General features: G+C 58.8%; 107 protein-coding genes, 1 tRNA gene and 3 pseudogenes (2 of these 111 running past the window's edge). 52 read left to right on the top strand and 59 right to left on the bottom strand.

From position 1 onward, the window contains the following. The 10 genes from ACWPM9_RS06165 to ACWPM9_RS06120 form a co-directional block, all read left to right on the top strand. A protein-coding gene (locus tag ACWPM9_RS06165) for an ABC transporter ATP-binding protein (RefSeq protein WP_428188898.1) crosses the window boundary here: on the top strand, positions 1-778 show its 3' portion. The gene continues 14 nt to the left of window position 1, outside the view; 778 of the gene's 792 nt are visible here — the last part of the coding sequence; its start codon lies beyond the left edge, outside the window; it ends in the stop codon at positions 776-778. Positions 779-992: 214 nt separating this feature from the next. Beyond that, positions 993-1,376, top strand: a complete 384-nt coding sequence (locus ACWPM9_RS06160; RefSeq protein ID WP_484757102.1) for an endonuclease domain-containing protein — start codon at positions 993-995, stop codon at positions 1,374-1,376. Continuing rightward, a complete protein-coding gene (locus ACWPM9_RS06155; RefSeq protein ID WP_428188900.1) occupies positions 1,373-1,714 on the top strand; it encodes a hypothetical protein in 342 nt (113 codons plus the stop codon). The genes ACWPM9_RS06160 and ACWPM9_RS06155 overlap by 4 nt, the downstream gene beginning before the upstream one ends. After that, positions 1,711-2,589, top strand: a complete 879-nt coding sequence (locus ACWPM9_RS06150) for an ABC transporter permease (RefSeq protein WP_428188901.1) — start codon at positions 1,711-1,713, stop codon at positions 2,587-2,589. Before ACWPM9_RS06155 ends, ACWPM9_RS06150 begins: the two co-directional genes overlap by 4 nt. Then, positions 2,589-3,713: an ABC transporter permease gene (locus tag ACWPM9_RS06145; protein ID WP_484757604.1), complete on the top strand. Its 1,125-nt coding sequence runs from the start codon at positions 2,589-2,591 to the stop codon at positions 3,711-3,713. The genes ACWPM9_RS06150 and ACWPM9_RS06145 overlap by 1 nt, the downstream gene beginning before the upstream one ends. A gap of 66 nt (positions 3,714-3,779) precedes the next feature. Next, positions 3,780-4,751: an ABC transporter substrate-binding protein gene (locus ACWPM9_RS06140; protein ID WP_484757101.1), complete on the top strand. Its 972-nt coding sequence runs from the start codon at positions 3,780-3,782 to the stop codon at positions 4,749-4,751. Between the two features lie 373 nt (positions 4,752-5,124). Beyond that, entirely contained in the window at positions 5,125-6,312 is a 1,188-nt protein-coding gene (locus ACWPM9_RS06135; RefSeq protein WP_484757100.1) for an efflux RND transporter periplasmic adaptor subunit, read from the top strand. Positions 6,313-6,327: 15 nt separating this feature from the next. Further along, positions 6,328-9,642, top strand: a complete 3,315-nt coding sequence (locus tag ACWPM9_RS06130; RefSeq protein WP_484757099.1) for an efflux RND transporter permease subunit — start codon at positions 6,328-6,330, stop codon at positions 9,640-9,642. 318 nt (positions 9,643-9,960) lie between these two features. After that, positions 9,961-10,617, top strand: coding sequence for an outer membrane protein (locus ACWPM9_RS06125; protein WP_484757098.1), 657 nt, complete (start codon positions 9,961-9,963; stop codon positions 10,615-10,617). Between the two features lie 407 nt (positions 10,618-11,024). Then, the gene (locus ACWPM9_RS06120) at positions 11,025-11,708 is read left to right on the top strand and encodes a Crp/Fnr family transcriptional regulator (protein ID WP_484757097.1); all 684 of its coding nucleotides are present in this window, start codon (positions 11,025-11,027) and stop codon (positions 11,706-11,708) included. 18 nt (positions 11,709-11,726) lie between these two features. Here the strand turns inward: ACWPM9_RS06120 and ureG are convergent, their stop codons facing one another. From ureG to urtA, 17 genes are all read right to left on the bottom strand, one after another. Next, the gene (ureG, locus tag ACWPM9_RS06115; protein WP_484757096.1) at positions 11,727-12,338 is read right to left on the bottom strand and encodes an urease accessory protein UreG; all 612 of its coding nucleotides are present in this window, start codon (positions 12,336-12,338) and stop codon (positions 11,727-11,729) included. A gap of 35 nt (positions 12,339-12,373) precedes the next feature. Beyond that, positions 12,374-13,045, bottom strand: a complete 672-nt coding sequence (locus ACWPM9_RS06110) for an urease accessory protein UreF (RefSeq protein ID WP_484757095.1) — start codon at positions 13,043-13,045, stop codon at positions 12,374-12,376. Positions 13,046-13,051: 6 nt separating this feature from the next. Continuing rightward, on the bottom strand, positions 13,052-13,522 hold the full coding sequence (locus tag ACWPM9_RS06105) for an urease accessory protein UreE (RefSeq protein ID WP_484757094.1): 471 nt from the start codon (positions 13,520-13,522) through the stop codon (positions 13,052-13,054). A gap of 128 nt (positions 13,523-13,650) precedes the next feature. Further along, positions 13,651-14,505 carry a GGDEF domain-containing protein gene (locus ACWPM9_RS06100; protein ID WP_484757093.1) on the bottom strand — a complete coding sequence of 285 codons (855 nt, stop codon included), beginning with the start codon at positions 14,503-14,505 and terminating at the stop codon, positions 13,651-13,653. Between the two features lie 412 nt (positions 14,506-14,917). Further along, positions 14,918-15,454: a peroxiredoxin gene (locus ACWPM9_RS06095; protein WP_428189003.1), complete on the bottom strand. Its 537-nt coding sequence runs from the start codon at positions 15,452-15,454 to the stop codon at positions 14,918-14,920. Positions 15,455-15,708: 254 nt separating this feature from the next. Then, complete coding sequence (locus ACWPM9_RS06090; RefSeq protein WP_484757092.1) at positions 15,709-16,164, bottom strand: GNAT family N-acetyltransferase; 456 nt, start codon at positions 16,162-16,164, stop codon at positions 15,709-15,711. Positions 16,165-16,174: 10 nt separating this feature from the next. Beyond that, on the bottom strand, positions 16,175-17,884 hold the full coding sequence (ureC, locus tag ACWPM9_RS06085; RefSeq protein ID WP_428188912.1) for an urease subunit alpha: 1,710 nt from the start codon (positions 17,882-17,884) through the stop codon (positions 16,175-16,177). Between the two features lie 123 nt (positions 17,885-18,007). Further along, positions 18,008-18,424, bottom strand: a complete 417-nt coding sequence (locus ACWPM9_RS06080; protein ID WP_428188913.1) for a lysozyme inhibitor LprI family protein — start codon at positions 18,422-18,424, stop codon at positions 18,008-18,010. 27 nt (positions 18,425-18,451) lie between these two features. After that, entirely contained in the window at positions 18,452-18,757 is a 306-nt protein-coding gene (locus ACWPM9_RS06075) for an urease subunit beta (protein ID WP_428188914.1), read from the bottom strand. 19 nt (positions 18,758-18,776) lie between these two features. Next, positions 18,777-19,079, bottom strand: a complete 303-nt coding sequence (locus tag ACWPM9_RS06070; protein WP_428188915.1) for an urease subunit gamma — start codon at positions 19,077-19,079, stop codon at positions 18,777-18,779. A gap of 30 nt (positions 19,080-19,109) precedes the next feature. After that, positions 19,110-19,931, bottom strand: coding sequence for an urease accessory protein UreD (locus ACWPM9_RS06065; RefSeq protein WP_484757091.1), 822 nt, complete (start codon positions 19,929-19,931; stop codon positions 19,110-19,112). A 32-nt stretch (positions 19,932-19,963) separates the two neighbouring features. Further along, a complete protein-coding gene (locus ACWPM9_RS06060) occupies positions 19,964-21,013 on the bottom strand; it encodes a CE1 family esterase (RefSeq protein ID WP_484757090.1) in 1,050 nt (349 codons plus the stop codon). A gap of 96 nt (positions 21,014-21,109) precedes the next feature. Then, the gene (urtE, locus tag ACWPM9_RS06055; protein ID WP_484757089.1) at positions 21,110-21,805 is read right to left on the bottom strand and encodes an urea ABC transporter ATP-binding subunit UrtE; all 696 of its coding nucleotides are present in this window, start codon (positions 21,803-21,805) and stop codon (positions 21,110-21,112) included. Between the two features lie 98 nt (positions 21,806-21,903). Continuing rightward, positions 21,904-22,668, bottom strand: coding sequence for an urea ABC transporter ATP-binding protein UrtD (gene urtD, locus ACWPM9_RS06050; RefSeq protein WP_428188919.1), 765 nt, complete (start codon positions 22,666-22,668; stop codon positions 21,904-21,906). A 4-nt stretch (positions 22,669-22,672) separates the two neighbouring features. Then, entirely contained in the window at positions 22,673-23,836 is a 1,164-nt protein-coding gene (gene urtC, locus ACWPM9_RS06045) for an urea ABC transporter permease subunit UrtC (protein WP_428188920.1), read from the bottom strand. Then, on the bottom strand, positions 23,833-25,437 hold the full coding sequence (gene urtB / locus ACWPM9_RS06040) for an urea ABC transporter permease subunit UrtB (RefSeq protein ID WP_428188921.1): 1,605 nt from the start codon (positions 25,435-25,437) through the stop codon (positions 23,833-23,835). Before urtB ends, urtC begins: the two co-directional genes overlap by 4 nt. Before the next feature lie 165 nt (positions 25,438-25,602). Further along, positions 25,603-26,892, bottom strand: a complete 1,290-nt coding sequence (urtA, locus tag ACWPM9_RS06035) for an urea ABC transporter substrate-binding protein (protein ID WP_428188922.1) — start codon at positions 26,890-26,892, stop codon at positions 25,603-25,605. 233 nt (positions 26,893-27,125) lie between these two features. Between urtA and ACWPM9_RS06030 the strand changes: the two genes are divergently transcribed. The 3 genes from ACWPM9_RS06030 to ACWPM9_RS06020 all read left to right on the top strand — a co-directional run bounded on the left by ACWPM9_RS06030 (position 27,126) and on the right by ACWPM9_RS06020 (position 31,277). Next, positions 27,126-27,677 carry a biliverdin-producing heme oxygenase gene (locus ACWPM9_RS06030; RefSeq protein WP_484757088.1) on the top strand — a complete coding sequence of 184 codons (552 nt, stop codon included), beginning with the start codon at positions 27,126-27,128 and terminating at the stop codon, positions 27,675-27,677. After that, positions 27,678-30,236, top strand: a complete 2,559-nt coding sequence (locus ACWPM9_RS06025) for an HWE histidine kinase domain-containing protein (RefSeq protein WP_484757087.1) — start codon at positions 27,678-27,680, stop codon at positions 30,234-30,236. It abuts the gene before it with no gap. 135 nt (positions 30,237-30,371) lie between these two features. Further along, entirely contained in the window at positions 30,372-31,277 is a 906-nt protein-coding gene (locus ACWPM9_RS06020) for a S1C family serine protease (RefSeq protein WP_428188925.1), read from the top strand. 404 nt (positions 31,278-31,681) lie between these two features. Here the strand turns inward: ACWPM9_RS06020 and ACWPM9_RS06015 are convergent, their stop codons facing one another. Next, entirely contained in the window at positions 31,682-31,834 is a 153-nt protein-coding gene (locus tag ACWPM9_RS06015) for a hypothetical protein (protein ID WP_484757086.1), read from the bottom strand. A gap of 145 nt (positions 31,835-31,979) precedes the next feature. Here ACWPM9_RS06015 and ACWPM9_RS06010 point away from each other — a divergent pair, with 145 nt between their 5' ends. Further along, a complete protein-coding gene (locus ACWPM9_RS06010) occupies positions 31,980-35,351 on the top strand; it encodes a hybrid sensor histidine kinase/response regulator (protein ID WP_484757085.1) in 3,372 nt (1,123 codons plus the stop codon). Between the two features lie 4 nt (positions 35,352-35,355). Next, positions 35,356-36,279: a response regulator gene (locus tag ACWPM9_RS06005; protein WP_484757084.1), complete on the top strand. Its 924-nt coding sequence runs from the start codon at positions 35,356-35,358 to the stop codon at positions 36,277-36,279. 233 nt (positions 36,280-36,512) lie between these two features. Here the strand turns inward: ACWPM9_RS06005 and ACWPM9_RS06000 are convergent, their stop codons facing one another. The 13 genes and pseudogenes from ACWPM9_RS06000 to ACWPM9_RS05940 all read right to left on the bottom strand — a co-directional run bounded on the left by ACWPM9_RS06000 (position 36,513) and on the right by ACWPM9_RS05940 (position 50,288). Beyond that, positions 36,513-38,162, bottom strand: a complete 1,650-nt coding sequence (locus tag ACWPM9_RS06000) for an acyl-CoA synthetase (protein WP_428188928.1) — start codon at positions 38,160-38,162, stop codon at positions 36,513-36,515. A gap of 172 nt (positions 38,163-38,334) precedes the next feature. Next, entirely contained in the window at positions 38,335-39,450 is a 1,116-nt protein-coding gene (locus ACWPM9_RS05995) for a branched-chain amino acid ABC transporter substrate-binding protein (protein WP_428188929.1), read from the bottom strand. Between the two features lie 131 nt (positions 39,451-39,581). Continuing rightward, on the bottom strand, positions 39,582-39,935 hold the full coding sequence (locus tag ACWPM9_RS05990) for a DUF6867 family protein (protein ID WP_428188930.1): 354 nt from the start codon (positions 39,933-39,935) through the stop codon (positions 39,582-39,584). 21 nt (positions 39,936-39,956) lie between these two features. Beyond that, positions 39,957-40,685, bottom strand: coding sequence for an ABC transporter ATP-binding protein (locus ACWPM9_RS05985; protein ID WP_428188931.1), 729 nt, complete (start codon positions 40,683-40,685; stop codon positions 39,957-39,959). Beyond that, positions 40,685-41,527, bottom strand: a complete 843-nt coding sequence (locus ACWPM9_RS05980; protein ID WP_428188932.1) for an ABC transporter ATP-binding protein — start codon at positions 41,525-41,527, stop codon at positions 40,685-40,687. The genes ACWPM9_RS05985 and ACWPM9_RS05980 overlap by 1 nt, the downstream gene beginning before the upstream one ends. A 20-nt stretch (positions 41,528-41,547) precedes the next feature. Further along, positions 41,548-42,939, bottom strand: a complete 1,392-nt coding sequence (gene livM / locus ACWPM9_RS05975) for a high-affinity branched-chain amino acid ABC transporter permease LivM (RefSeq protein WP_484757083.1) — start codon at positions 42,937-42,939, stop codon at positions 41,548-41,550. A 4-nt stretch (positions 42,940-42,943) separates the two neighbouring features. After that, entirely contained in the window at positions 42,944-43,846 is a 903-nt protein-coding gene (locus tag ACWPM9_RS05970) for a branched-chain amino acid ABC transporter permease (RefSeq protein ID WP_428188934.1), read from the bottom strand. A 400-nt stretch (positions 43,847-44,246) separates the two neighbouring features. Continuing rightward, positions 44,247-46,673, bottom strand: a complete 2,427-nt coding sequence (locus ACWPM9_RS05965) for a GcvT family protein (protein ID WP_484757082.1) — start codon at positions 46,671-46,673, stop codon at positions 44,247-44,249. Between the two features lie 242 nt (positions 46,674-46,915). Continuing rightward, positions 46,916-47,681: pseudogene (locus ACWPM9_RS05960) on the bottom strand (IS5 family transposase). 59 nt (positions 47,682-47,740) lie between these two features. After that, positions 47,741-47,917, bottom strand: a complete 177-nt coding sequence (locus ACWPM9_RS05955; RefSeq protein WP_484757081.1) for a hypothetical protein — start codon at positions 47,915-47,917, stop codon at positions 47,741-47,743. Positions 47,918-47,937: 20 nt separating this feature from the next. Beyond that, on the bottom strand, positions 47,938-48,975 hold the full coding sequence (locus tag ACWPM9_RS05950) for a hypothetical protein (protein ID WP_484757080.1): 1,038 nt from the start codon (positions 48,973-48,975) through the stop codon (positions 47,938-47,940). A 191-nt stretch (positions 48,976-49,166) separates the two neighbouring features. Next, a pseudogene (locus ACWPM9_RS05945) lies at positions 49,167-49,687 on the bottom strand (IS5 family transposase); the annotation flags it as partial. 145 nt (positions 49,688-49,832) lie between these two features. Next, entirely contained in the window at positions 49,833-50,288 is a 456-nt protein-coding gene (locus ACWPM9_RS05940) for a hypothetical protein (RefSeq protein WP_484757079.1), read from the bottom strand. A gap of 402 nt (positions 50,289-50,690) precedes the next feature. On the opposite strand from ACWPM9_RS05940, the pseudogene ACWPM9_RS05935 reads away from it, so the two are divergent. Next, a pseudogene (locus ACWPM9_RS05935) lies at positions 50,691-51,125 on the top strand (LbetaH domain-containing protein); the annotation flags it as partial. Between the two features lie 36 nt (positions 51,126-51,161). Here ACWPM9_RS05935 and ACWPM9_RS05930 read toward each other — a convergent pair. Continuing rightward, positions 51,162-51,620 (bottom strand): GNAT family N-acetyltransferase, encoded by a 459-nt coding sequence (locus ACWPM9_RS05930; RefSeq protein ID WP_484757078.1) that lies wholly within the window; start codon positions 51,618-51,620, stop codon positions 51,162-51,164. 200 nt (positions 51,621-51,820) lie between these two features. Between ACWPM9_RS05930 and ACWPM9_RS05925 the strand changes: the two genes are divergently transcribed. Continuing rightward, complete coding sequence (locus ACWPM9_RS05925; RefSeq protein ID WP_484757077.1) at positions 51,821-52,492, top strand: transglycosylase domain-containing protein; 672 nt, start codon at positions 51,821-51,823, stop codon at positions 52,490-52,492. A gap of 429 nt (positions 52,493-52,921) precedes the next feature. Here the strand turns inward: ACWPM9_RS05925 and ACWPM9_RS05920 are convergent, their stop codons facing one another. Beyond that, positions 52,922-54,136 (bottom strand): cytochrome P450, encoded by a 1,215-nt coding sequence (locus ACWPM9_RS05920; RefSeq protein WP_484757076.1) that lies wholly within the window; start codon positions 54,134-54,136, stop codon positions 52,922-52,924. Between the two features lie 499 nt (positions 54,137-54,635). Between ACWPM9_RS05920 and greA the strand changes: the two genes are divergently transcribed. Beyond that, positions 54,636-55,118, top strand: coding sequence for a transcription elongation factor GreA (greA, locus tag ACWPM9_RS05915; protein WP_484757603.1), 483 nt, complete (start codon positions 54,636-54,638; stop codon positions 55,116-55,118). A 53-nt stretch (positions 55,119-55,171) separates the two neighbouring features. Here the strand turns inward: greA and ACWPM9_RS05910 are convergent, their stop codons facing one another. Beyond that, entirely contained in the window at positions 55,172-55,825 is a 654-nt protein-coding gene (locus ACWPM9_RS05910) for a TetR/AcrR family transcriptional regulator (RefSeq protein WP_484757075.1), read from the bottom strand. 133 nt (positions 55,826-55,958) lie between these two features. On the opposite strand from ACWPM9_RS05910, the gene ACWPM9_RS05905 reads away from it, so the two are divergent. Further along, the gene (locus ACWPM9_RS05905) at positions 55,959-57,173 is read left to right on the top strand and encodes a multidrug effflux MFS transporter (protein ID WP_484757074.1); all 1,215 of its coding nucleotides are present in this window, start codon (positions 55,959-55,961) and stop codon (positions 57,171-57,173) included. A gap of 36 nt (positions 57,174-57,209) precedes the next feature. On the opposite strand, the gene ACWPM9_RS05900 is transcribed toward ACWPM9_RS05905, so the two are convergent. The 4 genes from ACWPM9_RS05900 to ACWPM9_RS05885 are packed head-to-tail and all read right to left on the bottom strand — an operon-like array spanning position 57,210 to position 62,284. Further along, positions 57,210-57,755, bottom strand: coding sequence for a sarcosine oxidase subunit gamma (locus ACWPM9_RS05900; protein ID WP_484757073.1), 546 nt, complete (start codon positions 57,753-57,755; stop codon positions 57,210-57,212). Positions 57,756-57,767: 12 nt separating this feature from the next. Beyond that, complete coding sequence (locus ACWPM9_RS05895) at positions 57,768-60,725, bottom strand: sarcosine oxidase subunit alpha family protein (RefSeq protein ID WP_484757072.1); 2,958 nt, start codon at positions 60,723-60,725, stop codon at positions 57,768-57,770. Beyond that, on the bottom strand, positions 60,722-61,003 hold the full coding sequence (locus ACWPM9_RS05890; RefSeq protein ID WP_428188944.1) for a sarcosine oxidase subunit delta: 282 nt from the start codon (positions 61,001-61,003) through the stop codon (positions 60,722-60,724). The genes ACWPM9_RS05895 and ACWPM9_RS05890 overlap by 4 nt, the downstream gene beginning before the upstream one ends. Positions 61,004-61,030: 27 nt before the next feature. Further along, complete coding sequence (locus ACWPM9_RS05885) at positions 61,031-62,284, bottom strand: sarcosine oxidase subunit beta family protein (RefSeq protein WP_484757071.1); 1,254 nt, start codon at positions 62,282-62,284, stop codon at positions 61,031-61,033. A 279-nt stretch (positions 62,285-62,563) separates the two neighbouring features. Here ACWPM9_RS05885 and ACWPM9_RS05880 point away from each other — a divergent pair, with 279 nt between their 5' ends. Then, positions 62,564-63,604, top strand: coding sequence for a DUF2793 domain-containing protein (locus ACWPM9_RS05880; protein ID WP_484757070.1), 1,041 nt, complete (start codon positions 62,564-62,566; stop codon positions 63,602-63,604). Between the two features lie 50 nt (positions 63,605-63,654). Here ACWPM9_RS05880 and ACWPM9_RS05875 read toward each other — a convergent pair whose 3' ends face one another. Next, a complete protein-coding gene (locus ACWPM9_RS05875) occupies positions 63,655-64,383 on the bottom strand; it encodes a helix-turn-helix domain-containing protein (RefSeq protein ID WP_484757069.1) in 729 nt (242 codons plus the stop codon). 415 nt (positions 64,384-64,798) lie between these two features. Here ACWPM9_RS05875 and sciP point away from each other — a divergent pair, with 415 nt between their 5' ends. After that, positions 64,799-65,074: a CtrA inhibitor SciP gene (sciP, locus tag ACWPM9_RS05870; protein ID WP_428188948.1), complete on the top strand. Its 276-nt coding sequence runs from the start codon at positions 64,799-64,801 to the stop codon at positions 65,072-65,074. A 12-nt stretch (positions 65,075-65,086) separates the two neighbouring features. Here the strand turns inward: sciP and ACWPM9_RS05865 are convergent, their stop codons facing one another. Together ACWPM9_RS05865 and ACWPM9_RS05860 are read right to left on the bottom strand one after the other, a co-directional pair. Next, positions 65,087-65,542, bottom strand: coding sequence for a paraquat-inducible protein A (locus tag ACWPM9_RS05865; protein ID WP_428188949.1), 456 nt, complete (start codon positions 65,540-65,542; stop codon positions 65,087-65,089). 248 nt (positions 65,543-65,790) lie between these two features. Beyond that, positions 65,791-66,141 carry a flagellar export protein FliJ gene (locus ACWPM9_RS05860; protein WP_428188950.1) on the bottom strand — a complete coding sequence of 117 codons (351 nt, stop codon included), beginning with the start codon at positions 66,139-66,141 and terminating at the stop codon, positions 65,791-65,793. Positions 66,142-66,586: 445 nt separating this feature from the next. On the opposite strand from ACWPM9_RS05860, the gene ctrA reads away from it, so the two are divergent. After that, complete coding sequence (gene ctrA / locus ACWPM9_RS05855; RefSeq protein WP_428188951.1) at positions 66,587-67,288, top strand: response regulator transcription factor CtrA; 702 nt, start codon at positions 66,587-66,589, stop codon at positions 67,286-67,288. A 204-nt stretch (positions 67,289-67,492) separates the two neighbouring features. On the opposite strand, the gene ACWPM9_RS05850 is transcribed toward ctrA, so the two are convergent. Together ACWPM9_RS05850 and chpT are read right to left on the bottom strand one after the other, a co-directional pair. Further along, positions 67,493-67,861 (bottom strand): response regulator, encoded by a 369-nt coding sequence (locus ACWPM9_RS05850; protein ID WP_428188952.1) that lies wholly within the window; start codon positions 67,859-67,861, stop codon positions 67,493-67,495. A gap of 180 nt (positions 67,862-68,041) precedes the next feature. Continuing rightward, positions 68,042-68,689, bottom strand: a complete 648-nt coding sequence (gene chpT / locus ACWPM9_RS05845; protein WP_428188953.1) for a histidine phosphotransferase ChpT — start codon at positions 68,687-68,689, stop codon at positions 68,042-68,044. 246 nt (positions 68,690-68,935) lie between these two features. Here chpT and ACWPM9_RS05840 point away from each other — a divergent pair, with 246 nt between their 5' ends. After that, positions 68,936-69,469 carry a DUF1134 domain-containing protein gene (locus tag ACWPM9_RS05840; RefSeq protein ID WP_428189005.1) on the top strand — a complete coding sequence of 178 codons (534 nt, stop codon included), beginning with the start codon at positions 68,936-68,938 and terminating at the stop codon, positions 69,467-69,469. 148 nt (positions 69,470-69,617) lie between these two features. Continuing rightward, positions 69,618-70,793: a hypothetical protein gene (locus tag ACWPM9_RS05835; RefSeq protein WP_484757068.1), complete on the top strand. Its 1,176-nt coding sequence runs from the start codon at positions 69,618-69,620 to the stop codon at positions 70,791-70,793. Positions 70,794-70,826: 33 nt separating this feature from the next. On the opposite strand, the gene ACWPM9_RS05830 is transcribed toward ACWPM9_RS05835, so the two are convergent. Further along, on the bottom strand, positions 70,827-71,657 hold the full coding sequence (locus tag ACWPM9_RS05830) for a TrmH family RNA methyltransferase (protein ID WP_484757067.1): 831 nt from the start codon (positions 71,655-71,657) through the stop codon (positions 70,827-70,829). Between the two features lie 9 nt (positions 71,658-71,666). Beyond that, the gene (locus ACWPM9_RS05825; RefSeq protein ID WP_484757066.1) at positions 71,667-72,053 is read right to left on the bottom strand and encodes a hypothetical protein; all 387 of its coding nucleotides are present in this window, start codon (positions 72,051-72,053) and stop codon (positions 71,667-71,669) included. A gap of 162 nt (positions 72,054-72,215) precedes the next feature. Here ACWPM9_RS05825 and ACWPM9_RS05820 point away from each other — a divergent pair, with 162 nt between their 5' ends. Together ACWPM9_RS05820 and rpoH are read left to right on the top strand one after the other, a co-directional pair. Further along, on the top strand, positions 72,216-73,241 hold the full coding sequence (locus ACWPM9_RS05820; protein ID WP_428188957.1) for an RluA family pseudouridine synthase: 1,026 nt from the start codon (positions 72,216-72,218) through the stop codon (positions 73,239-73,241). A gap of 360 nt (positions 73,242-73,601) precedes the next feature. Continuing rightward, positions 73,602-74,504, top strand: a complete 903-nt coding sequence (gene rpoH, locus ACWPM9_RS05815; RefSeq protein WP_428188958.1) for an RNA polymerase sigma factor RpoH — start codon at positions 73,602-73,604, stop codon at positions 74,502-74,504. Positions 74,505-74,605: 101 nt separating this feature from the next. Here rpoH and ACWPM9_RS05810 read toward each other — a convergent pair whose 3' ends face one another. Both ACWPM9_RS05810 and ACWPM9_RS05805 read right to left on the bottom strand, forming a co-directional pair. Next, positions 74,606-76,948: a hypothetical protein gene (locus tag ACWPM9_RS05810; RefSeq protein ID WP_484757065.1), complete on the bottom strand. Its 2,343-nt coding sequence runs from the start codon at positions 76,946-76,948 to the stop codon at positions 74,606-74,608. Positions 76,949-77,008: 60 nt separating this feature from the next. Continuing rightward, entirely contained in the window at positions 77,009-78,307 is a 1,299-nt protein-coding gene (locus ACWPM9_RS05805; protein WP_428188961.1) for an adenylosuccinate synthase, read from the bottom strand. 193 nt (positions 78,308-78,500) lie between these two features. On the opposite strand from ACWPM9_RS05805, the gene ACWPM9_RS05800 reads away from it, so the two are divergent. Both ACWPM9_RS05800 and ACWPM9_RS05795 read left to right on the top strand, forming a co-directional pair. After that, a complete protein-coding gene (locus ACWPM9_RS05800) occupies positions 78,501-79,391 on the top strand; it encodes a DMT family transporter (RefSeq protein ID WP_428189006.1) in 891 nt (296 codons plus the stop codon). A gap of 124 nt (positions 79,392-79,515) precedes the next feature. Further along, the gene (locus ACWPM9_RS05795; RefSeq protein ID WP_428188962.1) at positions 79,516-80,316 is read left to right on the top strand and encodes a creatininase family protein; all 801 of its coding nucleotides are present in this window, start codon (positions 79,516-79,518) and stop codon (positions 80,314-80,316) included. Here the strand turns inward: ACWPM9_RS05795 and ACWPM9_RS05790 are convergent. Beyond that, positions 80,301-81,287 (bottom strand): LysR family transcriptional regulator, encoded by a 987-nt coding sequence (locus ACWPM9_RS05790; protein WP_428188963.1) that lies wholly within the window; start codon positions 81,285-81,287, stop codon positions 80,301-80,303. The genes ACWPM9_RS05795 and ACWPM9_RS05790 overlap by 16 nt on opposite strands. 183 nt (positions 81,288-81,470) lie before the next feature. On the opposite strand from ACWPM9_RS05790, the gene ACWPM9_RS05785 reads away from it, so the two are divergent. The 6 genes from ACWPM9_RS05785 (at position 81,471) to ACWPM9_RS05760 (ending at position 87,768) form a co-directional block, all read left to right on the top strand. Continuing rightward, the gene (locus ACWPM9_RS05785; RefSeq protein ID WP_484757064.1) at positions 81,471-82,487 is read left to right on the top strand and encodes an ABC transporter substrate-binding protein; all 1,017 of its coding nucleotides are present in this window, start codon (positions 81,471-81,473) and stop codon (positions 82,485-82,487) included. A 99-nt stretch (positions 82,488-82,586) separates the two neighbouring features. Then, positions 82,587-83,411: an ABC transporter ATP-binding protein gene (locus ACWPM9_RS05780; protein ID WP_484757063.1), complete on the top strand. Its 825-nt coding sequence runs from the start codon at positions 82,587-82,589 to the stop codon at positions 83,409-83,411. Then, complete coding sequence (locus ACWPM9_RS05775; protein ID WP_484757062.1) at positions 83,411-84,256, top strand: ABC transporter permease; 846 nt, start codon at positions 83,411-83,413, stop codon at positions 84,254-84,256. The genes ACWPM9_RS05780 and ACWPM9_RS05775 overlap by 1 nt, the downstream gene beginning before the upstream one ends. Next, positions 84,256-85,569, top strand: coding sequence for a cytosine deaminase (locus tag ACWPM9_RS05770; RefSeq protein ID WP_484757061.1), 1,314 nt, complete (start codon positions 84,256-84,258; stop codon positions 85,567-85,569). The genes ACWPM9_RS05775 and ACWPM9_RS05770 overlap by 1 nt, the downstream gene beginning before the upstream one ends. Before the next feature lie 4 nt (positions 85,570-85,573). Further along, a complete protein-coding gene (locus tag ACWPM9_RS05765; protein ID WP_428188967.1) occupies positions 85,574-86,980 on the top strand; it encodes an FAD-binding oxidoreductase in 1,407 nt (468 codons plus the stop codon). 206 nt (positions 86,981-87,186) lie between these two features. Next, the gene (locus tag ACWPM9_RS05760; protein ID WP_484757060.1) at positions 87,187-87,768 is read left to right on the top strand and encodes an NAD(P)H-dependent oxidoreductase; all 582 of its coding nucleotides are present in this window, start codon (positions 87,187-87,189) and stop codon (positions 87,766-87,768) included. 17 nt (positions 87,769-87,785) lie between these two features. Here ACWPM9_RS05760 and ACWPM9_RS05755 read toward each other — a convergent pair whose 3' ends face one another. From ACWPM9_RS05755 to ung, 5 genes are all read right to left on the bottom strand, one after another. Continuing rightward, entirely contained in the window at positions 87,786-88,103 is a 318-nt protein-coding gene (locus ACWPM9_RS05755) for a hypothetical protein (protein ID WP_428188970.1), read from the bottom strand. Between the two features lie 84 nt (positions 88,104-88,187). After that, positions 88,188-88,583, bottom strand: coding sequence for a DUF1236 domain-containing protein (locus tag ACWPM9_RS05750; RefSeq protein ID WP_484757059.1), 396 nt, complete (start codon positions 88,581-88,583; stop codon positions 88,188-88,190). 176 nt (positions 88,584-88,759) lie between these two features. After that, positions 88,760-89,149: a RidA family protein gene (locus tag ACWPM9_RS05745; RefSeq protein WP_484757058.1), complete on the bottom strand. Its 390-nt coding sequence runs from the start codon at positions 89,147-89,149 to the stop codon at positions 88,760-88,762. Between the two features lie 85 nt (positions 89,150-89,234). After that, complete coding sequence (locus tag ACWPM9_RS05740) at positions 89,235-90,518, bottom strand: NAD(P)/FAD-dependent oxidoreductase (RefSeq protein ID WP_484757057.1); 1,284 nt, start codon at positions 90,516-90,518, stop codon at positions 89,235-89,237. A gap of 104 nt (positions 90,519-90,622) precedes the next feature. Beyond that, positions 90,623-91,324: a uracil-DNA glycosylase gene (gene ung, locus ACWPM9_RS05735; protein ID WP_484757056.1), complete on the bottom strand. Its 702-nt coding sequence runs from the start codon at positions 91,322-91,324 to the stop codon at positions 90,623-90,625. Between the two features lie 140 nt (positions 91,325-91,464). Between ung and ACWPM9_RS05730 the strand changes: the two genes are divergently transcribed. From ACWPM9_RS05730 to ACWPM9_RS05720, 3 genes are all read left to right on the top strand, one after another. Further along, a complete protein-coding gene (locus ACWPM9_RS05730; RefSeq protein WP_428188974.1) occupies positions 91,465-91,818 on the top strand; it encodes a hypothetical protein in 354 nt (117 codons plus the stop codon). Continuing rightward, positions 91,815-92,423: a DedA family protein gene (locus ACWPM9_RS05725; protein ID WP_484757055.1), complete on the top strand. Its 609-nt coding sequence runs from the start codon at positions 91,815-91,817 to the stop codon at positions 92,421-92,423. Before ACWPM9_RS05730 ends, ACWPM9_RS05725 begins: the two co-directional genes overlap by 4 nt. A 95-nt stretch (positions 92,424-92,518) precedes the next feature. Continuing rightward, positions 92,519-93,718, top strand: coding sequence for a ceramide glucosyltransferase (locus tag ACWPM9_RS05720; protein WP_484757054.1), 1,200 nt, complete (start codon positions 92,519-92,521; stop codon positions 93,716-93,718). 26 nt (positions 93,719-93,744) lie between these two features. Here ACWPM9_RS05720 and ACWPM9_RS05715 read toward each other — a convergent pair whose 3' ends face one another. Genes ACWPM9_RS05715 through ACWPM9_RS05705 form a run of 3 tightly spaced genes read right to left on the bottom strand, consistent with a single transcriptional unit; the run spans position 93,745 to position 95,966 of the window. Next, a complete protein-coding gene (locus tag ACWPM9_RS05715; protein ID WP_484757053.1) occupies positions 93,745-94,140 on the bottom strand; it encodes a VOC family protein in 396 nt (131 codons plus the stop codon). 33 nt (positions 94,141-94,173) lie between these two features. Beyond that, positions 94,174-95,166, bottom strand: a complete 993-nt coding sequence (locus ACWPM9_RS05710; RefSeq protein ID WP_484757052.1) for an Ldh family oxidoreductase — start codon at positions 95,164-95,166, stop codon at positions 94,174-94,176. A 32-nt stretch (positions 95,167-95,198) separates the two neighbouring features. Beyond that, positions 95,199-95,966, bottom strand: a complete 768-nt coding sequence (locus ACWPM9_RS05705) for an HpcH/HpaI aldolase family protein (protein ID WP_484757051.1) — start codon at positions 95,964-95,966, stop codon at positions 95,199-95,201. Positions 95,967-96,354: 388 nt separating this feature from the next. Here ACWPM9_RS05705 and ACWPM9_RS05700 point away from each other — a divergent pair, with 388 nt between their 5' ends. From ACWPM9_RS05700 to ACWPM9_RS05655, 10 genes are all read left to right on the top strand, one after another. Then, positions 96,355-97,308, top strand: coding sequence for a sugar-binding transcriptional regulator (locus tag ACWPM9_RS05700; RefSeq protein ID WP_428188980.1), 954 nt, complete (start codon positions 96,355-96,357; stop codon positions 97,306-97,308). Positions 97,309-97,460: 152 nt separating this feature from the next. Then, the gene (locus tag ACWPM9_RS05695; RefSeq protein WP_428188981.1) at positions 97,461-98,774 is read left to right on the top strand and encodes an ABC transporter substrate-binding protein; all 1,314 of its coding nucleotides are present in this window, start codon (positions 97,461-97,463) and stop codon (positions 98,772-98,774) included. Between the two features lie 230 nt (positions 98,775-99,004). Further along, entirely contained in the window at positions 99,005-99,877 is an 873-nt protein-coding gene (locus ACWPM9_RS05690) for a carbohydrate ABC transporter permease (RefSeq protein ID WP_428189008.1), read from the top strand. A 3-nt stretch (positions 99,878-99,880) separates the two neighbouring features. Next, complete coding sequence (locus ACWPM9_RS05685) at positions 99,881-100,720, top strand: carbohydrate ABC transporter permease (RefSeq protein ID WP_428188982.1); 840 nt, start codon at positions 99,881-99,883, stop codon at positions 100,718-100,720. An 11-nt stretch (positions 100,721-100,731) separates the two neighbouring features. Continuing rightward, on the top strand, positions 100,732-101,730 hold the full coding sequence (locus tag ACWPM9_RS05680) for an ABC transporter ATP-binding protein (RefSeq protein WP_428188983.1): 999 nt from the start codon (positions 100,732-100,734) through the stop codon (positions 101,728-101,730). Continuing rightward, positions 101,705-101,887: a hypothetical protein gene (locus ACWPM9_RS05675; protein ID WP_484757050.1), complete on the top strand. Its 183-nt coding sequence runs from the start codon at positions 101,705-101,707 to the stop codon at positions 101,885-101,887. Before ACWPM9_RS05680 ends, ACWPM9_RS05675 begins: the two co-directional genes overlap by 26 nt. A gap of 34 nt (positions 101,888-101,921) precedes the next feature. Beyond that, the gene (locus ACWPM9_RS05670; RefSeq protein WP_484757049.1) at positions 101,922-103,403 is read left to right on the top strand and encodes a mannitol dehydrogenase family protein; all 1,482 of its coding nucleotides are present in this window, start codon (positions 101,922-101,924) and stop codon (positions 103,401-103,403) included. A gap of 19 nt (positions 103,404-103,422) precedes the next feature. After that, on the top strand, positions 103,423-104,103 hold the full coding sequence (locus tag ACWPM9_RS05665; RefSeq protein WP_428188985.1) for an HAD family hydrolase: 681 nt from the start codon (positions 103,423-103,425) through the stop codon (positions 104,101-104,103). Between the two features lie 24 nt (positions 104,104-104,127). Further along, positions 104,128-105,708: an FGGY-family carbohydrate kinase gene (locus ACWPM9_RS05660; protein WP_484757048.1), complete on the top strand. Its 1,581-nt coding sequence runs from the start codon at positions 104,128-104,130 to the stop codon at positions 105,706-105,708. A gap of 86 nt (positions 105,709-105,794) precedes the next feature. Further along, complete coding sequence (locus ACWPM9_RS05655; RefSeq protein WP_428188987.1) at positions 105,795-106,484, top strand: spermidine synthase; 690 nt, start codon at positions 105,795-105,797, stop codon at positions 106,482-106,484. A 67-nt stretch (positions 106,485-106,551) separates the two neighbouring features. Here ACWPM9_RS05655 and dgcA read toward each other — a convergent pair whose 3' ends face one another. Beyond that, on the bottom strand, positions 106,552-107,541 hold the full coding sequence (gene dgcA, locus ACWPM9_RS05650; RefSeq protein WP_484757047.1) for an N-acetyl-D-Glu racemase DgcA: 990 nt from the start codon (positions 107,539-107,541) through the stop codon (positions 106,552-106,554). Positions 107,542-107,798: 257 nt separating this feature from the next. On the opposite strand from dgcA, the gene ACWPM9_RS05645 reads away from it, so the two are divergent. The 5 genes from ACWPM9_RS05645 (at position 107,799) to ACWPM9_RS05625 (ending at position 111,860) form a co-directional block, all read left to right on the top strand. After that, positions 107,799-108,275: a DUF2231 domain-containing protein gene (locus ACWPM9_RS05645; RefSeq protein ID WP_484757046.1), complete on the top strand. Its 477-nt coding sequence runs from the start codon at positions 107,799-107,801 to the stop codon at positions 108,273-108,275. Next, entirely contained in the window at positions 108,272-109,606 is a 1,335-nt protein-coding gene (locus tag ACWPM9_RS05640; protein WP_484757045.1) for a PQQ-dependent sugar dehydrogenase, read from the top strand. The genes ACWPM9_RS05645 and ACWPM9_RS05640 overlap by 4 nt, the downstream gene beginning before the upstream one ends. A gap of 316 nt (positions 109,607-109,922) precedes the next feature. Beyond that, on the top strand, positions 109,923-111,119 hold the full coding sequence (gene mnmA, locus ACWPM9_RS05635; protein WP_484757044.1) for a tRNA 2-thiouridine(34) synthase MnmA: 1,197 nt from the start codon (positions 109,923-109,925) through the stop codon (positions 111,117-111,119). A gap of 242 nt (positions 111,120-111,361) precedes the next feature. Continuing rightward, a tRNA-Met gene (locus ACWPM9_RS05630) sits at positions 111,362-111,438 on the top strand. Positions 111,439-111,614: 176 nt separating this feature from the next. Beyond that, the gene (locus tag ACWPM9_RS05625) at positions 111,615-111,860 is read left to right on the top strand and encodes a hypothetical protein (RefSeq protein WP_484757043.1); all 246 of its coding nucleotides are present in this window, start codon (positions 111,615-111,617) and stop codon (positions 111,858-111,860) included. Between the two features lie 27 nt (positions 111,861-111,887). Here the strand turns inward: ACWPM9_RS05625 and ACWPM9_RS05620 are convergent, their stop codons facing one another. Next, positions 111,888-112,523 carry a trimeric intracellular cation channel family protein gene (locus ACWPM9_RS05620; protein ID WP_428187967.1) on the bottom strand — a complete coding sequence of 212 codons (636 nt, stop codon included), beginning with the start codon at positions 112,521-112,523 and terminating at the stop codon, positions 111,888-111,890. 9 nt (positions 112,524-112,532) lie between these two features. Continuing rightward, a protein-coding gene (locus ACWPM9_RS05615) for a capsular polysaccharide export protein, LipB/KpsS family (RefSeq protein ID WP_484757042.1) crosses the window boundary here: on the bottom strand, positions 112,533-113,572 show its 3' portion. 211 nt of this gene lie beyond the right edge of the window; 1,040 of the gene's 1,251 nt are visible here — the last part of the coding sequence; its start codon lies off the right edge, out of view; it ends in the stop codon at positions 112,533-112,535.

Below are 113,572 nucleotides of genomic sequence, written 5' to 3'. Positions count from 1 at the left end.
TTTCTCCGTCGTCTCCGCAAGGGATCTTGGCCTCACCTTCGAGACCAATGATGGCCCGGTGCACGCGCTCTCCAACGTCAATCTAGAGGTCAAGAAGGGCGATTTCGTCTCCTTCATCGGCCCGTCCGGCTGCGGCAAGACCACATTTCTGCGGGTGATCGCCGATCTGGAAAAACACACCGCCGGCGAAATCACCGTCAACGGCATGACGCCCGACAATGCCCGCAAGGATCGCTCCTACGGCTACGTTTTCCAGGCGGCAGCCCTTTATCCCTGGCGCACCATCGAAAAGAACATTGCCCTTCCGCTGGAGATCATGGGCTATACCAAGGCCGAGCAGAAGACGCGCATTGCCCGCACGCTCGAACTCGTCAATCTGACAGGCTTCGGTCAGAAATATCCCTGGCAGCTCTCCGGCGGCATGCAGCAGCGCGCCTCGATTGCCCGCGCCCTCGCCTTCGATGCCGACCTGCTGCTGATGGACGAGCCCTTCGGTGCCCTCGATGAAATCGTCCGCGATCACCTCAACGAACAGCTGCTGAAATTGTGGGCCGCCACCAACAAGACCATCTGCTTTGTCACCCACTCGATCCCGGAAGCGGTCTATCTCTCGACAAAGATCGTGGTCATGAGCCCCCGCCCCGGCCGCGTCACGGATGTCATCACCTCGACGCTCCCCAAGGACCGGCCGCTCGACATCCGCGAAACCCCGGAATTTCTGGAAATCGCCCACCGCGTCCGCGAGGGCCTGCGCGCGGGACACAGCTATGATGAGTAGTTCGCAGCTTGCTCAAAAAGTCCCCCTCTGGCCTGCCGGCCATCTCCCCCACAAGGGGGGAGAGAACACCCATCCAACCGCACGCTCTACCACGCAGTTTTGCAAATTATCGATTTCAGCGAACGATGCGAGACGCCGGCGACGTGAGCCCCTACCCCTTGTGGGGAGGGGTTGGGCAGGGGCCTTGCCTTATCTTCGATCGAAGGAGTGTCGCATGCCGCATTCCAATATCGACGGAAAAACCCGCAGACGCGCCCGCAACCTTCGCCGCGAAATGACCAAGGCGGAACGTATCATGTGGGAGATCCTTAGGGATTTCCGCCCCCGCGTTGCTCGCTTCCGCCGCGAAACACCGATCGGTCCTTACATCGCCGACTTTTCATGGCTATCAGCTCGGATCGTTATCGAAGTCGACGGCAATAGCCACGAGACTGAACACGGACGCCGGCATGATATCAGACGCGATGCATGGATGCGCGAGACCGGTTTTGTCGTTCTCCGTTTCGACAATGCCCAAGTAGTCGGCAATCCCGACTATGTGGCAATTTCGATCGGAGAGGCGATTGCGCCGCTCCTTGAACGGGAGCCCGGCCCATGAACCCCACCTTCCTCCTCTGGCTCGCCGGCGCCATGACTGTGTTTTTAGGCGCCGCCACCGCCACCCGCAGCTATCTCGACAGCAGTCGCTGGACAATTCTTGTCTTTGCACTCGTTCTTTATTGCATTGGCAATCTGATGATGGTGCGGCTAATGCGCGAAGGCGGGATGGGACTTGCGATTTCAGCATCCTCCGTCGGGCAATTGGTGCTCATCAACGTGATCGCCGTTGCAATGTTCGGCGAGCGGCTGTCGAACATCCAGATGGCAGGGGTCGGATTGGGCGTAGTGGCGATGGTGCTGATGCTCTATCCGACAGCGGAGAGGATCGCACCATGACGAATGCCCGCGACCGCATCATTCCGATCCTCACCATTCTCGCCGTTATTGTGGCGGTCTGGTATATAGCTGCCATCTTCATGAATGCGCCGATACAGCGCGATATAGACAAGCGCGCCGGCGTCACATCCACCACCTGGGAACTGGTCGAAAAGACCATGTGGCAGGCAAAGCCAACCCTGCCCGCCCCGCATCAGGTGGCGATCAATGTCTATGAGAACACGTTCACGCGGAAGATCACGTCGAACCGCAGTCTGGTCTATAATGGCTGGGTGACACTCTCCTCAACCATGGTCGGCTTCATCTTCGGCACGCTGCTCGGCATTCTGATTGCCGTCGGCATCGTACACCTCAAATCGCTCGACCGCAGCCTGATGCCCTGGATCATCGCCTCACAGACGGTCCCGATTCTGGCGATTGCCCCCATGGTGATCGTGGTGCTCGGCGCGATCAACGTGACCGGCCTCATTCCCAAGGCGCTGATATCGACCTATCTCTCCTTCTTCCCCGTGACGGTGGGCATGGTGAAGGGTCTGCGCTCACCGGATGCGCTGCATCTCGATCTGATGCGCACCTATAGCGCCAGCATGAACCAGACCTTCTGGAAACTGCGTGTGCCCGCATCCGTGCCCTATCTCTTCACATCCATGAAGGTCGCGATTGCAGCAAGCCTGGTCGGTGCTATCGTCGCCGAACTTCCAACCGGCGCGGTCGCGGGCATCGGTGCCAAACTGCTCGCCGGCTCCTATTACAGCCAGACCATCGAGATCTGGGCAGCCCTTGTTGCCGGCTCCGTGCTGGCAGCCATGCTGGTCATGCTGGTCGACCTTGCCTCGCGCATCGTCAACCGCGCGATGGGTGGGAGGCAAGCATGATGCGTCGTTTGACAAACAGCTGGCAGATCGTCGTGGCAATGGTGCTGGTCATTCTGGCAGCCGGACGCCCTCTGGCCGACGGCGCCAGTAGTGAAGGTACCGGTTCGCTCGTCATCTCCGCCCTGTTGATCCTGACATCGCTGGGCGCAGCGATCACGCTCGAGCGAGGCATGACCGTGCTCAGAGCCTTTATTCTCGTGGTCGGTGCGCATCTGGGAGCCTATCTGCTGCTGAAAAGCCTTGCCGGCCATGAAGGCGAAATGTCGACGGCCTTCTTCCTGCTGGTGGGCGCAAGCTGGGCCTTGGGCTGGGCTTCCGTCACCGCACTCTCGGCCATCGATGCAAGGACCCAAGCGGCGAACTGGTTGCTGCGCCTGCTGATCCCGGCCCTCTTCGGTGCCTGGATCCTGATCCTGTGGGAAGCGGCAACCCGTGGTTTCGGCGTGCCCTTCATCCTCTTGCCGCCACCGTCTTCGATCGGCGCAAGGCTCGTCAATTCCCTGCCGATACTGGCAGCCGACGTGCGCCAGACCATCTTCAAGGCGGTGCTGTTCGGCTATGTCGTCGGATCGGCATCGGGTTTTGCCGTGGCCATTCTGGCCGACCGCGTGGATTTCCTGCGCCGCGGCCTGATGCCCATCGGCAATTTCGTCTCGGCCCTGCCCATCATCGGCGTCGCACCCATCATGGTCATGTGGTTCGGCTTCGACTGGCAGTCGAAGGCAGCGGTCGTCATCATCATGACCTTCTTTCCCATGCTGGTGAACACCGTTTCGGGCCTTGCCGCATCGGGCAACATGGAGCGCGACTTGATGCGCACCTATGCCTCCAGTTACGGACAGACACTGCTGAAACTGCGCCTGCCGGCTGCCATGCCCTTCATCTTCAATGCGTTGAAGATCAATTCGACACTGGCGCTGATTGGCGCGATCGTTGCCGAATTCTTCGGCACGCCCATCGTTGGCATGGGCTTCCGGATTTCCACCGAAATCGGACGTCTGAATGTCGACATGGTCTGGGCGGAAATCGCGGTTGCAGCCCTGGCAGGATCGGTCTTTTATGGTGTGATCGCCCTCATCGAGCGGGCAACCACATTCTGGCATCCGTCTATCCGTGGTGGGTAGACGATAACCAACCGGCCCGGCAACGACCGGGCACGGCGAAAACCACAGAGGGAAAAGGTACAAGACATGAAAAAACTCATGCTTTCATTGATGGCGGGCGCCATGTCGCTTGCTGCAGCCCAGGCCATGGCCGCCGACAAGCTGACGCTTCAGCTGAAATGGGTCGCCCAGAGCCAGTTTGCCGGCTATTACGTGGCAAAGGACAAGGGCTTTTATGAAGAAGAAGGCCTCGACGTCGAAATCAAGCCCGGCGGGCCGGACATCGCTCCGGAACAGGTCATCGCCGGCGGTGGCGCCGATGTGATCGTTGACTGGATGGGCGGCGCGCTCGTTGCCCGTGAAAAGGGCGTTCCGCTGGTCAACATCGCCCAACCCTTCCAGAAGGCCGGTATGGAAATGGTCTGCCCGGCTGACGGTCCGATCAAGACCGAGGCCGACTTCAAGGGCCATACCCTCGGCGTATGGTTCTATGGCAATGAATATCCATTCTTCGCCTGGATGAACAAGCTTGGTCTCTCCACCGAAGGCGGTGCAGATGGCGTCACCGTGCTGAAGCAAAGCTTCGACGTCCAGCCGCTGATCCAGAAGCAGGCCGATTGCATCTCGGTCATGACCTATAACGAATACTGGCAGTTGATCGACGCCGGTTACAAGCCGGAAGACCTGACGGTCTTCAACTATTCGGATATGGGCAACGATTTGCTGGAAGATGGTCTTTACGCGCTTGAAGACAAGCTCGCTGATCCGGCCTTCAAGGAAGACATGGTCAAGTTCGTCCGCGCTTCGATGAAGGGCTGGAACTACGCCATGGAAAATCCGGATGAAGCGGCTGAAATCGTCATGGACAATGGTGGCCAGGATGAAAATCACCAGAAGCGCATGATGGGCGAAGTGGCCAAGCTGATCGGCGATGGTTCCGGCGTGCTGAAGGAAGATGTTTACGACCGCACGGCCAAGGCCCTTCTCGACCAGAAGATCATCGAGAAGCAGCCGGAAGGCGCCTGGACCCACGGCATCACCGACGAAGCCCTGAAATAGTCATTGCTGCATCGCAGCGATTACACTAAAAAGACGCATGGGGACACCTATGCGTCTTTTTTGTATATGTGACGTTTCCCGAAGTTTTGCTCCGATGGGTTGTCCCTCACTGCCATTTTTGGGCATGTGGTGTTGTAGAATTGCCCAGAGCCGAAGAATACTTTATCGCCTCCAAATTAAACGTCATGGTGATCTTGTATGCTGGACCGCACACGCCAAATAACATGACCAGATCGACTCGGAAGACTAAAAGTTGCATCGAAATGTGCAGGGCAGACCAGTCGGCGCGCATGCCAAAAATGACAACAGACAGAATGTGATTTAGTCGCTAAATTCGCCTAAGCAAGATTGATAGACATCCTGGAAGGGACCCATGCTTCGCCTATCGACAAAGACTTTCGCGGCAATTGCCGCGACCTCGCTCATCCTGCTGCCTGCATTTTCCTGGGCGCAGGGAGAAAGTGTTGCTGCCAGTCCCAGTCTGCCAGCCATTGTTGTCACCGAAGCGGTCGTCAAACCGCTCGTCGAGCGCGTTGTGGCCACTGGCACGATCCAGCCCGTCTCTGAAATCTTCGTGCAACCGCTGGTGGAGGGACTGTCCATCAAGTCTGTCAATGTGGATGTCGGCGATCACGTCGCGGCAGGCGAGGTCGTTGCCGAGTTGAACGAAGACAGTTTGATCCTGCAGCGGAGCCAGCTTGAGGCCAATCTGGCCAAGGCAGAAGCCGCCTTGGCCCAATATCAGGCGCAGCTGAACGACGCAAAGATCAACGCAGCAGAGGCAAAGCGGCAATATGCGCGCTCGGTGGAACTCGGCAAGTCTGGCACATTGCCGACATCGCAGATCGAACAGTCGGAATCCGCGTCCTCCAGTGCTGCGGCCAAGGTGACCACGGCCGAAAAGGCGATTGCCATTGCCGAGGCAGACATCAAGGTTGTCGAAAGCCAGAAGAAGGATGTCGAGCTCAATCTGGCCCGCACAGAGGTGAAAAGCCCGGTTGCAGGCGTGATTGCCAGCAAGAATGCCAATGTCGGCTCGATTGCCAGTGGCGCCGGTCAACCGCTCTTCACTGTCTATAGGGACGGTGAAGTGGAGCTGGTCGCCGATGTCTCCGAGACACAGATCCTCAAGGTAAAAGAGGGTCAGAAAGTCATGATCACGCTTGCCGGCGGCACAGAACAAGTGCCGGGCCGCGTGCGTCTGGTGTCTCCTGTCGTCGATCCCGTCACCCGCCTCGGTGCGGTACACGTCAAGATACTCGACAACGACCGCGCCCGCGCCGGCATGTATGCCAGCGCCGAGATCATTGTAACGGAAGCGGACGATATTGCGCTGCCTCTGTCTGCAGTCACCATGGGCCGCACGTCCACAACAACCCGTATCGTCAAGGATGGCGTCGTGCATCAGGTCGACATCACCACCGGCATCGAGGACTCAGGTTTCATCCAGGTCACCGGCGGTCTTCAGGCCGGCGACATGATCGTGGCAAAGGCCGGTGCCTTCGTGCGCGATGGCGACAAGATCAACCCAGTCCGCGAAGATGCGGTCGTGTCGAACTGAGGAGTGGCATAAGTCATGAATTTCTCGGCGTGGTCCATTCGCAATCCGGTCGCCCCTCTCCTGGGCTTCTTCCTGCTGCTTGTCATCGGCATACAGTCGTTTTACGCCTTGCCGATCACGCGCTTCCCCAATATCGACGTTCCCCTGGTGTCCGTGGTCGTCCAGCAAAGCGGTGCGTCGCCGGTAGAACTTGAATCGCAAGTCACCAAGGAAATCGAAGACGCCGTCGCATCGATCAGCGGTGTCGACGAAATCCAGTCGACGGTCACCGACGGCCAGTCGCAGACCGCTGTCATGTTCCGCATGGAAGTACCGACCGAACAGGCCGTGCAGGACGTCAAGGACGCCATTGACCGCATCCGAGGCGATCTGCCGGCCACCGTCGAAGAGCCGATTGTCTCCAAGGTCGACGTCGAGGGACAGGCAATCCAGACCTTTGCGGTCTCCTCCCCCAACATGTCGCTGGAAGAACTGTCCTGGTTCGTCGACGACACCATCAAGCGCGCGCTGCAGGGACAAAGCGGCATCGGTCGTATTGACCGCTATGGCGGAGCCGACCGCGAGGTCCGCGTCGAACTCAACCCCGACCGTCTGAACGCCTACGGCATCACCGCAGCAGACGTCAGCACGCAATTGCGCAACACCAATACCGATGCCGGCTCGGGTCGCGGCCAGGTGGCCGGAACAGAACAGACGATCCGCACGCTTGGCGACGCCGGCAGTGCCGCCCAATTGGCCAATACCACCATTGCCCTTGCTGGCGGCCGTTTCGTCAAGCTGTCCGAACTCGGCACGATCAAGGACACCTACGAAGAGCCGAAGTCCTTTGCCCGCTTCAACGGAAATCCGGTGGTCACCTTCGCGGTCTTCCGCGCCAAGGGGGCATCCGAAGTCTCCGTTGCCGAAACTGTTGGCAAAAGCCTCGATCAGGTGAGAGCGGACAACCCCAACGTCTCGATCCAGATGATCGACGACTCGGTCTATTTCACCTACGGAAACTACGAGGCCGCCCTTCATACCCTCATCGAAGGCGCGATCCTCGCCGTCATCGTGGTGTTCCTGTTCCTGAAGAACTGGCGTGCGACACTGATTGCAGCTGTTGCCCTGCCCCTGTCTGCGATCCCGACCTTCTGGATCATGGACATTATGGGCTTCTCGCTCAATCTGGTCAGTTTCCTCGCACTCACACTGGCGACCGGTATCCTGGTCGACGATGCGATCGTGGAAATCGAAAACATTGCCCGGCACATCAAGATGGGCAAGTCGCCCTATCGGGCAGCGCTCGAAGCGGCCGACGAAATCGGCCTGGCCGTGATTGCGACCAGTTTCACCATCATTGCTGTTTTCGTGCCGGTGTCCTTCATGCCGGGCATTCCGGGCCAGTACTTCATCCAGTTCGGCCTGACCGTCGCTTTTGCGGTCTTCTTCTCGCTGGCAGTCGCCCGCTTGATTACGCCGTTGATGGCTGCCTATCTGATGCGTGCCGAAGACGGCATGGATGACGATCACGAAGGCAATGACGGCGCCTTCATGCGCAGCTACACATGGCTGGTCCGCGGCACCACATCACGGTGGTATGCCCGCTATGCCACACTGCTGGGAGCCTTCGCGTTCCTGGCCGGCTCGGTCATGCTGCTCATGCAGGTGCCGGGAAGCTTCCTGCCGCCGGAAGATGCTGGCCGTATCGTCTTGTCGGTCGAGCTTCCGCCGAACGCGTCGCTGGCAGAAACCGAAAAGACCACCGACAAGATGTATCAGGCGGTGCGTGATATCGACGGCGTGGAAAGCGTATTCGTCCTCGGCGGTGCCTCGCCCAAGGGCGATCTCGAACTGCGCCGCGCAACCGTCACCCTGGCGCTCAAGAAGATCAACCATTCGCTGGTGAACACACTCGTCAACAAGGGCCTGGGCGGTCTGCCGCTCATTGGCCAGTATATGCCGAAGCTGAACGATGACGGCCGCACCAAGCCGCAATGGGATATTGAATCGGAAGTCTTCGCCAAGCTCAAACCCATTCCCGACATTCGCGTCTTGAAGCTCAACGACCGCGGCGAGCGCGATCTCACCTATAACTTCCTGTCGAAGAGCGAAGAAGATCTCAACAACGCGGTCGGTATCCTCGAATCGAAACTGCGCACGGTGCCGGTTCTCGCCAATGTCAGCGCCGATGGCTCGCTGCCGCGCCCGGAACTGCATATCCTGCCACGCAAGGCAGAGGCTGCGCGCCTGGGCATCACCCCCGCGCAGATCGCCTCCACCGTACGTGTGGCCACCATTGGTGACATCGATGCGGCGCTGCCGAAAATCTCGCTGGATGATCGGCAGATCCCGATCCGCGTTCAGGCCGCGCTCGACATGCGCCGCGACCTCGACAAGATACGCGCCTTGAAGATACAGACAGCGGGCGGGCAGACCGTTCCCCTCTCCTCGGTTGCCGATATCGAATATTCGGAGGGCGTCTCGTCGATCAAGCGCAACAACCGCAACCGCGTCGTTGCCATCGGCGCGGACCTGCGCCCCGGCGTTGCGCTTGATACGGCATCGGCTGCCTTCGAGCAGGCGGTCAAGGACGCCAATCTGCCGCCAAGCGTGAAGCTCGCCGAAAGCGGTGATGCCAAGATCCAGAACGAAATGCAGCAGAGTTTCGTCAACGCCATGTTGACGGGGCTGTTGCTGGTTCTGGCAGTGCTGATCCTGCTGTTCAAGGATGTCATCCAGCCCTTCACGATCCTTCTCTCGCTGCCGCTTGCCATCGGCGGCGTGGCAGCCGCGCTGATCCTGACCAACAATCCGCTGTCGATGCCGGTCTTGATCGGCATTCTGATGCTGATGGGCATCGTCACCAAGAACGCCATTCTTCTGGTCGATTTTGCCATCGAGATGCGTCGCCACGGCATGGAACGCGGCAAGGCCATGGTGGAAGCCGGGCGCAAGCGCGCCCGTCCCATCATCATGACCTCGATTGCCATGTCTGCCGGCATGTTGCCCTCGGCGCTGGGCGTCGGTGAAGGCGGCTCGTTCCGCGCGCCCATGGCCATCGCCGTCATCGGCGGCATCATCGTCTCCACCGTGATGAGCCTGCTTGTCGTTCCTGCCTTCTTCCTGATCATGGACGACCTGTCGCGCCTGCTTGGCTGGATGTTCGGCCGCATGGTCGGCAAAAAGGAAGAAGAGCAAGAGGCCTTGAGCGCCGAGGAGCTGACCCGGATTGCCATGGAAAACAGGCGCTCGCTTTCGACCTTGGAAAAGCGTGTCCGATCGGTCGAGACCAGCGATCAGAGCAACACCAAGCCCAAGATCGTCAGACTGCCGCCGCTCGCGGCAGAATAAAAAGGCCGGAAGGCAACAGCCAGCTCATGCAGATCGGCGTCCGCCTGGCGGGCGCCGATTTGCGTTTGGACTGCATCTCGCCCTTATCCGATTTCACGCAGGCTTCACGTTCGCGTGACCCGGGCAGACCCAGTTTGCGTCGCCGCCGGTCAAGGTCGCCTACAGCCACTGCATTCCTTGAGAAATGAACTAAACATATGATTTTAAATGTATATTGAGAATGAAATGTATTTAGCATACTAATTATATGGTGCAATTTTACTACAGCAAATCGAACGGAAGGCCACTATCAGCTCCACCTGTAACAGGAGTTGATTTATGAAACTAATTCTCGCAACCACCGCCATTTTGATGACTGCCACCTCGGTCTTTGCGGCCGACGCCGTCTATCAGGCGGCCGCGCAGCCCCCCGAAGCGGTCTCTCAGCCTTTCAGCTGGACCGGTGGCTACCTCGGTGTTCAGGGCGGCTACGGATGGGCTGACGGCTCGTTTGACCAGGCCGGAACCGTTTTTCTGAATGGCGATTTCGACGGCGGCATTATCGGGGCCTTTGCAGGCGCAAACTACCAGTACCAGAACAATGTCGTCCTCGGCATCGAGGCCGATCTCGATTACAACTGGAACGAGGAAAAGTTTGACATCGGCGGGAGCGAGCTCAAGGCCAGCGGCAAATGGGAGGGATCCGTGCGTGCCCGTGTCGGTTATGCATTTGATCGCGCCCTTGTCTACGCAACTGCGGGCTGGGTCGCCGCCCATGCCGAAGCCAATATTGCTGGATTTGGTGGCGATGACAGCATCGTCCAAGGCTACACCGTCGGTGCCGGCGTTGATTACGCGCTAACCGATACAGTCTTTGCGCGTGTCGACTATCGCTATAATGATTTTGGCAGCACCGACTTTAACATCGGCGGCACAGCGGTGAATGCCGATTTGAGCCAGCACACGATCAAGGTCGGCGTCGGCTTCAAGTTCTGATCGACAGAACTGACAAAGCTGTCGCATGAAGGCGCTCCGCAAGGGGCGCCTTTTTTCATGGCTGGACGCCTGTTTAAGCCAAGGCTGCCCGCTTTCGGCTAGAGCGATATATCCGCTTGATCGAAATCAATCCGCAACCGTGCCAGCTCCTCTATTGTCGCTAATAAATCACGAAGGCAGCGCGATGGCGCATGCCTTCAGAGACAAAGCTTGGAGGCCGGGATGATGAGAGCAACGGTAGCGACGAACAGATGGACCATCCCGGCAAGAGCAGAAAGGGATCTGCTCGGCACCCCGTTGGCACGACCGTCGCGCAGCTCTCCCGTTTCACCTCGCGCACCAGGACAATTTCGATGAGAAGCCAGAGCGCGGGGAACGTAAACATTGCCTGGGGAACCAAGGGGGCTATGAACAAATTGTTGAAGTTGAACCACCGTGACCGCACGACATTGCTGCACACACCCTTCATGGCATCGCTTGGACCGCTGGCAATCGAGCGGATGCTGGATGTGGTCAATGTGGTCAACTATGAGGCCCGAGATTTGCTGTTTCGGGAGCGGGAACCGGCCAGGTCCTTCTATTGCGTCCTGTCGGGCCATGTGCGGCTCTTCCGCCTGAGCAAAGACGGTCGAGACGCCAATATCCGAATCTGCTGCCCCGGAGACGTGTTTGCCGAATGCCTGCTCGCAGCCGGTGAAGTCTATCATTACAACGCCCAGGCCGTGGAAAGCGTCACCGTTGCCCGCTTCGACCTGCAAAGGGTGAGGATGCTTGCCGATGAGGAGAAAGACGTCTCAAAGGCAATCATCACCAGCCTCTCCGCCCATTTGCTGAGCTCGCTGGATTGCATCGCCAATGATCGTCTGCTCACGGCCCAGCAGCGGTTGGCCCATTACCTGCTCGACCAATGCCCGGACGACAGCCAGTCGGCCTCCATCCGTTTGCCGTTCCAGAAAAGCCTTCTGGCCGGCAAACTGGGCCTTGCGCCAGAAGCCTTGTCCCGTGCCTTCTCCACACTGCGCAGTGCCGGTGTGACCGTCAGAGGGCGAGTGATAGAGGTCGCAGACGTCAATGCCCTGAAGCGGCTCTGATCATGGAGTAGCGGCGGCCTACATGCCGCCGTTCAGCGCCAGAAAATCGACAATTTCGTCGACGCCTTCGCCGCGCTTCAGATCGGTAAACACGAAGGGGCGCTGTTCACGCATGCGTCCGGCATCACCCCGCATCACCTCAAGATCCACGCCCACATAAGGCGCCAGATCGGCCTTGTTGATGACCAGCATATCGGAGCGTGTAATGCCCGGCCCACCCTTGCGCGGTATCTCCTCGCCCTGACAGACCGAGATGACGTAAAGGGTAATATCGGCAAGATCGGGTGAGAACGTCGCCGCCAGATTGTCGCCGCCCGATTCAATGAACACGACGTCCAGATCGGGGAAGCGCGCATTCAGCTCCGCAATCGCCTGCAGGTTGATCGAGGCATCCTCCCGAATGGCCGTATGCGGACAGCCACCTGTTTCCACGCCGACAATCCTGTCCGAAGACAGGGCCTGCATGCGCACCAGCGCATCGGCGTCTTCGCGTGTGTAGATGTCGTTGGTGACGACGGCCACCGAATAGCGATCCCGCAACGCCTTGCAGAGTTTTTCCGTCAGCGCCGTCTTGCCGGAGCCAACCGGCCCCCCGATCCCGACCCGCAATGGCCCGTTTGCAGATTTCATCCTGCCGTTCCCTTCTTATGATGGCGCCTGACCGCTTATGATCGGAACAGGCGTGTATGCTGTGTCTCGTGTCGCATGGTCTCGATATCAGCCATGACGGTTGCAGTCCCGAGCCCCGCCAGGCCCGCCGACGCGGCAAGCGGCGCAAGCCGCTCGATCGGCTTTTCCAACGCAGCCAGGATTTCCACCCCCTCCCGTTGTCCGATGACACTCAGCCTGATCGCCGCCGATACCGATTGCGAGGCACTGGCATGCAGATAGCCGATCAGCGCAGGCTCAAGCGAAATGCCGTGCGCAGCGGACACGGCACCGATCGCAACAGGATAGGCAACCGCAGAGCCGAGCCGTTCGAGAACATCATGCGGCCAGGCACGCGCCGCCTGCAGAAAGGCTGACCCAAGCGCAAGCGTCTCGGCATGCCGCTCCCGCGAGCTCGACAAGGCGGCAGCGAGGTCAGCGAGGTCAGCAAGAGTTGCGCAATCCTCAAAGCCACGATGCGCCTCGGCCAGAAGCACGGCATCGTTCCAGCCGGTGCCATGCTCAAGACTGGCTTTCATCCATTGCCGAAGCGTCGCAGCGTCGCGCACCAGGTCATCGTCGACCGCACGCTCCAATCCGCCGGAATAGGCAAATGCCCCGACCGGAAATGCCGGAGACATCCAGGTCAGCAATCTGAGAAGTGCCTGCGTTTCCTTCCGCTCGCTCATCACCGATCAGCCATGGCCGTGATGGCCGTGACCATGCCCGCCACCATGAGCATGATAGGCGCCCCTGAGTGGCTGGAACTGCTCGACCACCTCATCGACCTCGGCACCCAGCCCCTTCAACATATCGAGAATGACATGGTCGCGCTGGATGAGGATGCGTTCGGGCTCGATCTGCACGGCCAGATGCCGGTTCCCCAGATGCCAGGCAAGCTCCAGCAGGTGAAGAGGATCGCGCGGCCTGATGGCAAACAGCTTCTCGTCCGCGGCGCAGATCTCAACCTCGCTGCCGTCGTCGACCTGCAACCGGTCACCATGGTGAAACAGTGCCGGCTCTTTCAGATCCAGCATGATCATCTCCCCATCCTCAAGATGCAGCAGCTTGCGGCGCAGATGTCGCTCGGCATGGCCAAGAAGGATCTTGGATTGGGCGGAACCGGTCGTTTCACCGGCAGGCAGATAGGACGTGACGCGACGCATGAAATCTCCTCGTTCGTCTGCCAAAACCATGCAAAATTCGCGGCCGCACTGCAACACGGAACTTGCGTGAAGGCCGCGCTTTGCGCCTGCGATATCAGAATGAACAACGGATGTGAAAATGGCCTGTTTCAGGCGCTGGCGACATTCACAGTATCGATGACCAGGTCAGGTGCGAGCGCAGTATCCCGACGGGCGAATAATTCATGCCCCTCACCTTCATGCACGACCCTGTTTCGACCGCCAGCCTTTGCAAGGTAGAGCGCCCTGTCGGCCGCGGTATAGACAATGTCGGCTGGCCGTCCGTCACCGAACTCGGCAATACCGGCAGACACTGTGGCAGTGATCGATGCGTGATCGCTCAGGATCGGGTGATCGGCAATGCGCGCACGAACTTCCTCCACCTTTGCATGACGCTCGGCCACCGAACCGGCCAGAATGATAACACCGAATTCCTCGCCGCCCAGACGCGCGCAGACACTCGGTTGCGGAAAGACATCGCGAATGACGCCAGAAACAGCCTTGATCACCGCATCGCCGACGGCATGACCATGACAATCGTTGATCGATTTGAACCGGTCGAGATCGAAGATTGCAAGCGACGCATTTTCATCGGCCTCTTCCAACACCTTGGAAAATGCGCGCCTGTTCAAGAGGCCCGACAGCATGTCGACACGGCTGAGGCGGGCATAGCGCGATCGCGAGACAGATAACTCGCGGATAACATTGCCCGTCACCAGTGCCAGAGAACCGGACACCGCCCCACCGAAAATCCAGGAAAAGGCGACGGAGAGCTTGACCGCGTCGCTGAAGGACATCGGCAGAAGGCCCAGAAGATAGCAGACTGGCAAGGCGACGATATTGAATATGGAGGCGAGGATGACCGCACGGAAGGTCATCTTCATCGCAAAGCCATAGACCGCGCGCCGGCCATGAAACTTGCCGAGATCAACCTGTAGCGAAAGCCATCTTTTAAAGAGTTCCAAGTGCCGCTCTCCCCTTCATGCAGCACCCCTCGAATAGAGGTCTTCTCTTGGAGTTTCCTTAAGAGATCCCTTAAAATGCGAAGCATGTTGAAAATACTGCGCTAACGATTGTTAGGATATTCTAATTCACCATTTGATTGATGGGCAAACTCCGTTCCATCTACCTGAATTCCCTATATTTCGCGCAATAGTGCGACAATTAGCCCGCCAATTGCCACGACGGGAAGTTATCCACAATGAGACAGAGCGACCACCGCAGATTGCAACTTCTTCAACAACGACCGCAGGTGAGATGGGGGCAGCCCCTTGATGTCGTTAAGCTATTTGGCAGGTCTTCTTTCATGTTGCCACAATTCAAAAAAGCCCCGGCGCGAACGCCAGGGCTTTCATCAGTGCGAAAGTCGACAAGGGGTCAGGCTGCAGCCTTTTCCTTGAGGTTTTCGAGAATGTTCTGCGGCGACGAAACACCATATGGGTCGCTGTCGCAATTGTCCGAATAACCTTCTTCCTCGAACCACTGCTCGACCACGCCATCATTGATGATGGCGGCGTAGCGCCACGAGCGCATGCCGAAGCCGAGGTTATCCTTGGCGACCAGCATGCCCATCTTGCGGGTGAATTCGCCGGAACCGTCCGGGATGACCTTCACATGCTGAAGGTTCTGGCTCTTGGCCCATGCGTTCATGACAAACGCATCATTGACCGACATGCAGTAGATGTCGTCGACGCCCTGTGCCTGAAAGTCGGTGAACAGCTTTTCGAAGTCTGGAAGCTGGAAAGTCGAGCATGTCGGCGTGAATGCGCCCGGCAGCGAAAACAGAACGACCTTCTTGCCCTTGAAGTAATCGTCGGAGGTCATTTCCTGCCAACGGAACGGGTTCGGACCCTCGATGGATTCGTCGCGAACGCGGGTACGGAAGGTAACGTTTGGAACTTTCTTGCCAATCAGCATGATATTTCCTCTCTTGCGTTTGGTGGCCGCAGGTCTCTTGGGAGAAAGACGCCGCCACGGTTGGAATTGGAGAAATATCCCTATCGCAAACGAGAGTGCACTGCAGCATCAAAGTGGAAATAAGGTGGGGATGCATGGCAGACATGCACACGACGAATAGCTGCCTTGAGGGCAAGGTTCTGCACAGATTGCCATCCCGGCGCGCGATTGCCATTCATACCGAAATTCCGTGAATTTCAGCGGCTTTCCGATCAATCCAGCGGCTTGCGAAAATAGACCACACGCTGCATCTCATCAAATCCCCAGCGCGCATGCGCCTGATGAGAAATGTCATTGTCCAGTTCTGCGTCCGAACAAAGTTCGGTAAACCCCTTGGCGACATAGTCGCGCTCGATCTGTTCGATCAACAGACGCCCAAGGCCTTGGCGTCGATACGCAGTCTCCAGATAAATCCCTTCCAGAAACGCGACCGGCATCTGGGTGCAGCCCGTGGCATAGGGGCGTATGGACACCTCGGCAAACCCAACCACAGGCCCATTGCGATCCGACACAAGCCACCCGCAAAGCTGGGTCTCTTCAATAAGGACGGCCAATTCCTCCGCATGAGCCTGCGCGGTCACATGCGGCCACAACGCCTGTCTTAGCCGTATCCATTCCGCGCGATCCGAAGGCTCACAGCGACGAACCGAGAACGTGTCGCCCGCCATATGCCCTCCCTTAGAACAGGAAATACCGCTGCGCCATCGGCAGCACAGTGGCCGGTTCGCAGGTCAGCAATTCGCCATCGGCGCGCACTTCATAGGTTTCAGGATCGACCTCGATCTCCGGCGTCAGACTGTTGTGGATCATCGACGCCTTGGAAATGCCGCCGCGGGTATTCTTGACCGGCAGCAATTTCTTGGCAACTCCAAGACGCGCGGCGAGCCCTGCATCGAGCGATGCCTGCGACACGAAGGTGACCGACGAATTGGTCCTGAGCTTGCCATAGGCTGCAAACATTGGACGATAATGCATCGGCTGAGGCGTCGGGATCGACGCGTTCGGATCGCCCATGGGGGCCGCCGCAATCGAGCCGCCCAACAGCACCATTTCCGGCTTCACGCCGAAGAAGGCCGGGTTCCACAGCACCAGATCAGCCCGCTTGCCCACCTCGATCGAACCGATCTCATGAGACAGCCCTTGAGCGATGGCCGGGTTGATCGTGTATTTGGCAATGTAGCGGCGCACACGCATATTGTCGTTGTCACCGGTTTCTTCCTTCAACGCGCCACGCTGGCGCTTCATCTTGTCGGCAGTCTGCCAGGTACGGATCGCAACTTCCCCGACGCGGCCCATGGCCTGGCTGTCGGACGAGATGATCGAGAAGGCGCCAATGTCGTGGAGAATATCTTCAGCTGCAATCGTCTCCTTGCGGATCCGGCTCTCGGCAAAGGCAATGTCCTCGGGGATGGACGACGACAGGTGATGGCAGACCATCAGCATGTCGAGATGTTCGGCAATGGTGTTGACCGTATAGGGCCGTGTCGGATTGGTCGATGAGGGAATGACATTGCTCTGGCCGCAGATCTTGATGATATCTGGTGCATGGCCACCGCCCGCTCCTTCCGTGTGGAAGGCATGGATGGTGCGGCCCTTCAGCGCCCCGATCGTATCCTCCACAAAACCGCTTTCATTTAGCGTATCGGTGTGGATCATCACCTGAACATCATACTGATCTGCAACCGACAGGCAGTTGTCGATGGCAGCCGGTGTCGTGCCCCAGTCCTCATGCAGCTTGAGCGAGGAGGCACCTGCAAGGATCATTTCCTCCAGCGGTGCCGGAAGCGAGGCATTGCCCTTGCCGGCCAGCGCCAGGTTCATCGGAAAACCGTCGAAGCTCTCGATCATCCGCTCGATATGCCAGGCGCCGGTGCAGGTGGTTGCAAGCGTGCCATGGGCCGGACCGGTGCCACCGCCCAGCATGCAGGTAATGCCGCTCATCAGGGCTTCTTCGATCTGCTGCGGGCAGATATAGTGGATATGCGCATCCATGCCGCCAGCCGTCAGGATCTTGCCCTCTCCGGCAATCGCCTCGGTCGACGGACCGACGATGATGGTCACGCCCGGCTGTGTATCCGGATTGCCAGCCTTGCCGATCCCGTGGATACGACCATCCTTCAGGCCGATATCGGCCTTGTAGATGCCGGAGTGATCGACGATCAGCGCATTGGTGATGACGGTATCGACAGCGCCTTCAGCTCGGGTTGCCTGGCTCTGGCCCATGCCGTCGCGAATGACCTTGCCACCGCCGAACTTCACCTCTTCGCCATAGGTGGTGAAATCCTTCTCCACCTCGATGAAGAGTTCGGTATCGGCAAGGCGCACCTTGTCGCCGGTCGTCGGACCGAACATCGAGGCATAGGCCGCGCGGGACATCTTGTAAGGCATGGCGTCAAACTCCTGGCGCGAGTTGTAAAAGGGCTTGCAGGTTCGACCGGAAACAATTTCCGGCGAGACGGAAAACAAGGTTGTCGCCAGACGCCGAGAAACCGGCGTCTGGCAGAGAAGCTATCAATATTCCTCGATCAGTGCCTTCAGCTCTTCCGTCCGATTGCGGGTCAGATCTGCCAGACATGAGGACACGATCAGGGGGCGAATGCTGCCACCGTAATAGCGGTAGCCCTGAGCCTCGCACTGGCCGTCACGATAGGTAATCCAGGCCCGCTGTGCCGACAGAAGCGATTTCTCCGCGCCGCGCTGGGCGGCATCGTCGATATCGCGGTCCACCTCGGCCATCGCCTTCTTGGTGATCGTCCACTGGGCATTGAGCTCCGCATCGGCGGCCTCGTAATCGCGGGCGGAACAGACATTCATGTCGAACTGCGTCATGGCGTTGTTGCAATCCACATCCGGCTCGTCATCGCCCAGGGCGGGACCTTCGGCCAAAGACACGCAGCCGCAAAGCGCAAAGATCAATGCTGCTTTCATAACCTGGCCTCCTCCCGCAAATTCACCTCAAAGAGCTCCCATGACCTGCTGGCGAAAACCGTAAACCTCGCGCTTGCCGGAAAGCGGGATCAGTGAAACCTGCCGCGTCTGGCCCGGCTCGAACCGAACGGCCGTGCCGGCCGGAATATCAAGCCGCATGCCCCGCGCCTTGTCGCGCTCGAAGGAGAGCCCGCCATTGGTCTCGAAAAAATGGTAATGACTACCCACCTGCACCGGCCGATCGCCGGTATTGGAGACCTCGAGAGTGATGCTCTCGTGACCTGCATTCAGTTCAATTTCGCCTGCAGCGGCAATGACTTCGCCCGGAATCATGAATCAGTCTCCCAATGGCTTAACGGATAGGTTCATGCACGGTCACAAGCTTGGTCCCGTCCGGGAAGGTCGCTTCCACCTGCACATCATGGATCATCTCGGCCACGCCCTGCATCACCTGATCGCGGGTAATCACATGCGCCCCCGCCTCCATCAGGTCGGCAACGGCTCTGCCGTCGCGCGCGCCCTCGACCACGAAATCGGTAATCAGCGCGATCGCTTCCGGATGGTTGAGCTTCACGCCGCGCTCCAGCCGGCGACGCGCCACCATCGCGGCCATCGAGATCAACAACTTGTCTTTTTCTCTCGGCGTCAGATTCATGCCCGCTCCAATTGTGCAATGCGTTCGTAATTACAGATTCCAGACTTTCGGCACTGAGGCGCCGCCGCGCAAGACCGAAATGACCGGAATAAGCTTTTTTCTTAAGGCAAAGCCGTCGCAAGCGGCCATCCGCACCACAAGCTTGCCGTTCCAGTGGCTGGCACCGCCCTCTCCCTCGCCCAGCAACGCTCTCACTTTGGGCAAGAGCGCCTCGGCAATCGGCCCGACATAGAGCAGCGTGGCAAAAGCCGCCTGACCGGAAAGCACCGCCACCTCGGCCGTCAGTGCTGAAATATCGCCGTCCAGTTTCAGTTCTTCGGCGTGGATCAGCTTGCCCGCGCGCCGGATGCGCCAGCTGTCGCGCATCAGCCCGCGCTGCATCGTCTCGCCCATGGCCTTGCGTCCGAGCAGCACGGCCTCGACCGCAATCAGTTCGGCATCTTCGGCCAGATCGACATCCAGCCGGCGCGTCAGCGACGCATTGTCGAAGAGAATGGATTCTTGCGGCAGCCAGTGCACCCGTGCGCCCGCTCCGGCCTCGATCGCCGTGGTAATCTCGGCGGTGCCCTCCTGCGCCTTGTAGATCTTTTCGCAGGCCTGGGTGGTGGCTGTGATGAAGGTGCCTGCACCGGCGCTGATCGACCAGTCCATCCGGTCGCCGCCGGTAAGACCACCAGCGGTATTGATGATCACCGCTTCCATTTCATCGGAGAAAGTCTGAGGCAGCCTGATCTTGGCGGCGCCCTCCTGAAAGAGCTCCGCCAGACGGCTGCGCCCGTCGAGCGCCTTGGCAACCACGCGCCCACGACCGCGGGCGCGCTGATGGTTCAGTCGAGCGGTTGACTGCAACATATCCCCTGTCCGCCCGACTTTTGCGGGCTAGTTTATTGGCGGCTGGGCGCACCGCTTTTGTTGGGCTCACCTGCAAGCAGGCCGCCACCCGAATTCTTGAAAAACTCCCATATTCCCGCTGTCGCATCAACCTCTTCAAGTCGGTCGTCCGCAGAAGATTCAAGCTGAAAGGGCACACGTTTTTTCAGCCAGGCATGGCCGGCATCGGGGATGACGAAGGACATGACCGTCGCACCGTCCCGGCATCCGCCATACATCGAAACACTGGCCTTCTCGCCTTCATGGTTCATCGGCTTCATGTCGCAGCCGTTAAGCGCAGCCCAGCGCCCGACGGCCACTTCGCCACCATACTGCCAATAGGGCTTTCCCCCGCCGGCAAATGGATTGACGTTATCTTTCAGCCCCGAAAAGGCGATGATCGAAACGGGCTTGGCTGGATTGCAGGTATCCGGACGCGGACGCCAGCCCCCGCCTTCTTCCTGCTCGGGATATCCGGCACGAAGCCCCATCATGAAACCGGCTGCGGCAAATGCATCATTCCCGTTGCAGATGAATTGCGACAGCATGCGACCGCCGCCCGAATAACCGGTGGCATAGATACGCTTCTGGTCGACACAGGCGTTATCCTCCGCATAGCGGATGGCATCGCGAATAAAGGCCGATTCATCGAGCCCGTTATCGGCACTCACGCCTGCGACCGGCACAACACCTGGAACATTCCACGCATGCCCGCCCTGGATGGACCCCTTCAGACTGCCCTGAAGCGCCATCACCAGAAAGCCTTCGCGCTCTGCCACCTGATCCCAATGGCTGCGGCTGAGCTGCGCGACCGGATTGCTGTTGGACCCGTGAAAGTCAAACACCAGAGGCAGTTTGCGTGTCCCACTATAGCTGGACGGCACGAAAAATACCGCTGAACGGTCAACGCCGTCGGACTGGATCGTCACCTTGTGGCGTCCGGGTCCAAAGCCCGGACCGCATTCCAGCGCATGGGCTGCAGAATTGACGATCGTCAGGAAAATGGCTGCAAGCAAGACAAGAATCCCTGCCTGCCAGCGGTTGGAAACCGCGCTGGTTGTCATGGATACACCTCTGTTTGTAGATGCGCGTTCAATATCACGTCAGCCCACAGCATCAAGCGGATATCCTTAACAATTCGTCAAGTCTGCCTTGCATTTTCAGACCGTCAGATGACGACGCGCCTCCTGTGTGTCCAAAGTGTCAGCCGGCCCCTCATGCACGATCTCGCCGCGATCCATGATGTAGACATGATCGGCAAGCTCGCGGCAGAAATCCAGATATTGCTCGACCAGCAGGATGGCCATCCCGGTGGAATCGCGCAGGTAGCGGATCGCCCGTCCGATATCCTTGATGATCGACGGCTGAATGCCCTCGGTCGGCTCGTCCAGAACGAGGATCTGCGGTCGCGTCACCATAGCCCGGCCGATGGCGAGTTGCTGCTGCTGACCGCCGGACAGATCGCCGCCCCGGCGCGAGAGCATGGTTTGCAGCACAGGAAACAGACTGAAGATGTCGTCCGGAATGGTGCGGTCCTTGCGGGAAAGCGGCGCATAGCCGGTCTCCAGATTTTCCTTCACCGTCAACAGCGGAAAGATCTCGCGTCCCTGCGGCACATAACCCAGTCCCTGTTTGGCCCGGTTGAACGGCGCCATGCCGTTGAGCGTCGTGCCATTGAAGGAAATCGTTCCCCCCGACACCGGATGCTGGCCGGTCACCGCTCTCAAAAGCGAGGATTTCCCCACACCGTTTCGCCCGAGAACGCAGGTGATCTTGCCCATGGGGGCCGAAACGCTGACGCCTCTGAGCGCCTGCGCGGCCCCGTAATGGAGGTTGATGTTGTCGACAGTCAGCATGGTGACCTCCGTAAAATCCAGTGGTGGGAGCGGACCTCCCGTCGCGGAACTGGAGGGGGAGGAGCACGCCATACAGCGCAAGTCCTCCCCCTCGCCCCCTACCGCCCCAGGTAGTTTTCAATGACTTTCTGATCGTTCGAGACGAAGTCGATCGATCCTTCTGCCAGCACCGATCCCTCGGCAAGACATGTGACCTTCACACCAAGGTCGCGGATGAAGCCCATGTCGTGCTCGACCACGACAACAGAGCGCGTCTTGGCGATCTGACGCAGCAAAATGGCAGTTTCCGCCGTCTCCGCATCGGTCATGCCGGCAACCGGTTCATCGACCAGCAGCAGCTTGGGCTCCTGCGCCAGCAGCATGCCGATTTCCAGCCACTGCTTCTGTCCGTGGCTGAGATTGGCGGCCAGTTCGTCGCGACGTCCCGTCAACCGGATTGTCTCCAGGATCTCGTCGATGCGATCCTTGTCCTCGCCGCTCAACTGATAAAACAGCGTGGAAAACACCCCTCTCTTGCGGTTGAGCGCCAGTTCGAGATTGTCCCACACCGTGTGGCTTTCGAAGACGGTCGGCTTCTGGAATTTGCGACCGATGCCCAGCTGGGCAATATCGGCCTCATCCTTCTTGGTCAGATCCACATGATCCTCGAACATGACAGTCCCGCTATCGGGCCTGGTCTTGCCGGTAATGATGTCCATCATGGTCGTCTTGCCCGCGCCATTGGGGCCGATGATGGCCCTCAGTTCGCCCGGCTCGACCACGAAGGACAGGGAATTCAGCGCCTTGAACCCGTCAAACGAGACGGACACGCCGTCGAGATAGAGAAGGCTCTTCTTCTTGCTCTTGTCGAGTACCGCGTTCATGGGCTCACTCCGCTGCCTGTGGGACCTGGGATTCGCGATCCCGTCCCTTTTCCGCTTCCGCTGCAGCCTTCATGGCCTTGCGCGCATTCCAGCCATGCTGGACCGTACCGACAATGCCCTTGGGCAAGAGCAGCGTTGTGGCGATGAACAAGCCACCCAGCGCAAACAGCCAGATCTCGGGAAAGGCTCCGGTAAAGAAGCTCTTGCCGCCATTGACCAGCACGGCACCGATGATCGGACCGATCAGCGTGCCGCGACCGCCGACAGCCGTCCACACCACCACTTCGATGGAGTTGGCAGGCGCAAATTCGCCCGGATTGATGATGCCGACCTGCGGCACGAACAACGCACCGGCAATGCCGGCCATCATGGCCGAGACCACGAAGGTGAAGAGCTTGATATTCTCCACCCTGAAGCCCAGGAACCGCACCCGGCTTTCCGCGTCGCGCACGCCCACCAGCACCTTGCCGAATTTGGAGCGGGTAATGGCCGAGGCAATGATCAGGCAAAGCGTCAGCATGATCGCCGACATCGCAAACAGGATCGAGCGCATTCCGTCCGACTGGACGGAAAAGCCGAGGATGTCCTTGAAGTCGGTCAGCCCGTTATTACCGCCAAAGCCCATGTCGTTACGGAAGAAGGCCAGCATCAGCGCGTAGGTCATCGCCTGGGTGATGATCGACAGATAGACGCCATTGACGCGAGAGCGGAAGGCGAACCAGCCAAAGATGAAGGCAAGCAAGCCCGGCACCACAAGCACCATGATCATTGCAAACCAGAACATGTCGAACCCGGACCAGAACCAGGGCAATTCCTTCCAGTTCAGGAACACCATGAAGTCGGGCAGGAGCGGGTTTCCATAAACGCCGCGGGTGCCGATCTGACGCATCAGATACATGCCCATGGCATAGCCACCGAGCGCAAAGAAGGCGCCGTGGCCAAGTGACAGGATGCCACAAAAGCCCCAGACCAGATCGAGTGCCAGCGCCAACAGGGCATAGCAGAGATATTTGCCCATCAGCGAGACGGCATAGGTGGGGATATGAAAGAAGCTGCCCGGCGTGGTCAGCATGTTGAGCGCCGGCACCAGCGCGGCCACCGCCAGAAGAATGGCAGCCGCAATGATGATCTTGCCGTCGAAAGCGCGAAGGATGAAACCGGTAATCATGCTTCCACTGCCCTTCCCTTGAGTGCGAAGAGACCGCGCGGGCGCTTCTGGATGAAGAGAATGATCAGAACCAGCACCAGGATCTTGCCCAGAACGGCACCAACCGAAGGTTCGAGGAACTTGTTGAGCACACCGAGCGACAGGGCGCCGACCAGAGTTCCCCAGAGATTTCCGACCCCGCCGAACACCACGACCATGAAACTGTCGATGATGTAGCTCTGGCCGAGATTGGGCGACACATTGTCGATCTGGCTGAGGGCCACACCGGCGATCCCGGCAATACCTGAGCCAAGGGCGAAGGTCAGCGCATCGACCCAGGGCGTGCGGATCCCCATGGAGGATGCCATGCGCCGGTTTTGCGTCACCGCCCGCATCGACAGCCCGTAGGAGGAACGTTTCATCAACGCCAGCAGCGCAAAGAAGATTGTCAGCGAAAAGATCACGATCCACATGCGGTTCCAGGTGATGGTCAGCCCCCCCAGCGGGAAGGAGCCGGACATCCAGGACGGATTGCCCACTTCCTGATTCGTCGGCCCGAAGATCGAGCGCACCGACTGCTGCAGGATCAGCGAGATACCCCAGGTAGCAAGCAGCGTTTCCAGGGGACGGCCATAAAGAAAACGGATCACGCTGCGCTCGATGGCAAAACCGATCACGCCGGTCACCGCAAACGCGACCGGCAGCGCAATCACCAGCGACCAGTCGAACAGGTAGGGCGCGTTGGTGCGAATGACATCCTGCACCACAAAGGTCGAATAGGCCCCCAGCATGACCATTTCGCCATGGGCCATGTTGATGATGCCCATCACCCCGAATGTGATGGCAAGGCCGATGGCCGCCAGAAGCAATACCGACCCAAGCGACACCCCGTACCAGACATTCTGGCCCAGATCCCAAAGCGCCAGATTGCTCTCGATGGCCGCAATGGCGGAATCCAGATCTGCCTTCAGACTGTCATCGACCGTCGAGGAAACCGAGCGAAGCACGGAAATGGCGTCGCGGTCACCGCGCACTTTGAGCGTCTCGATCGCTTCGCGCTTCTGTTCAATCGGTCGCTCCGACGACAAAAGCGACACTGCGCGCGCTTCTTCCATGCGCGACTTGACCTCGGCGTCTGTTTCCTTGGCAAGGGCTGCCTCGACCAGATCGAGACTTTCCTCGCTCGGCGCATTGAGAATGGAACTGGCAGCCTGAAGGCGCGTATTGCGATCCGGGCTCATCAGCGTCAAGCCGCCAATGGCGGTGCGAATGGCACGCCGCAGCGGATTGTTGACGCGAATCTTGGAGACAGCGCCTTTGGCCACCGCCTCCACCTCTTCGCCGGACACGGGATCGACCAGCATGAGTTGCTTGCCGGCAGGCTTGGCGACAAACACCGCCTTGTCCATTTTGCGGAAATAGAGATCGCCTTCGGCAAAGGCTTCAAGGGCTGGCACAACGCGGCTGTCGCCGGTGGCACCGATCTGTCCGATGATCTCTTCGGCCTGTCCGAATTTGGCCCCGGCAAGGCTGTCGAACAGCGCCTTGGGGTCGGCGCTCTGGGCGAAGGCCTGCGTTGCAATCGAAACGATGAAAATGAATATAGCGAGAAGTCGGGTCATCACTACGGGTCCCTTGTCGCCCCGCCCCTGGCTCCAAGGCCAATTGTCTTTGCGCAAGGCAAGACAGGGAGTTCGGCAACGCTGTGTCAGACTCGTCCTCTCCCCCCGCTTGCGGGGAGAGAGTTGCGCAAAAAGGGCTAAGCCGAAGCTTGGAGGTCGATGGGCCTAGCTGCCCTTGCCGCCGCACTTGCCTGTGGCAACGTTGAAGTTGCCGCATTCCATGGGCTTGCGCCAATCGGAGATCAGATCCTTGGAGTCCGGCAGGTAGTCGGACCATTCGTCGCCGACAACCGATGGTGTCTGCTGAACGATTTCGAACTGGCCGTCGGACTGGATTTCACCGATCAGAACAGGCTTGGTGATGTGGTGGTTCGGCATGACGGTCGAATAGCCGCCAGACAGGTTTGGAACGGAGACACCGATAATGGCATCCAGAACCGGATCTGTGTCGGTGGTACCGGCCGCTTCAACAGCCTTTACCCATGCGTTGAAGCCGATATAGGCAGCTTCCATCGGATCGTTGGTCACACGCTTGTCGTCCTTGATGAACGCATGCCAGCTATCGATGAACTCGGCATTGACGTCAGCATCGACCGACTGGAAATAGTTCCAGGCCGCGAGGTGGCCGACCAGTGGAGCGGTATCGAGACCGGCAAGCTCTTCTTCGCCCACGGAGAAGGCGACAACCGGAATGTCCTCGGCCTTGACGCCCTGGTTGGCGAGTTCCTTGTAGAATGGCACATTGGCGTCACCATTGATGGTGGAGACCACGGCCGTCTTCTTGCCGGCAGAGCCGAACTTCTTGATATCCGATACGATCGTCTGCCAGTCGGAATGACCGAATGGTGTGTAGTTGATCATGATATCGTCTTCAGCCACGCCCTTGGACATCAGGTAGGCTTTGAGGATCTTGTTGGTGGTCTGCGGATAGACATAGTCGGTACCCGCCAGAACCCAGCGCTCGACGCCTTCGGCATCGGCGAGATAGTCGACGGCCGGGATGGCCTGCTGGTTTGGCGCAGCACCTGTGTAGAAGATATTGCGCGAGGATTCTTCACCCTCGTACTGAACAGGATAGAACAGGATCGAGTTCAGCTCTTCAAAGACTGGAAGGACGGACTTGCGCGACGACGAGGTCCAGCAACCGAAGACGGCAGCAACCTTGTCCTGGCTGATCAGCTGGCGAGCCTTTTCGGCAAACAGCGGCCAGTCGGAGGCCGGATCGACGACGACGGCTTCAAGCTTCTTGCCGAGCACGCCACCCTTCTTGTTCTGCTCCTCCACCATCATCAACATGGCGTCCTTGAGCGTCGTCTCGGAGATTGCCATAGTGCCCGACAGCGAGTGAAGAACGCCGATCTTGATCGTGTCTTCCTGTGCAAGCGCGCCGGTAAAGGCAGTGGTGGATAGCATCGCGCCTGCAAGCGCGCCCATCAAATGTGTCTTGAGTTTCATTGTCGTGAACCCCTCTCTTTGTAACGCAACTTTTTGGTTAAAAGTCATTAACAGTTGCTGGAGGGGACTATCCGACGCTGCAGTGCAAAATCGTATACGTCAATTGACGTAGGTGGTGGGGCAAAGACGCGTCATTCAGAACAATCTAATTCTTTACCATCCCCAGTTGACGTGGACACCAAAAGCGCCACATAGAGGCGCGGTTTCAGAAATGACAGGAAAACACCTTCCCTATGCCCTCTTCAGAACGCCGGTGGCTGCTGCGGTCAGGAACGTCGACGCTCCATGAAGAGCTGGACAGACGTGTCGGGTCCATTTCTGACCTTGGAAGCTATCAGCGATATCTTCGCGGCATGATGCGCTTCAGGGGGCCTTTGGAGCGAACGCTCGCTGATGCCTCCTATCCTTCCCAGCTTTCAGGATTCACACCGAGTTACATCGCCTCCTCCCTTCAGCGCGATATGATGGTGGTAGCGAACGATCAGGTCGCGCATGGACAGGAAATGTCCGACATTGACCTGTCTACGCCGGAAAAAATGTTCGGCACACTCTATGTGCTGGAAGGCTCCACCCTTGGATCTCGCCTATTGATCAAACAAGCGGCCGCGATCGGTATTGACGAAACCAACGGTGCCGAACACCTTGCAAAACAATCGGCCAGCGGTGGGAACTGGAAAGCGTTCCTTGCGTTATTGGAGAGCGCTGAAGATCTGGACGACCAGGCCATCATTGTGTCTGCGTTGCAAACATTCACCGTTGCCATCGATGTTTTTGAGAAGATCTGAATGCGCTCATCCGACCCCGTAAATCTCACAAATTGTGATAGAGAACCCATCCATATCCCGGGCAGTATTCAGCCCCATGGATGCTTGATCGCTTGCGATATCCAGGCCGGAAATGTTCTCAGATATTCCGAAAACTGTGCCGAAATGCTGGGCATTCCGTCGCTCGGCATAGGCGACAAGCTTGGCGAACTGATCGGCAGCAACGCCACCCATGACATCCGCAATGCACTGGCGGCAGCTCCACAGGCCTCCCGGCCGGCACTTTTGCCGCGCATGCGACTGGAAAACGGCAAGGTGGTCGACATCGCCGCCCACCGTTTTGCCGGCCATGCCATCATCGAATTCGAGGAAGCCGATCTTGAACTGCAACCTTTACAGCTGACCCGTGAGTTGATCGGCCGTATTCGTACGACAACCGACACGCAGAAACTGCTGCGCATGACCACCAATCTGCTGAAGGCGGTTCTGGGTTACGACCGCGTCATGCTCTATCGTTTCGAGCAGGACGGTGCCGGCAAGGTGGAAAGCGAAGCCAAGCGTCCCGACCTTGAAAGCTTTCTCGGCCAGTATTTCCCGGCAAGTGACATTCCTCAGCAGGCACGCCAGCTTTATATCAACAACCCGATCCGCATCATTTCGGACGCCCGCGGCGATCGCTCAGTCATCCACCCTGTGTTGAATGAAGACGGCGAGCCACTGGATCTGTCGCACGCACATTTGCGCAGCGTCTCTCCGATCCATCTGGAATATCTGCGCAATATGGGCGTTGCCGCATCGATGTCGGTCTCGATTGTGGTCGATGGCGAGTTATGGGGACTGATTGCCTGCCATCATTATTCCCCGAAAATACTGACCCTGCCCCAACGCGTGGCCGCCGAAATGTTCGGCGAGTTCTTTTCCATGCATCTGATCGGCCTTCTTCAGCAAAGCAAACTCGACGTCGTCACCGAAGCCAGAAAGTCGCTCGACCGGTTTTTGACCAGCGCGACCGAGGAGCTGGATGTCTCCGAAGTGATGGAGCGGGCGCTGCCGGATTTCCGCGAGATGATCGCCTGCGACGGCATCGGCCTCTATCTCGATACCGAATATCGTTCTTTCGGGGTCAGCCCGCCGGAAAGTGCAATCGAGGATCTGGCAACCTATGCCAATACAGAAGGTGAGAACCGCATCTGGTCCACCAGTAGCCTGTCTGCGATCTATGAGGCCGCCGAACCCTACTACAAGGATGTCTCGGGCGTCCTGTTCATCCCCCTGTCAAAGGTCTCTGGCGATTGCCTGATGTTCTTCCGCAAGGAACGGCTGGAGACTTTGAACTGGGCCGGAAACCCGGACAAGCTTTATGAAGCCGGCCCCTTGGGCGACCGCTTGACGCCGCGCAAGAGCTTTTCCATCTGGAAGGAAACAGTCGACCGGATGTCGGAGACCTGGACCGAGGCAGAGCATGAGATCGCCGCTGCCATTCAGTCGGCCACGGTCGAGGTCGTTTTGCGCCACAATCAGCTGATGCAGGAAGAACGCCACAAGGCGGAACTGCGCCAGCGACTGCTCAATGAAGAACTCAATCACCGGGTCAAGAATATCCTGGCCGTCATCAAGTCTCTGATCGCGACACCCGCGCGCGACGCGACCTCGCTGGCAGATTATGTGGCGACCCTCAAGGGCCGCATCCAGGCGCTTTCTCACGCCCATGACCAGGTTATTCGCGGTAGCGGCGGCGGCGATATTCAGGGGCTGTTGGAAGCCGAACTGTCACCGTTCAGCACAGCTTCAGCCATCACGTTCAATGGTCCCAAGGTCCAGCTCGATGGACGCGCCTATGCCGTTGCGGCCCTCGTCTTCCATGAACTGTGCACGAATGCCGCCAAATATGGTTCGCTGTCCCGGCCGAAAGGCTCTCTCAAGGTCGAGTGGAACCTGCTGTCGGACGGCGACCTGGAAATTTTTTGGAACGAGACGGGCGGTCCCCCCGTTACTGGCCAGAGCAAACGTGGATTTGGAACCGCGCTGATAGAGCGCAGTATCCCATTCGACCTTGGCGGCGAAAGCACCGTGAGCTTCGATAGGGAAGGCTTGGCGGCGCAGATCAAAATTCCGGCAAAGTTTTTGACCATATTGGAAAAAACGGGCCATCGGGAAGTACGCGAGACAGTGCCGGATGGTCAGTCCAATTTGAAAGGTATCGATGAAATGTCAGTCCTGTTGGTCGAAGATCAGGTTCTTATCGCCATGGATGTTGAGTTCATGCTGGAGGGAATGGGCGTCGGTGAAGTCATGACCGCCAATTCCAGCCGAATGGCTCTCGATACCTTGAAGACCTTTTCGCCCGATGTAGCACTTCTCGATATCAATCTTGGTGCTGGAACCTCCGTCCCCGTCGCAGAAGAGCTGACGAGACGTGGTATTCCGTTCATCTTTGCAACCGGATATGATGACCGCACGGCCCTGCCGCCCGAGCTTCTGTCGGTGCCTGTCGTGCGCAAACCCTATGACGCCAGCCAGCTCCAGAAGGCCCTGACCGAACGCCTGGCGACCTCGGGTGAGAGTGCAGAATCGACGTAAAGCCTTCTGCCCGACGCTAAAAAAGCACACCCATCAGGGTTGCACTCCCTCTGAAACGCCATACCTTTACAACAGCAAGGTTTGTCATCGTCGGCAGACCAGTATGGCCCGTTTTAAACCAATCAGGATGGGAGCATGAATATTACCGACATCCTGCGGTCCGTCGTGGCCGTCCACGCAAACATTCCCGAAGACGCCTTCACCGCCGACACGCTCGGCATCAGGCGCGAGGGAAGCGGCGTGGTCATCCGGGAAAATGGACTTGTTCTCACCATCGGCTATCTGGTGACCGAGGCAGATGACATCTGGTTGACGCGTGATGACGGTCACATCGTGCCGGCCCATGTGGTCGCCTATGATCAGCAAAGCGGCTTTGGCCTCGTCCAGGCACTGGGCGACCTCGGCGCTCCACCGCTGGAACTGGGCGATTCCGATCTGATCGATGTCGGCGACAGGGTCTTTTTGTCCGACGGCATGGGCCAGACCGTGCCTGCCGGTATTGTCGCCAAGCAAGAATTTGCCGGTTATTGGGAATATCTTCTCGACGAAGCCATCTTCATCTCGCCGGCACATCCCTCTTGGGGTGGCGCAGCATTGGTGGACGAAGATGGCCGCCTGATCGGCATCGGCTCTCTCAGACTGCAGATGAGCCAAGGCAGTTCCGTCTCCGATATCAATATGGCTGTGCCGATCAACCTGCTCAAGCCCATTCTGGAAGATCTGATGGCGCTTGGTCAGGTCGACCGCCCGCCGCGTCCTTGGCTTGGTGCCTATTCTGCCGAGAACAACGGCCGCGTGATCGTCATGAACGTCTCGAAAGGCAGTCCGGCAGAGGTTGCAGGCCTGCAGCAAGGCGACATCATCTCGGAGATCAGGGATGTGGAAGTGGAAGGCCTGGCAGATCTCTACCGCAAGGTCTGGGATAGCGGTCAGGCCGGCGTGGAAATCCCCATGCGCATCATCCGCGACGGCCGAGATACCTGGTTGCGTGTCAAATCCGCCGATCGAGGCAGCTTTCTGAAGAAGCCCCAGATCCAGTAAGCAGGCGTCTCAGGGATCGATGCGCGCTTTCACTCCTCTCGCGGTGTGAATGAAAGCTTCCTTTTTTGTTGTCCGCCAATATCGCCTGCCTGATCGGCTGAGAGAAGTGCTGCGAATATAGCCGTCATCCACACGGCTTGGATCATCAGGTCGAGGCTGCAAATCGTAGACGGGCCAGATGTGGCGGTGTGGCTGGGAAAAGCACACCCCATTCCTCTCTCGGTCCGATCCGATTGCCATCGCCACGGATCGTGGCACCTCGGCGAAGTGTCGATCTCGCCCGCCTGAGGCAATGCGTGTGCGACAGGTACCGCCACGACCTGGTGCGGGACTGGGAAACGTCACTGAGGTGTGACGCCATATTCAGCGTTTTCAAGATCGGCGACGGTGTCATCGTCCAGATCTCAGAGAACAAGGACTTCTCGCTTCTGGCGCTTCAACGGTTTGTAAGGTTCAAGGTCACCGGCAGACAAATAGCCGCCGATGACGCGCCCATGACGGGTGATCCCAATCACCTTCTCGGTAGTGGTCGCAGGCATTCTCGATACATCAGCCATGATCTCACTCCGGTTCTTTGTACATGGCGTAAATTGTCGAATAAGCGCAGCACAACCTTCAGCGATACAACGGCTTGCAATTCGTCCCATTCCCGTGAAAATGCCTAAACTGTATTCAGCTTGCCCGGAGCGCTAGTATTTAGGCATGGCCGCACGCCAACGCATCATTCCCGTCCGCCGCGATTATAACCGCTGGGTGGCCAACCAGACGCTGGAAGACTATGCGCTGCGCTTTACGGCAAAGAGTGCGCGTCAGTTCTCCTCCTCCCGCATCTCGCAAACGGCTATCGGCGCCATTTCCTTTCTGGCGCTGGAGGCCATCGGCGGCACGATCACCCTCTCCTACGGCACCACGAACGCTTTCTTTGCCATTCTGGCAGCAGCGGTCCTGATGCTGATCGTCGGCATTCCGATCAGCCGCTATGCCATCCGCCACGGTGTCGACATCGACCTCCTGACCCGCGGTGCCGGCTTTGGCTATATCGGCTCGACGGTCACCTCGCTCATCTATGCAAGTTTCACCTTCATGCTGTTTGCGATCGAGGCATCGATCATGACCGGCGCGCTGGATCTGGCCTTTGGCATTCCACCCTGGATCGGCTACATCATCTCGGCCATCGTGGTGATCCCGCTGGTGACCTATGGCGTCCGGCTGATCTCGAAATTCCAGCTGATCACCCAGCCCTTCTGGATCATCCTCAATATCCTCCCTTTCGCCTTCATTGCCTTTGCTGACTGGGAAAAATTCGACGTCTGGCGTGCCTTTGCCGGCATTCATCATTCCGATGCCATGCCGGGCAACGCCGCACCGTTCGACCTGTTCGAATTCGGCGCTGCCTCCGCTGTCATTCTGGCCTTGATGCCGCAAATCGGCGAACAGGTCGACTTTCTCCGCTTTCTGCCGCCGGAAGGTTTGCGCAAGATCCATCACCGCATTGCGGTGTTTCTGGCGGGGTCAGGCTGGGTCGTGGTCGGTGTACCCAAACTGCTGGCGGGGTCCTTCCTTGCCGTCCTGACGCTTGAACTTGGCATGCCCGTTCGCGATGCTGCCGACCCGGCCCACATGTATCTCGCGGCCTTCGGCTACATGATCCCCAATGAAGCGGCAGCCATGCTGCTGATGGTCGCCTTCGTCGTCGTTTCGCAGCTCAAGATCAACGTGATGAACGCCTATGCCGGCTCGCTCGCCTGGTCGAATTTCTTCTCGCGCCTCACCCACAGCCATCCCGGCCGTGTGGTCTGGCTTGTTTTCAACGTCCTGATCGCACTTTTGCTGATGGAGCTTGGCATCTACCGGCTGCTGGAAGAAACACTCGGCATTTTCTCCATCATTGCCATGGCCTGGCTGTCGACCATTTCCGCCGATCTTTGCATCAACAAACCGCTGGGGCTTGCCCCGCCCGGTATCGAATTCAAGCGCGCCCACCTCTACGATATCAACCCTGTCGGTTGCGGCACGATGATTCTGTCGGCGGCCATCGCCCTTGCCGCCCATTTCGGCCTGTTCGGCGCGCTGCTTGCATCCTTGTCCACCTATGTGACCCTGATTGCCTTCCTCATTTCGCCGCTGATCGCCTGGGCGACCGACGGCAAATATTATCTGGCCCGCAAGGCACGTCAGGGCTGGAAGACCGAGAGTTCCATCACCTGCTCCATCTGCGAGCACCCTTTCGAGCCGGAGGACATGGCCTGGTGTCCCGCCTATGCAGCACCGATCTGCTCGCTGTGCTGCTCGCTCGACAGCCGTTGCCACGATATGTGCAAGCCGCACGCAAAGCTGAATGCGCAGATCGGCACCGTCGCACGCACATTCCTCTCCAATACGATCGTCGAGCGCCTGTCCACGCGACTTGGCCGCTATGTCATGATTGCCGTGATTGCCATATCGATCATCGGTGGCATTCTGGCTTTGATCGCGCATCAGGTGGGCGCCGGCACCCCGCAAACGGCCGACGTGGTGGATCGCACTGTGCTGATCGTCTTCTTCGTCTTTGCCGTCGTCACCGGCGTTGCCAGCTGGTTCTACGTTCTGGCCCATGACAGCCGCATGGTGGCCGAAGAGGAATCCTCGCGCCAGAACACGCTGCTGTTGAAGGAAATCGCCGCCCACCGGAAAACGGATGCGGCCCTCCAGGCTGCCAAGGAAAGTGCAGAAGCGGCCAACCGCGCCAAGAGCCGCTATGTCGTCGGCCTGTCCCATGAGCTGAGAACGCCGCTCAATGCCGTTCTGGGCTATGCGCAGCTTCTGGAACATGACGAGACCATTCCCCCGCCAAGGCAATCCGCCATCAAGGTTATTCGCCGCTCCGCCGATCACCTGTCGGGTCTGATCGACGGCCTTCTCGACATCTCCAAGATCGAGGCCGGTCGCCTGCAGGTCTATTCCAACGAATTGAACCTGCCGGAATTCCTCGACCAGATCGCCGATATGTTTGCGCCTCAGGCCCAGGCCAAGGGCTTTGCCTTCGTCCACGAGCGCCCGCCCAACCTGCCGCAATATGTGAGAACCGACGAGAAACGCCTGCGCCAGATCCTCGTCAACCTCCTGTCCAATGCCATCAAATTTACCGACGAAGGCGCAGTCAGGTTTACCGTCGCCTATCGCAGCCAGGTCGCGACCTTCACCATTGCCGACAGCGGACGGGGCATCACCGAGCGCGATCTGGCGCGCATTTTCGAGCCTTTCCAGCGCGGCGAGGCCGATAATATTCGTCCCATGCCGGGCCTTGGCCTTGGCCTCACGATCACCCGGCTCTTGACCAATACGCTGGGTGGAGAAATCGCCGTCACCAGCGAGCGCGACAAGGGCACGACCTTCAAGGTAAGACTGATGCTGTCTGCCATAGATCGCCCCAGCACCGCCCCTGCCCCGGAACGCAAGATCACCGGCTATTCGGGTCCGCGCCGCACCATTGTCGTCGTCGATGACAATGAGGATCATCGCGAGATGATGCATAAAATGCTGGTCCCGCTCGATTTCATCGTGCTCACCGCCAATTCCGGACCGGACTGCCTGACATTGATCGAGGGCGCCAAGCCCGATCTCTTCCTTGTCGACATTCAAATGCCTTCCATGAACGGTTGGCAACTGGTGGAAAAGCTGCGCGACGCCGGCCAGGCGGCGCCGATTATCATGCTGTCGGCCAATATCGGCGATGGCTCCGCCTCCCCCGGCACCGACGGCCATAACGACGCCATTGCCAAACCCATCAATATGGGCCGTCTGCGTGACAAGCTGGCTTTGCATATGGGGCTCGACTGGGCATACGCCGATGAACAGCAAGTGGTGGCAAAAGGTGAAGACAAGCCGATCGCAAGCCCGGGCCGCTCCCACGTCGAGGATCTGATGCGTCTCGGCGAAATCGGCTATGTGCGCGGCATCGAATTGAAACTCGCCGACCTTGCCAAACAGGAGCAGAACCTGCCATTTACCAAGGCTGCGGGGACCTTTGTTCAGGCCTTCGATATGGCCGGATATTCGGCCTTTCTGAAATCATTCTCCGAGGAGGACGCTTAGACCCGTGGCTGAGGCAGCAAAACCGCGCGACATCATTCTGCTGGTCGATGACAGCCCGGACGCGCTTGGCTTCTTGACCGAAGCGCTGGAAGCCTCCGGCTTCTCCGTGCTCATCGCGACATCCGGTCAGGCGGCCTTGTCCATCGTCGAAAAGATCAGCCCGGATCTCATCCTGCTCGATGCGGTGATGCCGCAGATGGATGGCTTCGAGACCTGCCGGAAACTGAAAGCCAATCCGGCAGTGGTGCAGGTCCCGGTGATCTTCATGACCGGCCTCACCGAGACCGAGCATGTGGTCCATGCGCTGGAATCCGGTGGTGTGGACTATCTCTCCAAACCCATCAATATCGACGAGCTGCGCGCCCGTATCCGGGTTCATCTGTCCAATGCCCGCTCGGCCCAGAGCGCACGGGTTGCACTCGATGCGGCCGGACGCCATCTGCTGGCCGTCACCGGCAGGGGGGCGATACACTGGTCGACGCCACAGGCGACACGTCTCGTCAACGCAGCGACTGGAAGTGACGATGGGCTGGACAGCGTCGCACGCACGATCGCCGACTGGTTGAAGAAACGCGACACACCCGGCTTCTCCAGAGATGTGGCGTTTTCGTTCGATCACGATGGCCAAGCCGCTCTGCAGATCGCTTTTCTGGGGGCCATCGGAGCCGACGAATATCTCTTCCGCCTGACGGCCGCCGGCGGCCGTGCCGAAGACGAGCAGCTTCGTCAGACCTTTGGCCTGACAGCGCGTGAATCCGAAGTGCTCCTGTGGATCGCCAGGGGGAAGTCCAACCGCGATATCGGCGATATCCTGGGATTGTCCGCGCGCACGGTGAACAAGCATCTGGAGCAGATCTACGTCAAACTGGGCGTTGAAAACCGGGCATCGGCGGCCGTGAAGGCCGCCAATGCATTGCACGAGATCTGAAGATCGTCACGAGACCAGATCGATCTCGAGCTTTGCTCCTGTTGTCTCTGCCTAACGACGAAGCGTTGAGATGGAAGGTGACACGCCGCCTCCATAAGACGGATCATATGCGCCCGAAGTCCGGTGGCAGGGGCAGCAATCTTAGCATCGACGATGTGCCAGAAAGTCTCAACCGTCCATCGCATATACGCTATATAGCGCATATGCGATAAGAGGGCGATGCGTCAGCCCGCTCAAAGTGCCCTCGCCTTCTCCCGCAGCACGAATTTCTGGATCTTTCCGGTCGAAGTCTTCGGCAAGGGGCCAAAGACAACGGTCTTGGGTGCCTTGTAGTGGGCCATGTTGGCGCGGCAAAAATCGATGAGATCCTTTTCGGATGCCGTCCCGCCGGGCTTGAGGCAGATAAAGGCACAAGGGGTTTCTCCCCATTTCTCATCCGGCCTTGCAACGATAGCCGCTTCCATCACCGCCGGGTGGCGATAGAGCACGCCCTCGACCTCGATGGAGGAAATGTTTTCGCCGCCGGAAATGATGATGTCCTTGGAGCGATCCTTGATCTCGATGTAACCGTCGGCATGGCATACGGCCAGATCGCCCGAATGAAACCAGCCACCATCGAAGGCCTTGGCCGTGGAATTCGGGTTCTTCAGATATCCGCGCATCACGTTATTGCCGCGAAAGAAGATCTCGCCCATCGTCTCGCCATCGTGCGGCACGGGTTCCATGGTATCGGGATCGCCCACCATCAATCCGTCCAGCACCGAGTAACGCACGCCCTGGCGCGCCTTCAGCCGGGCCTTTTCGGAAATCTCCCGGCTATCCCATTCGTCGTGCCAGGCGCACACCACGGCCGGACCATAGGTCTCGGTGAGACCGTAGGTATGGGTAATCTCGAAGCCCATCCCCTCCATCGCCTCGATCACAGCAGCAGGCGGTGCAGCCCCCGCCGTCATCACATTGACCCGATGATCGATACCCTCTTTCAAATCATCCGGCGCATGAGCCAGCATGTTGAGCACGACGGGGGCTCCGCAGAAATGGGTTACCTTCTCGGATTTGATGAGATCGTAGATCCGTTCCACATGCACACCGCGCATGCAGACAGATGTTCCGGCGACAGCGGCCAGTGTCCAGGGAAAGCACCAGCCATTGCAATGAAACATCGGCAACGTCCAGAGATAGACCGGGTGGTTGCCCATGCCCCAGGTGAGGATGTTGCCCACCGCATTCAGATAGGCGCCGCGATGGTGGTAGACGACGCCCTTGGGATCGCCGGTCGTGCCTGAAGTATAGTTGAGGCTGATCGCATCCCATTCGTCCGCCGGACGTTCCCACGCATGATCGAGCCGCCCCTCGGAGAGAAGCGTGTCATATGACTTTGTGCCCAGCGTCCTGGCGTCAGGGATCGTCGGATCGACAATGTCGACGATCTCGATCTGGCGTCCGGAGATTTGAACGGCACGCTCCGCCACATCGACGAATTCCGGATCGACAATCAGCAGTTTCGTCTCGGCGTGATTGAGAATGAAGCCGATTGTCTCCGCATCCAGCCGTGTGTTGATGGCGTTCAGCACAGCACCGGTCATGGGCACACCGAAATGCGCCTCAAACATTTCCGGGATATTCGCCGCGATGATGGAGACCGTATCGCCCTTGCCAATGCCCCGGGCGCAAAGCCCGCTTGCGAGCCTTCGAACGCGGTCATAGGTCTGCAACCAGTTGCGCTTGATCTTGCCATAGACCACCGCTGTCTTGCCCGGATAAACCTGCGCGCTCCGCTCGAGAAAGCTGAGCGGTGTCATCTGCGAAAAGTTGGCTTGTGTCTTCTCCAGGTCGCGATCGTAAATCCCCTCGCGAGCCGCAGCCTTTGCGTCGACGGTCATATCTGCCTCCCTGATACTCCTCGATAAGAAGTCTTAGTCCAAGCCAGCGACAAGCCATAGTGGAAATTGGTCCAACACTGGATGTATGACCATCCGGTGGAAACAGAAAAGGCCCGACCTTGCGGCCGGACCTTCCTGAACATCCAATCGGCACCCGAAGGGCCGAAGCAGATTACATTTCGAAGTAGGAATAGTTGCCGTCGTCGCCCTTCTTCCACTCGTACATGACATAGTCAGGACGTGTGATGTCGCCCTTTTCGTCAAAGCCGAGATCGCCGATGACGGTCGAGAACGGACCAGCCGACTTGATGGACTCGGCCACTGCTTCCGGATCGGTAGAACCGGCTGCCTTTGCGCCTTCAGCGATAACCTGAAGAGCGGCATAGGAGTAGAGCGTGTAGGCTTCAGGTTCGAAACCAGCGTCACGGAACTTCTTCACGACGTCCTGAGCGGCAGCGTTCTTGCGTGGATCCGGAGCGAAGGTCATCAGCGTGCCGTTGACGGCATCGCCAGCGATCGAAGCCAGTTCGTTGGAAACGATACCGTCGCCCGACATGAAGGTTGCCTTCAGGCCCTGGTCAGCAGCCTGACGCTCGATCAGACCGAACTCGGTGTGCAGACCGCCGAAATAGACGACGTTGACGCCGGCTTCCTTCATCTTGGCGATCAGAGCCGAATAGTCCTTGTCGCCAGGAGTGATGCCTTCATACATGACTTCCGTCACGCCGGCGGCATTCATGGCCTTCTTGGTTTCGTCAGCAAGACCCTGGCCGTAAGGTGTCTTGTCGTGAACGACCGCTACCTTGCCGTCCTTGAAGTTTTCAGCGATGTAACCGCCGGCAACTGCGCCCTGCTGGTCATCACGGCCGCAGGTACGGAATGTGTTCCAAAGGCCCCGCTCGGTGAACTGCGGGTTGGTCGAAGCAGGCGTGATCTGCAGGATACCGTTTTCGGCGTAAACATCCGAAGCCGGGATCGAAACGCCAGAGTTGAAGTGACCGACAACGAACTTGACGCCGTCAGACACGAACTTGTTGGCAACGGAAATACCCTGCTTGGGGTCGGACACGTCATCGCCGAGAACGACCTTGATCATCTCGCCGTTGATGCCGCCAGCAGCATTGATATCTGCAGCTGCCTGCTCGGCACCCTTTTGCAGCTGTGCACCGAAGGCAGCGTTTGGACCGGTAAGCGGGCCGGCGACGCCGACGAGAATATCAGCCCAGGCATTGCCGCTGAATGCGACCATAGCGGTCAGCGCAACTGCCGAAAGAAGCGATTTTTTCATATTGTAACTCCCAGTTTTTATATAGCGGGTTAGGTTTCCATGACCCTTCGCAGCACCCACTCCCACTGCGCCGGAATTCGGTTCTCTTTATTGAAGGCCAGCTGAAATCTGATGCCAGTATTGGCGGCCTGTCAATGCTTGTCTTTCCATGAGAACGGAGATGTCCGCTCATGGAGCCAATAGTAATTTTCAACCATCTGCGTCGTGCGCCGAAGGCGGAAGCTCATGGTTGAGAACGCCAGAAGCAGCACGAAATCGAAGACATAATAAAACAGGCTGAGGAACGGACCCTCAAACAGCGCATAATGCAAAAACTGCATTACCCAGGCAAGCAACAGCGTGTAGACGAAGACCGTGCCGAACCCCTGCCAGCCATCGGCCACAGCCCTGCCCGTGCGCCACGCCGTCCAGAAGCCGATCAAGACGACCAGGCCTCTTAGGATGTAACGGACGCCTGTATCAGTTTCAAAAAACAATCCCTGCATGTCAAATCTCCCCTGACCGCCCTAGTGGCGTCCGCCTTCAAGATAGGCCGCACGGACCTGCGGATCGGCCAGAAGCTCCTTGCCGGAACCGCTCAGGGTCACCTTGCCGTTGACCATGACATAGGCTCGGTCAGAAAGCTTGAGCGCTGCAAATGCGTTCTGCTCGACGAGGAAGACAGTCAGCCCCTCTTCCTTGTTCAGCTTCTTGATCGCCTCGAAGATCCCCTTGATGATCAGGGGGGCGAGACCGAGCGAAGGCTCATCGAGCAGGAGCAGTTTGGGCCGGGCCATCAGCGCACGACCGATCGACAGCATCTGCTGTTCACCACCCGACAGCGTACCGCCGCGCTGGCTTTGACGTTCCTTGAGCCGCGGAAACAGCTCGTAGATCTTGGCCAGATCCTCATCGAAATATTTGAGGTTGTCGAGACCGGCACCCATTTGCAGGTTTTCGTAAACCGTCATGCGCGGAAAAATACGGCGTCCCTCAGGCGACTGCGCAATCCGGCGGCGTGCAATCAGATGCGTCGGCATCTTGGTGATGTCGGTCCCGTCGAAGATGACGGATCCCTTGCGCGCCTGCGGAGATCCGCAAATGGTCATCATCAGCGTCGATTTGCCAGCGCCATTGGCACCGATCAGGCTGACGATTTCGCCCTTGTGAACCTCGACATCCACGCCTGAGAGAGCCTGGATATTGCCATAAAAGGTTTCGACGCCCTGAACTTTGAGAAGGGGTTCACCGGTCATTATACCGTCCCTTCGTCGAGTTGTTCTTCAATTTCTTCAACTTCGTCATCCTCGACGCCCAGATAGGCCGCGATCACTTTCGGATCGTTCTGCACATGGGAGGGCGTTCCATCGGAAATCTTCTGTCCATATTCGAGCACCACGACATGGTCGGAAATTTCCATCACCACCGACATGTCATGCTCGATCAAAAGGATCGACGTACCTGTCTCCTCCCGAATGCTTCGAAGCAGCGTATTGAGCGCTGCAGATTCGCGCGGGTTGAGACCGGCTGCGGGTTCGTCCAGGCACAAAAGCTCTGGCCCCGTGCACATGGCACGCGCAATCTCCAGACGGCGTTGAGCACCGTAGGGAAGATCCCCGGCCGGATCGTCGGCACGATCCGTCAGTTCGGCCTTTTCCAGCCAGAACGATGCCTGTTCAATCGCTTTTGCGGCCGCCTTCTTGTAGGTCGGCAAGCCGAGAAGGCCGAGAACCGTATAGCCCGAGGCCTTCATCAGCTTGTTGTGCTGGGCCACAAGAAGGTTTTCCAGAACGGTGAGGCCCGAAAACAGCCGGATGTTCTGGAAGGTGCGCGCCACCTTGGCTTTCTTGGTGATCTCGAAATCCGGCAGGCGTTCCAGCATATGCTGGCGACCGCCCTTCTGGTTCATCATGATCATGCCCATGGTGGGCTGGTAAAAACCGGTGATGCAGTTGAACACCGTGGTCTTGCCGGCGCCGTTGGGGCCGATCAATGCGGTGATTTCGCCGCGTTTGACATCGAACGACAGGTCGTCGATGGCCATCAGACCGCCGAACCTCATCGACAGATGCTCTACCTTGAGAATTGTATCAGTCATTGCCTTATCCCCGGATACCATCAGCCGTGACCTTCCTTGGTGAAGCTGCCGGATACGGCCTTACGCTCCTTGAGGAAGGCTGTCGGCTGCCGTGAGCCGACGAAGCCGCGCGGCTTGAACACCATGACCACGACCATGGCCAGACCGAAGATGAGCATGCGGTAGAGTTCAGGCGTAAAGTCCGGCCCGAAGATATGTTTCAGGAACTCCATTTCACGCAGAAGTTCGGTACCGCCCACCATCACGATGGCGGCAATGGCAATCCCCGTGAGCGAGCCCATGCCGCCCAGAACCACGATTGCGAGGATGACCGCCGATTCGAGGAAGACGAAGCTTTCCGGAGAGACGAAGCCCTGGCGCGCCGCAAAGAACGACCCGGCGAATCCACCGAACATGGCGCCGATGGCAAAGGCCGTGAGCTTGGTGGTGACGGTATTGATGCCGAGCGAACGGCAGGCAATCTCGTCTTCGCGCAAGGCTTCCCAGGCGCGACCGATCGGCATGCGCCGCAGCCGGATCGTGACATAGGCCGTGACTGCGCAGAGTGCCAGGATCACATAAAACAGGAAAATCTTGTAATAGGCTGACGACATCGGCAGACCGAAAGTCTTGGCAAAGCCGTCCTTTGAAGCCGTAAATTCCATGCCAAACAGCGTAGCCTTGGGAATGCCGGACACGCCGAAGGTCCCCATCGTGACATCCGACCAGTTGATCAGCACCAGACGGATGATTTCCCCGAAGGCCAGCGTCACGATGGCGAGATAGTCACCTCTGAGCCTCAGAACCGGGAAGCCCAGAATGATGCCCCAGAAGGCGGCAAGAACGCCGGAAAGCGGCAGGAGAACCCAGAAGGACAGGCCGAAATGTTGCGACAGCAGTGCATAGGAATAGGCACCGACTGCGTAGAAGGCCACATAACCAAGGTCCAGCAGGCCGGCCAGACCGACGACGATGTTCAGCCCCCAGGCGAGCATGACATAGATCAGGATCTGGATGCCGAAATTGTCGACATATTTGAGCGATCCTTGCGTACCCGCCAGCGTCACCGCCAGGAACGGATAGATCAGCAGGAAGGCTGTCACCAGCTTCAGGAAGTGCTTGTGAAAGAAGGATGGCTCTGCCTCGATCTCGCGCACCGGCAGCTTTGCCTTGCGGCTGGCCCGATCGGCCCGCCACGGCTGGAAATAGGCGACGACGGCGAAGCGGCCGATCGCGGCCACGGCCACGAAGATCGCCAGAAGTCCCCAGCGCGGATACCAGACCAGAGCATTGTTGATGTCCTGATCGGTCTTGATGCCGACGAAGAGAATGAACATGCCAAGTGCGACTGCACCTGCAATCAAGCCTTCCTTCAGGCCCCGTGCGACAGAGCCGCTGGGCCTGGTTTCTACGTTTTCCGGATTGACTGCCATGGTCTTAGACCTTTTCCACTTCGGGACGGCCAAGAATGCCGGTCGGTTTGAAGATCAGCACGAAGGCGAGAAGACCGAAAGTGGCAACGTCCTTGTAGGCGATCGTGAAATAGGCCGACCACAGCGATTCGATCAGACCGATCAGCAAGCCACCAAGCACAGCGCCCGGCAGCGAGCCGATGCCGCCCAGAACGGCAGCGGTGAAGGCCTTGACCCCCGGAATGAAGCCATCGGTGAACGAGGCAACACCGTAATACATCATGTACATGGTGCCGGCGACCGCAGCCAATGCAGCACCCATGACGAAGGTAATGGAGATGGTACGGTCGACATCCACGCCCAGCAGCGCCGCCATCTTGCGATCCTGCTCGGTCGCGCGCTGCGCACGACCCAATGGCGTCTTGTTGACGATGTACCAGAACACGGTCAGCAGAACGGCGGTGACGACCACAATGATCAGCTGCTTGAGCGAGATCGTGATGGCACCGAAGTGATAGACTTCGCTCACCATCGGCGGGATCGGCTTGTTGCGCGGACCCTGCGTGACCTGAATGAAATTCGACAGCACGATCGACATGCCGATCGCGGTGATCAGCGGCGCAAGGCGGAACGAACCGCGCAGCGGCCGGTAGGCCACCCGCTCGATGGCCCAGTTCCAAAGCGCCGTCGTCAACATCGCCACCACCATCATGACGAGGATGAGAAGCGCCACCGGAATGCCGGCGAAAAACGATGTGACGATGAGAAAGACGATGAGAGCGGCAAAGCCGCCAAGCATGAAAATATCGCCATGGGCGAAGTTGATCATGCCGATAATGCCATAGACCATCGTATAGCCGATCGCGATCAAGCCATAGATGGAGCCAAGCGTCAGCCCATTGATGAGCTGCTGAACGAAATACTCCATTCACAATCCCCTGGACGCCGTCGTTGAACCGCAGCGTCTCTTGTTCGTTTGCCCTCTCGGGCCATCAACCTGAAGGAGATTCCATAGCGCTTTAGGTGAAAATGTGAAGCCTAAAAGCTAGGCAACGTGCATTTTAATACCAATTGCCTAGATTCTAACCTTTTTCTGGGGAAAAGGACAAAAAATTAAGCAGTAAATCGTCCGGATTAAGCAGAAACGTGAAAATGTCGCGTGCATAGAATAATAAGCACACAACGTTTTATAGTTGAAGAACCCCCTAAATATATATGGGAATATCGCGACGGAAATGGTCGCCAGATTCGCCGAAACCGTCTCAAGCCATTGATATGCAGAGACAATATGTCCTGACGGATGGTCCTCATCCGCCAGGACAGAACGACTAGGAGCGCATGCGCGATCCATTGGCGTCAAATAACGGTTGAGCCTGTAGTGTGGCCGGCAGCATCTCGCCCAGAAGCTCGATTTCCCAGCCATCGACCTCACCGGCAATATCCTTGGGCACATAGCCGATCGCCACCGATTTTCCGCTGGCATGGGCATAGCCACCGGATGTCACCCAGCCACGCACCTCGCCCTTGAACGAGATCGGCTCGTCGCCGATCACATCGGCATCGCGAGCATCGACCACGAAGCTGCGCAGCCGCAGGGCACCGCCTGCGAGCTTTTCCTCGATCGCACCCTTGCGACCGATGAAATCCATGTCCTTTTTATAGGCCACGAATCGCCCAAGGCCGGCTTCCACAGGCCCGTAGAGCGGTCGATATTCGCGTGACCAGCTGCCGAATCCTTTTTCAAGCCGCAGCGAATTGAGGGCACGCAGGCCAAACAGGCGAATATCGAACTCCTTGCCCGCTTCCATGATCGCATCGAACAGATTGCGTTGATATTCGGGCCGCATCCAGATTTCATAGCCCAGATCGCCGGTATAGGAGACGCGACCGACCACGGCGGGCGACATGCCGAGATCCATTTCGCGAATGCCCATGAACGGCAGGGCCTCGTCCGAGACGTCGAGATGAGTAAGCTTTGCCAGCACCTCTCGGGATTTCGGTCCGGCAATGGCCAGTCCCAGAAGACCCAGATTGAGTGCATTGATCTCGACCGAGCCGTCATCGGGCAGATGCTCTTCGAACCAGCGCATGTGATAGTCTTCCGCAAGGCCGGATCCGATCAGCAGGAACTCCTCGCCATCCAGATTGGCCAGCGTGAAATCGCCGATCAGCTTGCCGGCATCGTTGAGCATCGGTGCCAGCACCATATGCCCCGTCTCCGGCATGCGGCAGGCCAGCATCATGTCCAGCCAGTCGCGGGCGCTCTCGCCGGAGATCGTGTATTTGGCAAAGCCCGAGGTCTCCATCAGCCCGACGCTGGCACGCACCGCCTTGACCTCTTCTCCGACCGTGTCGAAATCGCTGGAGCGACGCCAAGAGAACTTGTCCTCGACCCCGTCCGGCGCAAACCACAGCGGCGTTTCGAGCCCGTAATAGGCGCCGAACACGCCACCGGCGGCCTTGAGCTTGTCGTAGATCGGCGTGGTCAAAAGCGGACGTCCGGCCGGCAGTTCCTCGTTCGGATAGCGGATCGAGAAACGGCGTGAATAATTCTCGCGCACCTTGGCATTGGTATAACCAAGCGTCGCGTAATCGCCATAGCGGCACACATCCATGGCAAACACGTCAAAGCCCGGATCGCCCTCGATGATCCATTGCGCCAGAGCCAGGCCCACGCCGCCGCCTTGGCTGAAGCCGGCCATGACCGCGCAGGCCGACCAGTAATTGGTCATGCCGCGCACAGGCCCCACCAGCGGATTGCCATCGGGCGAGAAGGTGAAGGGCCCGTTGATGATGCGGCGGATGCCGGCATTGTTGAAGGCCGGGAAATGACGAAAGCCGACTTCCAGTTCGGACGTGATGCGCTCCAGATCCTCGGCCAGAAGCTCATGGCCGAAATCCCAGGGCGTCTCGATCGGTGACCACGGGCGGCAATCCTTTTCATAGGTGCCCATCAACATGCCGTTGCGCTCCTGGCGGATATAGATCTCGCCGTCGAAATCGACGCAATGCATCAGCTCGCGTCCGGACTTTTCATTATATTCAATGACTTCTGGCATATCCTCGGTCAGAAGATACATATGTTCCATGGCCAGGACCGGCAGTTCCAGCCCCACCATGCGGCCCACCTCACGCGCCCAGAGCCCCGCGGCATTGACCACATGCTCGGCCATGATCTCGCCCTTGTCGGTAATCACCCGCCAGGTGCCGTCGGGAAGCTGCGACAGTTCCTCCACCTTGGTATGCAGATAGATTTCCGCCCCGTTCTTCTTGGCCGATTTGGCATAGGCGTGCGTCGTGCCATAGGGGTCGAGATGGCCTTCATGCGGGTCGAACACCGCGCCGACGAATTGCTTGGGGTCGAGAAGCGGCATCATCTCATGCGCCTCTTCCGGCGTCACGATCCGCGCCTCACCGCCGGCATATTTTCCCTTGGCGAGCAGCGACTTGAACCAGTCGAACCGCTCCGGCGTTGCCGCCAGCATCAGCCCGGATGTCATGTGCAAACCGATATCCTGGCCCGAATACGCCTCGATCTCCTTGTAGAGCTCGACCGTATATTTCTGCAGCTTGGCCACATTGGGATCGCCATTGATCGTATGCATGCCCCCGGCTGCATGCCAGGTAGACCCGGACGTCAACTCCGAACGCTCCAGAAGCACCACATCGGTCCAGCCGAATTTGGTCAGGTGATAGAGCACCGAACACCCGACAACACCCCCACCGATAACGACGACCCGCGCATGATTTTTCATGGATAACGCTCCCCTGAGCTTAGGCTGGAATTGCCTGCAGGCTAGAGCGGCAGCATGAAGCCGTGAAGACTGCGGAGCGACGATTTATGTCGTATGCGAGATGGGCAGTGTTCTGAGCGCGGCGTGGGGTGTGGCCATGCCCGGACGGACGCGGCAGATGCGGGTTCGACCCGATGCGGTCATTCGGGAGAGCAAGCAGACGGACGGCATTATGCCTCCACCTGGGTCATGGCAGCGATCCCCTAGGTCCTGTTGACAAAGTATGGCAGCCATATCTTTACGGCGGCCAGGGCGAGGAAGGCTGAGAAGGATTTTCGTGTCTTGTCGTATCGGGTCGCAACGCGACGGAACTGTTTGAGGCGGTTGAACATCCGCTCGATGCGGTTCCTGTTCTTTTAAGCCCGGAAGTCGCTGGCAGGTGGGTTCTTTCGGTTGGCCTTCGGCGGCCCGTGGATCATAAGCTCCTCGCGCAGGAAATCGCCGTCACAGCCTTTGTCAGCAAGGAACAGCTTCGATTTGCCGAGGGGTATCGCCAGCAGACCAGGAACGGCGTTGTAATCTGAAGTCTCGCCACTCGTCAGGATGAAGCCGAGAGGCCGTCCTTGACCGTCTGCTCGGGCGTGGATTTTCGTCGTAAAGCCGCCGCGTAATCGACCAAAAGCCTCCTGATAAGTCCCCCTTTTGCGCCCGCAGCCTGCGAGTGCCCGCGAACCGTGGTGCTGTCGATCATGTGCTGCCAGTCATCCGTCAGCCGGAGTTCGACAAGCGTTTCAAGGAGAGCATCCCAAACGCCTTGCTCGGCCCAACGGTGGAAGCGCACATAGACCGAATTCACTTACCGTAGCGCTCATGCATATCGCGCCAGGGGCAGCCGACCCGAAGAACATGCAGCATGCCGTTCAGAAACTGCCGATTGTCATGCGCGGGCCGAGACTTCCTGCCGCGTTCGGTGGACAGCAGCCCCTTGATGATCCTCCATTCCATATCCGTAACGTCGCCGCGTGCCAAAACCGCCTCCTAGAAGGCAGTCTTGAATCACGCTTCCGCTGATTTAGGAATCCACTTTGTCAACAGGGCCTAGCCGCAATGTTTTGCATCACGGCATCACCAAGATTGCCGCTATAGAAGAGATACAAGCTTGCAGCGCTGGGTCCACTTGCATCAAGTTGACGTATGATTTCTTGGATCTCATCGATAGAAGAAGCATTTTCAAGGCGTTCAAGCGCGCGGTTGCGGCTCAACATGATCTTCTCGCTAAAATCAATTAAATTATAACTACATCTGCGCGCTTGGAGCTTTTCTCCAAGCGATCATTGCGATATTTCAGCCATGCTATCCGCATTAATTGAATAGCTTGGTCTGCTGTATGTACATCCAGATCTGGCGGAAGCTTTCCCTGCGGTTGTGCGCGGAGACTGAATGGATGCGTCATCATATCCACGCTCACACGTTCAATTGGTTCGCGTGGCTGATCCAAGATAGGATGCACTAGCCGAACCGAACCGAGAGGCTCAACGTCTATTTCGATTTCACGCGACCCGATGCGAACAATCCCGGGAAAGTATCGAGGATACTCTCGATCTTCTTCAGGCAGAGTGATCAGGATTTCAGGCTCTCCAACTACGCGAAAAACATTTCGCCCACTTTCCCTGCCGATAGGGTGGAAATCCACGGCTGAACTCGCAATGCGTTGCAGCGAGAAGCTGGCCGCGTAGTCGGAGAGATGTTCATGTAATTCAACCAGTTGCGATCGTGGTCGACGCCAGTTCTCGTGGATCTTGCCTATGACCGGAATCGCATGGCGACCGAATTTTGTCTGAATGTGGCGATCATAGCTGACCCATCGGTCAAGGTATTCCGTGAGCGGGGTACGTATAAGGTCGGCGATCCTTCCATTGTCGTCATCCCTCAAATCTTGGATAGCGGGATAGTTGATGCCAGTGAAATTGATCTGCTCAATGGCAAGGTTCAGCTGCAACGCTGCCGGCTGCATCAAACCCTTAGGAAGGGGCAGGGATTTCGCGGGGGCTATCTCCTCAATCCAACGAGATATACAGAAGTTAATGAAAACGCGGTTTAGCTTTAGGGTTCCCCAGTGCAGCCAAGGTCCACGCTGCTGACCGCCTGGAGGGGCGTCGCGGAGCAAGAGGAGCTTGGCAGAGTCCAAACTCAAATAGCCGTTCTCATTCTCTGTGTGCCAGATACCCCCTAACGCAGGTGGCTGGTTTGCGTTGCGTGGATCCGGGGCCATCCGTCGGTCGACCGCGGAACGGATCTCATCGACTTCCGAAACAACGCTCATTGACTCTCCTCATGGTCGCCGCTCTCCGGCGGCGGCGAACAAAAATCTTTGATAGCGTTGATAAACATTCGGGAAAACACCTTTTACGGACATCGACAGCCGAGCAATCGGATATCGAGAATTTGGACCAATAAAAAACATCTGCAAGCTGGTGTATAAGAAATTCTCAGATTAGAACTTCTCCCGTCTCAGCCTTTATCGGCGAGGAACAGCCTCGGCTTGCCGATCGGTATCGCCAGCAAGTCAGGAACGGCGTTGTAGTCCGAAGCTTCGCCGCCTGTCAGGACGAAGCCAAGAGGGCGGCCCTGACCGTCTGCTCGGGCGTGGATGTTCGTCGTAAAGCCGCCGCGTGATCGACCAAAAGCCTCCTGATAAGTCCCCCTTTTGCGCCGGCCGCCTACGAATGGCCGCGAACCGTGGTGCTGTCGATCATGTGCTGCCAGTCATCTGTCAGCCCCAGTTCGACGAGGGTCTCAAGGAGGGCGTCCCAAACGCCTTGTTCGGCCCAACGGCGAAAGCGCACATAGACGGAGTTCCATTTACCGTAGCGCTCATGCATGTCGCGCCAAGGGCAGCCGACCCGAAGAACATGCAGCATGCCGTTCAGATATTGCCGATTATCGTGCGCGGGCCTGGACTTCCTCCCCCGTTCAGTGGGCAATAGCCCCTCAATGATCCGCCATTCCGTATCCGTCAGGTCCCCGCGAGCCAAAACCGCCTCCTAAAAGACAGTCTTGAATCATGCTTACGGTGATTTGGGAATCCACTTTGTCAACAGGGCCTAGCGCATTCGAAATGCGGTCATCCAACGATGGCCGTGTCATGTCGCCTTGGCGCCAACTGCGGTCATAGATACTTCATTCCTCGAACCTGTTGGCGACCACAAGTGTGCGGTCTCGGTTTGTGACAAGGTTCACCAAGCCGCCGTTTTTAAAACTGCCCGGATGGATGACGTGTCTTGTGACGGCCTCGAAATCCGGGCCCACAGGTGCGTCCATTCCATACGTTCTACCATTGCCGCGAATTTTTTCACTTTTGAACTCCCACCCGCGCAAGAGCAGATCAAAGTCCGTAGGGTCAATTTTAAAAGCGCAACTGATTATAATGTCTGTGATTGCCCGTGCCGAGCATTCTGTATTTCGCACAGAGGAAGGCAGCTCCGGGAGATTGAGAATAAAGGCAATCCTTGCCGGGTTTTTTAAATGATCTCGGGCATTGATGCGCTGGATGTAAATATATGCAAACGCCGACGCACACACGACTGATATAACGACGGTGCCCGCCAAAATCACACGCGCTCGCAGACTTACCATACTCCTCCCCAGGCTCCCCGACTAACATCAATGCATGTTTTTGAGACTTGCAGGGATCAGCGACGGAAGCAAGCCGCATGTCCGCTTAGGGCCGAACGCGGACATGAGCGGCACAAATTTCAAAGTCGGCTCCGCCGGACAAGCGCCAGTAGGAGACATCATCAATCATGCAACTACCGGCTGGATCGGGGCCGAGAGACGTCTGCCCCTCAACGGCCGAAGCGGTCATTGGGATCCCGTACTTAGGACCTTTTCATCAGAACTATTCATGGTGCGATAAGGGCGGCAAGCTCGATTTGACGGCTTGGCTGCGATATCGTGCGGGCTGTTAGATATTCAAGATTATCCATCGCGCCGAGACTTTCCCGTTGCGCGGCAATTGGCCAGTCAAAAAGGTTCTCCATGTCATTGCTCGATGCGGACGCAATCCACCCAATCACTCTACCTGACGGCAGAGTCTATTCGGACACGGTTTACCTGAAGAACGTCATTGACCATCCGCGCATTGAGGTCGGCGTCTTCAGCTATTTCACGCATTCTGGAACACCGGGAGAAACGGCCCAAATACTGGCACCCTATCTCGGTCACGAATGTTGCGAGCGGCTGGTGATTGGCAAATTTGTGCAGATTGCTCGGGGCAGCTATTTCATAACCAGTTCGGCCAATCATCCAATGACTGGTTTCACGACCTATCCATTTCGGATCTTCAAGCCCGAGACATTTGGCTACAAGGACCTGCCTGTCAGAGACACGGTCGTCGGCCATGACGTGTGGATCGGCCACGACGCAGCTATCATGCCAGGCGTGCGAATTGGTTCGGGCGCAATCGTGGCCGCGGCCAAAACCGGTCATCGTCGCTCCGCTGTGATTGGCTCAGCTCAGGTGTTTTTCCATAAAGAGGCTAAGGGGGTCGGCCGTGTAAGTCCCGAAAGGCTCGATTTCCCGAAATCCATATCCGCGATACAGTTTGATGGCTTCAGGTTGATAGATGCCCGTTTCCAGCCGGATGGCCCGCAGGCGCATTTCGCAGCCTCGAAGAACCAGCTTATCCATCATTTGCTTACTGATTTTAAAGCCGCGTGCACTCGGATCGACGAACATGCGCTTGATCTCTCCCGTCATGTCGCCGGAATCCACTAGGGCGCAGCAACCAACGATCTGTTCGCGTCTTCTCGCAACGAAAAACGTAACATTTGGTTTTTCTAAGGTTGCGAGGTCGAGCGCATGGTTGCTCACTGCGGGATACAATGAGGCCGCATAGGCATCGGACGCCTGCAAAAGCCTGATCACGCCAGCTTGACGCGGGCTCTCGATAGATATTGTGACCATCATGCCAGGCTCCATCAGCAAAAACGTCTCACCCTTATCAAAGGGGTTGGAATGACCGCAATGGGCGCGAAGCGGCGGACGAATGTCGACCCTTTACCGTCATTGGCCGTAGGCGAAATATCCGCGAAATGCCTGAATGTCGCGACAATTGAGTGTCAGTTAACTCTATTATCCTGCCCGGTTGATTTCGAAAGAGATTTCGCATGAGACGCATTTTCAAGTTCGGAGGCCTTTTTTTGGGCCTGCTGGTCGTTTCAGCTTTTCTATACGGTGCAAAAGGATATTGGGACGCTCTGTCCGATGCTCCGCAACTACGTCAGCGCGCAGACGATTTGATAGCTCAGGGACATGGAGGAGACTCCCTTGGTGCGGCGCATCTGGCGATCTTGCTGAAGGTGCAAGACCCAAGCTTCACCAGTCATCCCGGCGTCGATTTTTCAACCCCAGGAGCGGGACTGACAACAATTACGCAGTCGGCTTCCAAGCGCCTCGCGTTCAAGGAATTCCATCCGGGAATCGGCAAGATCCGCCAAACCGGCTACGCGATGGGGCTGGAAAGCCGGCTTTCCAAAGAGCAAATCCTTGCCTTGTGGCTCGACACATTGGAGATGGGGAAAGGCCCGGACGGATGGATGAGAGGCTTTTACAACGCAAGTTCCGCGATTTATGGGCGGCCGCCCGCCGAGCTGAGCAACGCAGAATTCATTCGAATGGTAGCCGTACTTATCGCGCCGGGGTCCTATAAGCTTGAAGAAAGCGACGCTGAACTCGATGGGCGTGTCGCTCGAATTGAACGTCTTGTGGCAGGATCATGTGTGCCTGAAGGATGGAGCGATGTATGGCTTGAGGGCTGCCGGAAGCATTCAGATCGCTAACCAGAATAGCATTGCAGCAGCTGTTAGGAGCTTGAGACATGGCGAATAGCCCCATCTCCCCTTCCGGCCACAAAGCAAAAATATCGCCGCCGGCAAGCTATAGCCGTTGTCAGCTATCGGAGATGACGCGCGCGTCGAGCACGTTAACCGACATGAGAGCGTATCGCACTTTCCGCCGCCCCATCATTGCGCCCCGCATTTACAACTCCCCCTCAACCATCCCCGAGCGCCCAATTGTCCACCGCCTGCACCAAGGAAGAATCCACGGAGACCCCATCGCAGGACGCCCTGCCCGAGCGGAAGATCTGGCATCCTCTTCCTCTTGCGACCGATCATGCATCGAAGGCGGTGTAGAGAGCCCTTTCATCCCGGCCACCCGAGCCGAGGACGACGAGACGCTCGGGCGGTCGTTCTGCCTGCCCCGGTTCTCTACGGTATCCGCACAATCATCGGCGTGATCTGGCGGATGCCGCCAAAGCCCAGCATACGCGGTGCCGTTTCGATCTCGATATCGGGGGCCGCCGCGAGAAGGGCCTTCAGGCTTTCCTCCATTTCGAGGCGCGCCAGCATCTCGCCGATGCAGCGATGCGCCCCGTGACCGAAAACGAGATGCAGGCGAGGATGATCGGTCCGGCGCATGTTGAACACATCGGGCTCGGAATAAAGCTTGGGATCGCGCATGGCGGACATGGTGCTCAGCTGCAGCAGAACGCCGGCCGGCACCCGCGTTCCGCCAATCTGCATCTCGCTCACGGTGAAGCGTGGCACATTGGAGACCGAGGGTTCGAACCGCATGCTTTCGGAGATCGCCTCGGGCACGAGCGCTGGATCTGCATGAAGCGCCGCCCAGTCTTGCGGGCGCTGGCGCAGCAGCGAGACCGTCATGGCAAAGGCGGCACGGGTGGTGTCGCTACCGCCGAGCATCATGGCCAGCACCTGGTTCACCAGACAGTCGAATTCCATCTCCTGGTTGTGCACCCAATCGGCGACCAGTTTCGACAGGAGATCGTCGTTCGGTGCCGTCATCCGCGCCAACATGTGCTCCTTCACATAGGTGAAGACCTCACCGGCCGCCGTCTCGATCCGGGCATGATTGTCGATCGGATAGATCGGTGCCACCGCCTTGGCCATATCGTAGATGCGCGGGGCAAAATAGGAAGCCTCCGCGATCGGCAGGCCGATGATCGAGGCGATCATCTCCGATGGCACGCGGCCTGCCATATGCTCGACAAAGTCGAAGCTCTCGCCCCGCGGCAGGTTGGCAACGATATTGCGCGCCACAGCCTCGATGCCATCGCGCGAGGCACGAATGGCCTGATGGGAAAACGTGCGCGCAAAGGGGCCGCGCTTTGTCCGATGGTCCTGACCGTTGGCAAACAGGAGGACATCGCGCAGGAAGCGGGCCATCGCTCCCTCGGGCACCTGGTGATGCGCAACGTAGTCGCGGCCCTCGACCTGCACGGTGCCGTCATCTTTCAACAGCGGCATCACATCTTCGGCACGAAGAACATAGTAACAGCGATCATTGATCTTGATGACCGGATGTTTCTCGCGCAGTTCCGCAAACCTTGCATGCGGGTCCTCGAGCAGCCAATGCGGGTCGATCAGGGGCGCCTCTGCGGCGATGGGCGAAATCTGGTTCATGGTGTGCGTCCTTCCTGTGTCAGGATCTGAAATGAATGGCGGTTCTCTGCGCGTTGCAGCGCCGCGAAATTCCGGTTCGCCTTGCAAGCACGCTCGGCCCGCAAAACGGTCTCGATGTCTCTCGCCAACCTGGCGACAAGGCCGAATGAGGCGCTGTGTCGGGCATGACAGACCGAATGCATTGTCTTAGAATGTCGGCACGCAGCAGAGCCTATGGTTGATCCGCCCTCTTCCGTCAGGCCGACCGTATCCCATGGATACTGCTGCGGCGCGGGAGCACTCGATATTTGCCAATCGTTGTAGCGAGCGTGGTACTTTTCTCGGCCGACGTGCATTGAGATGCGCAACTGCGACCGACCGCGCAACGCGCAAGAGCCATGGCGCGTTGAATTCCATGAAGATGCTGCCCGTCGACTGGCTGACCGCGCCCCTTTTCGAGCGGGCCGTTTGCGCCTACATTCTCACCAGATCTGCAATCTCAGTCACGGGAGCACCCGCATTGTCCGTCGCCTTCACCAAGGAAGAATCCTCAGAGACCGCATCGGAAACCATTCTCCCCGAGCGGGTGATTTCCGCGCAGCCCAATCTGGTGACGGAGAGCGGGTTGAAGGCGCTGGAGGCGGAACTGGCGGTCGCGCGCGAGGCCTATGCTGCGGGCAATCTGATCGAGGATGTCAACGACAAGCGTCGCCAGACGGCAGGTCCGGCCCGCGATATCCGCTATCTGGTGGAGCGCATCCGCACCGCCGATCTGCAGCCGGCGCCGGCAAGCAACGATATCGTCGCCTTCGGCTCCACCGTGCGCTTCGAGCGCGAGGACGGACGCGTGCAGACGTTCCGCATTGTCGGCGAGGACGAGGCCGATCCGAAATCCGGCACCGTCTCCTGGGTCTCTCCCCTCGCCCGGGTCCTGCTCGGCAAGGCACCCGGCGATCTGGCGATGCTGGGCAATGAGGAACTGGAAATCCAGAAGATCACATAGAAACGCCACGGCCAGCCGCGATCCACGCGACTGCCGCACTCGAACCCGCGCCCTCAGTCTGAGACGCCGGCGCCGAAAAGCCCGATCATCACCATGCTTGCCATCTCCACCCGTCGCTCCAGCTCGTCGCGCATGGTGTCGATATTCTGGTTCAGCATCAATGCCTTCAGATGCAGACTTCCAAGGATGAGGCCAAGAAACATATCGGCCAGAAGATCGGGATCGATGGCGGGTGGGTGATCGGCTCCGGTCAACAGTCCACGCTGCAGTTCAGTGGCAACATAGATCTGGGTCTTGTCCACACACTCGCTGTAGAAACGCTCGGAAAGCTCCGGCGTCTTGGTGGCCTCCGATATCACAAGGCGGGTCAGCGCCACCTGCCGTGGCGACAGGATGAAGGCACCGAGTTCTTCGAGCATGCGGCGAAGACGCTGCACCGGCGTTGCATCCCCTATCGACATCACCACCTCATCGATGGGCAGGAGATCATGGCTGTCGACCAGTGCGCCAAACAACGCACCCTTGTCGGGAAAATGTTTGTAGACCGATTTCTTCGCCATGCCGGCGGCCCGGGCGATCTCTTCCATGGTCGCATCGCCATAGCCCATGCTATCGAAAACGCGCTCCGCCGCATTGAGGATCGCGGTCTTGCGCGCCTCCTCCGACAGGCTTGGAGGGCGCCCCGCCGTAACCGTACTGCCGTCCATCCCAGTCATTCCTTCTTAACCGCGTTGTCGACAAGTCCATTGACAAATCGAAACGAATGCGTTTCCTAATGCAATAAAGAAACGATATCGTTTCCTTGTTATCGTTGCAAGCCGTCTCTGAAGGAGCAGAACCGTGGAACAGACCAGCCCTCCGAAAACCCTGCCTATTGCCATCGCGCTCGGCTCGCTCTGCGCGCTCGGCCCCTTCTCCACCGACATGCATGTATCGGCCATGCCGCAGATGGCCGAGGATCTGGCGACCTCTGCCGCCACGATCCAGATGACCATGATGACCTATTTCTGCGGTTTCACCATCGGCCAGCTGTTTTATGGTCCCGCCTCCGACGCGCTCGGTCGCAAGCCGGTCATCTTCTTTGCCCTTGCCGTCTTTCTGGCCGGCACCATCGGCTGCGTGCTCTCGGTCACCCCCAATCAGATGCTCGCCTTCCGCTTCCTCCAGGGCTGTGGCGGCTCCATCGGCATGGTCATCGCCACCGCCACCATCCGCGATCTCTTCAGCGGCATAAAGGCGGCCAGGTTGATGTCGCTGGTTATCCTGGTCCTCGGCCTTGCTCCGGTGATCGCCCCGCTGGCCGGCAGCATGCTGCTGACATTTTCCACCTGGCGCGTGATCTTCATGGTCATGGGATTGCTGTGCCTTGTCGTGGCAACGCTGGTCGTCGTTCTGCTGCCTGAAACACGCATGCCGGCGCTACGCGCCACCAGCCAGCCCTCCAGGGCCATCCACTGGTATGCAAAGCTTCTCTTCACCCGAAGCTTCATTCCCTATGCCGGCGCGCTGGCCTTCGCACAAGGGGGCTTTTTTGCCTATATCGCCGGCTCGTCCTTCGTGCTCATCAATGTCTACGGTCTGAGCCCCATCACCTTCTCGGTCATTTTCGCGCTCAACGCTCTGGGCATCGGCATAGGTACACAGGTCTCCACCCGTTTCGGCGAGAAGATCGGGCTTAAGAATGTCGTGAGAATGTCCTCGCTGATCTTTGCAGGCGCCGCCATCCTGCTGGTCGGCATGGAACTGCTGCATATCGGCACGGTCTATTCCGTCTGCATCCTGCTGTTTATCGCCGTGATCGGTGTCGGTGGCATGATGCCCTCCTGCAATGTTCTTGCCATGGAAAGCCAGGGCCACATCGCCGGCACGGCAGCCGCCCTCTCCGGCGCGCTTGGCTTTGGCGCAGGTGCCCTGTCGAGCCTCGGCATCGGCCTGCTGGAAGACGGCACCGCACTGCCCATGCTGATGATCATCGCCATCAGCGCCATCGGCGCAACACTGGTCGCCCATCTCGCCTTCGGCGATCAGGAAGCAAGCGCTGCTACCCAGTCGTAATGACAAGGGCGGGCAATCCAGGCAAGGATGTCCGCCCTAGCCCGCAAAGCCGGCCGTCATGGCAAATTCCCGGCCCATTTCCACGATTTCGTCGAACACATAGCCGGCATAGGAGCGCATGACGGTAATCTCGAATTCATCGACGCCGGTGCGCGCCAGATTGGCCGGCGTGTGACAGCACAGTGTATTGGCAGAGCCGCCAAGGTCGAACTGGTCCGGATCAAGATCCAAACCCGCACATTTCGCCAGAACATTGCGCACCCGCGGGCCTGAAAGCCGCATCACCACACGGCCCTCGCTCTGGTCGACAAAGGACAGTTGACCCGACAGCAAAGCCAGGTCGCGGATCAGGGTTTCGGGCGCAATCGATTCCGACACCAGCAGCCATTCGCCGGGACCGCAAAAGCGCACCGATACCTCGGCGATTTCGGCCAGCGCCTCCTCCACCGAGCTCTCGTGACCGGCATGCGCCAGTACGGAAAACACCAGCGGCCGCTTCAGGATCGCCAGATGATGCGGATTGGGCGTGCCGGCAAATCCGGCGATATAGTCGTCCAGCGCGTGGGCGTGAGAAAATGACATGGGCAGCACTCCTTACACCTTCAGCTTCTTGTTGTCGGGGTCGATAAAGACCGGCGAGCAGACTTCCGCCAGCACCTCCGACCCGCGCAAACCGTCCCAGACCACGACTTTTTCGCCCATGCGCTCACGCCCGGATTTCAGGAAGCCAAGGCCGATCGTGTGGCCGAGCATGGGCGAAAAGCAGACGGATGACACCCAGCCCTGATCATTTGTCATCGAGGGCTTTGCCCCCTCTTTGAGAATATGCGCGCCGGCCTTGAAGTGCTGATCGTGCTCGACCGGTTTCAGGCCCACAAGCTGCGCCCGGTCGGCGGCAGTCAGTCCGAAGCGGCTGGAGAGGCGTTTGCCGATGAAATCCGGTTTCTGACCGGCAAACATGGCGCCAAGCCCCAGATCGTCCGGCGTGGTACGTCCGTCGATTTCGGCATGGGTCACGAACCCCTTCTCGATACGCATGACATTGAGCGCCTCCACACCGTAAGCGCAGATGCCGTGCTCCTTGCCGGCGACCATGATCGCATCGGCGACCGCCTCGCCGTAACCGGCCGGAACGCCCAGTTCATAGGCCAGCTCGCCGGAAAAGGAGATACGGTAGAGACGTGCGGAAAGCCCGCCCTTCAGGGTTACCTCTTGCGCCGCCAGAAACGGTACCGCCTCGTTGGACACATCGTCTTCAACGATCCGGTCAAGGATCACCCGCGCTTTCGGCCCAACCAGCGACATCTGCGCCCATTGGTCGGAGGCAGACACCATGCGCACATCCAGATCCGGGAAAAGCGCCTGCGCTGCAAATTCCAGATGGGTCATCACCTCGCCGGCAGCAGCCGTAGTGGTGGTGATGAAGAAATGATCCTCGGCAAAACGGCTGGCGGTGCCGTCGTCCATCACAATCCCGTCTTCCCTCAGCATCAGCCCGTAACGCGCCTTGCCGACCGGAAGCTTGAGGAACCCGTTGGAATAGACCCGGTTGAGAAATTCGGCGGCGTCCGGGCCAAATACTTCGATCTTGCCGAGCGTCGAAACATCGCAAAGCCCGGCATGGGCACGCACGCATTTGACCTCGCGGTCCACCGTTTCGCGCCAGCCGCTCTCGCCGTCCCTTGGAAAATAAGAGGATCGATACCAGAGCCCGGCTTCAACGAACACGGCGCCGTTTTTCTTCGCCCAGCCATGCAGCGGCGATTGCCTGACCGGCCTTGAATGCTCGCCCCGGCTGGTGCCCGTCAGCGCACCGAAGGAGACAGGTGTGTAAAAGGGGCGGAAGGTGGTCGTGCCGATCTCGGCGGGTGAAACCCCGCGCATGCCGGCCATGATGCCGGCCATGTTGATATTGCCAAGTTTTCCCTGATCGGTCGCCATGCCGGCCGTGGTGTAGCGCTTGGTGTGCTCCACATGACCGAAGGCCTCGCGCTGGGCAAGCGCCAGATCCCTGACCGAGACATCGTTCTGGAAGTCCACAAAGGCCTTGCCCCTGGAGCCCTGCACATACCAGAGCGGGGCAAAGTCGGCGTCATAGTCGCCCTCGACATCCGGAATTTCGACCATGCCGGTGATCCGGCCCATGGCCTCGACCGCCAGATGGGCTTTCTCCGCCCCATCCTTCAGGCAGGCAGCGATGGATGAAAGCCCGGCAGCCGATCCGGCGGCCGCAAATTGCTGTCCGACATCCGGCGCCATGAAGGCCTGATGCGCGTCCGACCATTTTGGCTTTGCCCCGCGCTGGCAGGCCAGATGCACCACCGGGCTGAACCCGCCAGACATCAAAAGCGCGTCGCAATCGATTGCCTCCTCATAGCCGGAGCGTTCAACCAGAATCCCCGACAACCGCTGACGTCCCTTGGTGGAGGTCACCCCCGCACCGGAAATCACCCGCACAGCGGAAGGCGCGGTATTGGCAGCACCGGGTCGACTGTCGATCAGGGCTGCAACCTCGACACCGGCATCCGTCAGATCCGCCGCTGCCCTATAACCCGCACCGCCATTGGTAAAGACCGCAACCTTTTCGCCGACACTCACCCCGTAACGGTTGAGATAGCTGCGCCCGGCACTGGCCATCATCACGCCCGGCCTGTCATTGCCACCGAACACCAGCGGACGTTCTTCAGCACCCGTCGCCATGATGGCGCGCTTGGCAACAATGCGCCACAGCCGCTCCACCGGCAAATCGGGCGATGGCTGGGCCACGTGTTTTTGCACTTTTTCAAGCGCGCCGAAGACATTGTCGTCATACCAGCCGAAGACCGTGCTGCGCGGCATCAGCGTCACATTGTCGAAGCTCTTCAACTCCTCCACCGTGCGCTCGGCAAACGCGGCGGCGGCAATGCCGTCGATGGAAATCTTCTCCGACAGAAGCGATCCACCGAGGCGAAAACCTTCATCCGCCAGAATGACCCGCAACCCGGCGCGCGCCGCGCAAAGGGCTGCCATCAGTCCGGTCGGCCCGGCGCCGATCACCAGCAGGTCGCAATGGGCCCAGGCTTTCTCGTAGCGATCCGGATCGGCCTCCATCACGGCCCGGCCGAGACCGGCCGCCTTGCGGATCAGCGGTTCATAAACCTTTTCCCAGAACGCCGCAGGCCACATGAAGGTCTTGTAGTAAAAACCGGCCGACAGAAAGGGCGACAAAAGCTGATTGACGGAACCGACATCATATTTGAGCGAAGGCCAGCGGTTCTGGCTGACCGCCGTCATGCCGTGATAAAGCTCGGCAACGGTTGCCCGCGTATTGGGCTCGCTGCGGGCACCGGTGCCGATACCAACCAGGGCATTGGGCTCTGCGGAACCGGCGGTTACAATGCCGCGCGGGCGATGATATTTGAAGGAACGCCCCACCAGCATCTGGTCGTTGGCGAGCAGAGCCGAGGCCAGCGTGTCGCCCTCGAAGCCACGCATTTCCTTGCCGTCAAAGGTGAAGGTGAAGGTGCGCCCACGATTAACAATGCCACCGGACGACAGACGGGAAGCGCTCATCGTCCAGCCTCCCTGGCAAGCTTGGCAGCATCGCTGACGGCATAGACCTCATGGCTTGCCGCATTGTCGCGCTCGACCACCAGCCAGCGTCGGCAGCCGCCGGTATGGTGCCAGTGTTCCACAACACGCCCCTTGGGATTATCGCGCACAAACACATATTCATACCAGGCATCGTCGCTGGCAGACGCATCGGGACGCAGCGGCGTGGCATCGCCGCGAATGGAGAATTCTTCCTTGGGACGGACCCCGCAATGGGGACAATGGATCAGGCTGGCCATGAATTATGTCTCAATGCAAACAGGAGCTTAATGAAGGTTCGGCTGTGGACCGTGGCCGGTCTCGTCGATCTGGAAACCGCGACGGAAACGATCGAGCCGCAAGAAGCGCGCCACCTGATGCGTTTCGTCCTTGGCGATCAGATGGGCAAAGCAGAAGCCGGATGCAGGCGTTGCCTTGAAGCCCCCATAGCACCAGCCGCAATTCAGGTAGAGATTGTCGATCGACGTCTTGTCGATGATCGGCGATCCATCCATCGACATGTCCATGACACCGCCCCAGGCGCGAAGCACCCGAAGCCGTGACAGGCCGGGGATCATGGCGACACCTTCCTCGATCGTGTGTTCCACCGTCTCCAGATTGCCACGCTGGGCATAGGACGAATAATAATCGAGATTGGCACCGAACACCAAGCCGCCCTTGTCGGACTGCGAGATATAGAAGTGGCCGGCCCCATAGGTGACCACATTGTCGAGCACCGGCTTGATGCCTTCCGACACGAAGGCCTGCAACACATGGGTCTCGATCGGCAAGTCCAGACCGGCCATCTTGCCCGTGACGGAGGTGTGGCCGGCCGTTGCCAACGCCAGCTTGTTGCAGCCGATATAACCCTTGCTGGTCTCCACGCCCTCCACCCGGCCCTCGGCGTCGCGGCGAATGCCGGTCACCTCGCAATGCTGGATGATATCGACACCGCGGCTGTCCGCACCGCGACCATAGCCCCAGGCGACCGCATCGTGACGCGCCGTGCCCGCACGTTTCTGCAACAACCCGCCCATGATGGGGAAGCGCGCATGGTCGAAATTGAGATAGGGCATCATCTTCCTGACCTGCTCGCGGTCGAGCAGGTCTGCATCGACGCCATGCATGCGCATGGCATTGCCGCGCCGTGCATAGGCGTCGCGCTGGCCGTCGGAATGATAGAGATTGATGATGCCCCGCTGGCTCATCATGGCATTATAGTTGAAATCCTGCTCCATGCCCTCCCAGAGCTTCAGCGAAAATTCATAGAAGGGCTCATTGCCCTCCAGCATGTAGTTGGAACGCACAATGGTGGTGTTTCGACCGATATTGCCGGAGCCGAGATAGCCCTTTTCCAGTACCGCCACATTGGTGATGCCGAATTCCTTGGCAAGATAATAGGCGGTTGAAAGACCATGCCCCCCGCCGCCCACGATAATCACATCGTAATGCGGCTTTGGCTCCGGCTCCCGCCAGGCGGGCTTCCAGTGCCGGTTGCCGGAAAAGCCGTTCTTCAAAATGGAAAGGGCTGAATATCGCATAAGGGTATCCCGTAAAGACGTGGCGACAGATTGGCATATGCGGCTGAAAGAGCAAGCGGATACGGGACAGAAATCTGCCCATATGCGACATCGTCCAATCGAACCCGTTCACATTGTCCTGATTGCCCTTATCGCCGAAAACAGCGCCGAATCTGTGGAAGAAAATCGCGGAAAATCCAGCAATTTCAACAAATGCGACATCATTTTTTCCACACCTTCCAAAACCGGGTGACAATAGCGTCATGGCCCAGAGAGGCAGCGAACCATTAGGAGACGGATATGAGCGACGAAACCAACAATCTCGAACTGCCCTACATCCTGCCGGCACAGGCACAAAAGCATGTCACCCATAACGAGGCGCTTCAGCGACTGGACGCGATAGTGCAGCTTACGATCGCGGATATGCTTGGGGAGCCGCCCGAAGACCCGGGCGAAGGCCAATGCTTTGGCGTGGCTGAGGACGCGACCGGCGAATGGAGCGGCCGCGACGGCAAGCTCGCCTGCTGGCAGGATGGGGCCTGGAACTTTATCACCCCAAAACCGGGTTGGTTGGCGTTCGACCATAGCGCCGGACATGTGAAATCGTTTGACGACGGTGCATGGCAAGATTTCCCCCTGCCCTTAACAGCCAGCTTCGAAAAGCTGGGGATCAACGCGACCGCCGACGATTACAACCGGCTGTCATTATCGGCCCATGCGAGCCTGCTCACCCATGCGGGCAACGGTCATCAATTGAAGATCAACAAACAATCCACAGGCGATACCGCCTCACTACTGTTTCAAACCGACTGGCAGGGGCGAGCGGAATTCGGGACCGCTGGCGAAGACAGGTTTTCGATCAAGGTCAGCGCCGACGGCATATCCTGGGCGACGGCACTTGTGGCCTCCCCAGGCGGGATCGTCGACCTGCCCAATCGTCCGCTGACACGCGCATCCAGAACTGCAGCAGCCGTGACGCCTGCGGATGGCAGTCAGACAGGTTTTCAGTCACTGAGCGTCGCGCAAGGCGGTTTTGCCTTGGGTGCCGCGGTTCCGTCCGGCACGGGCAATCGCCTGGATATACCCGCAGGCGGTCTCTACCTCATCTGCCTCAACCTCGCGGTCAATTCATCCACCAGCCATGAGGCCCGGGTGCTGAAAAACGGCAGCACGACGCTTGCCCGCATTGCCGGCCACAATAGCGGCGGACCGCGATGTCATCAGTCGGTAACCGCCATCGTCGAGCTCGCGGCCGGCGACTGGCTCTGCCTCGAACATTCAGGCGATGCGGAGATCGAATTCGGGCCAGGCTACACGGAACTCAGCCTCATCAGGCTCTAGAGTCCATCATCAGCCCATGCGGTCGAAATCTTGGACAAAAGTGCGTCCGGCTAGAGCAACCGGAAGCGACAGGCACGTGCCACGGCCTGCATGCGATTGACAGAGTCCAGCTTGCGCATCGCGCTTTTCAGGTAGCTGACCACGGTGTGGCTGGAGATGTTGAGGATCAAGGCGATTTCCTCGCTGCTCTTGCCCGCCGCCGACCAGCGCAGACATTCGAGTTCACGCCCGGATAACCGTTCGCGCGGCCCTTCGGGACGATACTCATCGAAGCGCGTATCGATCAATTCCATGGTGGAAAAGTAGATTTCCCGGATCTCCGCCTGGGGCATTTCCTTACGGTTTCCGGAAAAAACGAACACATAGTGGTTCAAATCGGCACTGTGGATAGAGAAAACGAGATTGGAACTCATGCCGCGCCCGGCAAAAATTGCCTCCACATTTTCCTTGGTCGACGAGGACTGTGCGTCACCAAAGACGCAACCGTCGACCAGCGTGGGGCGAATGCCGGATTTAAGCAGCGCGATCAGTTTGCTGAAGCCGAAAACATCCACCGAACCATAGGATTCACGAAGATCCTCGGGCCAGTTGCTCAAGAGTAGATTGGCGCTGAATTCGGGCATGTCGCCCTTGGGAAAACGCGTGACAAGAAACGCACCCATTCCATGGCGACAGGCAAGCGCCTCGAAGGCCGAATAAAGCCCACGATCATCGTCTTCTGCATTGAATATATTGTCAGAATCCAGTTGGCGCTGCAGTCCGTCAGAAGAATAATACATGGAACTTCCTTGCATGGGCGTCTTGCCCCGTGATCGACGAGCCGGATCTTTCATGCCATTCCGGCCACGATGACGCTAAACAAACGCCCACGCGCGCCCGCAGTCGTAGACTGAAGATGCGGCAGCTGAAGAATTGATCCATAGGCAAAACAAGCTGCCCCGAGAGGCGCGCGAGTATTTCTAAAGTCTTTTTCGCACATATTCGAAACCGATAATAATACTAATTCAGCATGACTCCTATGCATCCGTTACAAGTTTACGTTGGGGAAGGACACGGCTGCTTTGAGAAAGCCTTTCGTCCGGGTTAATCAAATAGAGACATTTATTATCAAATTGTTACGAGGAGCTTAGGCAAATTTTAAAGGTCGCGAGCTAGGATTGCGGAGTGTGGTCTTGTGTATGTGTAGAGAGTCCAATGACCGAATTGATACGACCTCGAGTTAAATATGTTATCGGCCCCGATGGCAGCCCGTTGACGATTGCTGATCTGCCGCCGGCCAATACCCGTCGCTGGGTCATTCGCCGCAAGGCTGAAGTCGTCGCGGCCGTCCGCGGAGGTCTTTTGAGCCTTGAAGAAGCTTGTGAGCGATATACTCTGACCGTGGAGGAATTCCTCTCATGGCAGTCTTCGATCAGCGACCATGGTCTTCCGGGCCTGCGCACCACACGCATCCAGCAATACCGTCACTAAAAGATCCCTTCCCTATTGCCGGGGCTTGCGCATCATTGCTTGCAGCAGCCCCGCAATAAGAGACGATCCTGCGTAGAACCAGAGACCAGGCTGCGTGAAAGCGCTCGCCAGGCCACTGGTCTTTGCTGCGAATATGACGATGGCAACCAGCATCACATCCATCATGGACCACCGTGTGAGATGGGGAACCAGACGTCCAAGCAGCCCATCGCCGCCTCTGTCGGCGGCGGGCGCGATGGCCTCTGCCGTCAGGGCAACCAGCTTGAAGATCGGCAGAACGACGGAAAACAATCCGACCAGGAATGCAAGGAACGCATCGCCCTCCTGCCAAAGACTGGCGATAATCCCCGCAAGCGATGGCGCGTCGGAAAAGAAATACAGCGTTTCAAACCGCAGCAATGGCAGGCTAAGCCCGAGCGCGAGACAAAATCCCGCCGATGCCAGCAAGGCGGCCCTCACCCAAATCATCTGAAATGAACTCCTGTCCGATTGTCGGTTCCCGCAAAGCGTGAGCTAAGGATCGAATGGGACCGATCTTTGCCGTGAAATCGGAAAAAAGAAAACCCGCCTGGGCAAAACGCGCTTCTCGTCGGCCGATGAGGAGGACGCCCAAATTGCACCCAAGCGAAAAAGGCCCGTTGCTCTGGCAATTTGCCAGCAAAAACGTGCCGTTCCCCACTCAGTTTAGGGCCGCAGCTTGCGGCCCCGGATTGTTTTTAGGCGCGAAGGCGCTGCTGACCGTTGCGCTCTTCCAGCGCCGCAGCCTTTTCATATTCGGCTTCGGCTTCCTCGAGCGACAATTCGGCGGCGTCCTGCTGGACTTTCAATTCGCGAATTGAAACCTGCAGATTGTCGGCACGCTGGCGTGCTGCCTTTGCGAAAGTTGGGTAAGCGAAGTGGCTTGGATCAGAAATTCCAGATTTCTTTTCCTCGATGGAGATCTGGTTTTCCAGCTCCTTCGCCATTCGATCGAATTCGGACATCATCGTCTGCAACTGCTGCAGCTGGCGACGCTTTTCAGTTACCTGAAATTCCTTCAGGCGAACTAGGCTCTCACGCGACTTCATACGCAATACTCCGGTGATGCGAGACCTCCCGCCGTCACAGTTTACTCACTCTCCCACACCACCCGGACGAATCACTTGTCCCTAAAAAAGTCGGCGGTGTTAACGAAAAACTACCGTTGGTAACTTTTCATTTACGGGCATCGTTAATGATAGGGACGATCATTTAAGGGTCAGTAAATGCCGCCCCTGAAAAGGGAACTTTGACAATGATGAGTCAAATGAATCTGTTAGCGTCAAATTCTGACAATAAGATTCAAGTTCGGCGATGTCTGAAAATCTCGGAAAAACAGGAGTCTGTCCTTTTTGCTTAATAAATTCGATACACCTTGCCAGAGGAGATTAGAATTTGTTAACCATTTGGTGGCAGCCTTCAAATCAGGCAACGACTGGATCCGTTTCGCGTAGGGGCCTTTCGACCTTTCGGCGGCGGTAAAGGGGATATTTAATGCGGGTTCTTCTCATCGAGGACGACAGTGCTACGGCACAGAGCATCGAACTGATGCTCAAATCAGAGAGTTTTAACGTCTACACGACGGATCTGGGCGAAGAGGGTGTCGATCTCGGCAAGCTCTATGATTACGACATCATACTGCTCGATCTCAACCTTCCCGACATGTCGGGCTATGAAGTGCTGCGAACGCTGCGTCTTTCCAAGGTCAAGACACCGATCCTCATCTTGTCCGGCATGGCCGGTATCGAAGATAAGGTTCGCGGTCTCGGCTTCGGCGCAGATGACTATATGACCAAGCCGTTCCACAAGGACGAACTGGTTGCGCGCATCCACGCCATTGTCCGTCGTTCAAAGGGACATGCCCAGTCCATCATCATCACCGGTGAACTGGTTGTGAACCTGGATGCAAAGACTGTCGAAGTTGGCGGTCAGCGCGTTCACCTGACGGGCAAGGAATACCAGATGCTGGAGCTTCTTTCGCTCCGCAAGGGTACGACGCTTACCAAGGAAATGTTCCTCAACCACCTTTATGGCGGTATGGACGAACCCGAATTGAAGATTATCGACGTCTTCATCTGCAAACTTCGCAAGAAGCTCGCAAATGCTGCCGGTGGCGAAAACTACATCGAAACCGTTTGGGGCCGTGGCTATGTGCTGCGCGAACCGGATGGCGGGATCCTCGCCGAGACAGCCTGACGTCTTCTGAGCGGACATCAGCCGAATCAAAAAAACCTGCCTCTTTTGCGGCAGGTTTTTTTACGTCTGGGCGTTGCCACTCGGCATTTCCAAAAGATCGGGGCGCCACGGCATACGAAATATCGGCCGAAATATCGGCACGCGATTTCGCCATCTCGTATCTCTGTCGCGTGAAGCCATCGAAATTATCACGGGTGATTTCTGCTAGGCGGCGATCGCCTGGTCGGTAAAGATCTTGGTCAGGATCTTGCGGTCGAACGGTTTCAACAGGAAATCGTCGGCGCCGGCGCGCTTGCCAGCCATCATGACCTTCAATTCCGCCTGGATGACGCAGTAGTAGATCTTTACGCTCTTGCCCTCGGGCAAGGCGCGAACATTGGTGATCAGGTCGAGAGCGCCTTCAAGGCCTGCATCCACGATCATGATGTTGGGAAGGTCGGTTTCGCAGAAGCGCAGCGCATCGCGCGCATTGGCAGCTTCGGAAACCTGAAAGCCGATTTCGGTCAGGATGCGATGGCCGACCTTGCGAACGATATCGGAGCTATCCGCAATCATCAGACGTCGCATCAACATTTCCCCTCAAAAATGGCCGAGGCCACCATCGCCTCTCCAGCAACTTAACGTCGTTCCCCTAAGGATTGGTTACCGTAGATTGGCGCATTCTAAAGCTGTCGCCATACGGCCTGTGCCAAAAACAATTCGGCCGCCGATTGCCCGGCGGCCGAAAATGGATGCACATAATGGACCGCAGCCTCAGGCCGGGACGACTTCCGCCGTGAAGACGATGTTCTCTTCCGTCTGCACATATTTCAGCTCCATGCCGCATTCCTGCGCCAAAAGCACAGTGTAATAGGGCTGGATGGAATGAGCGTCGACGGCCTCTTCCAGCTGCCCACCGACAATTTCCGCAAATTTTGCCGGAACGCGCATCATCCGACCGGAAACCGTGATGGTGAACTTGGCGTCATATTCAGGATTTTCCAGCATGACATCGATCTTGCCGCCGCGCGGGATCGCACCGTAGGAGACCAAAAACAGGTTCAGAAGCATTTTGACGCGGTTCTTGGCAATGATCGCCCGTGGACCGTTCCAGGTAACCTCTGCCTTCTTCTCCGCATCGATATAATCTCTGGCAGCCTTTTCGGCTTCACCGGTGTCGATCGACGCGCCGACAGACCCCGACGCACCGAAAGCAAGACGTGCAAACTTCAATCGGACGGAAGCATTCAGCGTGCTGGAGCGGATCAGATCCATCGCATCAGCGTCGGCCCCACCCTCGTCCAGCAGTTCCAGGCCATTGGCAATGGCGCCGACGGGCGAAATCACGTCGTGGCAGACACGACTGCACAAAAGGGCAGCCAGATCAGGGCCAGCGAGCGTGAGGGTGGGATTTTTGTCCATCAAATTCTCCTGCAATTGGGCAACGCCGCGACGACTTCCGGACACGACTGCGCCGATAGTTGTGCCTACACCGTTTCCTCGTCGTCATAATGACACCATATTTGGTAAACCGATTGTTAATCTGATCGTCGCAAAATGATCGGAATACTCGATTTCGCACTGTGTGCACTGCATACCAAGGAAGAAAACATGCGCTTTCTCAGAAATACTGACGTTGCGCGCGTTAGAAAAGGGGCTCTGGCCCTCATGATTTCTATCGCGGCCCTGTTGCCCGCGATGCATGTCGCGAACGCTGCAGACGAATATACGGCGCAGGAGATCGTCGATGCCGGTCATAACCTGTTCGGCTCGACCAGCGGCGGTCTGGCCAAAGTGGTCGAACAGGCCTTCGCCACCTACGGACTGCCCAACGGTTATATTCTCGGTCAGGAAGGCTCAGGTGCGTTCATTGCCGGCCTCACCTATGGAGAAGGCGTTCTCTATACCAAGAATGCCGGCCAGCACGAGGTGTTCTGGCAGGGTCCCTCCCTCGGCATCGATTACGGCGGGAACGGCACCCGCGCCATGATGCTGGTCTACAATCTCCCCGACATCGAAAGCCTCTACAGGCGTTTCGGCGGCGTGAGCGGCTCAGCCTATATCGTGGCCGGGGTTGGCATGACGGCCCTGAAGAACAGCAATATGGTTCTCGTTCCAATTCGCACAGGCGTTGGCGCCAGACTGGGTGTGAATGTCGGCTATCTCAAGCTGACGCATAAACCGACCTGGAACCCGTTCTGATAGAGACCGCCTGCAACACCGGATAAAATTCATCGGGCCGCGAAGTCTTCTTCGGCGGCCCGATCTGTCTCGGGTGCTTGTCCTTTGGGCGAAACCGTGTCTAATGGCCACTCGTTAAAGTGGACTTCAACTGTGATTTGGCGCGACCGTGATTGAATACGCCCTCCTGTTTGGACTTGGATTCCTTTCCGCAGCCCTCATCGCATTTCTGCTGACGCCTGCAATTCATCAGCGCATCGTGCGGTTTACCGAAAACCGGCTGAAGGCAACCATGCCGCTTTCGCCGCAGGAGATCCGTGCCCAGAAGGACATGGCCCGCGCACTTTTCGCAGCCGAAAACGCCAAGACCACCCATGCGCTCGGCAAGGAACGGGAAAAAACGCTTGGTCTGCAGTTCCAGAACGAAAAGCTGGCGGAAGAGGCAAGTCGCCTGCTGGGCAGGAGCCGCGATCTCGAGGCCCTGATCGAGGACATGAAGGTGGAGGCCGGCGAACTGCGCTCGCAACTGCGCCGCGAGGACGGCGAGTTCTTCAGGGTCAGCGATACCTTGAAGCGAACGGAGGAATCCGCAGCCGCCAAGGATCTCGAAATCGAATCGCTGCAGAAAACGGCGGCAAGGCTTACGGCCGAGATCGACGGCCTCAATATGGAAAGCGCGTCCCAGAAGACCGAGATCGACAATCTCAAGCAGCGCATCCAGATACTGCGTGACGAGCGTGAAGAACTGAGACACGATACCAAGCTTGCCGGGCAGCGGGCCAAGGATGCCGAGCAACGCCTCTCCCAGGCTGAGCATGCCCGTATCCGCCTAGACGACCGGTTGGTGCGCGAAATGGCCAGCAATGCCGACAAGGAAGCGCTGATCGAGCGTCGCACCGACGAAGTGGCCCGGCTGAAGGAAAAGCTCAAGGAAGCCCGCTCCGTGGGGCGTGCGGCCGAGCGGGCCATGCGGGCAGCCAATCTTCGTCTGCCGAAAAAGCTGGAGGAGGACTTGCAAGAGATGGACCGCCCAGACCCCGCCGACACACCGCGCAAGGCAAACACACTCGACACCGGTCGCATTGCCGAAGACTTGCGCAATCGCCAGACAGCGCTTGCCGAGCGGCTGATCAAGGCAAAGAACACCACAAACGACGACGCCCTGCGCGATGAAATCGCCGATATCGCAGCCCGCATGGTGGTCCTGACAGCCGCCAATGAGGGAACGGCGTCGCCTGTTCGCGAGATCCTCTCCCAAAGCGCCTCCAAGGGTGCCGGAAACCGCATCACGCTCGCCGAGCGCGCCCGCAAGCTGGAACCAGGGCTGTTCGAACGCTCGAAGTAAATGCAGTGCGCAGGGTGAGCGGTCGCGCCTCGTCTACAACCGTCCCTGTGCCATCGCGGCGTGGTAGAGAGCGATGCCGCTCGCCGTTCCTACATTCAGGCTATCAAGCCGGGGTGACTGCGCGATGCGGGCCGTCCGGAAGCGTGTCAGCACATTGTCGGGAAGCCCCTCGCCTTCCGTCCCCATGACGAGCACCATGCGATCAGAGGCAGGGATATCGCGCATTTCGGTTTCCCCGCGCGGCGAAAGGGCCCAGATGGCAAAACCGGCAGCGGCCAGAACTTCCAGTGTCTCCACCGGCGTACCCTGCCGCACATAGGGCAGCGCCAGCACCGAGCCGACCGAGACGCGCAGGGATTTCCGGTAAAGCGGATCGCAACAGGTCCGATCGAGGATCACGCCATCGGCGCCGAACACAGCCGCATTGCGAAACAGCGAGCCGACATTATCGTGGTTGGAAATTCCGCAAGCAGACAAGAGCAGCGCCTTTTGCGGTAGCCGTGCGAGATAATCGACAAGCGCCGGCTCCTCGCAGCGACATCCAAGCGCCAAGACACCGCGATGCAGGTGAAAACCGGCAATCGCATCCAGTACGCTGCTCTCGGCCACATAGACCGGTATTTCTGCCGGGAGCATCGCCAGAATATCGGCAAGCCCCGCAACCCGGTTCTTGAGCAGCAGCACCTTTTCGGCGCGGATCCCCTGGCCCGCGGTATGCGCCTCGGCAAGAACCCTGAGCACCACGGTGCCTTCGGCAATGAAACGCCCCTCGCGGCCGGTCAGATCGCGCTCGCGAATATCCCTGAATTCGGAAATCCGGGGATCTTCGGCATCCGTAATCTCGATTGGCGCAAGAAATTCCATCGACCGCTGTCAGTTGGACGAAAGGGTGATGTCGGCCACGATGCGACCCACGCCGATATCGAAGACCAGCGCCTTGCGCGCACCGTCAGCCGCTTCACCGTAAAACAGGATCTGGCCGCCGGAAAGCGATGTCGAAAGAACATTGAAACCTGCCGGCAGATTGGCTGTTGCCGAAATCGGCTGATCGGAAGGAATGGCGAAACCGGCACCGGCCAGGACTGGCTCCTTGCCGTCTGGGCGCGTGACCTTGTAGACGATGGCAGCCAGGACGGCCATGAACATCACCAGCATGATGCCGCCGGAGACGAGCTGGAGCTTCACCATCTTCCGGCGTACATTTTCCATCGCCGGATCGAGCGGCTTGTCTTCCTGTTCGTCGTGGTTGAGATTGTCCATCTGGGCGTCTCATCTCCGTTTGCGATATGCTCCCGCCACACGAGTCCGGGGCAAGAAAAACAGTCCTCCGGCGCGCCTAAAGATTGTCGAAGGCGAAAACCTGTGCCAAGTGGCACCCACGCCTTCGGCTATCGGCCAGTGGCATACACGCAGGATGACAGAATGAACGACCCCTTTAAACAAGCCGACCCGTCAAGGAAAGCCCTGATCGCAGGTGAAGACGCTGAAGGACGGCTTGATGCCTGGCTGGCGGGCGCCCTTGGCGGCGACCTGTCGCGCAATCGCGTCAAGGCGCTGATCGAGCAAGGAGCGGTCACCCTGAACGGCAAAGCGGTGACGGAGCCGAAGAAGAAGGTCACGCCCGGCGATGCCATCGACATCATCATGCCGGAGCCTGAAGATCCAGAACCCAAGGGCGAGGATATCCCGCTCGACGTTCTGTATGAGGACAATGACGTGATCGTCATCGCCAAGCCCGCCGGTCTCGTCGTCCATCCCGGCGCCGGCAACTGGACGGGCACGCTCGTCAACGCGCTGATCCACCATTGCGGCGACACGCTATCCGGCATCGGCGGCGTCAAGCGCCCGGGCATCGTCCACAGGCTCGACAAGGAAACTTCCGGGGTGATGGTAGTGGCCAAGAACGACATCGCCCACCGCCATCTGGCCGACCAGTTTGCCGACCACGGTCGCACCGGCCCGCTGGAGCGCGCCTATCTCGCCATTGTCTGGGGACGCCCCAATGGCCTGAAAGGCACCATCGACGCACCGCTTGGACGCGCCGGCGACCGCACCAAGCGCACGGTCAAGCGCGAAGGCACCGACGACGCCCGCGAGGCGATCACCCATTATCTGGTAATGGAACGCTTTGGCGAAAAGCCGGATGCAACCTCATTGGCCTCGATGATCGAATGCCGGCTGGAAACGGGCCGCACCCATCAGATCCGCGTGCACATGGCCCATATCGGCCACCCGCTGATCGGCGACCCGGAATATGGTGCCGCCTTCAAGACCAAGGCCAATCTTCTGCCCGATAACGTGAAGGCCATCGTCAACGGCTACCACCGCCAGGCACTGCACGCCTATCTCCTGGCCTTTGAGCATCCCGTGACCGGTGAGACCATGTCCTTCAAGGCCCCGATCCCGGATGACATGGTGAAAGTCATGGAAGCGCTCAGGACCATCTGAGACAAGTCTTCGCAAAACCACCTGGCAAGAGACGTTCTGGGCCGACAGCAACAAGCCCTCCATCTTGCGAGACGCGATCACGAGCGAGGGACGCATGGATCACGTTTTAGTCAGAAAAGATTGAAGCGTCAGGCGACATTTGCCTGAAAACCCCAAACAACCGCGAGATACGCGACGAATTACCGGCCATTTGTACAATACTGTGTTCGCATTTCAGCGACACTGCGTCTTCTTGAAACACAGGACCGCCACACTTATTTGGGATATGGTTCTGTGTGAGATTTTTAAATTCATGCGGAACAGGCTTGCCTCGACGAGCTTACTGATGAGGAAGCCGCATTCGATCAAGGAGGGTGCTTTATGGCCCGTGGTTCATTGCCGTCTATTACAGCCGGCGAAGGCGGTCTCAACCGCTATCTAGACGAAATCCGCAAATTCCCGATGTTGGAGCCGCAGCAGGAATATATGCTGGCCAAGCGCTACCATGAACATGGGGATCGCGATGCCGCACATCAAATGGTGACCAGCCATCTGCGCCTCGTGGCGAAGATTGCCATGGGCTACCGTGGTTACGGCCTGCCGATCGGCGAAGTTGTCTCCGAAGGCAATGTCGGCCTGATGCAGGCAGTCAAGAAATTCGATCCGGAACGGGGCTTCCGCCTGGCAACCTATGCCATGTGGTGGATCAAGGCGTCGATCCAGGAATATATCCTGCGCTCATGGTCGCTGGTGAAGATGGGCACGACCGCCAACCAGAAGCGGCTGTTCTTCAACCTGCGCCGGATGAAGAGCAAGATCCAGGCCATCGATGACGGTGACCTGAAGCCGGATCAGGTGAGCGAAATCGCCACCAAGCTGAAGGTGTCCGAGGAAGAAGTGGTATCGATGAACCGTCGCCTGTCCGGTGACGCCTCGTTGAACGCACCGATCCGCGCCACCGAAGGCGAATCCGGCCAGTGGCAGGATTGGCTGGTCGACGATCATGACAGCCAGGAAGACGTTCTGATCGAGCAGGACGAACTGGAACAGCGCCGCTCCATGCTGTCGCGCGCCATGAGCGTGTTGAACGACCGCGAACGCCGTATTTTCCAGGCCCGCCGCCTGTCGGAAGATCCGATCACGCTGGAAGATCTGTCGAGCGAATTCGACATCAGCCGCGAGCGTGTCCGCCAGATCGAGGTTCGCGCCTTTGAAAAGGTGCAGGACGCCGTGCAGAAGCAGGCCCTTGAACAGGCCGAAGCGCTAAGAGTGGTCGACGCCTGATTGCAGGCAGTCACAGTATGAATACAAAAAGGGCCGGATCACTCCGGCCCTTTTTTATTGGGAATTTTTCGGCTGGACTTGACGCCCAACCGGCGCCGGCATCAGCCGCCGTTGGTCTTGGCCGCAGCCCGCCATTCCTTGACGACCGTGTCGAAGATCTGTGTGCCGGTCGTGCCCTTGTCGATGGTGATGAGGGCGCGGCGGCCGTTGCGATAGGTCACGGGGATATCGATCCACTCGCGTGTGTCGAGCAGATCGAGATTGCGGGCCACCACGTCGGTAAAGTCGTTGAGCGCCACCAGATAGGTGTCGTCGGTGACCTTGGCGGTCACCGCGACCAGCTGCTCGCCGCGCTCCTGCTCAGTCCGCTTCATCGTCACGCGCTCGACACTGTCGATGGCACCGCCTTCGAAATCAGCCGGAACAGAGAACACGATCTCGATCAGATGGCTGGCGGGCAAAGAACTGTCTGCATTGCGCTTGATCGTGATCAGCGCTGTGATCCCGTTGCTCGGGATCGTCAGACGCCCCTGGATTGCCGGATCAGGCTTTCCATCCGCCTGTTCTTCCACACGCGCCCAGACGATATTGCCATTGATCGCCGTCGGCGTTGCCTGACCGAGACGCTCTTCATAGACAATGGCCTTCTCGCCACCGGCCGGGAGGGCCGCATCGGCTGATGCGGACGCGGCGGGTTGCTCGGCAGCCGTACCGGCGCTGGCTGCCTCTCCTGCCGCAGCGACATTCTGCTCTGACACAGACCGGCCTGTAGACCCGTCGGACGCCGGCGCTTCACCGGGGTCGACCTCTGTCCCATCGGACAGCAGACGCTGGGTAAACTTGGAGCCGCTGGCGCTTCCGTCAGCGGGCGCAGGTGTTTCTGCTTCAGGCTCCTCAACAGCCGGCGTGGCGGCAACCTCCGTCTCCGGCGTCTCCGTCGCGGGCTCATCCGTCGCAGCCGGCGTCACCTCAGCCACGGGGCTGACGACATCGTCGACGAGCTCGCTCACGCTATCTCTGTTCATCCACAACGCATATCCGCCGCCGGCAACCACCAGCAGGCCGACAACGCCCAGAACCAGAGGCGCAAAACTGCGCTTCTGGCGCGGTTCCACCCGATAGGCCTTGGTCTGAGTCCCGACAGGAAACTCGTCGAAAGCTGTCTCGTCGCGCGGCTCTTCGCTGTCCGGCTCGGCATCGCGTTGCGCTGCAGGCACAAACGGTTCCACGCCCGCAAACAATGCGCTCAGATCCGTATCGTCGACCTTAGGCGCACGCGGTGGCGCCTGATCGACATCCTCTGGCTCGGCCCGTGACGGCTCTCCACCTGTGAGCCACGCATCGAAACCGTCATCGGCTTCACCCGTCCCAGATGTATCGGCAGAAGGCGGCGTTGTCGGCTCCCACTGCAGGAGCTCCTCGGTATCGGAGGTTTCAGCTGCGGCATGATCGCCACGCGCAAGGGCCACGAATTCATCGCGCGCACCCTCGTCATCAAGCGCGCGCGCATGTTCATCAGCCGTCACAACATCATCCAGCGAGGACGACACATCGCCCGCAACAGGTTCGACCGTGCCGGGTTCATACGCAGACCACGAGACCTGTTCATCGACACTCGCATCGGACGCAACAGGTGCCACATAGGCAGCATCTGGCTCGACATAGGGCTCGGTCGAATAAGGCAAAGCCTCATCTTGCGGCAGCGCCACAACATCATCCGTTGTCTCGGGCTCGCCGTTATACTCGTAGTCTTCAGCAACCGGCGCACCGGAAGGATCGAGCGAAGCAGGCTGATCGGCCCATGTCGGCTCTTCCACCGGCAGGGTTTCGCCCTCGTCTTCGTAGCCGCTCTCTTCAGAGTAAACCGGCTCTTCAGAATAGACGGGCGCGTCCACAGGTTCGGCCGACAGAGGCTCCGCAGCAGCAGAAATCTCCTCCTGTGGGCCTTCATGGACGGGCTCGGCCTCGACCGTTTCCGGTTCGGACGTATCATCGTCTTCCAAAGGCGCATCCGGCTCGGCCTGATCGGCTTGCCATGCGGAGGTTTCCGCGACGGGAGCCGGCTCCTGCCAATCGGCGACAGGTTCTTCAGGCGCCTCGACAGCATCCGCCTCGGCCGGGAACGGCTGTTCCTCGGCCACAGCTTCGCTCTGCTCGGCGACGGGATCTTCCGGCGCAGCATCCTCTAGGATGACGGGGGCTTCCGTCGGCACGTCGTCCTCGGCGGGCAATGCCTGCGCATATTCCGCCTCGACCTCGCGAATAGCTGTTTCCAGCTTATCGATCTGACGCCGAAACATCTCTTCGGATGGACGCGGCGACATATTCTCCAGTTGCCGCATGACTGCGCCCCGGGCCTTTTCATAGACCTTGACGCGCATTTCCGGAGAATTGTTCGACAGACCGGACACCGCCCGCCGAATAACAGCGATAAAATCAGCCATCAGCACTTTCTCTTGATCGCCGCAACACGACGATTACACAATCCTTAACAAATCCTGAGCTTAGTCTTCAAACGGGTCAGTCACAAGTATGGTGTCATCCCGCTCAGGGCTGGTCGAAAGCAGCGCAACCGGCGCTCCGATCAGCTCTTCGACCTGACGAACATACTTGATGGCCTGTGCCGGAAGATCAGCCCACTTGCGCGCCCCGACGGTTGATTCCTTCCAACCTTCAAGCGTGACATAAATAGGTTCAACCCTTGCCTGCGCACCCTGACTGGCCGGCAAATGCTCGATTTCCTGACCGTCCAGCTTGTAGCCGACACAGATCTTCAACTCATCCAGACCATCCAGAACATCGAGCTTGGTGAGCGCGATACCGGTGATGCCGTTGGTGGCAACCGACTGGCGAACCAGCGCCGCATCGAACCAGCCACAGCGACGTTTGCGCCCTGTAACGGTTCCAAATTCATGACCTTTTTCCCCAAGGAACTGACCGATCTCGTCATGAAGCTCCGTCGGAAACGGTCCTTCGCCGACGCGAGTCGTGTAGGCCTTGGTGATTCCCAGGATATAACCGAGCGCACCCGGACCCATTCCAGACCCGGCAGATGCTTGGCCAGCGACAGTATTGGACGACGTCACGAACGGATATGTGCCATGGTCGATATCGAGCAGCGAGCCCTGCGCACCTTCAAACAGGATCCGCGAACCCTTGCGGCGCTCCTTGTCGAGCATGGCCCAGACGGTTTCCATGAAAGGCAACATGCGATCGGCAATCGAGGTCAGCTCTTCCATGATCGTCTCGTGGCTGACTTCGGCCACACCAAAACCACGACGCAGAGCATTGTGATGGGTGAGGATACGATCGACCTTGGCCGGCAGGCTATCGAGATTGGCAAGATCCATCACGCGAATCGCACGACGACCGACCTTGTCCTCATAAGCCGGGCCAATGCCGCGACGGGTTGTCCCGATCTTGGTTCCGCTATTGGAGGCGGCATCCTCGCGCATGCCGTCGAGCTCGCGGTGGAGCGACAGAATGAGCGTGGCATTGTCGGCGATTCGCAGGTTCTCCGGGGTGACGGAAACGCCCTGCTTTGCCAGCCGTTCAATTTCAGCCACCAGCGCATGCGGATCGATGACCACACCATTGCCGATAACGGCCTTCTTGCCGGGGCGCACGACACCGGAGGGCAACAGCGAAAGCTTGTAGCTGATACCGTCGATTACCAGGGTATGACCGGCATTGTGGCCACCCTGGAAGCGCACGACGATATCGGCGCGCTCGGACAGCCAGTCCACGATCTTGCCTTTGCCTTCATCGCCCCACTGTGAGCCGACCACCACTACATTCGTCATTTCCAAATCCCGTCTATGCGCGGTTGTCGCGCCTACAAAAAACCCGCGCATCTATACTGTGTTGTTTTGCGGAAAGCGACCCGTTTGTCCGGGCGCTTAGGCTTTTTGCGTGACAAAACTGTGGCCGTTGCCTATTGCGGAGGCATTGCACAGCGCTCGCTGTCACGCCGAGTTCAGTATTATGGTCCCCGTCATGCCCTTCCAAGCCTATTTCTACCTCGTCATCACCACCATGCTGTGGGGCGGCAATACGATGGTTGGCAAGATGGCTGTGGGGCATGTCAGCCCGATGATGCTGAATGTCAGCCGCTGGACAATTGCCTTTTGCCTGATCATGGCCATTTCCGTGCCGCAGTTGAAAAAGGACTGGCCGCTTATCCGCGCCAACTGGTTGGGCCTGCTGGCCTTCGGTGCCATCGGCTATACGGCATTTAACGCCTTTCTCTATTCGGCCCTTCAATATACCAGCGCGGTCAATGGCGCGATCGAACAGGGCGGCATTCCCGTCCTGATCTTCATCATCAACTTCCTGATCTTCCGCATACCCGTGACCATCGTGCAGATCGTCGGCTTCATCATTTCCTTCATTGGCGTGGCCTTGACGGTCTCCAATGGCGATCTGGCCACGCTTTTGAACCTGCATCTCAATTTCGGTGACGGGCTTCTGCTTCTGGCCGTGCTGGCCTACTCGCTCTATTCCGTCGCCCTGCGCTGGAAACCGCAGATCCATTGGAAAAGCATGATGGCGGGGGCAGCACTCGGCGCCATGCTGGCCGCCATCCCCCTGATCGGCTGGGAAGCAAGCCGCAACGCCCTGATTCTTCCGGACGCCACAGGCCTCGGCATTATCATATATGCGGCGCTCTTCCCCTCGCTGATCTCGCAGATCCTTTACATCAAGGGTGTCGAGATCATCGGTGCCAACCGGGCGGGCCTGTTCATCAATCTGGTACCTGTGTTCGGCACACTGCTGTCCATCGTCGTCCTGGGAGAGCATCTGGAGCTTTTCCACATCCTCGCGCTCGCAATGGTGCTGGGCGGCATCGCCATTGCCGAACGGGGAAAGCCGACAAAGGACCGCTGAGCGCCACCGCCCTCGTCGCCTCGCCAGACTGAACGCTTTTAGGCAGCAGGCCGACCACAAATTGATGCTTTTCCACGTTTGCAGAATTGCCTAATCGATAGGTCTGGAAACAAGGAGAGCATGCATGTCCAAGCCGTTTTACTGGAACGAACTCAACACGGCGGACTTTGCGAAGCTCGACCCGGAAAAGACCATCGCGATCCTTCCGATTGCCTCAACAGAACAGCATGGCCCCCATCTGCCGATTGCAACCGATGTAGCGATTGCGCAAGGCATGCTGGACGAATTGAAGCGTCAGCGCCCGGATGACATCGACTTTCTCGTGCTCCCCGTCCAGGAAATCGGCAAGGCCAATGAACATGTCTTCGGTCCCGGCACCCTCTCCTTCCCCCCCGAGGTCCTGATCCCGGCCTGGACCGCAATCGGCGCAAAAGTGGCCGAAGCTGGTGTCCGCAAGATGCTGATCGTCAATTCCCATGGCGGCAATGTCGACATCATGAGCATCGTCGCCCGCGAACTGCGCGTACGCCACCAGATGGCGGTCGTCTCCACCCAGTGGGGTCGTTTCGGCAATCCGGACGGCATGATCTCCGAGCACGAGACGAAGTTCGGCATTCATGGCGGCGAAGTGGAAACATCGCTGATGCTGTATTTCCGCCCGGAACTGGTGCGGATGGAAAATGCAAAGAACTTCAAGTCGAAGGCCGAAGAGATGAAGGCCAGCTCGAAATTCCTTACCCCGCTGCCCCCACATTCACTGGCCTGGATTGCCCACGACCTCAACCCGGACGGCGTCGTTGGCGATGCCTCCAAGGGGACGGTCGAAAAGGGCGAGGCGATTTGCAAGCATCAGGTGGCAGGTTTCATCGAATTGCTGCGCGATCTGCAAGCCTACCCCCTGTCAAACCTCTACACACCCTCCTGATAGCCTTCCGGCTGCGTGATACCCATTGCCCGTTCAGGGCTGGGCAGATGGCCCTTTGCCTGAAGCTCGCCCACGAGCACCATCATCTCCTGCATCAGATATTCGACAAACATGCTGGTGGTGGCATCGAGCGGCGCACGGGCGCGGGCAAACAGCTTCATCGGCTGGTGGCGCGTATAGGGATCGGCGATGGGTCGAAAAACCAGATCGCCGCGCCGACACTCGGTGATCACATCCAGCGGATTAAGCAGGGTCAACCCCGTGCCCAGCATCACCAGCTGTTTCAGCATTTCCGATGAATTGGTCTCCAGCATCGGCTCCACCGGCAAGGGCACAGGCGCCAGTGCCAGATTGATGACATTGCGCAAGCTCGTCCCCTGCTGCGCCAGCACCAGCGGCTCCTGCACGACATCGACCAGATCGACAGGCCCCTCCTCCTTGGCCAGGCGGTGACCGGGCGGAAACACTACCCCGACGGGGATATCGAAATTGGCAAGCGTGCGAATGCCCGGTGTCGCCGGAATATTGAATCCGAGGCCGATATCCACTTCGCCGGTCAAAACAGCATTGATGGTTGTGGTGCCGCCATCATTGCGCATGGAGATATGGACGCGCGGATGCTTTTCGATGAACCGCGCCACGATCGAGGGCAGCGGACCGGCGGCAAGCCCGACCGTTGCCACCAGCGAGACCTTTCCCACCTGCGGCATCTTCAGGCCGCGAATACGCGATTCCAGCCGCTGGTAATTCTTCAGCACCTCACGGATATGTTCGACACACAGCTCTCCGGCAGCGGTCAGACGCAAGCCCCGCGGCAATCGCTCGAAGATCGGCGCGCCGAATTCCTCCTCCAGTGCCAGGATCTGCCGGTTGACGGCGGAAGAGGCAACATTCAGCCGCGCAGCTGCCTTTCGGATCGAACCGCAACGGGCGATTTCGTCAATATATTGAAGCTTGCGAGAGTGAAGCATACCGTCATCATTGCCTAATTTTTACGCATAACGCACAATGCACAAACAAAGTATCGAGCGATGCCTGAAAGGCATCAATGCGAACGAATTTTGATGCTTTTCAAAGCGCAACGCAACCGCTCAAATGCCAAAAGAAGAACAATCTCACGATGCCGTAAAGGTTTAACAGGGGAAACGCTATCCATGAAAAACGCCTCAAAGATCAAGACGTTCATCACCGCGCTCAGCCTGACAGGCGCCGTCATGGCATCCGCACCCGCCTTCGCTCTGGACGAGGTCACCTATGGCACCAACTGGCTGGCCCAGGCCGAACATGGCGGCTTTTATCAGGCCGTCGCCGATGGCACCTATGAAAAATACGGCCTGAAGGTCACCATCGTTCAGGGTGGTCCGCAGTCATCCAACCGTTCGCTCCTGATTGCCGGCAAGGTCGACTTCTATATGGGCGGACCGCTGGGCGAAATGGATGCCGTCAAGCAGGGCATCCCGCTCGTTGACGTTGCAGCCATCTTCCAGAAAGACCCTCAGATCCTGATCGCGCACCCGGACCAGGGCATCGAAAAATTCGAGGATCTCGCCAAGCTCGACAGCATCTTCATGAGCAAGGACGGCTATGTCACCTATTTCGAGTGGATGAAGAAGAATTTTAAGGGATTCAGCGACGCGCAGTTCAAGCCCTATACCTTCAACCCCGCTCCTTTCCTGGCCGATCCGAAGTCGTCTCAGCAGGGCTACCTGACATCCGAGCCGTATGAGATCGAAAAGCAGGCGGGCTGGGCACCCAAGGTCTTCCTTCTGGCGGACCATGGTTACGATCCCTATTCGACCATGATCACCACCCAGACCAAGATGGTGGAAGAGCATCCGGATCTCGTGCAGCGCTTCGTCGATGCCTCGCTGGAAGGCTGGTACACCTATCTCTATGGCGACAACACCGCCGGCAATGACCTGATCAAGAAAGACAATCCGGAAATGACCGATGGCCAGCTCGCCTTCTCGCTCGAGAAGATGAAGGAATACGGCATCGTCGATTCCGGCGCGACGCTTGAAAAGGGTATCGGTTGCATGACCGACGAAAAGTACAAATCCTTCTTCGACAACATGGTTGAGATCGGCATCGAGCCAGCCGACCTCGATTACAAGAAGGCCTACACCACGCAATTCGTCTGTAAGGGCGTTGGCATGGACCTCAAAAAGTAAGACGCTTTTTGCCCCTCGTCTCTGTAGCCGCGGTTTCCAACCTTCCGCGTCTGATTGTGACGAGGGGCAATCTTTCAAGTGAAACAATCAAGGCTCGCAATGCAGACCACGGTTAGTCCGTCGACCACCCCGAAAGGCGACACGCGACTGCGTCCGCTGGTGGACATGAAATCCGTTTCGAAAATCTTCTCGAACGGCACCCTTGCGCTCGCGGATATGTCGCTCAAGGTCGAAAGCGGCGAATTCGTCAGCCTGCTCGGCCCATCCGGCTGCGGCAAGTCCACGGCACTTCGCATCATCGCAGGTCTCGGTGATGCCTCGACCGGCACGATCGACTGGCCAAGTTCGCGCATCAATTCCAAGGGCCTGCCGGACGGCGATATCTCGTTCGTGTTCCAGGAGCCCACCCTGATGCCCTGGCAGACCGTGTTCGGCAATGTCTATCTGCCGCTCAAGCTGCGCGGCGTGCCAAAATCGGGATGTCGCGACGCCATCATGGAAACACTGGCCACCGTCGGCCTTGAAGATTTCGCCGATGCCTATCCCCGCGAACTCTCTGGCGGCATGAAAATGCGTGTCTCCATTGCCCGCGCACTGGTGACCAAGCCGAAGCTTCTGTTGATGGACGAGCCCTTCGCCGCCCTCGACGAAATCACCCGGCAAAAACTCAATGACGATGTGCTACGGCTTTGGCAGGAGACCGGGATCACCGTGATCTTCGTCACCCATTCCGTGTTCGAAAGCGCCTACCTCTCCAACCGCATCGTCGTCATGAAAGCCCGGCCCGGACGCGTTCATGCCGATTTCCCGCTGGTGACCAGCCTGTCGCGCGACGCCTATTACCGCACGTCCGAAGAATACCGACAGGCCTGCGAAACGGTGTCCAAGACTTTGCTGGACGCCATCGGCGGGGAGGAACACTGATGAGCAACGACATACAGAGCACATTGCCGACAGCTCCGAAACAGACCGTCTTCTCCCGCCACCGCGACACGATCCTGAGCATCGCCATCCCGATCCTGGTGATCGTCCTGTTGATCCTGTTCTGGTATATCGGCGTCGTCGTGACAGGAGTACCGAAATACATCCTGCCAAGCCCGGTCGATGTTGGAGGCGCCCTTTACAATGACTGGAGCATTCTCTGGCCGGCTCTGCTGGTCACGACCAAGATTACCCTGGCCTCACTGGCACTGGCCCTGATCGGCGGGGTTGGCATTGCCATCTTCCTCAACCAGTCGAAATGGATCGAGACGGCCTTTTACCCGATCACGGTGATCTTGCAGGTGACCCCGATCGTGGCGATTGCGCCGTTGATCCTGATCTACACGCCAACGACCCAGATCGCCCTGCTGATCTGCGCCTTTCTGGTTGCCTTCTTCCCCATCCTGTCGAACATGACGCAAGGCTTGAAGAGCGTCGATCACAACCTGCTCAATCTGTTCGACCTGTACGGCGCCTCGCGCTGGCAGACACTGATCTATCTGAAGCTTCCGGCGTCGCTGCCCTATTTCATGACCGGCTTGCGCATCGGCGGCGGTCTGGCACTGATTGCAGCCGTTGTCGCGGAATTTGCAGCCGGTTCGGCAGGGGCAGGCTCGGGCCTCGCCTTCCGCCTGCTGGAATCCCAATACCGCCTGAACATCCCGCGCCTGTTTGCAGCCCTCTTCCTGTTGTCGCTGCTCGGCGTGGTGATCTTCGCCATTACCTCCTTCATTTCATGGCTTGCCCTGCATCGCTGGCATGAAAGCAGCCTGAAACGAGAAAACTGATGTCATTCCATTCTCCAAGCCTGCCGGTTGCAGACCGCTATGCCCTGACCAATGCCACGCTTCCCGCCGTCACGGTGGATGGATTTGAAGCGCCGCAAAAGGAAGGGCTTGTCGCCGCCGATATCGTGATTGCCAACGGCATTATCGAGGCCATCCTGCCTTCTGGCACAGCGCCTGCCGACCTGCCCGCTGCCAATCTGGACGAGGGAATGGTCTGGCCCTGTTTCGCCGATATGCACACGCATCTCGACAAGGGCCATATCTGGCCGCGCAGCCCCAACCCGACTGGCGATTTCATGGGCGCACTTTCGTCCGTGCGTGCCGACCGCGAGGCCCACTGGAACGCGGCGGACGTGCGTGCCCGCATGGAATTTGCGCTCAAATGCGCCTATGCCCATGGCACCAAACTCATCCGCACCCATCTGGATAGCCTCGCCCCGCAGCACCGTATTTCCTTCGAGGTATTCTCCGAGGTCCGCGATGCCTGGGCCGGCAAGGTCGATCTGCAGGCCGTCGCCCTCTTCCCATTCGATGAGATCGACAACGAGGCCTTCTTCAAGGATCTGGTCGAGGTCGTCGTCGCCCATAAGGGCCTGCTCGGCGGCGTGACCCGCATGGAAGGCGCACTCGATAACGGCCTTGATCTTCTGTTTCGCACGGCAGCCGACAACGGTCTGGACATAGACCTCCATGTGGACGAGACCCAGGAAAAGGAAGTCCTGACGCTGAAATCCATCGCCGAGGCAAAGCTGCGCAACAGGTTCGAAGGTGCAGTCACCGTCGGTCACTGCTGCTCGCTGACACGGCAGGATGCCGATGTCGCGAAATACACCATCGACAAGGTGGCAGAAGCCGGCATCTCCGTCGTGTCTCTCCCCATGTGCAACATGTATCTGCAGGACCGCGAACCGGGGCGCACGCCCCATTATCGTGGCGTCACCATGTTGAAAGAACTGGCTGCCGCCGGCGTTGCCACAGCGGTATCCTCCGACAACACGCGCGACCCCTTCTATGCCTATGGCGATCTCGATGCGGTCGAAGTCTTCCGCGAAGCGGTTCGCATCCTCCATCTCGACCATCCGCTGGACGACGCAGCCCGCGTCGTGACCCGGTCGCCTGCCGAAATTCTCGGGCGTCCCGATATCGGCCGTATCGCGGCCGGCCTCCCTGCCGATCTCGTCTTGTTCAGCGCCCGCCGCTGGAGTGAATTCCTGTCCCGTCCGCAGGCCGACCGCATTGTCATGCGGAATGGCATGGGCATCGACCGCAGCCTGCCGGACTACCGTGACCTTGACCCGCTGATGATGGACTGAAGCCATGCCCGATTACGACCAGATAAAGACAGAACTTGCCGGCATCGACATCGAAGACCATCCGGCACTGGTGAAGCAGAAGAGCCGCGATTTCTACTGGTATTCGCCGATATTAAAGGCACAGCTCGACCATGTGACGGCTGACATTGTGGTGTCGCCGAAAACCGAGGAAGAACTGATCAAGGTTCTCAAAGTCGCCTATGCCCACGGTGCGCCGGTGACGGCCCGTGGCGGCGGCACCGGCAATTACGGCCAGGCCATGCCGCTGTCGGGGGGCATCATCTTGAACATGATGCAGATGAACGCGGTGAAGGAAGTGCATCCCGGTCGCGTGATCTGCCAGCCCGGCATCATCATCGCCCAGCTCGATAAATATCTGAAAGAGCATTCCGGACAGGAGGTGCGCTTCCATCCCTCGACTGCCCAGACGGCAACGCTGGGCGGCTTCATTGCAGGCGGCTCCGGCGGCGTCGGCTCCATCACCTGGGGCGGACTGCGCGATCTCGGCAATATCCTGCGCCTGCGCGTCGTCACCATGGAAGCCGAACCGCGCGTGCTGGAACTGTCGGCCTGGGATCTGCAGAAGGTTTCCCACGCCTATGGCACCAACGGCATCATCACCGAGATCGAAATGCCGCTTGCGCCCGCCTATGACTGGGTGGATGTGATCGTCGGCTTTGACGACTACATGGACGCGGTGCGCTTCGCCGATGGCATCTGCCGCCGCAACGGTATTCTTCTGAAGGAAGTCGCACCGATCACCGCGCCGATCCCCTATGACTACTTCACCCGTCACAAGCCGTGGCTGAAGGAAGGCCAGTCGATTGTAGTCCTCATGGTCGCCCCCCATTCGATGGAACCCTTCCTTGCCTATGCCGACAAGATGAAGGCCGATCTCCGCTTCCGCTCCGACACTGTCGAAAGCATGAAGGGCATCCCGCATGCCTATGAACTTGCCTGGAACCACACGACCTTGCGCGCGCTCAAGCTCGACACCGGCTTTACCTATCTTCAGGTGCAATATCCGGGTCCCGATCACGTTGCCAAGGTTCAAAAGATGGTCGAGATGTTCCCCGGCGAAGTGTTCGGGCACCTCGAATTTTTGAAATTCGATGGCCAGATCCAGTGCTCCGGCCTGCCGCTGGTGCGTTACACCACAGAAGAGCGGCTGAACGAGATCATCCGTCTGCATGAGGAAAACGGCTGCCCGATCTTCAACCCGCACCGCTATACGCTGGAAGAAGGCGGAATGAAGCAGACCGACACGGTTCAGCTGGCATTCAAGAAAGAGACCGATCCCAAGGGGTTGCTCAATCCCGGCAAGATGATTGCCTGGGACAATCCCGATTTCGACTTCAAGGCTGGCAAGAACTATCTCTTCCCCGGCCTTCAGTCCTTTACGGAGGCCTGACCCGCCAGAAGACTAAACGAGTTCCGAAGGTACTCCCGTCCGGCGCAAGTCAAATGCGGTTTGCGCCGGCCCATCGCCTTAAACGCGATGATGGTTTCGACATCGGCTTGGCGGCGATATTGAAATCAGTGGGACAAACGGCGCGGAAAAATTTCAACTTCGCTTCGCGGGCGTGCTGCGAAGCCTTGCCCTGGAGCTTTTCAGCAATGCGCGTCCTCGTGATCCACTCCCATCCCGTTGAAGAAAGCTTCAACAAGGCGCTGTTCAAGCTGGTGTGCGATAGCCTTGCAAAGGCCGGCCACGACGTCGACGCCTGCGATCTCTATGCCGAGGGGTTCGACCCGGTGATGTCAGCCCATGATCGGCGCATCTATCACAGCTATCCCGAGAATACCGAACTGGTGAAGCCCTATGTCGATCGCCTGCGGGCAGCAGAAGCACTGGTCTTCGTCACACCTGTCTGGAACTTCGGGTTTCCGGCCATGTTAAAAGGGTATTTCGACCGCGTGTGGACCATGGGGGTCTCATTCGACCTGGAGGATGGAAAGCTCACACCGACACTGCGCCATATCCGCAAGGTGGCGGCCGTGATGAGTTATGGTGCGACCAGATGGCGTGCCACACTGGCTGGAAACCCGCCGAAGAAAGTCATTCACCGTGTCATCCGTGGACAGGTGAAGATCGGTGCACCCGTGCGCTTCATGGCGCATTACGACATGAACAACTGCACGCCCGAAACGCGCGCTGCCTTCATGGAAAAGGTGCGCAAGGAAATGGAGAATTTCTGATCAGACCGTGACTGGCCTTAGAAGCCGGTCAGCATCAGATTGAGCTTGTTGTCGGGATCGGGATAAAAACGGGCACCGACGCGGCGAACATGTTGCCGGTTCTTTGGGATATCATGCGGCTTCCACACGATGGCCTCGGCGGTCTCGTCATGCTTTACCGGATCGACTGCCGGACTTTCATCGAAAACCATCGCCACCTGCTGCGGCGTCGCATGATCGGACACTTCAGAGGCAGTCGCATCCGTGCTTGCGTTGTCAACGGCGAGGTAAAGTGCCCCACCCATGATCAGGGCGGACAGAGCAGACATTCCAATGGCAGGCAGGACGGTTTTCATTTTCACTTCCCCTTGTTCATTCAAGGATGGTTGGCATTGATGAAACGGGGTCGCCACCAGCGACCCCACGATATCGAATGGCAATCAGTAAACGCCAACGACCACATAGGTTTGCGGATCGACGATCACGCGCTGATTGTTGACGATGGCATAGGCGTAGGTCGGATCTTCCGGCACCGGCGTCAGAACGACTGTCTGCGGCAAGGGCTCACCCACTGCGATCGGCTGCTGAATGACAACAGGTGCGGTTGGAGCTGGCTGAACCTGAACATATTCAACGACACGCGGCGGCGGCGGATCGATCGCCGTACCGGCGATGGCGCCAGCGATACCGCCCACGGCAGCCCCGACAGGACCGCCCACAATCGCACCGGTTACGGCACCGCCGGCGGCACCGGTCACAGTGCCTTCCTGGGCGAAAGCAACGCTTGAAAGGGAAGCAGCGGCAAGAGCTGCAAGTGCAATAATCTTCGTCTTCATGGCGATTGCCTTTCCTGTCGAATAATCTCGGCAGGAAAACAAAGTCAGACGCGATTTGTTCCACACGTCAAAGCGTATCCAGCTCACCTGACCGGCGAACTGGAGACTTCAAGGACATGTTAAAGTTAGCATATCAGAACTTTAAGGTGATGATTTTTCTGCGTAAAACAGGTTCTTCAAAACACCTTTGCCGCAGTGACCTCGACTTCGACCAGAAACTCGGCGCGCGTGAAGCCACCGACAATGAGGAGCGTGGAGACGGGCTTCGGATCGAGCGTATAGCGATCGCGCACAGCCATATAAGGGGCAAAATCCTCTCGCTTGGTCACGAAGCCTGAAATACGGATCACATCGGCAAAGCTCATATCGCCCTCTTCAAGGATCGCCTTGATCGCCTCGAAGCAGAGTTCGGCCTGGCCAGTCACATCCTCCGGGATATAGTCATCGGTTCCAATGCCAAGCTGGCCGGACGTGACCAGAAGGCTTGCGCCCGGCGGCACCAGCAGACCATGATTATAGTGCCCGAACGGACGGCGGACCGATGGCGGATTAAAGCTGCGTTTCACGGATATTCGATGCTCCTGTCACGAGAGGTTACTCCCGCCGAAACCCTATCGCCACCATGCACACATGGAAAGCCGAGCGCCTGGATCAGCGATCGAAACTGTCGAGCATTCTGTACCAGGTGATCAAGGCCGTCACACCGAGTTTACGGAACCGGTGGAACGGGATGGGCCGGATCGGCGAGACCGGAAAGGGAAGTTGGCCCTTGTCGCTGCTCTGTACATAAGCGGCAAGTGGCGCACCGATGGCGGTCATCAGCGCCACGCCGCGTCCCTGACAGCCGGCCATCATCATCAGGCCCGGTTCCGGTTCGTGCAGATGCGGCAGGTGATCGGGGGTCATGGCAACGCGTCCGTACCATCGTTTTGCAATTGCGACGCCTTCCAGCGCGGGATAGAGCCGGAGCATCGCGTGACGCAGATGCGCCCAGTCTTGCGGACCCTTCGGATGCCCCATGCGTCCTCGCCCGCCGAGCACCAGGCGCCCGTCCGGGCTCTTGCGGTAATAGACGAGAATGCGACGGGAATCGGAAACCGCCTGATCGTGCGGGAGGATGGCATCTGAAAGGTCAGCCGGCAGCGGTGCGGTGGCGATCTGAAAGGAATGAAGCGTAACAAGGCTCTGTGCCAATCCGGGCACCAGATCACTGGAATAGGCGTTGGTGGCAACCAGAACCTTCTTCGCCTTCAGGGTCGAACCGTCGGCAAGCTCCACCTGCCATTCACCGAGGCTGCTGCGAAGTCGTGTCGCCGCCTTGCCTTCAACAATGCGCACGCCGCTTTGACAGGCAAGGCGTGCAAGTTCCATCGTCAGGGCCAGCGGGTTGACCACGCCTGCGCGCCGATCGAGCCAGCCGCCGACATAGCCATTCGCCCCCGTCATCAAGGCTATATCGGCATCGTTCAGGAGTTGCGCATCAGCACCCATGGCAGACCACTGACGGTGCCGTTCCTCAGCCCGCCTGATGGCCTCAGCTGTATGACAGGCCTGTATCCAACCGCTTCTGTTATGCTGGACATCAAGCCCTTCGCGCTCGATCAGACCGAACGTGAAATCGGCGACCGACGCCACGAAATCCGTAAGCTTGCCGCCCCGTTCTTCGCCAAAATGCTGGATTAGCCATTCCGGATCGTATTTGAGGCCAGGGATAACCTGACCGCCATTCAGCCCGGAAGCACCGCTGCCGATTTGCTGGGCCTCCACGACCCGGACCTTGAGCCCGGCTCTGGCAGCATGAAAAGCGGTCGAAAGACCCTGCAGCCCGCCGCCGATGACAGCAAGATCCACGGCCTCGTCTGCGTCGATTTTGGCATCGAAAGTATAGGCGCGCGCAGGGCTTATCCAGACCGGCTCGCTGAACGTCGGCGACATGAAAGAGTGCCTTGAATGAGTTGATAAGCGTCAATTTGCAACCAGAATACCGCTGCAATCAAAACCAATAGAAATTTAGGGTCAAGTGAAAATACGACGTCGCATCAACTTTGCGGAGGAACTTCAGGCAGTTGCCAGTCGATCGGAGACTTTCCGTGTTTTTCGAGGAAAGCATTGGCCTTGGAAAAGTACTTTTTGCCGAAGAAACCGGCATGCGCCGACAAGGGCGACGGATGTGGCGCCCTGAGCACCAGATGCCGTATTCCGTCGACGAAAGACGCTTTCTTCTGGGCGTAGGCACCCCACAGAATGAAGACCACATGATCGCACTCGTCATTGACCACACGGATGACGGCATCGGTAAAGCGCTCCCATCCGCGCCCCTGGTGTGAACCCGCACGCGCCTCCTCTACCGTCAGCACGCTGTTGAGCAACAACACCCCCTGCCGCGCCCAGCTTTCGAGAAAGCCGTGACGGACAGGTGTAATGCCGAGATCGCCCTGGAGCTCCTTGTAGATATTCACCAGCGACGGCGGCACCTTCACGCCCGGCTGCACGCTGAAGCAAAGCCCGTGCGCCTGTCCTGCGCCGTGATAGGGATCCTGCCCCAGGATCACCACCTTCACCTGAGCAAGCGGCGTCAGATCCAGCGCCCTGAAATAGTCCGCCCCCTTGGGAAAGATATGCTTGCCTTGCTCTCTTTCGGCCAGAATGAACGCCTTGAGCTGGCGCATATAGGCGCTCTCGAATTCAGGTGCCAAGGCTTGTTTCCAGCTTTCGTCGAGCCTTACATCTGTGATCGTCATTGCCGCGCTGTGCCTTTTCCGGTTAAAGCTCATTGTGATTGAAAACGCACACCAATCGAAGTCAAGCCCCGACACACCCGCAACATGCGATCGGACACAACACATCATGTGGGTCAGGTCGAAACAAGAACGGGATGACAATGACGAAGAGTATCAAACGCTGGCGACTTGACCGACTGCTTTTTCCAGCCTTCCTGGCGGCATGCATCGTAGCGGCCATCTTCGCGATCCGCTTCCTGCTATTCGCTTTCTACTGGCACGATCCGGCCCATCGCGATCAACCGCTCGAAGGCTGGATGACCATGCGCTACATCGCGCATTCCTATCATGTGCCCCCACAGGCATTGGCCGAACAGCTGGACCTTGAGCCACTGCCGGAAAAGCGACGAACCATCAGCGAAATCGCCAAGGAAAATGGCATCGCGCTCGACGCCATGAAGGCTCGCATAGACGGTGCCATCGCCGGCATCCGGCAGGGAGGTGCGACCCGTTGAGTGAAGCTTTCCTGGCACTCGTTCCGACCTACGGCCTACCGTTGCTCGCCCTCGTCACTGTTCTGGGTTGCCTGGCACTGCCGGTCCCCTCCTCGCTTGTGCTGCTGGTCATGGGCTCGCTCGTCGCCGCAGACGAGTTCTCTTTGACCTCTGTGTTCCTGACGGCGCTGGCCGCCGCCTTCTTCGGAGATCAGATCGGCTTCGTCGTCGGGCGCGTCGGAGGTGCTGCAATCCTCAAGCGCGTCGGCCAGAATCCGACCCGACAAAAGACCCTGACCAAGGCCGAAGACACCATGGCCAGGCATGGCAGTTTCGCGATATTCCTGTGCCACTGGTTGCTCAGCCCGCTCGCGCCATATGTCAATCTCATTGCCGGCGTCACGCGGTTCAGCTGGCCCGCATTTTTCCTGCTGAGCTGCCTTGGCAACACCATCTGGGTGATGGTTTATGTCGGCCTCGGCTTCTTCTTCAGCGACCATGTGATCGCCATCGCCAAATTCGCCAGCAACGCCACCGGCTTTCTGGTTGCCGCGACGATTGCGGGCCTGCTCGGATGGCAACTGATCTCCGCCCGCAGGACGCGCCACAGCAAGAAGCAGCGTTAGGAGCGACGACCGCAGGGGCGGCAAGCCCTGTCCACCGTCACACGCCTGTTACACAGACTTGTCACCTAGTGCACAGACATTAGGAGACCTCGGCCATGGTCGCTTTTACGGCCTTCTGCGCAACCACTCTGTTCATCCAGCTCGCAACGATCGCCATTACCATTCAACGTGTGCTGAAACGACGGGCAGTGTCCGAAACCTCCAAGACGATCTCGCCACCGGTGACCATCCTGCGTCCGGTCTGCGGCCTTGAAAACAATCTCGAGGCGACGCTCGAAAGCGCCTTCCAGCTCGATTGGCCAACCGAGATCGAAATCCTGTTTTGCGTCGCAAGCTCGACCGATGCGGCTGTTCCGCTGGTCGAAAAGTTGATGAACCGCCATCCAAACATAGAGGCGCGGCTTCTGGTCGGCGACGACCGCGTCAGCATCAATCCCAAGCTCAACAATCTGGTCAAGGGCTGGAAGTCCGCACGCCACGACTGGATCGTGATGGCAGACAGCAATGTGCTGATGCCCGCAGACTATTTGAGTCTGTTGTTTGAACGCATGACGCCGGGAACCGGCATGGTCTGCTCTCCGCCTGTGGGTTCCGCGCCTGAAGGCTTTGCGGCCGAACTGGAATGCGCCTGGCTCAACAGTTTTCAGGCCCGCTGGCAGTTGCTGGCCGACGAAATCGGAATGGGCTTTGCCCAGGGCAAGACCATGCTGGTCAACAGGCATCTGATCGACAATGCCGGCGGCATTGAGCGGCTGGCGGACGAAGTGGCCGAAGATGCAGCGTCCACCAAGATCGTGCGCGCGGCAGGCCTGTCGGTGCGTCTGGTCGAACGCCCCTTCCCTCAGCCTTTGGGTCAACGCGATTTTGCAAGCATCTGGCGCAGGCAACTACGCTGGGCACGGCTGCGACGCGTATCCTTCCCGCTGTTCTTCGTGCCGGAACTGTTTTCCGGCGGGTTCTTCCCCATCGCAACGACACTTGCACTGACACTGGCCAGCGACTGGTCTCCGTGGTCGATGCTCGCTTATGTCACACTGTGGTATGGCGCAGAACTCTTATTGATCCGCGCCTATCGCTGGCCCCTGTCGATCAAGACACCCGGCACGATCATGCTGCGCGATCTGGCACTACCGGCACTGTGGACCGCAGCCTGGTTCGGCAACGGCTTCGTCTGGCGCGGAAACCAGATGGCCGTCGAACAGCACCACGGCGCAGGCACGGCGGCAGTGCGCATCCGCCATGCCTATGAACGAACCCGGGCCAAGGCACGGATCATGGCAGCCCACTGGCGTTGAAATGCGCCAAGCACCAGGCAGCAATGTCAGAGAAAGCGTCCATGACGCTGCAGCACTTCGATCTTGTATCCGTCGGGATCGGTGACGAAGAAGAAGCGGGCAAACAAGGTGCCATCTCGATTGAACTCGACAATCTTGTTGGGTGAAAGGCCAAGCTCGGCAAAGCGGGCATGCTCCGCGTCGAGATCATCGACAGAGATTGCCAGATGACCGTAGCCGTCGCCAAGATTATAGGCTTCTTCCCGCCCCTTGTTGACGGTCAGTTCCAGTTCGAACGGCGTCTCTGCATTACTCAGATAGACCAGCGCGAACGTCTCGAAATCGAGCCGCTGGGCTATCTCCAGCCCGAAGGCTTTCCTGTAGAAATCGACCGAACGCGTTTCTTCAAGCACGCGGATCATCGAGTGGATCATCTTGGCCATGGGGACCTCCTGCAAATTTTCGTCTGAGGCTTCTTAGCCGATCGCACGGATGGCCGCGACCACCTCGTCGTCGATATCCAGACCGTCGCGCAAGGCTGAAGCTCTTTGGCCCTGTCCGCGCCGTCCGGGAATACGCACTCCCTCCTGATTGGAGATCGCCTCGGCCATCTCCTTCATGCGTCCGGCAACCCCATCCGCACTCGCACCGGGATCGATCGCAATAATGGTCTGGCCAAGTGACGGTGGAGGTCCCTGATCGGTAAACAGGGAAGACGCTTCAAAAGCATAATTGGCACCCGTCAGTCCTGCAGCCAGCAGTTCGACCATCAGCGCAAGCGCCGCTCCCTTGGCACCGCCAAGAGGCGCCATGGTGCCGGCCATTGCAGCATCCGCATCCGTCGTCGGATTGCCGTTGACGTCAAAGGCCCAGTCATCGGGAATGGCCGCACCCTTTTGCTGTGCGGCCATGATCTTGCCGCGGGCCACTTTGGAGAGCGCCAGATCGATGACAATCGGCAAATCGCCTTCGACCGGCGCAGCAAAGGCCAGCGGATTGGTGCCGTAGAGTGCGCGATGGCCGCCCCACGGTGCCATGGCCGCTGGCGCATTGGCCACCATGATGGCAACGAGCCCTGCCTCTGCAAAACGCTCGACTGTCAGCCCCATCACACCGGCATGATGCGAGCGGTTGATGGCAGCAAGAGCAATCCCCTGTTCCCGTGCAATGCCCGGCATTTCCTCAAGCGCCAGATCGAATGCAGGATAGGCAAAACCGTTCTGGGCATCGATGCGCAACACGCCGGGTCTTACACGAAAGGACGAAGGCTTGGCGTGCCCCGCAGTCTTGCCCGCACGGGCCTGGGCGGCATAGGCGGGAACTCGACGAAGCCCGTGTCCGCCCTGTCCGGCAGCCTCTGCTGCGACCAGTGCATCGGCAACAATGCCAGCATTTTCGCGCGAGACATCGCTGTTTAGAAGCGCGCCGATCACCAGTTCGCGCGCTTCATCCAATGTCAGCTTTGTCATCGCCATATCCTCTCTACGCAGTCGATCGAGGCTTACCCCTTCATGCTGTGGCAATGCGCAGCCGCTGCCCGCATCAGGAGCCCGACATCGCTTTCGCTGGCAAGCATGGTCGCACCCGCTGCCTTTGCCCGACGCTGCAATTCCGTGTTTGTTGTCATGATGCCGGCCGGTTTGCCCAGCGCAACAATGGTCTTGATCGCCTTTTCCACCAGAGCCATGACGTCCGGCACGCTGACATCGCCGTAATGGCCCATATCCGCTGCCAGATCGGCGGGACCGATGAAGAGGACGTCGACCCCCTCCACAGCGGCAATCTTCTCGATATTCTCGACTGCAGAGACGCTTTCGATCTGCGCCACGATGCAGATCTGCTCATCGGCGGTCGTGGTGTAATCGGAGACGCGACCGAAATCGCTGGCGCGACCAAGCGAAGCGCCCACGCCACGAATGCCGTGCGGCGGATAACGGCAAGCCCTGACAAGCTGGGCTGCCTGCTCGGCTGTTTCGACCATCGGCAACATCAGCGTCTGCGCGCCAATATCGAGCGCCTGCTTGATCAGCCAGCTTTCGCCGACCGGCACACGGACCACGGCATGGGCCGGCTGTGCGGAGACCGCCTGAAGCTGGCCCGCAATCATCGGAATGTCGTTCGGCGCATGTTCGCCATCGATCAACACCCAGTCAAAACCGGCACCGGCACAAATTTCCGCCGCGTGGGGATTGGCGAGACCGACCCACAGACCGTAGACGGTCTGCCCCTCCAGAAGAGCCTTCTTGAACGTGTTGACGGGTGCGGGCATGGTGTCTCCTCTCCTGCGGTGCGCCTTTTCGATCAAGCGCCTGAAAGCAGACATTGATGCAGTATGCTTAGTTGTCTGACAAGTACCATTTGCGGTCGATGTGACGGCTCTTTTTGAATTGAAACAATGCGCAGCTGGCGATGCCGTCTTCATCGTGTCGCCTATGGCTCAGAGCAGCGCAAGGATATCTCGCAACCGATCGGGAATCGGTGCTCTGGACGGAAGCCGGGCACGAGAAAGGACAGACAGGGTGTGGAAGACCATTGTGTCCCTTCACCCCCATGGCATGCTCCCTGTCGTCAGGGATAGCGGTACTGACAGGCCCATGCCTGCGTGACAATTGACACTCCCTCCCCTCGCGGCTACTCAATTTCGCAGAGGAGAGACCATGGCACGACGTATAGGCAGCACCGGACGGCTTGACGACGCAGCGCGCGCCGGCTGGCTTTACTATGTCGCCGGACGGACCCAGGACGAGATTGCCTCCTCCATGGGCATTTCACGCCAGAGCGCCCAGCGTCTCGTCTCGCTTGCCGTCGCTGAAAAGCTGGTCAAGGTGCGTATCGAGCATCCGATCGCCGAATGTCTGGAACTGGCCGAGGCCGTGAAGGAGAAATACGACCTCCGGCAGGTCGAGGTCGTGCCCGCAGATCCCGGCTCCGATTCGAGCGCTGCCGGCATTGCCGAAGCGGGCGCCGCCGAAATCGAGCGCTGGCTGATGCATTCCGAACCGCTGGTGGTTGCCATGGGAACTGGACGTACCCTTCGCGCGGCAGTCGATCAGCTTCAGCCGATGGAGTGTCCCCAGCACCGCATTGTCTCGCTGACGGGCAATATCAGCCCGGACGGATCAGCGGCCTATTACAACGTCATCTACTCCATGGCCGACGCCATCAAGGCGCGCCATTTTCCCATGCCGCTTCCGGTTCTGGTGTCGACCAGAGCCGAGCGCGACCTCTTGCATGAGCAGCCGCTGGTTTTGCCGACGCTGGAGCTGGGCGCCCGCGCCGACGTCACCTTCGTCGGGATTGGCGAACTCGACCAGACAGCGCCCCTGTTGCTCGATGGATTTCTCGACGCGCAGGAAATGGATGCCCTTCTGGCCGCCGGCGCCATAGGCGAGATCTGCGGCTGGATCTTCGATGCCGAAGGCGAGCTTCTGGACAATGACGTCAACCAGCGGGTTGCCAGTATCGCCATCCCCTCGAGAGACACGTCCTGCGTGATCGGCCTTGCCAAAGGTCGCCGCAAACACCGGGCAATTCGTGCCGCACTGCACGGTAAACGCGTAAATGCGCTCATTACCGACGAAGACACAGCCCGTTTCCTGTTGTCTAAATAAACTCTTAACATCAGTTTTTATCGTTAAGTTTCCGTGCGATGACACAGGTCTTCGGCACTGCAGCATTCTTTTGCCATTGACTTTCGACGCTAGAAAATGAGTAATTGCCCACGAGCAAAGCGAATGCTCACTTCTCTTCTGGGAGGAAGATCATGAATTTGAAAACCGTTCTGCTGGGCGCTTGCTCGGCATTGGCGATGGCCGGTATGGCCTCCGCTGAAACCCTCACCATCGCCACCGTCAACAACGGCGATATGATCCGGATGCAAAAGCTGACGGACGACTTCACCAAGGACAATCCCGATATCCAGCTTGAGTGGGTAACACTTGAGGAAAACGTGCTTCGCCAGAAGGTCACGACCGATATTGCCACCAAGGGTGGACAGTACGACGTCCTGACCATCGGCACCTACGAAGTGCCGATCTGGGCAAAGCAGGGCTGGCTGGTTGCGCTCGACAATCTCGGCGCTGACTACGATGTCGACGACCTGCTTCCGGCCATCCGGTCGGGCCTCACCGAAGACGGCAAGCTCTATGCAGCACCGTTCTACGGCGAAAGCTCGATGATCATGTACCGCAAGGACCTGATGGAAAAGGCCGGGCTTGAAATGCCTGACAGCCCAACCTGGTCCTTCATCGCCGAAGCGGCGAAAAAGATGACCGACAAGGACAATGAAGTCTACGGCATCTGCCTTCGCGGCAAAGCCGGCTGGGGTGAAAACATGGCGTTCCTCACCGCCATGTCGAATTCCTTCGGCGCACGCTGGTTCGACGAGAACTGGAAGCCCCAGTTCGATCAGCCAGAGTGGAAGGACACGCTTGAGACCTACGTCAACATGATGAACGAATCCGGACCTCCCGGTGCGTCATCCAACGGCTTCAACGAAAACCTCGCTCTGTTCCAGACCGGCAAATGCGGCATGTGGATCGATGCGACGGTTGCGGCCTCCTTCGTGACAAACCCGAAGGACTCGCAGGTTGCCGACAAGGTTGGTTTTGCGCTTGCGCCCCACAAGGAAGGCGTAGACAAGAACGGTAACTGGCTCTGGGCCTGGAACCTGGCCATTCCGGCTGGCTCCAAGAAGATTGAAGCTGCCGAAAAGTTCATCGGCTGGGCAACATCCAAGCACTACACAGAGCTTGTTGCCGCAACCGATGGCTGGGCAAACGTTCCTCCGGGCACGCGGACCTCTCTCTATGAGAACCCGAAATACCAGGAAGCCGCTCCTTTCGCCAAGATGACGCTCGACAGCATCAACTCGGCGGATCCGAAGAACCCGACCGTCAAGCCGGTGCCTTACACAGGTGTCCAGTTCGTCGCGATCCCTGAATTCCAGGGTCTCGGCACAGCGGTTGGCCAGCAGTTCTCTGCAGCCCTCGCCGGTCAGGTCTCGGTCGACCAGGCTCTGCAGAATGCTCAGGCGCTCACCACCCGTGAGATGACCAAGGGCGGTTACATCAAGTAACAGTTCTCCTCGAAGACACGGAACAGGGAAGCATTTGTTTCCCTGTCCCAACTGGGGCGGGAGCCGGCTTGATCACAAGCTCATAGCAGGTTGCCGCCCCCTTTTTTTTCTTTGAAATTACAATGGCCGGATCGGCTGCGGTGCCGGTCAGGTTCAAGGGTCAGGCGAATATTCGCCACCCGCAAAAACCGCAGCCTCATCAACAGTTGATGACGAAAGGCGCAGTCCCAATGGCGACCACCCACACACATTCTGCGGCACGTCTGATGATAGCACCATCCGTGCTCCTGCTTCTGGCTTGGATGATCGTGCCACTGGCGATGACCATCTACTTCTCGTTCCTGCGATACAATCTGCTGATGCCCGGCATGGAAGAATTTGCCGGCTTCATGAACTACAAGTACTTCCTGACCGATCCCGCCTTCTTCGCGGCCTTGAAGAACACACTGATTCTGGTCGGCTCCGTGCTTGCAATCACCGTCATCGGCGGCATCGCGCTGGCACTGCTGCTGGACCAGCCGATGTTCGGCCAGGGTTTCGTACGCATTCTCGTCATCGCCCCCTTCTTCATCATGCCGACGGTTTCCGCCCTGGTGTGGAAGAACATGCTGATGAACCCGGTCAACGGCCTGTTTGCCTGGATCGCCAAATCGCTCGGCATGCAGCCGATCGACTGGCTCGCCACGGCGCCATTGACCTCGATCATCATCATCGTGGCCTGGCAATGGTTGCCCTTTGCCACGCTGATCATCTTCACCGCGCTGCAGTCGCTCGATGAGGAGCAGAAAGAAGCCTCCGAAATGGATGGCGCCGGTCCAATCTCCAAGCTGATCTACATCATCCTGCCGCATCTATCGCGCGCCATGACCGTGGTCATCCTGATCGAGACCATCTTCCTGCTCTCCGTCTTTGCCGAAATTCTGGTCACCACCAATGGCGGCCCCGGCACGCAGAGCACCAATCTCACATATCTGATCTATGCCCAGGCTCTGTTGCAGTTCGACGTGGGTGGCGCATCGGCAGGCGGCATCGTCGCCGTCATCCTGGCCAACATCGTCGCCTTCTTCCTGATCCGCCTGATTGGCAAGAATCTGGAGAGCTGAACCATGGCACGCGCAATTTCCACAAACCGCAAGATCATGTGGACCGTCATAGCCTGGCTTGTCGGCTTCCTGATCTTCTTCCCGATCCTCTGGACCTTCCTCACCAGCTTCAAGACCGAGGGCGAGGCGATTGCCTCCCCGCCCTCCTTCCTGTTCTTCCGCTGGACGATGGAAAACTACCACGACATCCTCACCAGCACCCGTGGCGAGACCTATCTCCACTACTTCACCAACTCGGTGGTCATATCGCTCGGCTCCACCATCTGCGGCCTGATCATCGCGATCCCGGCAGCATGGGCCATGGCATTCTCGCCAACCAAGCACACCAAGGATGTGTTGATGTGGATGCTGTCGACCAAGATGCTTCCGCCCGTTGGCGTGCTCGTGCCGCTCTACATCATCTTCCGCAACATGGGCCTGCTCGACAGCCGCATCGGTCTGGTGATCGTCCTCACCCTGATCAACCTGCCGATCATCGTCTGGATGCTCTACACCTACTTCAAGGAAATTCCGGGCGAGATCCTGGAGGCGGCCCGCATGGACGGTGCATCGCTGATCAAGGAAATCATCTACGTGCTCACCCCGATGGCCGTTCCCGGCATTGCCTCGACACTTCTGCTGAACGTGATCCTGGCCTGGAACGAAGCCTTCTGGACCCTCAACCTGACCACCTCGAATGCGGCGCCGCTGACGGCATTCATTGCCTCCTATTCCAGCCCCGAAGGCCTGTTCTATGCCAAGCTTTCGGCGGCATCGACCATGGCCATCGCGCCAATCGTCATTCTCGGCTGGTTCAGCCAAAAGCAACTCGTACGCGGCCTCACCTTCGGCGCTGTTAAGTAAGGAATTAGACAATGGGCAGCATCAAGCTTGAACAGGTCTCCAAGGCTTTCGGCGAAGCCGTCGTCATCCCCTCGATCGACCTCGAGATCAACAATGGCGAATTCGTCGTCTTCGTCGGCCCGTCGGGCTGCGGCAAATCCACCCTTCTCCGGCTGATCGCCGGGCTGGAGGATGTGTCCGGCGGACGGATCATGATCGATGGCGTCGACGCGACCGAAAAACAGCCGTCGCAGCGCGGTCTCGCCATGGTCTTCCAGTCCTATGCGCTCTATCCGCATATGAGCGTGCGCTCCAATATCGGCTTTCCGTTGAAGATGGCCGGCATGGACAAGGCGGAGATCGACAAGAAGGTTGAGGACGCGGCAGCGATCCTCAACCTCACCGACTATCTGGAGCGCAAGCCGCGCAATCTCTCTGGCGGTCAGCGCCAGCGCGTCGCCATCGGCCGCGCCATCGTGCGCTCCCCCGAATGCTTCCTGTTCGACGAACCGCTGTCGAACCTCGATGCGGCTCTTCGCGTCAACATGCGTCTGGAAATCACGGAACTGCACCACAAGCTCGGTGCCACCTCGATCTATGTGACCCACGATCAGGTGGAAGCCATGACCATGGCCGACAAGATCGTGGTGCTCAACAAGGGCAATATCGAACAGGTGGGGTCGCCTCTCGATCTCTATCACAATCCACGCAACCTGTTCGTCGCCGGCTTCATCGGATCGCCGAAGATGAACCTGCTGTCGGGTGAGCCTGCGGCGAAATACGGTGCCACGACCATCGGCATTCGTCCTGAACACGTGGCGCTGTCGACGACGGAAGGCACATGGAAGGGCAAGGTCGTGGTCGCCGAACACCTGGGCTCTGACACTTTCCTGCATGTCCAGACCGAGGGTGTGGGCCTGTTGACTGCGCGCGTCGGCGGCGAACTGCCGGTTCGCCACGGTGACACCGTCTACATTACCCCGGACGAAGAGCGCATGCACCGCTTTGACGAAAAAGGCATGGCGAAATGACCATGTGCCTGTCCGCACAATCGACGGACGGGTGCGAGCGCGCTTTTTTGCCGAACATGAAAACACTCCGGCCGGCGAGCGGAACACACTCGTCGGCGGGACCGACGACATCGTCGCCCAGACTCAGCAAGTCGACGGCGGCAACCGGATGAGCTGACCCCAAGCACGCTCTCCCCATCGAGGACGATGACATGACCTGCAAACTTTCACTCGCAACCCTGGACGACGCCGCAAAGACCGCAGCCGTGCCGCTTTACCGGCGCGACCAGCTGTCGACCGGCATCCTGCATTTCGGCGTCGGCAATTTCCACCGCGCCCACCAGGCCGTCTATCTGCATGAACTCTTCAACCAGGGACTGGATCTCGGCTGGGCGCTCCTGGGCGCCGGCGTCATGCCCAACGATCACCTGATGAAGGAAAAGCTAGAGGCCCAGAACTATCTGACGACCGTTGTCGAGCAGGACAATAACCGCTCCAGCGCCACCGTCACCGGTCCGATGATCGACATGATCGCCGCCCCGTATTTCGACAAGATCATTGCCGCCCTCGCGGACCCTGCGATCAAAATCGTTTCGATGACGATCACGGAGGGCGGCTACTTTATCGATCCGGCAACGGGAAAATTCGACCCCAAACATCCGGCCATTGTCGCCGATGCGGAAAACCCGAAAAGCCCGAAGACCGTGTTCGGCCTGATCATCGCCGGCCTGAAGGCCCGCCGCGAGAAGGATCTGGCTCCGTTCACGGTCATGTGCTGCGACAATATTCCAGGCAATGGCGAAGTGACCGAGGCGACTGTGTGCGGACTGGCAAAACTGTCGGACCCTGATTTTGCGCACTGGATTCACGAAAACGTCGCTTTCCCCAACGCCATGGTCGACCGCATCACGCCGGCCACCGGAGAACGCGAGCTCACCATCACCCGGGACACCTATGGCATCGAGGACAACTGGCCGGTCTTCTGCGAGGAATTCAAGCAGTGGGTACTGGAAGACAAGTTTCCGCTGGGTCGTCCGGCACTGGAAAAGGTCGGTGTGACTTTCGTCGACGATGTCGCCCCTTATGAACTGATGAAACTGCGCATCCTCAATGGCGGCCATGCCGCGATTGCCTATCCAGCCGCCCTGATGGACATCCACTTCGTCCATGAAGCCATGGAAAACACATTGATCCGTGACTTCCTCCGCAAGCTGGAAGAGGACGAGATCATCCCCATCGTACCGCCTGTGCCGGACACAGATCTTGCCGACTATTTCAATCTGATCGAACATCGCTTCGCCAATCCCAAGATCGGCGACACCATTCCGCGCCTCGCCCAGGATGGCTCCAACCGCCAGCCGAAATTCATCCTGCCTTCCACATCCGACCGCCTGGCCAAGGGCCTCGACGTTGTCGGCCTCGCCCTCGTTTCGGCACTGTGGTGCCGTTATTTCGAAGGTGTGTCCGACACTGGCAAGGCAATCGAATTCAACGACGGCAATGCTGAACGGCTGCAGGCAGCAGCACTCAAGGCCAAGGAAGATCCGAACGCCTTTATCGGCATCGTCGACATTTTCGGCAGCGTCGGTTCCAACCCGCTGTTCGTCAAGCGCTTCACCAACGCCTTGCAATCGCTTCATGAAATTGGCACAGCAGAAACGCTGAAGCTCTACCTTTCCGGTGGGCTGACCTGAAGCGAGAGGATGCGGAACCATGAACGCGGCAACGGGACCATTAGTGATCTTCGATTGCGACGGCGTTCTGGTCGACAGCGAAACGATCTCGCTGGAGGTGCTGGTAAAGGCCTTGCGCGACGTGGGCATCGAGATCGATGAAGAGGCGGCCAAAGAGCGATTTCTCGGCCGCAGCCTCTCCACCGTCATTGAAACGGCCCGTACAGAACACGGACTGGCCCTTGGCGATAGCTTTCTGACAACCATGCGGATGGCCCTATACGAGCGCTTCCGCACGGATCTCAAACCTGTCCCCGGCGTTGGAGATGCCATCGCCTCACTGGAGCAGGCCGGCCTGAAATGGTGCGTCGCCTCCTCCTCGCAGATCGAGCGCATAGAGTTGTCGTTGAAGGTCTGCGGGCTCAAGCCTCGCTTTAATCCGCCAATCTATTCGGCCAGCATGGTGGCCAACGGCAAGCCCGCTCCCGATCTCTTCCTCTTTGCCGCCAAGCGCATGGGCCGTGCCCCCGAAGACTGCGTGGTGATCGAAGACAGCCCCGCTGGAATTCAGGCAGCCAAAGCCGCCGGCATGCGGGTTCTGGCCTTCACCGGCGGCGGTCACGCCGCGGCCCCCGAACATCGATCGGCCATTGCTTCGCTGGGTGCCGATGCGACATTTGACGCGATGGGCGAATTGCTCCACCTTATCAGGCAAAACTAAAAACAGGGACGGAAACGAGCAAGAATGCGCGATCACGTGATTGCCGTCGATGTTGGAACGGGCAGCGCGCGCGCAGGCCTGGTGGATCGCGCCGGCAAACTTCTGGCACGCTGCGAACATCCCATTTTGATGCGCCGAGCGGATGCCGAACAGGCCGAACACGCCTCTGAAGACATCTGGGCCGCCTGCTGCAAGGCCGTGCGCATGGCTCTGGCAGAGGCAGGCATGGATTCGGCACGCATTGCCGCCATCGGCTTCGATGCCACCTGCTCGCTGGTGCTGCGCGACGCCAATGGCGCGCCATTGCCACTGGCTAAAGAGGCAGAGACCGCCTTTGACACCATCGCATGGATGGACCACCGCGCCGGATCAGAAGCCGAGCAATGCACAGCCACCGGCCACGAGGCCATCAAGCATTCCGGGCGGATCATGTCGCCGGAAATGCAGATGCCAAAGCTGATGTGGCTGAAGCGCAATCGACCGGATCTGTGGAAGCAGGCTGGCTACATCTTCGACCTTGCCGATTTCCTCACCTGGAAGGCAACCGGCACCACAAGCCGCTCGCGCTGCACGCTGACTGCCAAATGGAACTTCCTCGCCCACAAGCCCTCCGGCTGGCAGGATGATTTTCTGGCTGAGATCGGTCTGGAAGATCTGAAAAGGCGTGGCAGCCTGCCCGATGACACCGTCGCGGTCGGCAGACCGATCGCGACGCTCTGCGGCAACGCAGCAGAAGCTCTGGGCCTCGATACAGACGTCGTGGTCGCAGCGGGCATGATCGACGCCTATGCCGGTGCGCTGGGTGTGCTGGGCAATGCCGCTGGCGATCCGCGGCAGCTAGGCGGACAGGTCGCCATGATCGGCGGCACATCCAGTTGCATCATCGGGTTTGCCGCCGAACCCCATCACGGGACAAGCATCTGGGGGCCTTACTTCGAGGCCGTCTTTGCCGATCTCTGGCTGGTCGAGGCCGGGCAATCGGCAACCGGTGGCCTGCTCGGCCATCTGCTGGAATTGCACAGCGCCGGCGGCGGATCGGCTGTCGCCAACCATCGCGCCGTCATTGCGCGCATTCAGGAACTGCGCAACGAGCAAGGTGACGAGTTTGCCAAGGGCATTCATATCCTGCCCGATTTTCACGGCAACCGCTCGCCCTTTGCCGATCCGAACCTCACCGGTGTCATCTCCGGCCTGACGCTCGACACGAGCTTCGACGGTCTGTGCCGCATCTACTGGCGCGCCTGCGTGGCAATCGTACTGGGTCTGAAACAGATCCTCGACACGCTGGATAAAGCAGGTTTCTCATGCGACTGCCTGCACCTGACCGGTGGCCATGTGAAAAACCCGCTGCTGGTCGAACTCTATGCCGATGTGACGGGCATCGACGTGGTGATCCCGCAGAGCGATGACGCGGTCTTGCTGGGGACTGCGATCAATGCCGCCGCCGCCGCTGGCCTTTACCCCTCGCTCACGGCCGCCGGAAGCGCCATGGGACCGAAGGGACAGCGCCGCGCGCCCAACCCCGAAACAGCAAGGCTCTACCAGCGAGACTATGCCCGCTTTCTCGCCATGCAGCGCCACCGGGCCGAGCTCAACAGCATTTGAGCACCGAGGGCCATTGCCGTTTGTTGAACCCCGCGCGCGTCCATGCTACCGGAGCGCTGCCGTTCATTGACATAGTGAGAGCTCGAATGATCCCCTGGACCCAGATCGATTCCGCCAGCATTCCAGGCGGTGGCGGAGAGCTGCGGCTCAAGCAGCGTGGCACCGAATTCTCGATCATGCTGGGCTCAAACGAGCTCATGAACAGTCGCCTGAGCGGGTCCGAAGAGGCGCTGGCGACACTTGCCTTTGCCGAGATCGAAGCGACCCGAAAACCGCATATGCTGATCGGCGGGCTGGGCATGGGCTTTACTCTTCGGGCAGCCCTTGCCGTGCTTCCCAAAGATGCCACCGTCACGGTTGCCGAACTGGTGCCGGCCGTCATCGCCTGGGCTCGCGGCCCGATGGCCGAGGTCTTCAAGGGCTGCCTCGACGATCCGCGCGTGACGATCCACGAAGGCGATGTCGCAGCACTGATCAAGGCATCGCGCGACACTTTCGATGCCATCCTGCTCGATGTCGACAATGGCCCGGACGGGCTGACGCGTGAAAGCAACGACCAGCTCTACAGCTTCTCCGGCCTGCAATATTCAAAGGCAGCACTGCGCAAGGGCGGCATGCTCGCCGTCTGGTCCTCCGGCCCCGATCCCCGCTTCACCCGCAGACTGAAGGACAGCGGTTACACCGTGCGCGAAGTCAACACCCGCGCCAACGGCAAACGCGGCGGCGCCCGGCATGTGATCTGGCTTGCCGGCAATGGGACGATGAAAAAGCTCTAGTCGCAATCGATGCGGATAGAGCGGCGAAATCCTGGCCTGACTGACGGCGCCGCACTTCCACAAACGCCTAACCCCAAAGCCCCCGCTGCGGCACCTGCATCTGAGACCCCACATATTCCAAGGGCACATCGCGATCCGCTGCCAGAAGCAATGGTCCGTCGAGATCGACATATGCTGCCCCTTGCGCCACCAGAGAGGCAGGCGCCATGGCAAGGGATGTGCCCAGCATGCAGCCGCTCATGATCTCGAATCCCATGGCCTCTGCCTCCCGCGCCATGGCAAGCGCCTCGGTCAGTCCGCCAGTCTTGTCGAGTTTGATGTTGACGACATCGTATTTGCCCTTCAGCGACGACAGCGAGGCCCGGTCGTGGCAGCTTTCATCTGCGCAGACGGGAAGCGGACGGGAAATGCTTGCCAGCGCATAATCGGACCCCGCCGGCAGAGGTTGCTCGACAAGCGCCACGCCCAGCCGCACGAAGACCGGGGCAAGCGCCTGATACTGCGCAAGCGTCCAGCCCTCATTGGCATCGACGATGATGCGGGCATCGGGTGCCCCGGCACGCACGGCCTCGATCCGCTCCAGATCGCTATCGGTGCCGAGCTTGACCTTCAGCAAGGGGCGCGTCGCATTCCGGGCGGCGGCCAAGCGCATCTCTTCCGGCGTTCCGAGCGACAGCGTATAGGCCGTCTCCACCGGCCTGGGCGTCGATAATCCCGCCAGTTGCCATACGGGCATGCCCGCACGCCTGGCCTCCAGATCCCAGAGCGCGCAATCGAGGGCATTGCGGGCAGCCCCGGCCGGCATCAAAGATTGCAAGCCTTGCCTGTCGAGCCCCGCCGCCAGATCCCCCTCAACCGCACGGATTGCCTCCACCACACCCTCCACGGTTTCGCCGTAGCGCGCATAGGGCACGCATTCGCCGCGGCCCTTGGAGCCGTCATGCGAAAGCGTGACCGTCACGACCCGGATTTCCGTGCGAGACCCCCGCGAAATGGTAAAGGCACCGGCGACGGCAAAGCGCTCATCGCGGACATCGAGAAGGATTGCAGCAGGCATGCCCTATCTTTCAAATGCGCAAGGGAGATTTTGGGAAATCGTCCGGTGTGTAAGCACCCCTGTTTTGATCCCACGTACCAGACGGGTCAAGGGCGAAGACAGTCGAGCGCTCAGTTGTGGACCGGCATCAGCGCACGGTGCAAGCAAGGTCAAACCTTACAAAGATTTAAGATATTTCCAAGGAACGGCCGGCGCACGCATACGTTTTTACTTGACTATGGAATGACGAACATCGTTTTTCTTGGAGGAGCAAAATCATGCATTCAAAACCTCATGTAATTGCGCCGTATCCCTCGACACATGTCTATTATCAACTCGGCGTTCTCGACCGACTGACGACCGCACTCGCAGCCGTTCCAGCCGTTTGTTTCACAGGCGCTTTTCTGACAGATCTCACCTATGCAAGCGCGCCCGACATGCAGTGGACGAATTTCTCGGCGTGGCTCTTGGCCTTCGGCATGCTGTTTGCCTGTCTGGCTGCACTGTCAGGCATCATTGCCTATTTCAGCGGTCCAAGGCCTGCCCTCAACGTCAACAGTTGGCTGTTTGTTGCAGCCATCGCACTCACGCTGACAACCGCATTTTTCAACAATCTGGTTCATAGCCGCGATGCCTGGACCTCGGTGGTGCCAAGCGGACTGATGCTGTCTGCCCTCACCGTCATCCTGATGATCGCCGCTGCGTTCTTCCATTATCGGAACGTGAGCCTTGCCTATAGGGAGAATGTGTCATGAGCCGTCACCTGACAAATCGTTTGGCAGGGACCACCGCCCTGCTGCTGGCTTCGCTGATGGCAAGCGCGCCGGCGATGGCGGCAGCCTTCGACAAACAGTCGCAGATAGGCCCCGACCCGGTGCTGCCAGCACCCAATGCCTATCTCGTGCCCCCCATGCATGTGGCCCATGATATCGGCTGGTCCAAGGGCGAACATCCGACCGTTCCGCAAGGCTTCAAGATAGACGCTATCGCCACAGGGCTTGAACATCCACGCCAACCTTATGTTCTGCCGAATGGCGATATTCTGGTGGTGGAATCCAACGGTCCGGGCCTTGAGCCGGTCGAACGTCCGAAGGACCTGATCATGGGTTGGGTGCAGAAATATGCCGGCGCAGGTGCCAAAGGCGGCAATCGCGTCAGTATTCTGCACGACAGCAATGGCGATGGCACTTACGACCAGAAATCGGTGTTTCTGGATGGCTTGCACTCGCCCTTCGGCATTGTGCTGGTCGGCCATGATCTCTACGTCGCCAATACCGACAGCCTGATGCGCTACACCTATCATGACGGCGACCAGAAAATCACCGGTCCGGGAACCAAGGTGACGGACCTGCCCGGCGGGCCGATCGACCACCACTGGACGAAAAGCCTGACGGCCAGCCCGGATGGCACCAAGCTTTACGTCGGCGTGGGCTCAAACAGCAACATCATGGAAAATGGCAAAGGCGTTGAACGGGAAAGAGCAGCCGTCTGGGAAGTGGACGCCAAAACCGGCGCCCACCGCATTTATGGCAGCGGTTTGCGCAATCCCAACGGCCTGACCTTCTATCCCGGCACCGATACGCTGTGGGTGGTGGTCAACGAGCGCGACGAACTCGGCCCCAACCTCGTTCCGGACTATATGACCTCGGTCAAGGACGGTGCCTTTTACGGCTGGCCCTACAGCTATTACGGTCAGCATGTCGATCCGCGCGTCGAACCGCAAAGACCGGATCTGGTGGCCTCGGCCATCCCCCCGGATTATGCGCTGAGTTCGCATGTTGCCCCGCTTGGCCTCACCTTCGACACTGGCGACAGTTTCCCGACCAGATACAAGGGCGGCGCCTTTATCGGCGAACACGGCAGCTGGGACCGGGGCGATTTCAACGGCTACCAGGTCGCCTTCGTGCCCTTTGCCAACGGCAAGCCTGCTGGCAAGGCAGAGCCATTCGTCACAGACTTCCTGAACAAGGATGGCGAGGCGAGAGGACGTCCGGTCGGTGTCGATTTCGACAAGACAGGGGCGCTGATCGTGGCTGACGATTTGGGAGACACGGTCTGGCGCGTCTCGGCCGACAACGCGCATTGAAAGCGAATGGGCAGCATTGCGCGAGGGAGTACGGCTTGCAGCAGCACCGTGCTCCTTTCTGCCGCGCAGAACCGTCATCGTTGCCCCAAGATGACGCTGACGCGGCGATTTTCGTCATTTCCCTTGGTCTTCGCCCGTCAATGACGTGCCTAGCCCCTTGTCCGGCCATCAAATCCTTTCTATATCCCTCAGCAATTCGGTCGAGGCGAGAAACGCCTTGTCACCATGATATGCCGCATTGCCGCGCAGAGAATGCCCCGATGCCGCCCGATATGATAAATGTGACGTTCAACAAGCAGAATTGGCGAGAGACCCCGTGAACACGCTGGATATCGACAAGAAGCCGGAAGACACCCGCGTGGTCGTTGCCATGTCGGGTGGCGTGGATTCCTCCGTTGTGGCCGGCATCCTGAAAGCCGAGGGCTATGACGTTCTGGGCATCACGCTACAGCTTTACGATCATGGCGCAGCCGTTCATCGTGCCGGCTCCTGCTGTGCCGGCCAGGATATCGACGATGCCCGCCGGGTTTGCGAAACGCTTGGTATTCCGCACTATGTGCTCGATTACGAGCAGCGTTTTCGCGATACCGTGATCAACCCCTTCATGGACAGCTATATTGCCGGCGAAACGCCGATCCCCTGCGTTGCCTGCAACCAGACGGTCAAGTTCGCCGACCTTCTGGCAACGGCCAGGGAACTGGGCGCCGACGCGCTGGCGACCGGTCATTACATCCGCTCGAAATCCGTGCCGCTGGACAACGATCCGGGCCACCGCGCCCTGTTCCGCCCGATCGACAGCGAACGCGACCAGAGCTATTTCCTCTTTGCCACGACGCAGGAGCAGATCGACTATCTGCGCTTTCCGCTGGGCGAGATGTCGAAGGCGGAAACACGGAAACTGGCCGAAGACATGGGACTGGTGGTCGCCCAGAAGGCCGACAGCCAGGACATCTGTTTCGTGCCGCAGGGCAAATATGCCGACATCATCACCAAGCTGAAGCCGGATTCGGCGCTGGCCGGCGATATCGTCCATCTGGACGGACGCGTGCTCGGTCGCCATGACGGCATCCTGCATTACACCATCGGCCAGCGTAAGGGTCTGGGTGTTGCCACCGGCGATCCGCTCTATGTGATCTATCTCGATGCCCGCTCGCGCCGCGTCGTGGTCGGCCCGAAGGAAGCGCTCGACACGCGCCGCGTCTATCTGCGCGACATGAACTGGCTGGGCGACGAAACCATAAAGGACACTGCCCGCACAGGCTTTGAATGCTATGCCAAGCTGCGCTCCACCCGCCCGCCGGCACAGGCCACCCTTCATGCCGATGAGAACGGTATCTATGTCGATCTCGCCATCGGCGAAGCCGGTATCGCCCCCGGACAGGCCTGCGTGCTCTATTCCGGCGAAGGCGCAGATGCCCGCGTCTATGGCGGCGGCTTCATTGAAAGCTCCAAGCGTGCGGAAGATGCAGAACTGGCCTTGCGGGCGCTTCTGGCAACCCCTGCCGCTGCCTGAGCGTCAAAGCGGACATCATCGCCCGCACGTGCCGGCCCTGCTTGCCTGCGACGGCGACCCGCCTGACGGCTGTTCTGCCGCTATTGCCTCCTCTTTTCCGGCCTCATTTGCCTCCTTTTACAAAGGCTTGGCAAAAGCACAGCAAAATGCCGATCTTGCGCTTGACAGGCCGGGGAGCCGCCCTTTATAAGCCGCTCATCCTGACGCCGGACGGTTGAAAAACCAGATGATCCGGCGCATGTGGCGGGGTAGCTCAGGTGGTTAGAGCAGCGGAATCATAATCCGCGTGTCGGGGGTTCAAGTCCCTCTCCCGCTACCAAAATTTCCTTTGTCCATACCGAAGACATAGGTAACATCGCGTACCTAAGACATGGGTGACAACCTCGTGCCGAACGAATTGCACCCTGTTTCCTAAAAAGCCCAGGAAATGAGAAAGCCCGTCGAAACCGGTGGCGTGTAGAGCTCCAGTATTGTAGCTTCATATCCGGAGTCCTTATGTCATTCCCCCGCCTCAAGAACCGCTTGTCGACCATTCTGCTCCCGCTCGCCATGTTGGCCTCAACATGTGGTGCATATGCCGAAACGCCCACGCCTGCATCGGCAAGCGACGTCAGGCACGTGGATGCCGCCCATGTTCATGACGCGGCAAAGCCGGAGCATCCCCCGGTCAGCGATACGCATGTTGCACCCCATAAAGGGATGCTCAAAGATGCCATCGACAGCGGCACGCAAGGCGGTTGACGCCCGCGCCCGCCCCCTCACATCACCTCACATGACATCATCCGGATCGCGTCCCGGCAATGCCTTGCCACGGGGCAGTGTCCAGCCATAGCGCAGTGCGCCGCCGCGGACGGTGAAGGCGGCCAGCAGGCCGAGGGTGGAAGCGGCGGGGAGTTCCAGCGCGAACTCAGTTGCAACCACATAGACGAAAGAGCCGGCAAGGGCTGCGGTGACATAGATTTCCGGGCGCAGCAGCACCGAAGGCTCGCCGGCCATGACATCGCGCAATATGCCGCCGAAGGTTGCCGTGAGCGCGCCGGTGACCAGCGCCACCGTCATCGATCCGCTAGCCTCATATCCCTTGGCAGCCCCCATGACGCAATAGGCCGACATGCCCACGGCATCGAGCCAGACCAGCACCCGGTAGCGCGAGCCGAACAGATGGGCGGTGAAGAAGAGCGTGATGGCAACCGCGGTGGACACCAGCAGATAGGCCGGATTGGCAATCCAGAAGACCGGCGTCGTGCCCAGCACCAGATCGCGCATCGTGCCGCCACCGATGCCGGTCACGCAGGCCAGAAAGATATAGCCGATGATATCCAGCTGTTTGCGCGAGGCCGACAGCGCGCCTGTTGCGGCAAAGACGGCAACGCCGGCATAATCGAGCATCTCAAGAATGGGCATTGCGCCTCCTCAGAGGGTGAACGGGTAGAGCCAGCGTCCGATGCGTCTCAACCTCGGATTGGAGAGCTCGCGAAAAAAGCCGATCGGATCGCGACGGTAATAGCTGACATCCTCGGCATTGCCCATATGCCCGATCACCCGCGCCACAACAGGCGTCAGCAAATGCCGCCAGCCGAGCAGGCCGTAAGGCCCAAGCGGGGCCCAGCGAGTGGCCCTGCCATGAATGCCGAGCAGACGGTCGGCATCCGCAGGCACGCCGGTCTGCCGCCACGCGGCCATTTGCGTCAACGCCTCCTCGAAGGTGGAGGCCTTGCCGGTCAGCGGATCGAAATATTGCGGATAGAGGAGATAGGCACCGGCAAAGAGCTCTTCGATTCTGAGCTTGCGTGTACGGCGCGGGTTCGGCTGACGGTCGTCGGTGAGGCCCCAGCCGGCATAGAAGGGGCATCCAAGCGTGGTGACCTTGATGCCCCGCATCAACGCCTCGAACCCGGCAAGCGAGGTGATGGTGTAGACCTGGTCCGCACCGTCGAGTGCATCCGGCAGCGGCTGCGGCCGGGTGACGATGGTGGCCAGATGCGCAATCTCGGCCGGATCGGACAAGCGCCGGCGCACGCCCTTCAACACATCCGGATGGGGCTTGTAGACAATCTCGGCATCGGGGTTTTCCAAAGCCGCCAGCCGCACCAGATCGTTGTTGGTGAAAGGCCGATCGCAGCCGTAGCGGATGGAGGCATCCTCTTCCACCTGACCGATCACAAGAACGCGCCGACGCCCCTCCCCCACCGCCCGATCGCCATGGTTCGGGTCCTGGTCGTTGTATTTGCTGATACGGGTGGAAAGCAGCCTGTCGATGCCGGTTCTGGCGCGACCAAGCTCCGCATCGGTGAAGTCATGGCTGTTCAGCAGATCCTCGAGATCGGACGGACCGCGACTGTCGAAATATGGGCGCTGGCGGTCAATGGTCAGCGAGAAGGGAACGCTGTAGCCGGCACTGGGGCGCAGAGACCGCAAGAAACCGTCCTCGATGTAATGGACGGGAATGTCGT

This window comes from Agrobacterium sp. H141, from assembly GCF_057158725.1.
The sequence above is the reverse complement of the archived record's forward strand: the minus strand, read 5'-3'. Positions and strand labels throughout refer to the sequence as shown.

What these genes read in the sequence shown, in the direction of transcription:
- ACWPM9_RS06160 (WP_484757102.1), top strand. Translation starts at nt 993, where the DNA reads ATGCCGCATTCCAATATCGACGGAAAAACCCGCAGACGCGCCCGCAAC.
- ACWPM9_RS06155 (WP_428188900.1), top strand. Translation starts at nt 1,373, where the DNA reads ATGAACCCCACCTTCCTCCTCTGGCTCGCCGGCGCCATGACTGTGTTT.
- ACWPM9_RS06150 (WP_428188901.1), top strand. Translation starts at nt 1,711, where the DNA reads ATGACGAATGCCCGCGACCGCATCATTCCGATCCTCACCATTCTCGCC.
- ACWPM9_RS06145 (WP_484757604.1), top strand. Translation starts at nt 2,589, where the DNA reads ATGCGTCGTTTGACAAACAGCTGGCAGATCGTCGTGGCAATGGTGCTG.
- ACWPM9_RS06140 (WP_484757101.1), top strand. Translation starts at nt 3,780, where the DNA reads ATGAAAAAACTCATGCTTTCATTGATGGCGGGCGCCATGTCGCTTGCT.
- ACWPM9_RS06135 (WP_484757100.1), top strand. Translation starts at nt 5,125, where the DNA reads ATGCTTCGCCTATCGACAAAGACTTTCGCGGCAATTGCCGCGACCTCG.
- ACWPM9_RS06130 (WP_484757099.1), top strand. Translation starts at nt 6,328, where the DNA reads ATGAATTTCTCGGCGTGGTCCATTCGCAATCCGGTCGCCCCTCTCCTG.
- ACWPM9_RS06125 (WP_484757098.1), top strand. Translation starts at nt 9,961, where the DNA reads ATGAAACTAATTCTCGCAACCACCGCCATTTTGATGACTGCCACCTCG.
- ACWPM9_RS06120 (WP_484757097.1), top strand. Translation starts at nt 11,025, where the DNA reads ATGAACAAATTGTTGAAGTTGAACCACCGTGACCGCACGACATTGCTG.
- ureG (WP_484757096.1), bottom strand. Translation starts at nt 12,338, where the DNA reads ATGAAATCTGCAAACGGGCCATTGCGGGTCGGGATCGGGGGGCCGGTT.
- ACWPM9_RS06110 (WP_484757095.1), bottom strand. Translation starts at nt 13,045, where the DNA reads ATGAGCGAGCGGAAGGAAACGCAGGCACTTCTCAGATTGCTGACCTGG.
- ACWPM9_RS06105 (WP_484757094.1), bottom strand. Translation starts at nt 13,522, where the DNA reads ATGCGTCGCGTCACGTCCTATCTGCCTGCCGGTGAAACGACCGGTTCC.
- ACWPM9_RS06090 (WP_484757092.1), bottom strand. Translation starts at nt 16,164, where the DNA reads ATGGCGGGCGACACGTTCTCGGTTCGTCGCTGTGAGCCTTCGGATCGC.
- ureC (WP_428188912.1), bottom strand. Translation starts at nt 17,884, where the DNA reads ATGCCTTACAAGATGTCCCGCGCGGCCTATGCCTCGATGTTCGGTCCG.
- ACWPM9_RS06080 (WP_428188913.1), bottom strand. Translation starts at nt 18,424, where the DNA reads ATGAAAGCAGCATTGATCTTTGCGCTTTGCGGCTGCGTGTCTTTGGCC.
- ACWPM9_RS06075 (WP_428188914.1), bottom strand. Translation starts at nt 18,757, where the DNA reads ATGATTCCGGGCGAAGTCATTGCCGCTGCAGGCGAAATTGAACTGAAT.
- ACWPM9_RS06070 (WP_428188915.1), bottom strand. Translation starts at nt 19,079, where the DNA reads ATGAATCTGACGCCGAGAGAAAAAGACAAGTTGTTGATCTCGATGGCC.
- ACWPM9_RS06065 (WP_484757091.1), bottom strand. Translation starts at nt 19,931, where the DNA reads ATGTTGCAGTCAACCGCTCGACTGAACCATCAGCGCGCCCGCGGTCGT.
- ACWPM9_RS06060 (WP_484757090.1), bottom strand. Translation starts at nt 21,013, where the DNA reads ATGACAACCAGCGCGGTTTCCAACCGCTGGCAGGCAGGGATTCTTGTC.
- urtE (WP_484757089.1), bottom strand. Translation starts at nt 21,805, where the DNA reads ATGCTGACTGTCGACAACATCAACCTCCATTACGGGGCCGCGCAGGCG.
- urtD (WP_428188919.1), bottom strand. Translation starts at nt 22,668, where the DNA reads ATGAACGCGGTACTCGACAAGAGCAAGAAGAAGAGCCTTCTCTATCTC.
- urtC (WP_428188920.1), bottom strand. Translation starts at nt 23,836, where the DNA reads ATGATTACCGGTTTCATCCTTCGCGCTTTCGACGGCAAGATCATCATT.
- urtB (WP_428188921.1), bottom strand. Translation starts at nt 25,437, where the DNA reads ATGACCCGACTTCTCGCTATATTCATTTTCATCGTTTCGATTGCAACG.
- urtA (WP_428188922.1), bottom strand. Translation starts at nt 26,892, where the DNA reads ATGAAACTCAAGACACATTTGATGGGCGCGCTTGCAGGCGCGATGCTA.
- ACWPM9_RS06030 (WP_484757088.1), top strand. Translation starts at nt 27,126, where the DNA reads ATGCCCTCTTCAGAACGCCGGTGGCTGCTGCGGTCAGGAACGTCGACG.
- ACWPM9_RS06025 (WP_484757087.1), top strand. Translation starts at nt 27,678, where the DNA reads ATGCGCTCATCCGACCCCGTAAATCTCACAAATTGTGATAGAGAACCC.
- ACWPM9_RS06020 (WP_428188925.1), top strand. Translation starts at nt 30,372, where the DNA reads ATGAATATTACCGACATCCTGCGGTCCGTCGTGGCCGTCCACGCAAAC.
- ACWPM9_RS06015 (WP_484757086.1), bottom strand. Translation starts at nt 31,834, where the DNA reads ATGGCTGATGTATCGAGAATGCCTGCGACCACTACCGAGAAGGTGATT.
- ACWPM9_RS06010 (WP_484757085.1), top strand. Translation starts at nt 31,980, where the DNA reads ATGGCCGCACGCCAACGCATCATTCCCGTCCGCCGCGATTATAACCGC.
- ACWPM9_RS06000 (WP_428188928.1), bottom strand. Translation starts at nt 38,162, where the DNA reads ATGACCGTCGACGCAAAGGCTGCGGCTCGCGAGGGGATTTACGATCGC.
- ACWPM9_RS05995 (WP_428188929.1), bottom strand. Translation starts at nt 39,450, where the DNA reads ATGAAAAAATCGCTTCTTTCGGCAGTTGCGCTGACCGCTATGGTCGCA.
- ACWPM9_RS05990 (WP_428188930.1), bottom strand. Translation starts at nt 39,935, where the DNA reads ATGCAGGGATTGTTTTTTGAAACTGATACAGGCGTCCGTTACATCCTA.
- ACWPM9_RS05985 (WP_428188931.1), bottom strand. Translation starts at nt 40,685, where the DNA reads ATGACCGGTGAACCCCTTCTCAAAGTTCAGGGCGTCGAAACCTTTTAT.
- ACWPM9_RS05980 (WP_428188932.1), bottom strand. Translation starts at nt 41,527, where the DNA reads ATGACTGATACAATTCTCAAGGTAGAGCATCTGTCGATGAGGTTCGGC.
- livM (WP_484757083.1), bottom strand. Translation starts at nt 42,939, where the DNA reads ATGGCAGTCAATCCGGAAAACGTAGAAACCAGGCCCAGCGGCTCTGTC.
- ACWPM9_RS05970 (WP_428188934.1), bottom strand. Translation starts at nt 43,846, where the DNA reads ATGGAGTATTTCGTTCAGCAGCTCATCAATGGGCTGACGCTTGGCTCC.
- ACWPM9_RS05965 (WP_484757082.1), bottom strand. Translation starts at nt 46,673, where the DNA reads ATGAAAAATCATGCGCGGGTCGTCGTTATCGGTGGGGGTGTTGTCGGG.
- ACWPM9_RS05955 (WP_484757081.1), bottom strand. Translation starts at nt 47,917, where the DNA reads ATGTTGAGCCGCAACCGCGCGCTTGAACGCCTTGAAAATGCTTCTTCT.
- ACWPM9_RS05950 (WP_484757080.1), bottom strand. Translation starts at nt 48,975, where the DNA reads ATGAGCGTTGTTTCGGAAGTCGATGAGATCCGTTCCGCGGTCGACCGA.
- ACWPM9_RS05940 (WP_484757079.1), bottom strand. Translation starts at nt 50,288, where the DNA reads ATGGTAAGTCTGCGAGCGCGTGTGATTTTGGCGGGCACCGTCGTTATA.
- ACWPM9_RS05930 (WP_484757078.1), bottom strand. Translation starts at nt 51,620, where the DNA reads ATGATGGTCACAATATCTATCGAGAGCCCGCGTCAAGCTGGCGTGATC.
- ACWPM9_RS05925 (WP_484757077.1), top strand. Translation starts at nt 51,821, where the DNA reads ATGAGACGCATTTTCAAGTTCGGAGGCCTTTTTTTGGGCCTGCTGGTC.
- ACWPM9_RS05920 (WP_484757076.1), bottom strand. Translation starts at nt 54,136, where the DNA reads ATGAACCAGATTTCGCCCATCGCCGCAGAGGCGCCCCTGATCGACCCG.
- ACWPM9_RS05910 (WP_484757075.1), bottom strand. Translation starts at nt 55,825, where the DNA reads ATGGACGGCAGTACGGTTACGGCGGGGCGCCCTCCAAGCCTGTCGGAG.
- ACWPM9_RS05900 (WP_484757073.1), bottom strand. Translation starts at nt 57,755, where the DNA reads ATGTCATTTTCTCACGCCCACGCGCTGGACGACTATATCGCCGGATTT.
- ACWPM9_RS05895 (WP_484757072.1), bottom strand. Translation starts at nt 60,725, where the DNA reads ATGAGCGCTTCCCGTCTGTCGTCCGGTGGCATTGTTAATCGTGGGCGC.
- ACWPM9_RS05890 (WP_428188944.1), bottom strand. Translation starts at nt 61,003, where the DNA reads ATGGCCAGCCTGATCCATTGTCCCCATTGCGGGGTCCGTCCCAAGGAA.
- ACWPM9_RS05885 (WP_484757071.1), bottom strand. Translation starts at nt 62,284, where the DNA reads ATGCGATATTCAGCCCTTTCCATTTTGAAGAACGGCTTTTCCGGCAAC.
- ACWPM9_RS05880 (WP_484757070.1), top strand. Translation starts at nt 62,564, where the DNA reads ATGAGCGACGAAACCAACAATCTCGAACTGCCCTACATCCTGCCGGCA.
- ACWPM9_RS05875 (WP_484757069.1), bottom strand. Translation starts at nt 64,383, where the DNA reads ATGTATTATTCTTCTGACGGACTGCAGCGCCAACTGGATTCTGACAAT.
- sciP (WP_428188948.1), top strand. Translation starts at nt 64,799, where the DNA reads ATGACCGAATTGATACGACCTCGAGTTAAATATGTTATCGGCCCCGAT.
- ACWPM9_RS05865 (WP_428188949.1), bottom strand. Translation starts at nt 65,542, where the DNA reads ATGATTTGGGTGAGGGCCGCCTTGCTGGCATCGGCGGGATTTTGTCTC.
- ACWPM9_RS05860 (WP_428188950.1), bottom strand. Translation starts at nt 66,141, where the DNA reads ATGAAGTCGCGTGAGAGCCTAGTTCGCCTGAAGGAATTTCAGGTAACT.
- ctrA (WP_428188951.1), top strand. Translation starts at nt 66,587, where the DNA reads ATGCGGGTTCTTCTCATCGAGGACGACAGTGCTACGGCACAGAGCATC.
- ACWPM9_RS05850 (WP_428188952.1), bottom strand. Translation starts at nt 67,861, where the DNA reads ATGTTGATGCGACGTCTGATGATTGCGGATAGCTCCGATATCGTTCGC.
- chpT (WP_428188953.1), bottom strand. Translation starts at nt 68,689, where the DNA reads ATGGACAAAAATCCCACCCTCACGCTCGCTGGCCCTGATCTGGCTGCC.
- ACWPM9_RS05840 (WP_428189005.1), top strand. Translation starts at nt 68,936, where the DNA reads ATGATTTCTATCGCGGCCCTGTTGCCCGCGATGCATGTCGCGAACGCT.
- ACWPM9_RS05830 (WP_484757067.1), bottom strand. Translation starts at nt 71,657, where the DNA reads ATGGAATTTCTTGCGCCAATCGAGATTACGGATGCCGAAGATCCCCGG.
- ACWPM9_RS05825 (WP_484757066.1), bottom strand. Translation starts at nt 72,053, where the DNA reads ATGGACAATCTCAACCACGACGAACAGGAAGACAAGCCGCTCGATCCG.
- ACWPM9_RS05820 (WP_428188957.1), top strand. Translation starts at nt 72,216, where the DNA reads ATGAACGACCCCTTTAAACAAGCCGACCCGTCAAGGAAAGCCCTGATC.
- rpoH (WP_428188958.1), top strand. Translation starts at nt 73,602, where the DNA reads ATGGCCCGTGGTTCATTGCCGTCTATTACAGCCGGCGAAGGCGGTCTC.
- ACWPM9_RS05810 (WP_484757065.1), bottom strand. Translation starts at nt 76,948, where the DNA reads ATGGCTGATTTTATCGCTGTTATTCGGCGGGCGGTGTCCGGTCTGTCG.
- ACWPM9_RS05805 (WP_428188961.1), bottom strand. Translation starts at nt 78,307, where the DNA reads ATGACGAATGTAGTGGTGGTCGGCTCACAGTGGGGCGATGAAGGCAAA.
- ACWPM9_RS05800 (WP_428189006.1), top strand. Translation starts at nt 78,501, where the DNA reads ATGCCCTTCCAAGCCTATTTCTACCTCGTCATCACCACCATGCTGTGG.
- ACWPM9_RS05795 (WP_428188962.1), top strand. Translation starts at nt 79,516, where the DNA reads ATGTCCAAGCCGTTTTACTGGAACGAACTCAACACGGCGGACTTTGCG.
- ACWPM9_RS05790 (WP_428188963.1), bottom strand. Translation starts at nt 81,287, where the DNA reads ATGCTTCACTCTCGCAAGCTTCAATATATTGACGAAATCGCCCGTTGC.
- ACWPM9_RS05785 (WP_484757064.1), top strand. Translation starts at nt 81,471, where the DNA reads ATGAAAAACGCCTCAAAGATCAAGACGTTCATCACCGCGCTCAGCCTG.
- ACWPM9_RS05780 (WP_484757063.1), top strand. Translation starts at nt 82,587, where the DNA reads ATGCAGACCACGGTTAGTCCGTCGACCACCCCGAAAGGCGACACGCGA.
- ACWPM9_RS05775 (WP_484757062.1), top strand. Translation starts at nt 83,411, where the DNA reads ATGAGCAACGACATACAGAGCACATTGCCGACAGCTCCGAAACAGACC.
- ACWPM9_RS05770 (WP_484757061.1), top strand. Translation starts at nt 84,256, where the DNA reads ATGTCATTCCATTCTCCAAGCCTGCCGGTTGCAGACCGCTATGCCCTG.
- ACWPM9_RS05765 (WP_428188967.1), top strand. Translation starts at nt 85,574, where the DNA reads ATGCCCGATTACGACCAGATAAAGACAGAACTTGCCGGCATCGACATC.
- ACWPM9_RS05760 (WP_484757060.1), top strand. Translation starts at nt 87,187, where the DNA reads ATGCGCGTCCTCGTGATCCACTCCCATCCCGTTGAAGAAAGCTTCAAC.
- ACWPM9_RS05755 (WP_428188970.1), bottom strand. Translation starts at nt 88,103, where the DNA reads ATGAAAACCGTCCTGCCTGCCATTGGAATGTCTGCTCTGTCCGCCCTG.
- ACWPM9_RS05750 (WP_484757059.1), bottom strand. Translation starts at nt 88,583, where the DNA reads ATGAAGACGAAGATTATTGCACTTGCAGCTCTTGCCGCTGCTTCCCTT.
- ACWPM9_RS05740 (WP_484757057.1), bottom strand. Translation starts at nt 90,518, where the DNA reads ATGTCGCCGACGTTCAGCGAGCCGGTCTGGATAAGCCCTGCGCGCGCC.
- ung (WP_484757056.1), bottom strand. Translation starts at nt 91,324, where the DNA reads ATGACGATCACAGATGTAAGGCTCGACGAAAGCTGGAAACAAGCCTTG.
- ACWPM9_RS05730 (WP_428188974.1), top strand. Translation starts at nt 91,465, where the DNA reads ATGACGAAGAGTATCAAACGCTGGCGACTTGACCGACTGCTTTTTCCA.
- ACWPM9_RS05720 (WP_484757054.1), top strand. Translation starts at nt 92,519, where the DNA reads ATGGTCGCTTTTACGGCCTTCTGCGCAACCACTCTGTTCATCCAGCTC.
- ACWPM9_RS05715 (WP_484757053.1), bottom strand. Translation starts at nt 94,140, where the DNA reads ATGGCCAAGATGATCCACTCGATGATCCGCGTGCTTGAAGAAACGCGT.
- ACWPM9_RS05710 (WP_484757052.1), bottom strand. Translation starts at nt 95,166, where the DNA reads ATGACAAAGCTGACATTGGATGAAGCGCGCGAACTGGTGATCGGCGCG.
- ACWPM9_RS05705 (WP_484757051.1), bottom strand. Translation starts at nt 95,966, where the DNA reads ATGCCCGCACCCGTCAACACGTTCAAGAAGGCTCTTCTGGAGGGGCAG.
- ACWPM9_RS05700 (WP_428188980.1), top strand. Translation starts at nt 96,355, where the DNA reads ATGGCACGACGTATAGGCAGCACCGGACGGCTTGACGACGCAGCGCGC.
- ACWPM9_RS05695 (WP_428188981.1), top strand. Translation starts at nt 97,461, where the DNA reads ATGAATTTGAAAACCGTTCTGCTGGGCGCTTGCTCGGCATTGGCGATG.
- ACWPM9_RS05690 (WP_428189008.1), top strand. Translation starts at nt 99,005, where the DNA reads ATGGCGACCACCCACACACATTCTGCGGCACGTCTGATGATAGCACCA.
- ACWPM9_RS05685 (WP_428188982.1), top strand. Translation starts at nt 99,881, where the DNA reads ATGGCACGCGCAATTTCCACAAACCGCAAGATCATGTGGACCGTCATA.
- ACWPM9_RS05680 (WP_428188983.1), top strand. Translation starts at nt 100,732, where the DNA reads ATGGGCAGCATCAAGCTTGAACAGGTCTCCAAGGCTTTCGGCGAAGCC.
- ACWPM9_RS05670 (WP_484757049.1), top strand. Translation starts at nt 101,922, where the DNA reads ATGACCTGCAAACTTTCACTCGCAACCCTGGACGACGCCGCAAAGACC.
- ACWPM9_RS05665 (WP_428188985.1), top strand. Translation starts at nt 103,423, where the DNA reads ATGAACGCGGCAACGGGACCATTAGTGATCTTCGATTGCGACGGCGTT.
- ACWPM9_RS05660 (WP_484757048.1), top strand. Translation starts at nt 104,128, where the DNA reads ATGCGCGATCACGTGATTGCCGTCGATGTTGGAACGGGCAGCGCGCGC.
- ACWPM9_RS05655 (WP_428188987.1), top strand. Translation starts at nt 105,795, where the DNA reads ATGATCCCCTGGACCCAGATCGATTCCGCCAGCATTCCAGGCGGTGGC.
- dgcA (WP_484757047.1), bottom strand. Translation starts at nt 107,541, where the DNA reads ATGCCTGCTGCAATCCTTCTCGATGTCCGCGATGAGCGCTTTGCCGTC.
- ACWPM9_RS05645 (WP_484757046.1), top strand. Translation starts at nt 107,799, where the DNA reads ATGCATTCAAAACCTCATGTAATTGCGCCGTATCCCTCGACACATGTC.
- ACWPM9_RS05640 (WP_484757045.1), top strand. Translation starts at nt 108,272, where the DNA reads ATGAGCCGTCACCTGACAAATCGTTTGGCAGGGACCACCGCCCTGCTG.
- ACWPM9_RS05625 (WP_484757043.1), top strand. Translation starts at nt 111,615, where the DNA reads ATGTCATTCCCCCGCCTCAAGAACCGCTTGTCGACCATTCTGCTCCCG.
- ACWPM9_RS05620 (WP_428187967.1), bottom strand. Translation starts at nt 112,523, where the DNA reads ATGCCCATTCTTGAGATGCTCGATTATGCCGGCGTTGCCGTCTTTGCC.